90 protein-coding genes are annotated in these 93,243 nt (G+C 64.6%); 52 read left to right on the top strand and 38 right to left on the bottom strand.

Annotation, left to right across the window (positions count from 1 at the left end):
• Window positions 1-33: 33 nt before the first annotated feature.
• Window positions 34-576 carry a PH domain-containing protein gene (locus VF769_RS13140; RefSeq protein WP_331008872.1) on the bottom strand — a complete coding sequence of 181 codons (543 nt, stop codon included), beginning with the start codon at window positions 574-576 and terminating at the stop codon, window positions 34-36.
• Between the two features lie 76 nt (window positions 577-652).
• On the opposite strand from VF769_RS13140, the gene VF769_RS13145 reads away from it, so the two are divergent.
• The 6 genes from VF769_RS13145 (at window position 653) to VF769_RS13170 (ending at window position 8,491) form a co-directional block, all read left to right on the top strand.
• Window positions 653-1,423, top strand: coding sequence for a molybdopterin-synthase adenylyltransferase MoeB (locus VF769_RS13145; protein WP_331008873.1), 771 nt, complete (start codon window positions 653-655; stop codon window positions 1,421-1,423).
• The gene (locus tag VF769_RS13150) at window positions 1,416-2,015 is read left to right on the top strand and encodes a DUF6624 domain-containing protein (RefSeq protein WP_331008874.1); all 600 of its coding nucleotides are present in this window, start codon (window positions 1,416-1,418) and stop codon (window positions 2,013-2,015) included. Before VF769_RS13145 ends, VF769_RS13150 begins: the two co-directional genes overlap by 8 nt.
• Before the next feature lie 45 nt (window positions 2,016-2,060).
• A complete protein-coding gene (locus VF769_RS13155; protein WP_331008875.1) occupies window positions 2,061-3,077 on the top strand; it encodes an alpha/beta hydrolase in 1,017 nt (338 codons plus the stop codon).
• A gap of 59 nt (window positions 3,078-3,136) precedes the next feature.
• A complete protein-coding gene (locus VF769_RS13160; RefSeq protein WP_331008876.1) occupies window positions 3,137-4,795 on the top strand; it encodes an alkaline phosphatase D family protein in 1,659 nt (552 codons plus the stop codon).
• 37 nt (window positions 4,796-4,832) lie between these two features.
• Complete coding sequence (locus VF769_RS13165; RefSeq protein ID WP_331008877.1) at window positions 4,833-6,410, top strand: alpha-glucosidase; 1,578 nt, start codon at window positions 4,833-4,835, stop codon at window positions 6,408-6,410.
• A gap of 68 nt (window positions 6,411-6,478) precedes the next feature.
• Window positions 6,479-8,491: a TonB-dependent receptor gene (locus tag VF769_RS13170; protein WP_331008878.1), complete on the top strand. Its 2,013-nt coding sequence runs from the start codon at window positions 6,479-6,481 to the stop codon at window positions 8,489-8,491.
• 74 nt (window positions 8,492-8,565) lie between these two features.
• Here the strand turns inward: VF769_RS13170 and VF769_RS13175 are convergent, their stop codons facing one another.
• Window positions 8,566-9,597 carry an OmpA family protein gene (locus VF769_RS13175; protein WP_331008879.1) on the bottom strand — a complete coding sequence of 344 codons (1,032 nt, stop codon included), beginning with the start codon at window positions 9,595-9,597 and terminating at the stop codon, window positions 8,566-8,568.
• Between the two features lie 171 nt (window positions 9,598-9,768).
• A complete protein-coding gene (locus tag VF769_RS13180) occupies window positions 9,769-10,755 on the bottom strand; it encodes a D-glycerate dehydrogenase (protein ID WP_349258144.1) in 987 nt (328 codons plus the stop codon).
• 134 nt (window positions 10,756-10,889) lie between these two features.
• Between VF769_RS13180 and VF769_RS13185 the strand changes: the two genes are divergently transcribed.
• The 3 genes from VF769_RS13185 (at window position 10,890) to fabB (ending at window position 13,265) form a co-directional block, all read left to right on the top strand.
• Window positions 10,890-11,396 carry an SH3 domain-containing protein gene (locus VF769_RS13185; RefSeq protein WP_331008881.1) on the top strand — a complete coding sequence of 169 codons (507 nt, stop codon included), beginning with the start codon at window positions 10,890-10,892 and terminating at the stop codon, window positions 11,394-11,396.
• A 103-nt stretch (window positions 11,397-11,499) separates the two neighbouring features.
• The gene (gene fabA / locus VF769_RS13190) at window positions 11,500-12,039 is read left to right on the top strand and encodes a bifunctional 3-hydroxydecanoyl-ACP dehydratase/trans-2-decenoyl-ACP isomerase (RefSeq protein WP_331008882.1); all 540 of its coding nucleotides are present in this window, start codon (window positions 11,500-11,502) and stop codon (window positions 12,037-12,039) included.
• 11 nt (window positions 12,040-12,050) lie between these two features.
• On the top strand, window positions 12,051-13,265 hold the full coding sequence (gene fabB / locus VF769_RS13195; RefSeq protein ID WP_331008883.1) for a beta-ketoacyl-ACP synthase I: 1,215 nt from the start codon (window positions 12,051-12,053) through the stop codon (window positions 13,263-13,265).
• Here the strand turns inward: fabB and VF769_RS13200 are convergent.
• From VF769_RS13200 to VF769_RS13215, 4 genes are all read right to left on the bottom strand, one after another.
• The gene (locus VF769_RS13200; protein ID WP_331008884.1) at window positions 13,262-14,191 is read right to left on the bottom strand and encodes a hypothetical protein; all 930 of its coding nucleotides are present in this window, start codon (window positions 14,189-14,191) and stop codon (window positions 13,262-13,264) included. The two genes, fabB and VF769_RS13200, sit on opposite strands and share 4 nt — an antisense overlap.
• 103 nt (window positions 14,192-14,294) lie before the next feature.
• The gene (locus VF769_RS13205) at window positions 14,295-14,465 is read right to left on the bottom strand and encodes a hypothetical protein (protein WP_331008885.1); all 171 of its coding nucleotides are present in this window, start codon (window positions 14,463-14,465) and stop codon (window positions 14,295-14,297) included.
• Window positions 14,466-14,532: 67 nt separating this feature from the next.
• Window positions 14,533-14,823, bottom strand: a complete 291-nt coding sequence (locus VF769_RS13210; RefSeq protein WP_331008886.1) for a DUF2218 domain-containing protein — start codon at window positions 14,821-14,823, stop codon at window positions 14,533-14,535.
• Between the two features lie 4 nt (window positions 14,824-14,827).
• The gene (locus VF769_RS13215; protein WP_331008887.1) at window positions 14,828-15,409 is read right to left on the bottom strand and encodes a PadR family transcriptional regulator; all 582 of its coding nucleotides are present in this window, start codon (window positions 15,407-15,409) and stop codon (window positions 14,828-14,830) included.
• Between the two features lie 148 nt (window positions 15,410-15,557).
• Here VF769_RS13215 and VF769_RS13220 point away from each other — a divergent pair, with 148 nt between their 5' ends.
• From VF769_RS13220 to VF769_RS13235, 4 genes are read left to right on the top strand one after another with little or no spacing between them, the layout of a single operon-like run.
• A complete protein-coding gene (locus tag VF769_RS13220; protein ID WP_331008888.1) occupies window positions 15,558-16,373 on the top strand; it encodes an enoyl-ACP reductase in 816 nt (271 codons plus the stop codon).
• A gap of 60 nt (window positions 16,374-16,433) precedes the next feature.
• On the top strand, window positions 16,434-16,829 hold the full coding sequence (locus tag VF769_RS13225) for a hypothetical protein (RefSeq protein ID WP_331008889.1): 396 nt from the start codon (window positions 16,434-16,436) through the stop codon (window positions 16,827-16,829).
• Window positions 16,822-17,367, top strand: coding sequence for a hypothetical protein (locus tag VF769_RS13230; protein ID WP_331008890.1), 546 nt, complete (start codon window positions 16,822-16,824; stop codon window positions 17,365-17,367). The genes VF769_RS13225 and VF769_RS13230 overlap by 8 nt, the downstream gene beginning before the upstream one ends.
• Complete coding sequence (locus tag VF769_RS13235) at window positions 17,364-18,242, top strand: sigma-70 family RNA polymerase sigma factor (RefSeq protein ID WP_331008891.1); 879 nt, start codon at window positions 17,364-17,366, stop codon at window positions 18,240-18,242. The genes VF769_RS13230 and VF769_RS13235 overlap by 4 nt, the downstream gene beginning before the upstream one ends.
• On the opposite strand, the gene VF769_RS13240 is transcribed toward VF769_RS13235, so the two are convergent.
• Entirely contained in the window at window positions 18,239-18,415 is a 177-nt protein-coding gene (locus tag VF769_RS13240; protein ID WP_331008892.1) for a rubredoxin, read from the bottom strand. The genes VF769_RS13235 and VF769_RS13240 overlap by 4 nt on opposite strands.
• A gap of 4 nt (window positions 18,416-18,419) precedes the next feature.
• On the bottom strand, window positions 18,420-19,049 hold the full coding sequence (locus VF769_RS13245) for a TetR/AcrR family transcriptional regulator (protein WP_331008893.1): 630 nt from the start codon (window positions 19,047-19,049) through the stop codon (window positions 18,420-18,422).
• A gap of 72 nt (window positions 19,050-19,121) precedes the next feature.
• Between VF769_RS13245 and VF769_RS13250 the strand changes: the two genes are divergently transcribed.
• The gene (locus tag VF769_RS13250) at window positions 19,122-20,396 is read left to right on the top strand and encodes a cytochrome P450 (RefSeq protein WP_331008894.1); all 1,275 of its coding nucleotides are present in this window, start codon (window positions 19,122-19,124) and stop codon (window positions 20,394-20,396) included.
• 4 nt (window positions 20,397-20,400) lie between these two features.
• Here the strand turns inward: VF769_RS13250 and VF769_RS13255 are convergent, their stop codons facing one another.
• Entirely contained in the window at window positions 20,401-21,303 is a 903-nt protein-coding gene (locus VF769_RS13255) for a DMT family transporter (RefSeq protein ID WP_331008895.1), read from the bottom strand.
• 47 nt (window positions 21,304-21,350) lie between these two features.
• A complete protein-coding gene (locus VF769_RS13260) occupies window positions 21,351-22,151 on the bottom strand; it encodes an isocitrate lyase/phosphoenolpyruvate mutase family protein (protein ID WP_331008896.1) in 801 nt (266 codons plus the stop codon).
• A gap of 145 nt (window positions 22,152-22,296) precedes the next feature.
• Here VF769_RS13260 and VF769_RS13265 point away from each other — a divergent pair, with 145 nt between their 5' ends.
• Complete coding sequence (locus VF769_RS13265) at window positions 22,297-24,300, top strand: DUF3857 domain-containing transglutaminase family protein (RefSeq protein ID WP_331008897.1); 2,004 nt, start codon at window positions 22,297-22,299, stop codon at window positions 24,298-24,300.
• Here VF769_RS13265 and VF769_RS13270 read toward each other — a convergent pair.
• Window positions 24,294-24,524, bottom strand: a complete 231-nt coding sequence (locus tag VF769_RS13270; protein ID WP_331008898.1) for a zinc-finger domain-containing protein — start codon at window positions 24,522-24,524, stop codon at window positions 24,294-24,296. The genes VF769_RS13265 and VF769_RS13270 overlap by 7 nt on opposite strands.
• A gap of 93 nt (window positions 24,525-24,617) precedes the next feature.
• Between VF769_RS13270 and VF769_RS13275 the strand changes: the two genes are divergently transcribed.
• The 6 genes from VF769_RS13275 to VF769_RS13300 all read left to right on the top strand — a co-directional run bounded on the left by VF769_RS13275 (window position 24,618) and on the right by VF769_RS13300 (window position 28,511).
• Window positions 24,618-25,562 carry an ABC transporter ATP-binding protein gene (locus VF769_RS13275; protein ID WP_331008899.1) on the top strand — a complete coding sequence of 315 codons (945 nt, stop codon included), beginning with the start codon at window positions 24,618-24,620 and terminating at the stop codon, window positions 25,560-25,562.
• A complete protein-coding gene (locus tag VF769_RS13280; RefSeq protein WP_331008900.1) occupies window positions 25,559-26,542 on the top strand; it encodes an aldo/keto reductase in 984 nt (327 codons plus the stop codon). Before VF769_RS13275 ends, VF769_RS13280 begins: the two co-directional genes overlap by 4 nt.
• Before the next feature lie 7 nt (window positions 26,543-26,549).
• A complete protein-coding gene (locus VF769_RS13285; RefSeq protein WP_331008901.1) occupies window positions 26,550-26,753 on the top strand; it encodes a 4-oxalocrotonate tautomerase family protein in 204 nt (67 codons plus the stop codon).
• Window positions 26,750-27,337, top strand: coding sequence for a 5'-nucleosidase (locus VF769_RS13290; RefSeq protein ID WP_331008902.1), 588 nt, complete (start codon window positions 26,750-26,752; stop codon window positions 27,335-27,337). Before VF769_RS13285 ends, VF769_RS13290 begins: the two co-directional genes overlap by 4 nt.
• Window positions 27,334-27,810, top strand: coding sequence for a DMT family transporter (locus VF769_RS13295; protein ID WP_331008903.1), 477 nt, complete (start codon window positions 27,334-27,336; stop codon window positions 27,808-27,810). Before VF769_RS13290 ends, VF769_RS13295 begins: the two co-directional genes overlap by 4 nt.
• Before the next feature lie 80 nt (window positions 27,811-27,890).
• Window positions 27,891-28,511, top strand: a complete 621-nt coding sequence (locus VF769_RS13300; protein ID WP_331008904.1) for an HAD hydrolase-like protein — start codon at window positions 27,891-27,893, stop codon at window positions 28,509-28,511.
• Here the strand turns inward: VF769_RS13300 and VF769_RS13305 are convergent.
• From VF769_RS13305 to VF769_RS13315, 3 genes are all read right to left on the bottom strand, one after another.
• Window positions 28,508-29,506 (bottom strand): hypothetical protein, encoded by a 999-nt coding sequence (locus tag VF769_RS13305; RefSeq protein WP_331008905.1) that lies wholly within the window; start codon window positions 29,504-29,506, stop codon window positions 28,508-28,510. The two genes, VF769_RS13300 and VF769_RS13305, sit on opposite strands and share 4 nt — an antisense overlap.
• 134 nt (window positions 29,507-29,640) lie before the next feature.
• Window positions 29,641-30,045, bottom strand: coding sequence for an HU family DNA-binding protein (locus VF769_RS13310; RefSeq protein ID WP_331008906.1), 405 nt, complete (start codon window positions 30,043-30,045; stop codon window positions 29,641-29,643).
• 349 nt (window positions 30,046-30,394) lie between these two features.
• The gene (locus VF769_RS13315) at window positions 30,395-31,531 is read right to left on the bottom strand and encodes a hypothetical protein (RefSeq protein ID WP_331008907.1); all 1,137 of its coding nucleotides are present in this window, start codon (window positions 31,529-31,531) and stop codon (window positions 30,395-30,397) included.
• Window positions 31,532-31,603: 72 nt separating this feature from the next.
• Here VF769_RS13315 and VF769_RS13320 point away from each other — a divergent pair, with 72 nt between their 5' ends.
• The gene (locus VF769_RS13320) at window positions 31,604-32,284 is read left to right on the top strand and encodes a lysoplasmalogenase (protein ID WP_331008908.1); all 681 of its coding nucleotides are present in this window, start codon (window positions 31,604-31,606) and stop codon (window positions 32,282-32,284) included.
• Between the two features lie 3 nt (window positions 32,285-32,287).
• On the opposite strand, the gene VF769_RS13325 is transcribed toward VF769_RS13320, so the two are convergent.
• The 3 genes from VF769_RS13325 to VF769_RS13335 form a co-directional block, all read right to left on the bottom strand.
• A complete protein-coding gene (locus VF769_RS13325; RefSeq protein WP_331008909.1) occupies window positions 32,288-33,190 on the bottom strand; it encodes an alpha/beta hydrolase in 903 nt (300 codons plus the stop codon).
• Between the two features lie 81 nt (window positions 33,191-33,271).
• Window positions 33,272-33,859 (bottom strand): isoprenylcysteine carboxylmethyltransferase family protein, encoded by a 588-nt coding sequence (locus VF769_RS13330; protein ID WP_331008910.1) that lies wholly within the window; start codon window positions 33,857-33,859, stop codon window positions 33,272-33,274.
• Entirely contained in the window at window positions 33,856-34,851 is a 996-nt protein-coding gene (locus tag VF769_RS13335) for an NADPH:quinone oxidoreductase family protein (RefSeq protein ID WP_331008911.1), read from the bottom strand. Before VF769_RS13335 ends, VF769_RS13330 begins: the two co-directional genes overlap by 4 nt.
• Before the next feature lie 75 nt (window positions 34,852-34,926).
• Here VF769_RS13335 and VF769_RS13340 point away from each other — a divergent pair, with 75 nt between their 5' ends.
• The 7 genes from VF769_RS13340 to VF769_RS13370 all read left to right on the top strand — a co-directional run bounded on the left by VF769_RS13340 (window position 34,927) and on the right by VF769_RS13370 (window position 39,101).
• On the top strand, window positions 34,927-35,214 hold the full coding sequence (locus tag VF769_RS13340) for a hypothetical protein (RefSeq protein ID WP_331008912.1): 288 nt from the start codon (window positions 34,927-34,929) through the stop codon (window positions 35,212-35,214).
• A 34-nt stretch (window positions 35,215-35,248) separates the two neighbouring features.
• Window positions 35,249-36,118, top strand: coding sequence for an isoaspartyl peptidase/L-asparaginase (locus VF769_RS13345; RefSeq protein WP_331008913.1), 870 nt, complete (start codon window positions 35,249-35,251; stop codon window positions 36,116-36,118).
• 11 nt (window positions 36,119-36,129) lie between these two features.
• Window positions 36,130-36,426: an MliC family protein gene (locus VF769_RS13350; protein WP_331008914.1), complete on the top strand. Its 297-nt coding sequence runs from the start codon at window positions 36,130-36,132 to the stop codon at window positions 36,424-36,426.
• A gap of 16 nt (window positions 36,427-36,442) precedes the next feature.
• Window positions 36,443-36,763, top strand: a complete 321-nt coding sequence (locus tag VF769_RS13355) for a hypothetical protein (protein WP_331008915.1) — start codon at window positions 36,443-36,445, stop codon at window positions 36,761-36,763.
• Complete coding sequence (locus tag VF769_RS13360; RefSeq protein ID WP_331008916.1) at window positions 36,763-37,275, top strand: RNA methyltransferase; 513 nt, start codon at window positions 36,763-36,765, stop codon at window positions 37,273-37,275. Before VF769_RS13355 ends, VF769_RS13360 begins: the two co-directional genes overlap by 1 nt.
• A 40-nt stretch (window positions 37,276-37,315) precedes the next feature.
• Window positions 37,316-38,449 (top strand): 23S rRNA (adenine(2503)-C(2))-methyltransferase RlmN, encoded by a 1,134-nt coding sequence (gene rlmN / locus VF769_RS13365; protein ID WP_331008917.1) that lies wholly within the window; start codon window positions 37,316-37,318, stop codon window positions 38,447-38,449.
• A gap of 142 nt (window positions 38,450-38,591) precedes the next feature.
• Window positions 38,592-39,101: a GNAT family protein gene (locus VF769_RS13370; RefSeq protein WP_331008918.1), complete on the top strand. Its 510-nt coding sequence runs from the start codon at window positions 38,592-38,594 to the stop codon at window positions 39,099-39,101.
• Here the strand turns inward: VF769_RS13370 and VF769_RS13375 are convergent.
• Both VF769_RS13375 and VF769_RS13380 read right to left on the bottom strand, forming a co-directional pair.
• Entirely contained in the window at window positions 39,098-39,511 is a 414-nt protein-coding gene (locus VF769_RS13375) for a hypothetical protein (RefSeq protein ID WP_331008919.1), read from the bottom strand. The two genes, VF769_RS13370 and VF769_RS13375, sit on opposite strands and share 4 nt — an antisense overlap.
• A gap of 81 nt (window positions 39,512-39,592) precedes the next feature.
• Window positions 39,593-40,711 carry a ketoacyl-ACP synthase III gene (locus VF769_RS13380; RefSeq protein WP_331008920.1) on the bottom strand — a complete coding sequence of 373 codons (1,119 nt, stop codon included), beginning with the start codon at window positions 40,709-40,711 and terminating at the stop codon, window positions 39,593-39,595.
• A gap of 195 nt (window positions 40,712-40,906) precedes the next feature.
• Here VF769_RS13380 and VF769_RS13385 point away from each other — a divergent pair, with 195 nt between their 5' ends.
• Complete coding sequence (locus VF769_RS13385) at window positions 40,907-42,496, top strand: leucyl aminopeptidase (RefSeq protein ID WP_331008921.1); 1,590 nt, start codon at window positions 40,907-40,909, stop codon at window positions 42,494-42,496.
• A gap of 73 nt (window positions 42,497-42,569) precedes the next feature.
• Window positions 42,570-42,977 (top strand): hypothetical protein, encoded by a 408-nt coding sequence (locus VF769_RS13390; RefSeq protein WP_331008922.1) that lies wholly within the window; start codon window positions 42,570-42,572, stop codon window positions 42,975-42,977.
• Here the strand turns inward: VF769_RS13390 and VF769_RS13395 are convergent.
• From VF769_RS13395 to murI, 3 genes are all read right to left on the bottom strand, one after another.
• Window positions 42,974-44,647, bottom strand: a complete 1,674-nt coding sequence (locus VF769_RS13395) for a DUF4332 domain-containing protein (protein ID WP_331008923.1) — start codon at window positions 44,645-44,647, stop codon at window positions 42,974-42,976. The two genes, VF769_RS13390 and VF769_RS13395, sit on opposite strands and share 4 nt — an antisense overlap.
• Window positions 44,648-44,735: 88 nt before the next feature.
• Window positions 44,736-46,397: a DUF262 domain-containing HNH endonuclease family protein gene (locus VF769_RS13400; RefSeq protein ID WP_331008924.1), complete on the bottom strand. Its 1,662-nt coding sequence runs from the start codon at window positions 46,395-46,397 to the stop codon at window positions 44,736-44,738.
• Window positions 46,398-46,520: 123 nt separating this feature from the next.
• The gene (murI, locus tag VF769_RS13405) at window positions 46,521-47,351 is read right to left on the bottom strand and encodes a glutamate racemase (protein ID WP_331008925.1); all 831 of its coding nucleotides are present in this window, start codon (window positions 47,349-47,351) and stop codon (window positions 46,521-46,523) included.
• Between the two features lie 221 nt (window positions 47,352-47,572).
• Here murI and VF769_RS13410 point away from each other — a divergent pair, with 221 nt between their 5' ends.
• The 7 genes from VF769_RS13410 (at window position 47,573) to VF769_RS13440 (ending at window position 55,798) form a co-directional block, all read left to right on the top strand.
• Complete coding sequence (locus tag VF769_RS13410; RefSeq protein WP_331008926.1) at window positions 47,573-48,523, top strand: hypothetical protein; 951 nt, start codon at window positions 47,573-47,575, stop codon at window positions 48,521-48,523.
• Window positions 48,524-48,630: 107 nt separating this feature from the next.
• Window positions 48,631-50,109: a DUF1800 domain-containing protein gene (locus tag VF769_RS13415; RefSeq protein ID WP_331008927.1), complete on the top strand. Its 1,479-nt coding sequence runs from the start codon at window positions 48,631-48,633 to the stop codon at window positions 50,107-50,109.
• 2 nt (window positions 50,110-50,111) lie between these two features.
• Complete coding sequence (locus tag VF769_RS13420; protein ID WP_331008928.1) at window positions 50,112-51,293, top strand: DUF1501 domain-containing protein; 1,182 nt, start codon at window positions 50,112-50,114, stop codon at window positions 51,291-51,293.
• A 49-nt stretch (window positions 51,294-51,342) separates the two neighbouring features.
• The gene (locus VF769_RS13425; RefSeq protein WP_331008929.1) at window positions 51,343-52,137 is read left to right on the top strand and encodes a hypothetical protein; all 795 of its coding nucleotides are present in this window, start codon (window positions 51,343-51,345) and stop codon (window positions 52,135-52,137) included.
• Window positions 52,053-53,390, top strand: coding sequence for an RsmB/NOP family class I SAM-dependent RNA methyltransferase (locus VF769_RS13430; RefSeq protein WP_414731779.1), 1,338 nt, complete (start codon window positions 52,053-52,055; stop codon window positions 53,388-53,390). Before VF769_RS13425 ends, VF769_RS13430 begins: the two co-directional genes overlap by 85 nt.
• Before the next feature lie 57 nt (window positions 53,391-53,447).
• Window positions 53,448-54,110: a ribulose-phosphate 3-epimerase gene (rpe, locus tag VF769_RS13435; protein WP_331008931.1), complete on the top strand. Its 663-nt coding sequence runs from the start codon at window positions 53,448-53,450 to the stop codon at window positions 54,108-54,110.
• Window positions 54,111-54,163: 53 nt separating this feature from the next.
• Complete coding sequence (locus VF769_RS13440; RefSeq protein ID WP_331008932.1) at window positions 54,164-55,798, top strand: heparinase II/III family protein; 1,635 nt, start codon at window positions 54,164-54,166, stop codon at window positions 55,796-55,798.
• Here VF769_RS13440 and VF769_RS13445 read toward each other — a convergent pair whose 3' ends face one another.
• Window positions 55,799-56,437 (bottom strand): class I SAM-dependent methyltransferase, encoded by a 639-nt coding sequence (locus VF769_RS13445; protein ID WP_331008933.1) that lies wholly within the window; start codon window positions 56,435-56,437, stop codon window positions 55,799-55,801.
• A gap of 166 nt (window positions 56,438-56,603) precedes the next feature.
• Here VF769_RS13445 and purH point away from each other — a divergent pair, with 166 nt between their 5' ends.
• A complete protein-coding gene (gene purH / locus VF769_RS13450; protein ID WP_331008934.1) occupies window positions 56,604-58,190 on the top strand; it encodes a bifunctional phosphoribosylaminoimidazolecarboxamide formyltransferase/IMP cyclohydrolase in 1,587 nt (528 codons plus the stop codon).
• A 26-nt stretch (window positions 58,191-58,216) separates the two neighbouring features.
• On the top strand, window positions 58,217-59,023 hold the full coding sequence (locus tag VF769_RS13455; protein WP_331008935.1) for a dienelactone hydrolase family protein: 807 nt from the start codon (window positions 58,217-58,219) through the stop codon (window positions 59,021-59,023).
• Window positions 59,024-59,124: 101 nt separating this feature from the next.
• On the opposite strand, the gene VF769_RS13460 is transcribed toward VF769_RS13455, so the two are convergent.
• Window positions 59,125-63,996 carry an NAD-glutamate dehydrogenase gene (locus VF769_RS13460; protein ID WP_331008936.1) on the bottom strand — a complete coding sequence of 1,624 codons (4,872 nt, stop codon included), beginning with the start codon at window positions 63,994-63,996 and terminating at the stop codon, window positions 59,125-59,127.
• A gap of 477 nt (window positions 63,997-64,473) precedes the next feature.
• Window positions 64,474-65,523, bottom strand: coding sequence for an AI-2E family transporter (locus VF769_RS13465; RefSeq protein ID WP_331008937.1), 1,050 nt, complete (start codon window positions 65,521-65,523; stop codon window positions 64,474-64,476).
• Window positions 65,524-65,645: 122 nt separating this feature from the next.
• Here VF769_RS13465 and VF769_RS13470 point away from each other — a divergent pair, with 122 nt between their 5' ends.
• The 4 genes from VF769_RS13470 to VF769_RS13485 all read left to right on the top strand — a co-directional run bounded on the left by VF769_RS13470 (window position 65,646) and on the right by VF769_RS13485 (window position 70,482).
• Complete coding sequence (locus tag VF769_RS13470) at window positions 65,646-67,139, top strand: helicase HerA-like domain-containing protein (RefSeq protein ID WP_331008938.1); 1,494 nt, start codon at window positions 65,646-65,648, stop codon at window positions 67,137-67,139.
• Window positions 67,139-69,115 carry a TonB-dependent receptor gene (locus VF769_RS13475; protein ID WP_331008939.1) on the top strand — a complete coding sequence of 659 codons (1,977 nt, stop codon included), beginning with the start codon at window positions 67,139-67,141 and terminating at the stop codon, window positions 69,113-69,115. Before VF769_RS13470 ends, VF769_RS13475 begins: the two co-directional genes overlap by 1 nt.
• 83 nt (window positions 69,116-69,198) lie before the next feature.
• Window positions 69,199-70,215 (top strand): glycosyltransferase, encoded by a 1,017-nt coding sequence (locus tag VF769_RS13480; protein WP_331008940.1) that lies wholly within the window; start codon window positions 69,199-69,201, stop codon window positions 70,213-70,215.
• Window positions 70,216-70,245: 30 nt separating this feature from the next.
• The gene (locus VF769_RS13485; RefSeq protein WP_331008941.1) at window positions 70,246-70,482 is read left to right on the top strand and encodes a hypothetical protein; all 237 of its coding nucleotides are present in this window, start codon (window positions 70,246-70,248) and stop codon (window positions 70,480-70,482) included.
• Here VF769_RS13485 and zapE read toward each other — a convergent pair.
• On the bottom strand, window positions 70,479-71,585 hold the full coding sequence (gene zapE / locus VF769_RS13490; protein WP_331008942.1) for a cell division protein ZapE: 1,107 nt from the start codon (window positions 71,583-71,585) through the stop codon (window positions 70,479-70,481). The two genes, VF769_RS13485 and zapE, sit on opposite strands and share 4 nt — an antisense overlap.
• A gap of 151 nt (window positions 71,586-71,736) precedes the next feature.
• Here zapE and VF769_RS13495 point away from each other — a divergent pair, with 151 nt between their 5' ends.
• Entirely contained in the window at window positions 71,737-72,684 is a 948-nt protein-coding gene (locus VF769_RS13495) for a GNAT family N-acetyltransferase (RefSeq protein WP_331008943.1), read from the top strand.
• 62 nt (window positions 72,685-72,746) lie between these two features.
• Window positions 72,747-73,973 (top strand): hypothetical protein, encoded by a 1,227-nt coding sequence (locus tag VF769_RS13500; RefSeq protein WP_331008944.1) that lies wholly within the window; start codon window positions 72,747-72,749, stop codon window positions 73,971-73,973.
• Here VF769_RS13500 and VF769_RS13505 read toward each other — a convergent pair.
• From VF769_RS13505 to VF769_RS13525, 5 genes are all read right to left on the bottom strand, one after another.
• Window positions 73,970-74,329 (bottom strand): response regulator, encoded by a 360-nt coding sequence (locus VF769_RS13505; protein ID WP_331008945.1) that lies wholly within the window; start codon window positions 74,327-74,329, stop codon window positions 73,970-73,972. The genes VF769_RS13500 and VF769_RS13505 overlap by 4 nt on opposite strands.
• Before the next feature lie 2 nt (window positions 74,330-74,331).
• Window positions 74,332-75,849 (bottom strand): PAS domain S-box protein, encoded by a 1,518-nt coding sequence (locus VF769_RS13510; RefSeq protein ID WP_331008946.1) that lies wholly within the window; start codon window positions 75,847-75,849, stop codon window positions 74,332-74,334.
• A gap of 76 nt (window positions 75,850-75,925) precedes the next feature.
• Window positions 75,926-76,708: a succinate dehydrogenase iron-sulfur subunit gene (locus VF769_RS13515; RefSeq protein WP_331008947.1), complete on the bottom strand. Its 783-nt coding sequence runs from the start codon at window positions 76,706-76,708 to the stop codon at window positions 75,926-75,928.
• Window positions 76,709-76,761: 53 nt separating this feature from the next.
• Window positions 76,762-78,195, bottom strand: coding sequence for a cell envelope integrity protein CreD (gene creD / locus VF769_RS13520; protein ID WP_331008948.1), 1,434 nt, complete (start codon window positions 78,193-78,195; stop codon window positions 76,762-76,764).
• A 121-nt stretch (window positions 78,196-78,316) separates the two neighbouring features.
• On the bottom strand, window positions 78,317-78,982 hold the full coding sequence (locus VF769_RS13525) for a hypothetical protein (protein ID WP_331008949.1): 666 nt from the start codon (window positions 78,980-78,982) through the stop codon (window positions 78,317-78,319).
• A 26-nt stretch (window positions 78,983-79,008) separates the two neighbouring features.
• On the opposite strand from VF769_RS13525, the gene VF769_RS13530 reads away from it, so the two are divergent.
• The 3 genes from VF769_RS13530 to VF769_RS13540 all read left to right on the top strand — a co-directional run bounded on the left by VF769_RS13530 (window position 79,009) and on the right by VF769_RS13540 (window position 82,816).
• Window positions 79,009-81,120 (top strand): AsmA family protein, encoded by a 2,112-nt coding sequence (locus VF769_RS13530; RefSeq protein WP_331008950.1) that lies wholly within the window; start codon window positions 79,009-79,011, stop codon window positions 81,118-81,120.
• Between the two features lie 66 nt (window positions 81,121-81,186).
• Window positions 81,187-81,438 carry a hypothetical protein gene (locus VF769_RS13535; RefSeq protein ID WP_331008951.1) on the top strand — a complete coding sequence of 84 codons (252 nt, stop codon included), beginning with the start codon at window positions 81,187-81,189 and terminating at the stop codon, window positions 81,436-81,438.
• Window positions 81,439-81,490: 52 nt separating this feature from the next.
• Window positions 81,491-82,816, top strand: a complete 1,326-nt coding sequence (locus VF769_RS13540; RefSeq protein WP_331008952.1) for an aspartate aminotransferase family protein — start codon at window positions 81,491-81,493, stop codon at window positions 82,814-82,816.
• Between the two features lie 250 nt (window positions 82,817-83,066).
• Here VF769_RS13540 and VF769_RS13545 read toward each other — a convergent pair whose 3' ends face one another.
• Together VF769_RS13545 and VF769_RS13550 are read right to left on the bottom strand one after the other, a co-directional pair.
• On the bottom strand, window positions 83,067-85,094 hold the full coding sequence (locus tag VF769_RS13545; RefSeq protein WP_331008953.1) for an ATP-dependent helicase: 2,028 nt from the start codon (window positions 85,092-85,094) through the stop codon (window positions 83,067-83,069).
• 41 nt (window positions 85,095-85,135) lie between these two features.
• Complete coding sequence (locus VF769_RS13550; RefSeq protein WP_331008954.1) at window positions 85,136-85,573, bottom strand: DUF2834 domain-containing protein; 438 nt, start codon at window positions 85,571-85,573, stop codon at window positions 85,136-85,138.
• Window positions 85,574-85,827: 254 nt separating this feature from the next.
• Between VF769_RS13550 and VF769_RS13555 the strand changes: the two genes are divergently transcribed.
• Entirely contained in the window at window positions 85,828-87,129 is a 1,302-nt protein-coding gene (locus tag VF769_RS13555) for an MFS transporter (RefSeq protein ID WP_414731780.1), read from the top strand.
• A 20-nt stretch (window positions 87,130-87,149) separates the two neighbouring features.
• Here the strand turns inward: VF769_RS13555 and VF769_RS13560 are convergent, their stop codons facing one another.
• The gene (locus VF769_RS13560; protein WP_331008956.1) at window positions 87,150-87,665 is read right to left on the bottom strand and encodes a hypothetical protein; all 516 of its coding nucleotides are present in this window, start codon (window positions 87,663-87,665) and stop codon (window positions 87,150-87,152) included.
• A 51-nt stretch (window positions 87,666-87,716) separates the two neighbouring features.
• Window positions 87,717-88,829, bottom strand: coding sequence for an alanine dehydrogenase (gene ald / locus VF769_RS13565; RefSeq protein WP_331008957.1), 1,113 nt, complete (start codon window positions 88,827-88,829; stop codon window positions 87,717-87,719).
• Window positions 88,830-88,947: 118 nt separating this feature from the next.
• Between ald and VF769_RS13570 the strand changes: the two genes are divergently transcribed.
• Window positions 88,948-89,427, top strand: a complete 480-nt coding sequence (locus tag VF769_RS13570; protein ID WP_331008958.1) for an Lrp/AsnC family transcriptional regulator — start codon at window positions 88,948-88,950, stop codon at window positions 89,425-89,427.
• A 702-nt stretch (window positions 89,428-90,129) separates the two neighbouring features.
• On the opposite strand, the gene VF769_RS13575 is transcribed toward VF769_RS13570, so the two are convergent.
• Window positions 90,130-90,921: an SDR family oxidoreductase gene (locus VF769_RS13575; protein ID WP_331008959.1), complete on the bottom strand. Its 792-nt coding sequence runs from the start codon at window positions 90,919-90,921 to the stop codon at window positions 90,130-90,132.
• Window positions 90,922-91,056: 135 nt separating this feature from the next.
• Between VF769_RS13575 and VF769_RS13580 the strand changes: the two genes are divergently transcribed.
• Window positions 91,057-92,799: a tetratricopeptide repeat-containing sulfotransferase family protein gene (locus VF769_RS13580; protein WP_331008960.1), complete on the top strand. Its 1,743-nt coding sequence runs from the start codon at window positions 91,057-91,059 to the stop codon at window positions 92,797-92,799.
• Window positions 92,800-92,829: 30 nt separating this feature from the next.
• Here VF769_RS13580 and VF769_RS13585 read toward each other — a convergent pair.
• Window positions 92,830-93,243: hypothetical protein (locus VF769_RS13585; protein WP_331008961.1), on the bottom strand; the 414-nt coding region annotated here is incomplete at its 5' end.

Consider the following 93,243-nt stretch of genomic DNA (forward strand, 5'->3'; position numbering starts at 1 on the left):
GAGCTTAAAGCGCGCCGCCGCCGCCAGCAAAATCTAGCGCGCGCGTAGCCCTATAAAACTACGGCGACGCCGTTTGCGCGGCATTTCTTCCTCTGTTTGCTCTTCATCGGCCTTCCGATCATTTGCGACGCGTTCGATGGCTTCGCGATCGTCGGTCGTCAGCCGCACCTCGCTCGCCTGGGCGCGTGCGGCTTCAATCGCGCGCCGGAACGCAACCGGGTCGCGCATCGCCGGGAACACGATCACTGCGTCGCCCGTGCCGGTGACCACGACGCGGCCATAGCCAAAAGCACGTTGCATAATGCTTTGGTCCAGCGACACGCTTTCAACGCTCTCCACCGCCAATTCCTGGGTGCGCCGATTGAGCCATCCCCGCTTCAGGATCACACGGCGATCGGTGACCGCGAAATCCGTCGTCTTCATGATCACCGCGGCGCGCACGAAGATAAAGATGCCGACCAGAATGATCCCAAGCAGGATCAAAGCCGCCCACGCGCCAAACCAAAATATTCCGGGCCATTGGCCGCGTTGGAGTATGGTTTCACCAGGGGCGAGGCTCTCGTCTATGTAGCGCATGAAAACGCAACGCACGCCCGTCTGGCGTGTTCCCGCCGCTCGACGGCCCACACTTCGCGCGTGTAAGTTCCACGCAATGTTGAGTTCTGAAGAACGCGAGCGCTATGCGCGCCACATCCTCTTGAAAGAGATCGGCGGGCCGGGACAGCAGCGCTTGAAGGCCGCGCGTGTCGCCATTGTCGGAGCCGGCGGACTGGGCGCGCCGGCTGCGTTGTACCTCGCGGCGGCTGGCGTTGGCCATCTGCGCTTGATCGATGACGACGTGGTCTCGCTCTCGAATCTGCAGCGGCAGATCGTGTTCGAAAGCGATGATGCCGGCGCCGCGAAGGTCGAGCGCGCGGCCGCGGCTCTGCAAAAACTCAATCCGCATGTCGAGACCGAAGCGCGCCGCGAGCGGCTGACCGAGGCCAATGCGCAAGAGCTGCTCGCCGGCGTCGATCTCGTCCTCGACGGCACCGACGATTTCGCGACCCGCTTTGCCGTGAATGCGGCATGCCACGCGCTTGGCGTCACGCTGATTTCTGGCGCCGTTGGCCGCTGGGATGGGCAAGTGGCGACATTCAAATCCGGCCCGACCAAGCATTTGCCGGAACATCAGCGCCTGCCCTGCTATCGCTGCTTCGTCCCAGAGACGCCGCCTAATGCCGAAACCTGCGCGCAAGTCGGCGTGGTCGGCGCGCTCACCGGCGTAATCGGCTCGATCATGGCGCTCGAAGCGATCAAGGAGATCGCCGAAGCCGGCGAAGGCCTTCCCGGCCGCATCCTTCTGTTCGACGGCCTTGAGGCCAATGCGCGCCGTGTCGCGTTGCCGCGCGACCCCGCCTGTGTTGTCTGCGGGCATGGATGACATTGTCTGGAAAGAGCGATTGATCAAAGCCGCGCAGCGCGACATGCAAACGCGCGCGCGGTTGGCGGCGAACGGTGAACTCTTCAATGGCTATCATCCCGAGATGGAAGCCGTGCACAACGCCAATGCCGATCTGCTGGCGCAAGTGTTCGACGTCATGGGCTGGCCGGGTCGCCATCGACTTGGCGACGATGGCGCGGCCGCGGCCTTCATCATCCTGCAACACGCGATTGCGCGCCCCGAATTGCAGCGCCGCGGCCTAGCGCTGATGCTCGACGCGATCCCCCAAGGCCAGGCCAACGCCATGGACGCAGCCTATCTTTCCGACCGCATCGCCACCTTCGAAGGCCGCGAACAAACCTTCGGCACGCAATTCGATTGGGACGCCAACGGTCAACTCGCGCCTGCGCCGACCCGAGACCTCGCGACCCTGGATGAACGGCGCGCCAGCGTCGGCCTGCCGCCGATGGCCGACACGATCGCCGAAATGCGCGCGCGCGCCGCCGCCGAGGGCGAGCCTGCGCCGGCCGATCTGGCGCAACGGCGGGTCGAATTCGAGGCCTGGGCGCGGCGCGTCGGCTGGCGCGCTTGACCTTCGCGCGCCAAACCGCACTTTAGCGGCTCGGGAGGGCAGCGCATGAAATGGCTGTTTGGCGGACTGCTGGCGATTATCGGTCTGGTCGCTTTGATCGCGGTTGGCGGCTATTTCGCGCTGAAGCGGGATGACATCCCTTACGAGACACTGGCCGCACGCTATGAGAGCGCGGCCTCGCGCTACGTCGATCTGCCCAGCGGCGTGCGCATGCATTATCGCGACGAAGGCCAGGCCAACGGTCCGCCGCTACTGCTCATCCACGGCTTCTCCGCCTCACTGCACACTTGGGAACCGTGGGTGCAGCGCCTCGGCGACGAATATCGCATCATCACGATTGATTTGCCCGGCCACGGCCTGACGCGCGCACCCGCTGGTTACCAAGCCAGCATCGAGGCGTTCCGCGATGAAGTGTATCAGTTCACACGGGCGCAAGATCTCACCCGCTTCGCGCTCGCCGGCTCCTCCATGGGCGGCAATGTCGCGTGGGAATATGCGCTCGCGCATCCCGATCAGGTCGACGCGCTGATCCTGGTTGGCGCCTCCGGCTGGCCTGAAAACCGCGCCGGCCTGGACCAGGATCCGCCCATCTTCAAATTGCTGCGCAATCCGGTGCTTGGTCCGCTGCTGCGTGATCTCGACAACACCCAGCTTGCACGCGGCGGACTGCAGGCCTCGTTCTACGATCCCGCCTTCGTCGATGATGCGATGGTCAATCGTTACGTGCATATGGCGCGCGCGCCGGGTCACCGCGATATCCTGCTGCAGATCACGCTTGGCTTCCGCGCGCGCCAATACGCGACCGCCGAGCGCCTCGCCGCGCTGCATATGCCGGTGCTGGTCCTGCACGGCGACACCGATCGCCTCGTGCCGACCGAACACGGCCAGCAGTTTCACGACGCCATCGCCGGCTCGCAGCTGATCGTGTTCGAGCAAACCGGACACATCCCCCAAGAGGAACGCGCCGACGAGTCCGCCTCGGCGGTGCGCGATTTCCTGCATTCGGCGCTGGAGGGCGCCGCATTGCCAGCGCTGCCGGAATTGACGGCGCAGCCGCGCTGATGAAATCGCCGCAACTGGATTGTCGTGCGCCTGTCGCACTCACGCTTTAGGAGGCGGCCATGCTGCTCGACCGTCGTTCATTGCTTGCCGCCGCTTCGCTCACAGCCATCGCCGCACCACGCGCCGCTTGGGCGCAATCATTGGCGCATGGCGTATTCACCCACGGTGTCGCTTCCGGCGATCCGCTGCCGGACGGCTTCATTCTTTGGACGCGCTTCGTCGGCGGCGACGGCCGCATCGCTTGGGAAGTCGCCGAAGACGAAGCCTTTACGCGCGTCGCGCAGCGCGGCGTCGCGCGCGCGAGCTTCGCATCGGATTATTGCGTGAAAGCGGATGTGCGCGGACTGCAGCCGGGCCGCGCCTATTTCTACCGCTTCCTTTCAGGCGCCGGCCCCTCGTTCACCGGAAAAACCAGGACGGCGCCCGCGAGCGGCGGCGACAGTCTGACCGTGGCGTTGTTCTCATGCGCCAATTTCCCGTTCGGCTATTTCCACGCCTACGGCCACGCCGCGGCGCGCGAGGACATCGACCTCGTGCTGCACACCGGCGATTACATTTATGAGATTCAGCGCGGCTCTTATCCGAGCGCGGCCGAAGCCGTGCCGGGCCGCATCATCGATCCCGTCACCGAGACGGTGTCGCTCTCGGATTATTATCAGCGTTACGCGACCTATCACACCGACGGCGATCTGCTCGAACTGCGGCGCGTCAAGCCGATGAGCGTGGTGTGGGACGACCACGAGATCGCCAACGACGCCTGGATGGGGGGCGCGCAAGCGCATCAAGAGCCGACGGAAGGACGCTACATCGACCGGGTCGCCGCCGCGTCGAAGGCGTATTTCGATTGGATGCCGATCCGCCGACCGGACAACAGCGTGCGCCTCTATCGCAGCTTCGACTGGGGCGATCTGGCGCGCATTGTCATGCTCGACACGCGCTATATCGGCCGCGACCGCCAACTCGATTATCGCACCACGCTCGGCCCCCAGCTGGCGCAAGGCGGCGCCGACGCGGCAGCGCTTGCGGCCGAGTTTCGGCGCACCATCCTGGACGACCCAAACCGCAGCGTGATGGGCGCAACGCAGGAGCAATGGTTCGCGCGTACGTTGGCGGAGTCCAAACAGCGCGGCCAAGCTTGGCAGATCATCTCGCAACAGGTCGTCGTCGGCGACCAATTCGCGCCGGCGGGCATGACAAACTTGCTGCCGGCGGACGTCTCGCCCGGCTCACGCGCCTGGTTCGCCGCCGGCGAGCAAATGAGCGCGCTCGGCCTGCCTTGGAATCTCGACGCCTGGCAAGGCTATCCCGCCGCGCGTGCACGCTTCCTCGAGGCATGCGCCGCCAACGCCGCCAACGCCGTCATCCTCGGCGGCGACAGCCACAATTGCTGGGTCAACAACCTCATGGCCGCCAGCGGCTCACGCCTTGCAGCACTCGAATTCGCCGGCGGCAGTGTCGCTTCGCCGGGTTTCGAGCGCTCGCTCACCAACGCAGCGCCAGGCCAGCGTGAAAGCATGATGCGCTCAAGCAATCCGCACATGGCGTTCTGCGACCTCACCCATCGCGGTTACGGCGTTCTGAAATTCACGCGCACAACGTGCGAGTCGGAATGGTTGGCGTTCCCGGATGTGCGCTCGGCGCGCGCGCCGACACCCCTCGTGACCCGTTTCACCTCAAGCGCCAGCGCCACCGCCGGTCCGGGCGCGTGGACGCTTTAAGCTTGCACGCCCGCACGCGCGCGGTCAGCATCGGCGCATGACAACCGATTGGCTGCGCGGCGCCGTTATCTATCAAATCTATCCGCGCTCGTTCCGCGATTCCGATGGCGACGGCGTCGGCGATCTGCGCGGCGCGATCGAAAAACTCGATCATGTCGCAGCACTCGGGTGCGACGCGATTTGGCTTTCGCCCTTCTTCACTTCGCCAATGAAGGATTATGGCTATGACGTCAGCGACTATTGCGGCGTCGATCCGCTGTTCGGTTCGCTTGCGGACGCGGACGCGCTGATCAAGCGCGCGCATGAACTCGGCCTCAAAGTCATCATCGATCAGGTCTGGTCGCATTCCTCCGATCAGCACGCTTGGTTCGCAGAGAGCCGGCAAAGCCGCGACAATCCGAAAGCCGATTGGTACGTCTGGGCCGATGCGAAGCCCGACGGTTCGCCGCCCAACAATTGGCAAGCCATGTTCGGCGGCGGCGCCTGGACTTGGGATTCACGCCGGCGGCAATATTACCTGCACAATTTCCTGGTCGAGCAGCCGGATCTCAACGTGCGTAACCCGGCCGTGCAGGATGCATTGCTCGATGTGGCGCGCTTCTGGCTCGAGCGCGGTGTCGATGGCTTCCGGCTCGATGTGGTGAACTTCTTCACGCATGACGCGCAGCTGCGCGACAATCCGCCGATCACAAGCCTGAGGCGCGCCCCGCCGCGCCCGCACCAATTCCAGCGCCATCTCTACGACCGCACCCAACCCGAGACGCTTGAATTTATCGCACGCCTGCGCGGCGTGCTCGATGAATATGGCGCCATGGCCGTCGGTGAAATCGAGGACGAAGAGCCCCTCAAAGTGCAGCGCGAGTACACCGATGGCGACGATCGGCTGCACACCGCCTATTCCTTCTTCCTGCTGCGCACGCGCGCGATGGCGCCCGCTGTCATCAAGGACGCGATGGCGCAATGGGAAGGCGCGCGCGGCTGGCCCTCCTGGTCGCTCTCCAATCATGACGTCACGCGCTTCCCAACGCGCCTCGCCGACGACGATCCGCAACGCACCAAATTGATGATGGCGTTGCTGTTGGCGCTGCGCGGCACGGCGTTCCTCTATCAAGGCGACGAGCTCGGCTTGCCGCATGCCGATGTCCCGTTCGAACGTTTGCGCGATCCCGAAGCGATCGCGTTCTGGCCCTCCGGCATTGGCCGCGACGGCGCACGCACGCCGATGCCGTGGGCGCGCGATGCGAACATGGCCGGCTTCACCCAAGCCCCGGACGCCTGGTTGCCGCTCGATCCGCGCCACCGCGCGCTCGCCGTCGACGTACAGGACGGCATCGGGGGCTCAATGCTTGAATTCACCCGCGACGCGATCGCTTTCCGAAAATCCTGCGCGGCGCTGCGTGAAGGCGAGTTCATTGCGCTCGATGCGCCGGAGCCGGTGTTGGCGTTCGAGCGCCGCCTGGGCGACGAGCGAATGCTCTGCCTCTTCAATCTTGGCCCCGAACCCGTCCGCCGGCCTGCGGCAGAGGGCGTCGCCCGGTTTTCGGTCGGCGACGCCGAATTGAGGACAAGCGGGGCGGCGCTGGGCGGCTTTTCAGCCCTTTTCGTCGCAATCTGAGCGCAGGCGCTTGACCTGCGCAGATGTTATACCATAACTCATGTTACATTGTAACGGGGAAGTACGGTATGACGATGAGGGAGAAGCCCTTTGCTGCCGCGGCTCTGGCGCTTGGAGCGCTGCTGCCGGGCGTGGCGTTGGCGCAGGACGACGCCAGCGGCGAGCCGGAAATCGTGGTGACGGCGCCGCTCGAAGGCTCGCGCATCGAGAGCCTGCAGGGTGCTGAAGTTCTCACCCGCGACGCGATCGTTGAAAATCTTCATGGCGGCCTGGGGGACACATTGGATTCCACGCCCGGCATCGCCAGCACCTTCTTCGGGGCCGGCGCCAGCCGCCCAATCATTCGTGGCCTCGGCGACGACCGCGTGCGCGTGCTGCAAAACGGCATTGGCGCAATCGACGCCTCCACCGCCTCGCCCGACCACGCTGTCACCTCCGACGGCCTCGACGCCGAGCGCATCGAAGTGCTGCGCGGCTCAGCGGCGCTGGCCTATGGCGGCAACGCCATTGGCGGCGTCGTCAATGTGCTCGATCAAAGCATCCCCACGCGCTCCATCGAGGGCGTGAATTTCGACGGCCTCGCCGCATATTCAAGTGTCGATGAAGGCACGCAAGGCGCGGCGCGCTTGGGCTTTGGCGCGGGCGATGTGGCCTTCAATCTCAGCGCCTCCGCGCGCGAGACCGAGCCTTACGATACGCCCGTCGGCACGGCGCTGAATCAATGGACCAGCGTTCGCGCCTATGGCGCGGGCGCCGCGCTCGTGCGCGATTGGGGCTTCGCCGGGCTCGCGGTGAAGCGCACCGAAGACCAATACGGTCTGCTGCCGCACGACGAAGACGAACCAGGCGGTCGCATCGAAATGGAGCAAACCCGGATCGAGTCGCGCGGCGATTTCCGTATCAATGTTGGGCCGTTCGACCGTCTCGATTACGGCGTGCAGCATTCCGATTACGAGCATACCGAGTTTGAAGGCGACGGCGCAGCTGGCACGGTTTTCACCAGCGAAGGCTGGGAAGGCCGCTTCGAAGCACACCATAGCGGCGACCGTCTGGACGGCGCCATCGGTCTGCAATTCAGCGACGTCGATTTCGGCGCCACGGGCGAGGAAGCTTTCATCAGCGCCACCAACACGCGCGATATCGGCCTGTTCGCGGTCGAGCGCTACGACCTAGGCGGCTGGGGCGTTGAAGGCGGCGTGCGCTACGAGCAACGCGAGATCGATAATGTCAGCGCCGGCGCGCGCAGCTTCGACAATATCAGCGCCTCCGCCGGCGTGTTCGTGCGCCCGGCGCCAAATTGGTTCGTCGGCGCGACGCTCGCACGGACTGAACGCGCGCCCACCGCGATCGAGCTCTTCGCCGACGGCCCGCACCTCGCCACCAAAAGCTACGAAATCGGCGACGGCGATCTCGGTCAGGAGACCGCGACCTCGATCGAAGCGTCCGCCCGTTTTAACAGCGGCCCATTGCGCTTTGAGGTGAACCTCTATCGCATTGCATTCGAAGACTACATCGCGCTGGTCGAACGCGGCGATGTCTGGTGGCTGGACGAGGACACCGAAACCAGCGGCTTCGCCCCGGACGAGTCTGATCCGGGCATTCCCGTCGATGCGGAAATCTTCCCGGTGTTCAATTTCACCCAACAGGATGCGACGTTCACCGGCGGCGAAATCTCCGCGGCGGCGCAGCTGTTCGAACTTGGCGGTTTCGCCATCACCGCGGACGCGGCGTACGACCTGGTGCGCGCGAAGTTTGACGGCGGCGGCCACCCGCCCCGCATTCCCCCGTCCACGCTGACACTTGGCCTGGAAGCGGAAAATCCGCATTGGACGGGGCGTATCGAGGTTGTCGACACCGACAAGCAAAGCCGCCTCGCCGCGTTTGAAACGCCAACTGACGGCTACACCTTCCTCAATGCCGGCCTCACCTTCCGGCCGGGCGGCGAGGCAAGTCCGTGGTCTCTGCGCATCGACGGTCGCAACCTCACGGATGAAGAAGGCCGTGTGCATTCCTCTTTCCTGAAGGACGAATTGGCCCTCCCCGGCCGCAATGTGCGCTTCACTTTGTTGGCGAGCTTCTAAGCCCGCCACATCGCGCGCAATAAAACGGGCCCGGCTTTCACAAGCCGGGCCCGCATTGCTTGGCGCTCTGACGATTAGCGGAAGCTGATCGTCACCGCCGTGCGGCGGTTGAGCGGTTCACGCACGCCATCACGCGTTGCGCGCGCGAGATCGGTTTCGCCGCGCGCTTGGCTAGTAATGGCGCCCGCGCCGATGCCGCGTGCGACAAGCGCATCACGCACGACCGAAGCGCGACGTTCCGACAGACCTTGGTTGTAAGCGTTCGAACCAGACGTATCGGTGTGCCCGACAACGACAACGCCCGCGACGTTGCACTGACGCGCGCGCGCGACGGCCGCATCGATCGTCTCAAGCGCCGCTTGGTTCAGGTTCGAGCGATCCCATTCGAAATAGACCACGAATTCCGAGGCCGGGCACGCCACGGGCGGCGGCGGCGGCGGCGGGGGTGGCGGCGGCGGAGGCGGGGGCGGCGGCGGCGCGGCGGCGGCGCCGAATTGCCAACGCAGACCAACGGTCACCGCTTGGTGCACGTAATCGCCGTCAACGCTGAACGGAACTGGATCGTCGCCGATATCCGCCTCACCGCTCACGCCCACATCCGGCGCCACGAAATAACGATAACCGACATCGAGCTGCAGTCGATCCGAGACCGGAAATGCGATGCCCGCCAAACCTTGGTAGGCGAACACAGTGTCGTCGTCGTCAAACGACAACGGACCAGCGACGCCATCGACCGACACTTGCGCGCCGCCGACACCGACGCCGAGGTAGGGTTGCCAGCTGCCGTCGCGATTGAAGTCGTAGAAGAGATTGGCCATCAGCGACAACGCCGTCGCGTCGCCGTCGAAATCCTCGAAATCATTGGAGCGATAGCCAAGCTCGGCTTCGGTGCGGAAGCCATTTTGGAAGCCGTAGCCAAAGCCAAGATGGCCCGACCAATTGTCCTCAAAGTCGAGATCGCCATCATCGAGTTCAACGGCGCCGTCGACCGAATAGCCCACGTCCCCGCGTCCATACCACCCTTCGGTGGCGTGCGCCTTGCCCGCGATGGCCGCGGACACAAGCAGAGCGGCGAGCGCCGCCGTACGCTTCAATTTTGACAACATGTGAAGTCCCCTGGTTTTCTAACCGGGCAGCCCCGCCTCTACCGGTGGAGTTTCTTACCGCCCGCATCGGGACGCGTTAATCAGAATCGCGCGGGACGCGCGAAATTCAGCGTATTATTGCTTACACCTGAGCACAGGGATCGCGCACGACGCCTCAGCGTGGCGACAGGCTCAGAGCATCGCTGGAATGACGCGATCCGGCGGTTTGTGGCCGTCGGCGAAGGTCTTGATATTGATAATCACCTTCTCGCCCATGTCGATGCGGCCTTCGATCGTGCCCGAGCCCATGTGCGGCAGGAGCACGACGTTTTGCAGCTTCTTGAGCTTAGGATTGATCGCCGGTTCGTGCTCGAACACATCGAGGCCGGCGCCGGCGAGTTCGCCCTTCTCCAACATGCGCGCGAGCGCGCCTTCGTCGATCACTTCGCCGCGCGCGGTGTTGACGATGTAGGCGTGCGGCTTCAGCAGCGCGAGACGGCGCGACGAAAGCAAGTGGTACGTCGCCGGCGTGTGCGGGCAATTCACCGACACGATGTCCATACGCGACAGCATTTGGTCGAGGCTATCCCAATAGGTCGCCTCAAGCTCCTGCTCGATGTGCGCCGCGACTTTGCGCCGGTTGTGATAATGAATTTGCAGGCCGAACGCCTTGGCGCGGCGGGCGACAGCCTGGCCGATGCGACCCATGCCGATAATGCCCAGACGCTTGCCCCAAATGCGGCGGCCCATCATCCAGGTTGGCGACCAGCCATGAAACTCGTCGCGTTCGATGACCTTCACGCCTTCGACCATGCGGCGCGGCACGGCCAGGATCAGCGCCATCGTCATATCGGCGGTGTCTTCGGTCAGAACCCCTGGCGTGTTCGTCACGGTGATGCCGCGCTGCACGGCGGTGGCGACGTCAATATTGTCCACGCCGGCGCCGAACTGGGCGATCAGGCGCAGCTGATCGCCAGCGCGCGAGAGAACGCGACCGTCCACGCGGTCGGTCACGGTCGGCACCAGCACGTCGGCGCGCTGCACCGCGGCCGCGAGATCCTCAGCGGTGAAAGGCTTGTCCTCTACGTTCAGCTCGGCATCGAATAATTCGCGCAGGCGCGTCTCCACGGGATCGGGGAGGCGACGGGTGACGACGACTTTGAGCTTCTTGCCGGGCATTGAGCCTCCATAAACCACGCCGCGCGCCACTCCAAGATTACCCAGCGCGTTAAAGCGGCTTTCACGCCGCTTCTGCATCATCTGACGCCTTCCCTCCGGGCAACGGCGGGCAAGAGCCTCAAATGGTGGGTGTCATGCGTCATGGGATCATGGCCGCGCTTGTGGCGGTCGCCGCTCTATTTTCCTTGAACGCCGCGTCGGCGAGCGACACACCTTCGGTCGGACCGGACTCGAACCTGCCCGTGCCGCGCTTCGTTAGCTTGAAGACCGAAGGCGCCAACGGTCGCCGCGGCCCAGGCCTCGAGCACCAAGTGGACTGGGTCTATGAGCGTGTCGGTCTGCCGCTGCAGGTGACCGGCGAAAGCGGCCCTTGGCGCCGTGTCGTCGACCCGGACGGCGACCAGGTCTGGATCCACGCCCAAAATCTGGATCAACGCCGGACAGCGTACGTCCAAGAGGCGGTGGCCCTGCGGCGAAACGCGCGCGAAAGCGCGCCGGTCTTGGCCTATCTGGCGCCCGGCGTTGTCGTCGGCTTTACCGGCTGCGACGGCGAATGGCGGCGCGTGACCGTTGGCGGCCGCATTGGCTGGGTCCCAGCCAACGTCGTCTGGGGCACGGATTGCGCAGCCCCGCTGGGCTAGCCTTCGCACTTGCAGCAAAACTGAAGAGCGCGTCGCCTTGCCCCTGCGGGCCTCGGCTTGTAAGCCGTGCGGGATTTTTCCCTTTCACCGCAGAGATACACAAATGGCGACCGAGGCCAGCCGGCCCTCCTCATTCAGCTATGACGACCTGATCGCCTCCGGCGAAGGACGCCTGCACGGCCCCGGCAACGCGCAATTGCCACTGCCACCGATGCTAATGTTCGACCGCATCACCAAGGCCGCGGCTGAGGGCGGCGATCACGGCAAGGGTGTGATGATCGCCGAGTTCGACATCACTCCGGATCGCTGGTTCTTCGAATGCCATTTCCGCGGCGACCCGGTGATGCCGGGCTGCCTCGGCCTCGACGCCATGTGGCAGCTCACCGGATTCTTCATGGCTTGGGCCGGCTCGCCCGGTCGCGGCCGCGCCCTCGGCGTCGGTGAACTCGAATTCCGCGGCCAGATCACGCCGAAGACCAAGCTCGTCACCTACGAAATCCATCCCAAGCGCGTCATCCAGCGTAAGCTGCATATGATCGTGGCCGATGGGATCACGAAGGCCGACGGCGTCACCATCTATACGGCCAAGGATCTCAAAGTTGGGTTGTTCTCGCCGGAACAGCTCGAAGCGCAGATGAAGTAACGGAGCAGCTCATGCGTCGCGTCGTCGTCACCGGAATGGGGATCGTTTCCTCGATCGGCAACAATACGCAAGAAGTGCTGGCGAGCCTTCGCGAAGCGAAGAGCGGCATACGTGCAGCGCCTGAGTACGCCGACAAAGGCATGCGTTGCCAAGTACACGGCGAACCGCAACTAAAGCCGGAAGACGTCGTCGATAAGCGCAACATGCGTTTTATGGGCGAAGGTTCGGGTTGGAATTTCGTGGCGATGGAACAGGCGATCGCTGACGCCGGCCTGCAGCACAATGAAGTCTCGCATGAGCGCACGGGCATCATCATGGGCTCTGGCGGCCCCTCCGCGCACGCGATCGTGCAAGCGGCGGACACCGCGCGCGAAAAAGGCGCGCGGCGGGTCGGCCCCTTCGCTGTCCCGAAGGCGATGAGCTCGACGGCGAGCGCGACGCTGGCGACGCCGTTCGAAATCCGCGGCGTGAACTATTCGATCAGCTCGGCCTGTGCGACCAGCGCCCATTGCATCGGCAATTCCTACGAGATGATCCGCGACGGGCGCCAGGACATTATGTTCGCGGGCGGCTCTGAAGAGCTGGATTGGACGCTCTCGGTCCTGTTCGACGCCATGGGCGCGATGAGCACCAAGTATAACGATACGCCGGAGAAGGCCTCGCGCGCCTACGATAAGAATCGCGACGGCTTCGTCATCGCTGGCGGCGCCGGCGTGCTGGTGTTGGAGGAGTATCAGCGCGCCAAGAAGCGCGGCGCGAAAATCTACGCCGAACTTGCCGGCTACGGCGCCAATAGCGACGGCTTCGACATGGTCGCGCCTTCCGGCGAAGGCGCTGCCCGCTGCATGAAGATGGCGCTCAAATATGTCGATCGCCCCGTCGACTACCTCAACCCGCACGGCACCTCGACGCCGGTGGGCGATTTGAAGGAGATGGAAGCAGTGCGCGCCGTGTTCGGCGCCAAGGCGCCGCTGATCTCCAGCACCAAGTCGCTGACCGGCCACTCGCTGGGCGCGGCTGGCGTGCAGGAAGCGATCTATTCGATCCTGATGCTCAACAACAATTTCGCCTGCGAGAGCGCGCACATTGAAGAACTCGATCCGGCGTTCGAGGATATGCCGATCCTGCGCAAGCGCGAGGACCGCGAGCTCAATTGCGTGCTCAGCAATTCATTCGGCTTCGGCGGCACCAACGCCTCGCTCGCGTTCACGCGCGTGGCGGCCTAAGCCGACGTCGCCTCGGCTTCGATCTCGCGCAGCTTGGCGAGCAGCGCGGATTCGTTGGCGGTGCGCTTCCCGTCTTCGCGCGTCATGCCCACGGCCCAGGCGATTTCGGCGAGCGTGAGGCGCTCATCTTCGCGCATCTCGGCGACGATGGCCTCGTAACGCGCTTCCATGCGCGTGACATCGTCCGGCGTGGTCACGCGGCTCCAGAAGCCTTTCAGGCCGCCCTCAAACATCGTGAGCACGGAATCGCCGTGAGGGCCTTCGGCTTGCGCCGCAAACCACTTTTCACGGCGGAGCATGTCACCCTGCTCAAGCGCGGCCGGCGTCCGACGGCCCATCAGATGATTGAGCACGCCTTTGACGAAAAGATCGGTCCAAGCGGAGTCATTGGCGCGCCCGTCGCTCTCGGCGTCGATCGCGAAGAGCCAGCGCGCCTCGTCCTCGGTCACTGAAACCGCGCCCGCGCCGGCGGCGACATAAAGCGCACGGCGGATGAATTCCGTTTCTTGCGCGCAAATCGGCCTGCCGGCGAGCCAGCTGGCGACACGCTTGCGCGCAAAGGCGGCCAATGACGCCGGCGCGCTTTCAGCGCGCTCAAGCGTCTTCAGCAGAACCTCGATTTCGGTGTCTCGCGCCCCATCATCGCCGAAGCGCGCCATCAGCCAGGATGCCGTGTTCTCATCGACATGCCCTGGATATTCACCCGCCTGCAGAACGTAGTCGACCACGGCTTCGACAAACGCCTGCGACCAAGCCTCATCGCTATTGGCGACGCGGCCCTCAAGCGAGATGAGCACCTCGGCCTCCTCGCGCGAAACGACTCCGTCAGGGAAGATCGCTTGGCGCAGCTGAAACGCCTCCTCCGCGCTGATGAAGCGGTCGGCGGCGATATGCTCGCAAAGCGTAAGCAGCGCGTGATTGGTCATGGGCAGAACTCCAACCCATGAATTTTAGCTGACCCGGCTTAAGGTCCGGCAAAGGCGGACGCTTAATAGTTCCCAAACATCGGCGCGCCTATCGCCAACCGCCCTACCCCACCGCCCCTCGCGCGTAGGCATAAGCGGCAAGCGCCGCGGCGACGATCACGATGGCCAACCAAGCGCCGGCGCCCAAACCTTGGCGTTTCGGTAACTCGATCTGAATCTCATGAGCGCGATCGAAACGTTCGCCGCTTACATCGGTCTCACGTATCCGCGCCATTCACGCTCTCCAGGAACAGGATCCGGCAAACGCGGACGTCGCGCTCAGGTTCCCTTCTTCCCGAAAATCAGGCCGCGCGCCAGTCCGGCACGACGAGTGGCGCACGGAAGGCGAAGCGCTGCAGATGATTAATCACCACCTCGGCCATACGCGCCGCGTCCGCATCGTTCGCCGCCTCGACGCGCAGCTTCAGCGCGTCTGCTGTCGCAGACATCGTGCACACCGCATTCTCGGAAAACGGCACCCGCCCCTCCGTGAGCGTGAAGGTCACCGCGAACTTGTGGCTCCAGTGCTTGCAGAGCTGCTGCAGATACCGGCTGGCTTCATCGGTCGGGATATCGGTTTGGATGGCGCTCATGCGCTTAACTCCGCTCGATCGCTTGCGCGGCGGCGTCGATGGCGGCGGCGACGTCCTGCAATTGCGCTTCCGTGAGGGGTCCGCGCTCCATGCGCAAGCGCAGCGCGAGCTTCAGATTCTCCATCGCCCGCACGATTTGCGGCGAACGACCGCTCGAGAACGTCTCGCGTGCCGAAGCGATGCGCGCGAACAGCGCGTCCACATTGGCTTTGTTGGCCGCGAGTTCGGCCTGGCCTTGCTCGGTAATCGCGTAGAGCTTCTTCGCGCCTTCACTGGCGCTGAGTTGGGCTAGCCCCATCTCTTCCAGCATGGTCAGCAGCGGGTAGATGACGCCGGGGCTCGGCGCATAAGCGCCGCCGACGCGGTGCTCGATCTCCTTGATGATCTCGTAGCCGTGGCGCGGCTGCTCGGCGATAAGCGCCAGGACCACGAATTTGAGGTCGCCGTGGTCGAACATGCGGCGCAAGCCGCCGCCATGGCGGTGACCCCGCCTGCCCCAATGGCCGCGCTCGTGCTCATGGCCAAAACCTTCCCCATGACGGGGGCCGCGCATGCAGCGCTGGCGCTTCAGATGTCGATGATACATGTCTGCTCCGTAAGTATTTCGATATATCTGACGAAAAGATATATCGAAACCGCCTCGCGTCAAGAGGCGGCTCGCAGACTGCTCTGGGGTTGACCCAGGCGCCCCGGCGCCGGCAGGTGCGCGCCATCGATTTCAGGAGTGCGGACCGATGGCCGACGAGTGGGTGTTTCCGAAGGGCGAATTGATGGCCGGCAAGCGCGGCCTGGTCATGGGCGTCGCCAACGACAAATCCATCGCCTGGGGCATCGCCCAGCAGCTCGCCGCCCAAGGCGCGGAGCTCGCGTTCACGTATCAGGGCGAAGCGCTGGAAAAGCGCGTGCGTCCGTTGGCGGAAAGCATCGGCTCGCAAATCCTGCTCGAGTGCGACGCGACCAATGATGCGCACCTCGACAATGTGTTCGATCGCTTGAAAACGAGCTGGGGCAAGCTCGACTTCCTGGTTCACTCGATCGCCTTCTCGGACAAGAACGAACTCAAAGGCTCCTTCATCGAGAACACCACGCGCGAGAATTTCCTGCGCTCCATGGACATCTCAGCGTTCTCGTTCGTCGCCGCCGGCAAGCGCGCGGCGAAACTGATGGAGCGCGGCGGCTCGATGATCACGCTCACCTATCTCGGCGCCGAGCGCGTGTTGCCGAGCTATAACGTGATGGGCGTGGCCAAGGCCGCGCTTGAAGCCTGCACGCGTTACATGGCGCGCGACCTCGGCCCCGAAGGCAAGCGCGTCAACGCAATCAGCGCCGGCGCCATGCGCACGCTCGCCATCGCCGGCATCCAAGGCGGCCGCGGCCTCATCAGCACCGGCCGCGAATGGTCGGTGATGAAGGAAGACACCAGCATGGAAGGCATCGCCGGCTGTGCGCTCTGGCTGCTCTCCGATCTCGGCCGCTCAACCACCGGCGAAGTCGTCCACGTCGACGCCGGCTTCCACATCGTCGGCGTGCCGGATACGGGCGGGGAATAAACCCGCACTCCATGTCACACTCCACCCCGCTGCCTCGTCTTGGCTGCGGAGGACATAGAGATGTGGAAGCGTGCTGCGGCGGGCGTGTTGGGCGCGATCAGCGTGATCAATGCGCTGTTGATGTGGGCGGATGGGCGGCGCTGGTATGACAGCGTGCCGGGCGTAGCCTTCACTGGGCCGTACAATCCGCACTTCGTCCAAGACATCGGCGCGGCGTTCTTCGCCGCCGGCCTCGGCCTTGTCGCGCGCGCTTGGCGCCCGCGCTATTGGCCTGCGGCTGTGGCCGGCGCGGGCTTTCTCGCGCTCCATGCGGCCATTCATGTCGGCATGCTGATCGGCGCGATGCTTGGCATCTGCACGGCCCGCACCTGGGGCTTCGACATCGCCGCCGTGATCCTACCGGCAGCGCTTTCGCTCTACGTCGCCTTCCCCAGCAAAGGAGAAAGCCATGCTTAGAGCCATCGCGCGCCATCGCTTGCGGAAGATGAGCGCGCATTACAATTATGACGTCAGCTACATGGAATGGCTGCTGGACGTGTCGCCGAGCGCCTTCTTCAAATTCGCCAAATTGATAGACCCGGCACGCCATCGCGAGGCCGCACCTGTGAACGCCTATTTCGCCGCGAAGCTGGTCGGCGCGCTGGTCGAGGACTGCGGCCCGTGCGCGCAATTGGTGGTCAACATGGCGACCGAGGCCGGCATGCCCGGCGATCAGATCGCGGCGGTGCTGCGGCGCGACACCGAAGCGATGCACGAAGACACGGTGCTCGGCTTCCGCTTCGCCGACGCAATCACAGCCCGCGGCGCCAACGAAGACGATGTGCGCGACGCGGTCCGCGGGGCCTGGGGCGATAAGGCCATCATTGATCTCACGCTTGGCCTGCAGATCGGGCGAATGTTTCCGATGATCAAGGCAGGGCTCGGCTTCGGCAAGGAATGCCGGCGCGTAGAGGTTGGCGGCGCGCCCGTGGATGTGGTGAAACGGGCGGCGTGAGCGATCTCGAGGCCTTCGAAAAGCTGCGCGGGCGCCTGACCGGCCTTGCCTATCGCATGCTTGGCAGCCGCGCCGACGCGGAAGACGCAGTGCAAGACGCGTTCCTGCGTTGGTCCGCCGCCGATCGTGCGCGCGTGTCGAACGCGGAGGCCTATCTCGTGCGCGTCGTAACCAGGCTTTGCCTGGACAAGCTCAAGAGCGCGCAGGCGCGGCGCGAAGTCTACGTCGGGCCGTGGCTGCCGGAGCCAGTGCTCGACGCGGACGCGCTCTCCCCGGAACGACACACCGAACTGGCCGACGATCTGTCGTTCGCGCTGCTGCTCGCGCTGGATCGCCTGTCGCCCTTGGAGCGTGCGGCGTTTCTGCTGCACGACGTGTTCGACGCTCCCTTCAGCGACGTTGCCATGACATTGGATCGTAGCGAAGCGGCGTGCCGGCAATTGGCGGCGCGGGCGCGCAAGGCGGTACGCGAACAACGGCCCACTCCGGCCCCGCTGCAAGAGCATGAGCGACTGCTTGCCGCCTTCACGCAAGCAGCCGTGAGCGGTGACCTTGCTGCGTTGAAGGCGGTGCTCGCCGAGGATGTCGTGCTGCTGAGCGACGGCGGCGGGCGCAAACTCGCGGCGCTCAATCCCGTGCGTGGCGCGGACAATATCGCGCGCTTCATTACCAGCATCGTGCGGAAGCTGAACGCCGCCAACGCAGAAACCGGCGCGCAAGTCTTAACGGTCAACGGCGCGCCAGCGCTGATGCTCTATCTCGACGGCGCGTTGGACCAAGTGCAGATGATCGCCGTGGAAAATGGCCGCATCGCCGCACTCTATCTCGTGCGCAATCCCGACAAGCTCGCAAGTCTGGCCGCGGCGGCGCGCTAGAGCTCGATCATGTCGAAGTCAGCTTTGGGCGTGCCGCACATGGGGCAAACCCAGTCGTTCGGGATGTCCGCCCATCGCGTGCCTGGGGCGAGCCCTTCGTCAGGGGCGCCGTGCTCTTCTTCGTAGATGAAGCCGCAGGTGCGGCACTGCCAGGTTTTGTAAGCATCGGCCATCGGACTATCTCGTTTCCAAAGCAAAGCTGCGCGCGATGTGCGTGTGGATCGCATCTTCCACCGGTGCGATCGTCAGCGCGGGATCGATCAGCGATTGCATGGTGAGACCCAGCAACAAGCTGCCCACCATCAGCGCGCCGCTCTCGGCGTCCACGTCCGCGCGGATCACGCCTTCGCGCTGACCGCGACGGATCAAGTCAGCCAAGAGCGTCTTCACACGCTCATGCGATTGCGCAAACAGCGCACGCGTGTCGCGCGCATCCGCCACCGCGTCCGAGAGCAGCATGAAATAGGATTTCTTTTGTTCGGAATCCTTCAAGAAGGCGCAGAAACCCGTGACGTAAGTCTGCAATGCGCTGAGACCGTCCATCTCCGCCACGTGCGCGGCTTCGAGATCTTCGCGCTGCCGCTCATGCAGATAATTGACGACGGCGTCGATCAACCCCTGCTTGGAGCCGAAATGCTGCGTGGCGAGGCCGCGCGAATAGCCCGCGCGCTGGCCAATCGCTTCGAACGTGGCGGCCGATACGCCCTCCTCCGCGATGAGCGCCATCGTTGCTTCAACGAGGCGGCGTTCGGCCTCGTCACGGCGTTCCGCCTGGGATTTGCGGGTGGCGGCTTCGACTCTGACCATGAACCCATTTACAAACTTGTTGAACAACAAGCAAGTGCATGATACGGGTCAAGCAAACATCGGGAGGAAGGCATGCAGATTCCGGCGGACATCGCATTCGCGGTCGTGGATCCGAAGGCGTATGCGGACGGCAAACGCATCGACGAGGCCTTCAAATGGCTGCGCCTCGAGGCGCCGTTGGCCGTGGCTCAGCCTGAAGGTTTCGATCCGTTTTGGGTGGTGACGCGGCACGCCGACATCCTGAACATCGAGCGGCAAAACGATCTCTTCCACAATGGCGATCGCTCCGCCGTCGTCACCACGATCGAGGCCGACAAGAAAGTGCGCGCCATGATGGGCGGGTCGCCGCACCTGGTACGCTCATTGGTGCAGATGGATAATCCCGACCACTTCAATTATCGGCGTCTGACGCAGGCATGGTTCCTGCCGCAGAATTTGCGCAACCTCGAAGCGCGCATCCGCGAGATCGCCAGAGGCTTCATCGATCGCATGGCCGCGAAAGGCGACGCATGCGATTTCGCGCGCGATGTCGCCTTCCTCTATCCGTTGCACGTCATCATGGAAGTTCTGGGCGTGCCGGAATGTGATGAACCGCGGATGCTGAAGTTGACTCAGGAGCTGTTCGGCAGCGCCGATCCCGACGTGAACCGCAGCGGCCAGCGCATCGATGACGTTGACGTCGCCCTCGCCAACCTGCAGGCGACGGTGGTCGACTTCATGACCTATTTCAACGAAATGACCGAAGACCGACGCCGCAACCCGCGCAACGACTTGGCCAGCGTCATCGCCAACGGGGCCATTGAAGGCCAACCTTTGGGGCATTTGGAAGCGATGTCGTATTACATCATCGCGGCCACGGCGGGCCACGACACCACCTCGAACACCACGGCAGGCGCGATGTGGGCGCTGGCTGAAAACCCAGCACAATTCAAGAAGGTCAAGGAGAACCCCTCGCTCATTCCTTCCATGGTCGAGGAATCGATCCGCTGGGAAACGCCGGTGAAGCACTTCATGCGCACCGCGACCGCCGACGCCGAAGTGGCTGGCCAAAAGATCGCCAAGGGCGATTGGCTCATGCTCTGCTATCCGTCTGGCAATCGCGACGAGGCGGTGTTCGACGATCCCTACACGTTCAACCCTGAGCGCACGCCTAACAAACATGTGTCGTTCGGGTATGGCGCGCATATCTGCATCGGCCAGCACCTTGCCCGCATGGAAATGCGGGTCTTGTGGGAGGAATTGCTGGCGCGCCTGGACCACGTTGAATTGAACGGCGAACCGAAGCGCACGGAGGCGAATTTCGTCTGCGGACCGAAGGCGGTGCCGATCCGGTTCAAGATGCACTAGCCGTCTAATCCGGCAGCGGCGGCGCTCGCTTCTTGGCGAGCATGGCCTCGCGAATGGTGATGAACAGCGTCGAGCCAATGACGATCGCAGCGCCGATCAGCGTCCACTGGTCGAGCACTTCGTGGAAGATCAAGAGCCCGGCGAGCGCCGCCATCGGCAGGCGCGCATAGTCCATCATCGCCATCAGCGAGGCGTCGCCGACGGTGAGCCCGCGTGTGAAGCTCGTTTGTGCGAGCACGCCCGATATCGCCAGCACCGCGAAGACCGCCGCATCCGTCCAGCCTGGATTGGTCCAGCCAAACAGGGCCAGCGGCAGGCCAATAATTGTCGTCGCGGCGTTCATCCACAGCACAAGCGACAGCGTGGAATGATCGCGCGCCAAATCCTTCACCGTGACGATGGAGTACGCCATCAGCAATGCGGAGGTGAGCGCCGCCGCGGCAGGCCAGTTGAATTGCATCTCCGTTGGCCGCGTCATGACCAAGACGCCGACGAAGCCGATCACCAACGCGCTCTGGCGCAGCAGGCCCACTTTCTCGCGCAGCAGCACGATCGCCAGCAACACCACGAACAAAGCGCGCGCAAAGGAGAGCGATTGCGCCGTCGCCAGCGGCATGTTGGCGAAGGAATAGAAGGCAAGCAGGATGCCAATTGCCGAGCCGACGCAACGGCGCGCCATGACCCAAGGGCGTGGCGTCGCCCAGGCTTTCGGCCCTGCCCGCCACATCATCGGCAGCAGCAAAACGAGCCCCGCCGCGCAGCGGAAGAACACCATCTGCGACTCGGCATAGCCCTGCTGCGCCAAATATTTGATGCAGGCGGTCATCACCGTGAAGCAGGCCGCGGACGCCAGCATCCACAACACGCCGCGCATGTTTCCAGAGAGTGTGACGGGCGCGGCAGCCATGAGCGCGGCTTTGGTGCGCGCCCGCCTGCCCGCCGTCAAGGCGATCCTCAGACCGCGAACAGCTTGTTGTAATTGAGTTGTTCGCCGCGACGCGGCCAGAGCGTTTCAGACGAACCTGACGCTAGGAAATCCACCGTCGCCGCGCGCGCGCCCTCCATGGCTGCCGCGAAAATCGAAGTCGCCGCACTGAGCCGCCTGACGCCAAGCGCTTTCAGTTTCGCGGCGTCCGGCAGCCCCGGACGCGCCATCACGTTGAGCGGCAGCCCACAACGTTCAGCGATGACGGCGATCTCGCCTTCCGCAACGATTCCGGGGACGAAGAGGCCGCTCGCGCCCGCGGTCTTGATCGCAGCGGCGCGCCGCAGCGTTTCTTCGACCGCCTGCTCGGGCGGCGCGAGCTGTTGCAGATACACGTCGGTGCGCGCGTTGATGTAGAGGTCAATGCCCGCGCGCGTCGCCGCTTCACGGACCGCTTCGATCTTGCGCAGGTGGAGTTCATGCGGTTGCTTGCCATCTTCGAGATTGATGCCGACGGCGCCGGCATTGATCAGCGCCACGACATTCTCCGCGACCTGCCGCGGATCGTCCGCATAACCCGCTTCGGCGTCGGTCGTGATCGGCACGCTCACGCTGCGCGCGATCTCCTCGATCAGCACGACCAGTTTGGCGACCGGGAAATGATTGCCATCTGGATATCCATGCGCCCACGCCACGGCCGCGCTCGAAGTGGCGATGGCCCTGGCGCCAAGCTCTTGGGTCAAGCGCGCGGATGAGGCGTCCCAGGCATTCGGCAGGATCAGAAAATCCTGGTGCAGGGCATGGAAGGCGGCGGCTTTGGCTTGCGTCATCGAGCTAATCTCCTGGCCTTTCAAATAGGCGCCGCCCGGAGGCCGCGCCCGTCATTTTCGGACACCTACATTTTCTTCATGTTCCGGCGCCCGCGCACGTTGTCCCCGTTCGGAGGTCGGGCTAAGCCGGTTGGCGAGGTGGGGAATGGATCAGCAAACGTTGGGCTATCGGGAGATTACCCCAGGTGCGCGCGTTGCGCCGCCTGCGGACTGGGTGGATCTCGCACCGTACACAATCCCGCAAACGGCCAATCCCCATTTCATCGCGCAGGGCGTCTGCGTCCTGCTCGACGATTCCCAGATTGATCTCGTCGGCGAAGACCGTGGCTGGTTTTATCGCCGCGCCGAATTGGTGACGGCGCCAGCGGGAGCCGAACGCGTGGCGCAGTTCGGCGTCAATTTCGATCCGGCGTTTGAGCGCGTGGACGTGCATTCCATCGCCGTCATCCGCAACGGCCAGCGCATCGAGCACGCGCCGACCGCCTTCTTCGAAGTGCTGCGCCGGGAGCGCAATATGGAGCGCCTGCAATTCGACGGGCGCCTCACTGTGCACTTCACCATCCCGGACGTGCGCCAAGGCGACGTCGTGGAGACGTCCTATACGCTCATCGGCCAGCGCAAATCGTTGCTTGGCAAGCATGGCGCCTTCATCGGTCTCGAATGGGGCGTAGGCATTGTCGAGGTCCGCTTGCGCCAACGCGCGCCCCAACACCGCGCGATCGCCGAGCGCAGCTTCAACAACGCCCCCGTCGGCGAGCAGACTGAGACGGACGGCATCGTCGATCGCCGTTGGCGCATGGTTGAGCGCGCGGGCGTGCGCGGCGAGCCGCTGACGCCGCCGTGGGTCATCCAAACCGCCGCGCTGCAACTGTCCGAATGGCGCGATTGGGCGGAAGTCGCGGCGGCCTTTACGCCCCTCTACGACCACGAAGGCCCGCTCCCCGACGAGGTTGAGCAAGAAATCGCGCGGATTGAAGCAGCGGAGACGACCCCGGAGGGACGCGCGGCGGCGGTGTTGCGCTTTGCGCAAGGCGCGGTGCGCTATTTGGCGATTTCGATTGGCGAGGGCGGCTACACGCCGCGCCCGCTCGCTGAAGTCTGCGCGGCGCGCTACGGCGATTGCAAAGACAAGTCCAAATTGTTCACGCAAATGGCCGTGCGCCTCGGCTTGGACGCCTGCCCCGCGCTGGTGAACACCTATGACGGCTATGCGCTCGATGAACGCCTGCCGAGCGCGCAAATGTTCGACCATTGCATTGTGCGCCTCGCCATTGGCAAGAAAGTGTATTGGCTCGATCCAACGCGCCAAGTGCAGGCGAGCCCGCTCGACAAGCTGACACAATGCTATTTCGGCTGGGCGCTGCCGATGCGACCGGGTGTGACCGCGCTCGAGCGCATGCCCGATCCAAATCTGCCGCACCTGGTGGAATCGCACGAGAGCGTACAATTGCGCGCGTTCGACGAGCCGGTGCGCTACGAATGGAAGAACACCTATCGCGACGCGCGCGCCGAAGCGATCCGCGAACAATTCGCCCGCGAAGGCGCGGTCAGCGTGTTCAAATCCTACGCCGAGGACGTGCAACGCACCTGGCCCAAGGCGCAGGTGGTGAGCCAAGAAATTCTCGAAGACGATGTCGCCAACAACGTCTTTACCGTGCGCGAGGTCTATGACATCCACGACGCTTGGACCCCCGCCGGTCCCGCCGCGCACAGCTTCGCCACGCGCGACCTCGCCATCGCCGGCTCTCTGCTGCCCCTGGACCCGGGCGAGCGCAAGCATCCGATCTACCTCGGCCAACCGGGCAAACGCTCGCGCCGTGTCGAAGTGCGCACCACGAAGCCCCACGAAGGCGGCTGGATGCGTGATCAGCGCGGCTCGACGCTGGCGCATTCGGACGAAATGAAAGTGAAGGACGGCGGCAAGCTTCTGGTGGTGGAGCAAACGCTCGACATCAAAGCGCTGACGCTACCCGCGAAGGAAGCCGAAGCCTATCGCAAGGTCGTCGCCAATCTGAGCAATAATGAATTGGTGGTGACGGAAAACGACCTCAAAGCCGGCAAGAAATTCGGCGTCTGGGACGCGATCAGATGGACCGTTATCGGCGCGCTGGTGATCTATTGGGTCGCGCGCTTCGCCGGCACTCAGTGACCGTCGGCGCCGTCCGCCAACACGAAGCGACGGTCGCAATAGAGGCATTCGACGAAATGCTCTTCGCCCATGTCGTAGAACACGACCGGGTGGCCGAGCGCGCCGCCGCCGCCATCACACTTCACACGCTTGGACGTGACCGTAATGATCTCCGGCGCAGGCAGCGCGTCCGGGTCCCCCGGCGTCATCTGGTCAGTGCGCGGATTGTCGTGGAGTTTGCTCATTTCTCGGCCGGCGGGTTGAAGCGGAATACCGGGGCACGTACCTAGAGCGCATCGCGCGTCCGCGCAATGCGACCCCCAGACCCTAAGGCGCCCATGCTCGCCCCCACTTCGCCGCCCGATTACGCCATCGAAGCGCGCGGCCTCGACAAGACCTACCCCGCCCAGGGCAAGGGCAAACCCACGCACGCACTGAAGGCCGTCGATCTGGCCATCCCGCGCGGCTCGTTCTTTGGCCTGCTCGGCCCCAACGGGGCCGGCAAATCCACCTTCATCAACATCCTTGGCGGACTGGTGAAGAAGTCGGGCGGCACGGCCTCGATCTGGGGCCACGATATCGAAGCCGATCCGATGAACGCGCGCGGCGCCATCGGCATCGTGCCGCAAGAACTGAACATGGACCCGTTCTTCTCCCCCGCCGAGGCGCTGGAGATTCAGGCCGGCTATTATGGCGTGCCGAAGAGCGAGCGGCGGACGGAAGAGATTCTGAAAGCCGTCGGCCTCTGGGACAAACGCGACGCCTACGCACGGACGCTCTCGGGCGGCATGAAGCGGCGCCTGCTCGTCGCCAAAGCCATGGTGCACTCCCCGCCCGTGCTCGTACTCGATGAGCCGACCGCTGGCGTCGATGTCGATCTGCGCCGCCAGCTTTGGGATTATGTGCGCTCACTGCACGCGGCGGGCGTGACGATTGTGCTGACCACGCACTATCTCGAAGAGGCGCAAGAGCTCTGCGATACGATCGCCATCATCAACCACGGCAATGTCATCGCCTGCGAGCCGACGCACAAGCTGATCTCGCGGTTGGATCAGAAGACCTTGGTGGTCACGCCGCAGGCGCCGCTGACGCCGCCGCTCAAAGGTTTCGAGGATCTCACTTTCGCGCTGAAGCCGACGGGCGCTTTCACGCTCACCTACAAGACAAGCGAACATACCGTCGAAGAATTGCTCGATCGCATCCGCGCCGCGGGCGTGACGATCAAGGACCTCTCGATTGAAGAGCCGGATTTGGAAGATGTGTTCGTGGAGCTGACGGCATGAAATACGTCAATCTCGGCCGCTCTGGCCTTAAGGTCTCGCGCATCTGCCTCGGCACGATGGCCTACGCTAATGGCGCGGGCGGCGCGCATCCTTGGGCGCTCAACGAGGAGGCCTCGCAGCCCTTCTTCAAGCGCGCCATCGAAGCCGGAATCAATTTCTTCGACACCGCCAACGTCTATTCGTTCGGCACCAGCGAGGAATTCCTCGGCCGCGCGATCGCCAAATACGCCAAGCGCGAAGAGATCGTGATCGCGACGAAAGTGCACGGCGAAATGCGCCCCGGCGATCCGAACGGCAAAGGCCTGTCGCGCAAAGCCATCCTCACTGAGATCGATCACAGCCTACGCCGCCTTGGCACGGATTACATAGACCTCTACCAAATCCATCGGCTCGATCCCGAAACGCCGATCGAGGAAACACTGGAAGCGCTGCATGACGTCGTGAAGGCGGGCAAGGCGCGCTATATCGGCGCCTCGTCCATGTTCGCTTGGCAATTTATGCAGGCGCTCGCGCTGCAAAGCGCCAACGGCTGGACGCGCTTCGTCTCGATGCAGAACCACATGAATCTGCTCTATCGCGAAGAAGAGCGCGAAATGCTGCCGCTCTGCCGCGATCAAGGCATCGGCGTCATTCCGTGGTCACCGCTGGCGCGCGGCCGCTTGGCGCGGCCTTATGGCGAAAAGACGGAACGCAGCGAAACCGATCGCTTTGGCTCGTTCCTCTATCGCAAGACCGAAGAGAGCGACCGCCAAGTGATTGAGCGGGTCGGCGAAATCGCGGCTGAGCGCGGCGTGCCTCGCGGGCAAATCGCACTGGCATGGCTGCTGGCCAAGCCGGGAATCACCGCGCCGATCGTCGGCGCCACCAAGCTCGAACAATTGAATGATTCCATCGCCGCGCTCGACATCGCGCTGGGCGCAGAGGAAATCGCCCGACTCGAAGAATTCTACGTTCCGCACCCGATCGCTGGCCATTCCTGAGGACGACATGCCCTACGTCAACATCAAGATCACCAAGACTGGCGCGACGGCTGAGCAAAAGGCCGAGCTGATCAAGGGCGCCACGGAGCTTTTGCAGCGCGTGCTCAACAAGAACCCCGCCACCACATTCGTGATCATCGAAGAGGTCGAGACGGACAATTGGGGCGTCGGCGGCGAGAGCGTCACCGCGCGCAACGCCAAAGCGCCGTGACCCGGCCACGGCCGCTCATCGTCATGGCGCTGCCGGGCGAGAGCGAGGGTTTGATTGAAGCTGCGGGCTTTGCAGTCCTCTATACAGGGCTCGGCAAAGTCAACGCCGCCCATGGGCTGACCAAGGCGATCACCGAGGCAAAGGCACGCGGCGAGACTTATCCTTACGTGCTCAATCTCGGCTCCGCGGGCAGTCATGACTTCGCGCGTGGCGCGCTGGTGGAAGCAGATCGCTTCGTGCAGCGCGATATGGATGTAACAGGGCTGGGCTTTGCGCTTGGCGCCACACCGTTTGAAGCCATGCCGGCGACGCTCGAAACACCACGCCGTTTTCCGCATCTGCCGCGCGCCACATGCGGCACCGGCGATTCATTCCTGCAAGCGCCGTCGCCCATTCCGTGCGGGCTTGTCGACATGGAAGCCTACGCCTACGCCAAGGTCTGCGCGCTTGATGGCGTGGCGTTCGCGTGCGTGAAATACGTCACGGACGGCGCGGACGATGCATCATGCCAAGATTGGCAAAAACACGTGATCGACGCGCCGCACGCGTTCGCGACGCTGCTCAAGGACTATTGCTCCGCATGAATACGCAAACGCTCGCCTTCTACGCCGCACTTTCGATCGTCGCGGGCGTGCTGATCCCGATCATGGCGGCGCTCAGCGGCGCAATGGGGCGGACGTTCGACAACCCGCAGATCGCGGCGCTGATTGTTGTCGGCGGCGCGTTTGCGATGGTGGCGGCGTTTACCTTCGCCACCGGCGGCGCCGCGTTCGATTGGCGTATGCTGAAGCAAGCAAGCGCTCTGCAACTCGTCGCCGGTTTCGGCATGGCGTTCTATTTGCTCTCGATCACGTTCTTGGCGCCGCGCTTCGGCGTCGGCAACGCCGTGATGCTGGTCGTCGCCGGCCAGATCGCCTCCTCCGCCCTGATCGACCATTTCGGCCTGTTCGGCGCACCGCATAAGCCAATCGATGTGATGCGCGCCAGCGGCCTTGCGATCATGGTCATCGGCGTCATCATCGCGCAAATGGCGGCCAACAAACCGGCCGTGGATTAGAACCGCAGCGCGCACGCTAAAACCAGTGGCGCAAATTTGCGCTGCACGCGGACCTTCCGTCTGCTAGGCACCAACGTCCTATGCGATTTCGGCTCTTCATTTTCGATTTCGACGGCACACTGGCCGATAGCGGTCCGTGGATGATCGAGGCGTTCAACAAGGCGGCTCAACGCTTCGGCTTGCGCCAGTTCGACCGCGACGAGATCGAAGCGCTACGCGAGAGGGACAACCGCACCATTATGCGCGAGGTCGGCGTTCGCTGGTGGCAATTGCCGCAACTCGCCGCTTATGTCCGCCGCCTTGCGGACGAAGCGGAGCCGCCGCCGTTATTTGAAGGCGTGGCGCCGATGCTGCGCGCCCTGCACGCCTCCGGCGCCACACTCGCGATCGTCAGCTCCAACACGGAGAGCACGATCCGCCGCGCGCTCGGCCCCGAGTACGCCACTCTCATTCACGCCTTTGCCTGCAACGCGGCTATGTTCGGCAAGGCCGCGAAATTCCGGCAAGTCCTCAGACAAACTGGCGTCTCCGCGGCGGAAGCCATCGCCATCGGCGACGAGACGCGCGACATAGAAGCCGCACGCAAAGCCCGCATCGCTTGCGGCGCCGTGCGCTGGGGCTACGCCTCGGCGGGGATCCTGGCCGCAAACAGCCCGGATTTTATGTTCGAAACGCCCGCGGACATTATCGCCCTGCGCTAGTCCGCGAGCGCGCGATCCAGCATGGCCGGCAAATTCTCAGCGCCCGCGCCAAACGCCTGCGCCCGCCAGGCCGACCCTTCGATGCGGTCGAGAGCCAACGCCAAAGCCAGCCCTTCATTCTGCGACCACCAACGGCTCCGACGCGCGAAGTGGGGCATCGCCACCTCGCGCGCGACACCAGCGCCCTGCGCACTCATGAGCCAATGATAGCCAATCCATTGGCCAGAGCCTTCGAATGTCAGCCAAATGTCCTCGGCCTCCGCCAACGCCGCGTCACCACCAACAAACCAGCGCGCTTGACGCGCGCGCATCAATTCCCGCGCCTGCCTCGCCAACATGCGCGCCGTCGAATCGTCCGGTGCGGTCGCGGCTTGAAACAAGAGCTCCGTTTCGTGCGCCACTGACGCGGCGAATTCGGCGTTCTCGCCAAAGCGAAGCTGAATGCTGTCATCGTTGAAATCATCGCCGAGATTATTGGCCGTCGCCAATTCGCCCATCCGCGCGCCGTAAGTGTTCATTTGCGCAACATGCGCACCTTCGTGCAGCAGGACGGCAACCATCATTGTCTCTAAGCCAAGACCATCGTTGCGCACGCCGCCCGCCCGCCACACGCTCGGCGTCGACATGACGAAAAAGGCATGTGTTTCATCGGCGCTCGCGAACGAGGTGACGCCTGCCGGCATCGCATCATCGTTGGGCAGCCTCACTTCACCCAGGTGCGGCGTTGCGGTCCAATTCACCTCGGCGACACTGGCCGCGCTGAACGCATCCGGGCTCGTCAGCACGCAATCGTCGTCAAAGAACACCGCCTCGAACGGACGCACGTCACGCAAGCCGTCAATGCCATTGGCGCTGTGCCGCCAAGCCGTCAGCGCCCGATCAATCCAAGCGCGGTCCGCTGCTGACACCGCGCATGCGGGCGCTGAGGTCAGGCCGCCGCCGGAACTCGCGCAGGCTGAAGCCAGCAGTGCGCCCAAGATCAAAAGCACCCGCATGAGGTCTCTCCTGCCCTAGAGATGCAAAGCGCACCGAGACCGGATGCACACGAAAACGGCCGGCGCTTCGTAGCGCGCCGGCCGTCTCGACAACCCAGAAAGGGTTATTTCACTCTGCGTCGTGCGCGCCGCCCTTAGCGGGCGACAGCGGCCTTCATCACGGCCGACTGGCGGAACGCCAGCTTCTTCGACGCCTTAATCTTCACCGGCTCACCCGTTTGCGGGTTGCGGCCCATGCGGGCCTTGCGGGCGCGGATCATGATCATGCCGATGTCGCCGATTTTCACCTTGGCGCCCTTCATGACGTAGGCCTTCACCACGTCGAGATAGCCTTCGGTCATCGCCTTGGCTTCCGACTTCTTGATGCCGAGATGGTCAGCGACCGTTTGCAGCAGGGCCGACGCGGTGACCGTCTTGCCCGCCGTCGCCGTCACCTTCACGGCCTTCGGCGCCGGCGCCGCCGCCTTCTTCGCCTTCTTGGCCGGGGCCTTCTTCGCAGGCGCCTTCTTCGCGGCCTTCTTCACAACTTTCTTCGCCATGTCCATTCCTCTCTGAAAAGGTTGTCGTGCGTTAAACTCAACGAAATCGCCGATAATGCGCGGTTCTGGGGACCACTTCTCACCGACGACGCCCCGAGTGATGACACTCAAATCTTGATGGAGCGTGACTACGCTTCTCCACTGATGTGTCAAAAACCCCTATTTTTCGGGCTTTTTGCACGCTTACGCGGATTCCCTGGCATGGCCCCGTCTGAGTCGCAATGCAAAAAAGCTGATTTACCGGGCTTTTGGCCGCTCGCGACGCAGAGCCGCAGCGCGGGTGTTGCGCGAAAACCCAATCGGCGAACGCAGCGGCTTGCGCGCGCCCGCGTTCGCCGCGATTCGTTCTCTAGTCGTCGCGCTGCTGCTCCGAATGACGCCCACGACGGCGGTCTTCGTTGCGATCGGCCGGCGTCTCGCCTGGCGCCGGCGGTTGCGATACGGGGGGCGGTGGCGGCACAGGCGGTGATGGCGGCGCAGGTGGAACCACCGGCGGCGAACGCGGTGGGGACGACGGATCGCCGTGGTGCGGCGGCGGCGGCGGCGGCGGTGGTGGCGGTGGTGGCGGCGGCGGTGATTGCGGAGGCGGATTATTCTGCGCTTCCTGCAATTGGCGGATGCGCCGGCGCGCATCGTCGCGATAACGACCGTCCCGCTGCGTGCTTAGATAGAATTCGTACGCGTCGATCGAATCCCGGCGGGTGGCGCGATCCCATGCATTGCGATCCTCGGCTCGCAGATGAAAAATGCGCTGCTCTGCATCGTAGCGATGGTACCCGTCCGGATAGTCTCGCAGGTAACCTTCGTATTCGCGGATGGTGTCACGGCGGCGCGCGCTATCCCACGCGGAATCGTCCAGGAAACGGAAATGATCGAGCGCCCGGCGCGCCTCGATCGCAAAGCTTGAGCGCGGGTAAGCGCGCAGGAAATCAGCATAGCCGCCAGGTGAATTGAGCCGCCGCGCGCGGATCCAGGCGCCCTCATCCGTAGCCCAGAGGTACTCAAGCCGAGCTTGCGCCTCCGCGGCGTTAGCGCCGTGGGGCCAGGCGTTGAGGAAGCCTTCATACGCCTCGATGCGGTCAATCCGTGCGGCCTCGGCCCACGCCGCGCGTTCCTCCGCCGCCAAACGCGGCGCGGCGAGCGCCGCCCGGCGGGCCTCGGCCCGGCCCGCGTCCGGGCCCCACGCGTAGAGCGACAGGTAATTCTCATACGCCGCTTCGGTGTCGATCTGCGCGGCGCGCGCCCAAGCCTCACGCTCCTGCGTCATCAGCATCGCGACTCGCACCCGCGCACCTTCGGCGTTCGGCGAAGCGCCATAGGTGCGCAAATATTGCTCGTAAGCGAATGGCGTGTCCTGACGTTGCGCCAGCGCCCAGGCCTGCGCCTCCAGCTCTTCGGGCGTCGGCGGCGGCGTTGCGCACGCTGCCAATAGCGCGGCGATAGAGGCCGCGGTCAGCATTTTCAAACGCCAAAGTGGAGACGCCATCATTTCCCCCCTACCCTCAATCCCATGTAACATCGCCCTAGCTGAACGGCGATGGAATCGAAGGGCCATTTGATGGCTGTGGAATTCGGGCTTCTCTCTTGGACCTTCGCCGCCCTCGGCGCGGCCGCGGCCATCGCCTATGGCGCTCATTATCTCAGCCGGCCGCGCAACTGGGTCCGCGCTCTCGTCAAAACGCTGTTCATGACTGCTTTCGCTGGCGCGCTGATTGCGGCCGGAGCGCCCGCCCCCCTGATCCTCGCCGCCGTCGCCTCGGCGTTCGGCGATTTCTTCCTCGCGTTCGACAAGAAGTGGCTGCTGCCCTTCGGCATCCTCTCCTTCCTTGTGGCGCAATTGCTCTATGTGTTGATCTTCGGCGCGGTCTGGTTCTTCTCAGGCGATAACGCCCCGCTGTTGCCGCGCTACATCGCCATGGGCGCCGTCATCGTCGCCGCATTCGGATTTCTGATTTGGATGGCGCCGAAGCTCGGCTGGATGGCGCTAGGCGTTGTGCCCTACGCCATCGCCATCACGCTGATGGGCGTCGCCGCCATGTGGCTGCCATGGACCGGCTGGCCGGCGATGGTCGGCGCGTTGAGCTTCCTGGTCAGCGACTTCGTATTGGCGGCAGAACTCTTCCGTCTGCCGCCGGACTCACCGGCGCGGCGCATAACCGCGCCGGTGGTCTGGTGGACTTACGCCGCAGCGCAAATCCTCATCATCATCGGCGTGTTGCTGCTCGCGCGTCACATCTAGACTTCACTCCGCCAGAAATGTGCGCACTTCATCCATGAAGCGATCGAATTCGTCGATCATGATGAAGTGATAGGCCTCGTCGACCTTCACGATCCGCGCTTGCGGCACGCCCGCATAGGAGGCGCGCATGAAGCCCTCATATTGTTCAGGCGTGATCGGCATTTGTGGCGGGATCACGAACAGCACCGTCATCGGCTGCGTGATGGCGCCGAGCTCAGGCCGCAAATCGGTGACGATCAATTCATGGTAGGCGTTCGCGACCGTCGCCACATTGCTCAGCCGCGCATGTTCGATAATGCGTGGGCGCTCGGCCTCAGTGCGCACCATCGAGTTGATGGTCTGTATCGTCTGTTCGGACACCGCGCCTTGCGGCGACGCGGCCATCACCGTGCGAATTTGGTTCGCCACCGGCGCTAGGCTCTCCGCCGTCGCATTCGGCCCGCCGAACATCGCGCCCATGAAGGGAAACATGTCCACGACCATCAACTTGCCCACGAGGTCGGGATGGCGCGCCGTAAGCATCATGCCCATCGTGCCGCCCATCGAATGGCCAATCACCGCCGGGCGCTCCAGGTCCGTTTCGCGGATATAACGCGCAATCTCCTCTGCGACCGGCGCCGCAACCGGACCCTCGCCGTTTGCTCCGACTGGCGCGCCAGCAAAGCCATTGAGTTGCACCAGATGCACACGATAGCCGTCGCCCAGTGCGGCGACCGTCGTATCCCAAACCTCGCGTGAAGAGCTGAGCCCTGGGATGAAGATCACATCACGACCGCGACCCTGGGTCGTCACGCTGATGCGCTCTGATGCGAAAACGGGCGTCTGGGGCGCCACCGATGTGCTCGCGCACGCCGCCAGCATCGACACCGCCATCACCAGCCCAGCAAGAACACCGCGTCGCTGCATCACATTCTCCGAAAATTTCGCGTTCGACCTAGGCGGCGAGCGCCCTCATGGCAACCCGCTCACTCGCTATCCGCCGCTGCTTCAGCGTTCGGATGCGGACCATGCAATTTTTGTGAGCGGCAACAGCATCGGCACGCGGCGGCGGTACGCTGTGTACGCCTCGTCACCCAGATCGCGACGCAGGAAGCGCTCCTCAAGCTTGGCGCGTAGCGACACGCCCGCGATCAGCACCAGCACGCCTGCGACCGCCTCCAGCCGCCCGCGCTCCAGCGCCGTCGCCGCCGCCGCGAGCAACAAACCCGCATACACCGGGTGACGCACGATCCCGTACGGTCCGGTGTCAACGATACGATGCGCTTCTGTCGGCGCCGATGTGCTCGACCAGAGCGGTCCCAGATGCAGTCGCGCCATCCATGTGAACAGCAGGCCCGCCACGACAAGCGCGAATGTGATCCACGCCAGCGGCGGCGGCGTTACCCAAAGCACCGCAAAGCCGACGGGATAATAGGAGGCGATCATCATCACGAGCGCCGCCAAGGTCAGAACGCGACTCGGGCTTTCAGCGCCGAGATCGTGATGCGACGCGGTGCGCGCGCTCCATCCCGCGGCCATGACCCATGTGACGAGCCACACCAGCCAAGCCGCCACGATGGCCGCGCCGGCACTCATTCCATCATCACCACGAGCTTGCCGGTCGCGGTGCGGTCCATCAGCGCGCGGATCGCCTTGCCGCCTTCGGCCAAGGGATAACGCGCCGAGATACGCGGCTTGATCTTGCCTTCGGCGTGCAGCTTGAAAAGATCGCGCACATTGCTTTCGTGCAGCTTCGGCTCGCGCGCCACGCTCGCGCCCCAGAACACGCCGACGATGGACGAACTCTTCAGCAGCGTGAGATTGAGCGGCGGCGTCGGGATTCCGGCCGGGAAGCCGATCACGAGATAGCGGCTATTCCAATTCATCGCGCGCAGCGCCGGCTCGCAATAATCGCCGCCGACCGCGTCATACACCACATCCGCGCCGCCGCCGCAGGCCTTCTTGAAAGCCTCGGCAAGATCCTTGCTTTGCTGCTTCGACATGCCCGATGCCGGATAGATCACCGCATCATCAGCACCGGCCGCCTTAGCGAAAGCGGCCTTCTCTTCCGTCGACACGGCCGCGATCACACGCGCGCCCATTGCCTTTCCGAGTTCAATGGCCGCGATGCCGACACCGCCTGCGGCGCCGAGCACGAGCATGGTCTCGCCGGCCTTCAACGCGCCGCGATCCTTCAGCGCGTAATAGGACGTGCCGTAGGTGAGGATGAAGGCGCTGGCTTCGTCGAACGGCATCGTGTCCGGGATCGGCATGATGCGTGCCGCGGGCAGCTTGATCTTCTCGGCATAACCGCCCCAACCGGTCGAGCCGATGACGCGCTGGCCGACCTTCAGATGCGTGACGCCAGGGCCGATGCTCTCGATCACGCCGGCGACTTCTCCGCCGGGCGAAAACGGGCGCTCAGGCTTGAACTGGTATTTATCTTCGATGATGAGCGCGTCAGGGAAGTTCACGCCCGCCGCCTTGACCGCGAGCACCACTTCACCCTCGCCCGCCACCGGGTCGGGCAGCTCGGCGAGCTCAAGGCTTTCGGGCGGGCCCACCTTGGTGCTGATCAACGCTTTCATCTTCTCTCCCTCGGACCGCGTTCGCGAATGCCGTTTCTTGTAGCCGGCTCGACGCCGCCGGTCCAAACTAGCGAAATGACGCGGCGTGGCTACTTCCTCCGTTTGGCGTTCTCCGTCCTGATCGACATTTTCGATCTGACGTTGGGGCGAATTCCGATCTTTGGGTCCGTCACCGAAGGGGTCGGAACGGTCGTGCTGTTCGCGATGTGGGGGCCGGCGGGGCTGGTGAATTTGTGGGAGCTGGTCGATTTCACCGACCAAGCCGATTCCTTCATTCCGACCGCCACCCTGGTCGCGCTGTATGTCGGCTGGCGCGAGGGGCATCTGAGGGGAAAAACCCAGCTGCCCGCAGAACGGCCATAGCGCAACGTCAGCCAAAGCAGGCTATAGAGCGGCCATGACAGGAACCTGGGCTATCGCGTTGCATGGCGGCGCAGGCGCGATCGCCGCGCGCGCCTACCAACAAGAAGAAGAACACATGGCCGCCCTGCTCGACCGGGGTGCTGCCATGCTCGCCAAAGGCATGAGCGCGCTTGATGTGGTCGTGGCGATGGCCGGCGCTTTGGAAGCGAGCGGCTTGCATGTCGCCGGCAAGGGGGCGGCGCCGAATGCGGCCGGCGTGGTGGAACTGGACGCCTCCGTGATGGACGGCGCGACGCGCATGGCCGGCGCTGTCGCGGCCTTACGGGGCTTCATATCGCCGGTGCGTGTGGCGCGGGGCGTCATGGAAAACACCCCGCACGTCCTACTGGTTGGTGAGGGCGCCTCGCGCTTCGCCGCCGAGCAAGGCTTCGAGCGCGTGGATGATCCGAAGACCTATTACGTGCCCGCCGCAAGCGGCCTCCCCGGCCCGGAATCTGGGTCAGGCACCATTGGCGCGGTGGCGCTCGACACCAGCGGCAAGCTCGCCGCCGCGACCTCGACGGGCGGCTTGCACGGCAAGATGCCCGGCCGCGTCGGCGATACGCCCATCATCGGCGCCGGCTGCTGGGCTGACCAACGCGCCGCCGTCTCCTGCACCGGGCTCGGCGAATATTTCATGCGTGTGAACGCGGCCGCCGATGTGTCCGCACGCATCGCCTATGCTGGCCAAACGCTGGAAAGCGCCGCCGCTGCCGTGATCGAAGACGTACGCGGCCTGGGCGGTTATGGCGGATTGATCGCTGTGGACGCGGCGGGCAATGTGACCTCGCCATTCGCCAGCCAAGGCATGAAACGCGGCCTCGCCAATTCGCGCGGGCTGCGTGAAGTGAAAACCTTTCAATGAGGGGCGCTGCCATGAAGAAGCTTGTTCTAGGCGTTGCTTTGCTTGCACTCGCGGCGTGCGCCAGCAGCGGCGGCGCGGGCGGCCCGCGCACCGATTGGCGCTGCACTGGCGGCGCGGCCTTCTCGGTGCGTTTCGATGGCAATTCGGCGGAAGTGTTCGCGGGCGGCCAGCTCTACAATCTGCCCACCGCGCAATCCGGCTCCGGGGCGCGCTATTCGAATGGCAGTGTCGAATATTGGGAACATCAGGGCGGGGCCACGCTGAACGGCGCCGCCGGCGGCCCCTACACGAATTGCCGTCGCGGCTAACGGAGAGAAGCTCCACATGCGTAAAATGATCCTGCTCGGCGCCGCGCTGCTGACGCTCGCCGCCTGCCAAAGCGCGCAGAATTTGAGCGAAGGCGAGCGCCTCAATTGGCGCTGCGCCAATGACAAGGAATTCAGCTTACGCTTCGCCGCAGGCGCGGCCGAAGTCTACGCCGCCGGCGAAACACATCGGCTGCCGCGGATCGGCGAGGGCGTGTATTCCAACGGTGCGGTCACCTACACCGAGGCTGGCGGCGACACCTCGCTCATCGGCATTCATGACGGCCCGTACGAAAGCTGCGCGCGCCGCGCCGGCGATTGGTGGTTCAGGCCCTGGTGATGCGCGGCTATTTTGGCATCGGCGCCGAGAACATTTCAAAGCCCATGAATGTCGGCGCACTCATGCGTACGGCGCATGCGTTTGGCGCGAGCTTCTTCTTTACGATCGACGCGCATCCGAAGGTGCGTGAGGCGTACAATAGCGACACCTCACGCAGCTTCGATCACATGCCCTATTATCCGTGGGACAATCTCGAGGCGATGCGGCTGCCGAAGGGCTGTGCGTTGGTTGGCGTTGAGTTGACGGATGACGCAGTGGAACTGCCGCGTTTTCAGCATCCGCAAGCGGCGGCTTATGTGTTGGGCCAAGAACGCGGCTCGCTGTCGCCGGAATTGCTCAAGCGCTGCGCGCATGTGGTGCAGATCCCAACCAAATTCTGCCTCAACGTCGGCCTTGCCGGCGCGCTCGTCATGTACGACCGCCTGCTCGCGCACGGCGGCTACCCGGCGCGCCCGATCATGCCCGGCGGCCCACCGCCGGAGATGACGGAAGTGCTGAAACTCAAGCGTTGACGCCTTGCGGTAGGCAAAGTCCGCCCCCATAACCCGCCTCATGAGCGCCGCTCTCCCCTCTCTCGCCGGGCTTTCCAAGCCGGCTTTGGCTGAAAAGCTCGTCGCCATTGGCGTCGAACCGAAGAAGGCGCGCATGCGCGCCGAGCAGCTTTGGCGCTGGATTTACCATTACGGCGTCACCGATTTCGCGGCGATGACAAACGTGGCTAAGGAGCTACGCGCGACGCTCGCGGAGCGTTACACGCTCGCACGCCCCGAAATCGTCACGCAGCAGATCAGCACCGACGGCACACGCAAATGGCTAATCCGCTTGGGCCCGGGCACGGAAGCGGAAGCCGTATTCATTCCGGGCGTCGGCAAGGCGGGCGCGCTGTGCGTCAGCTCCCAAGTCGGCTGCACACTGAATTGCACCTTCTGCCACACCGGCACGCAAAAGCTGGTGCGCAATCTGACCGCCGCCGAAATCGTCACGCAAGTGATGATCGCGCGCGATGCGCTCGGCGAATGGCCGACGCAGGAACGCCCACTGAATGACGGCGACCGCCAGCTCACGAACATCGTGTTCATGGGCATGGGCGAGCCGCTCTACAATTTGGACAATGTTGCTGAAGCGATCGACACGATCTCGGACGGCGACGGCATTTCGATCGGCCGCCGCCGCATTACGGTGTCGACGGCGGGTGTCACGCCGAAGATCAAGGAACTCGGTGAGCGCACCGGCGCGATGCTGGCGATCTCGCTGCACGCGACGAATGATGAGCTGCGCAATCAGCTCGTGCCGCTGAACAAGAAATACAATCTCGAAGAACTCTTCGCCGCGATCCGCTCGTATCCGAGCCTCGGCAACGCCAAGCGCGTGACGTTCGAATACGTGATGCTGAAGGGCGTGAACGACTCTCTGCCGGAAGCGAAGGCGCTGGTGAAGCTGCTCGCCGGCGTGCCGGCGAAGATCAATCTGATCCCGTTCAATCCGTGGCCCGGCACGAATTACGAATGCTCGGATTGGGATACGATCGAGAAATTCGCTGAAGTACTGAACCGCGCCGGCTATTCGTCCCCGATCCGCACGCCACGCGGCCGCGATATTCTCGCCGCCTGCGGCCAGCTGCGCTCCGAGAGCGTGAAGCAGCGCGCCAGCGAACGCCTGAAGGCCGAAGCAGAAGCCGCGCAATGAGCGCGCCGCACGCTTACTCCTCCCCCGTTCACGGGGGAGGTGCTGAGCGCAGCGAAGCGGAGGGGGAAACCCTCGCAATGACGCGCGCCAGCTCGCCCCCTCAGTCGCTGCGCGACAGCTCCCCCGTAAACGGGGGAGCATCATGAGCCCGCGTCTTGAGGGCCACGGCGTCGTTTTGCGCGCGCTTGAAGTCGCCGATGCGCAAGCGCTTTTCGCGGCGCACGGCGACGCCGCCACGCACAAATATTGGTCGGGGCCCGCGCACAAGAGCGTTGAGGAAACCGCCGCCTATATCAAAGAGACGCTCGACATTCCCGGCGCGCAGGTTTGGGCGATCACGGAAAATGGCGGCGAAGCGTGCGGCCGTATCGCGCTCTTCGTGCTGCGCGAAGGCGTGGGCGAGATTGGCGTCATCATGCGCCCGGATGCGGCGGGACGCGGCCTCGCCTCCGCAGCGCTCAATCTGGTGGTCGCTTATGGCTTCGAGAAACTCGGTCTCCACCGCGTCGCTGCGGACGTGGATCCCGACAACGACGCTTCGCTCAACCTTTTCCTACGCAATGGCTTCGAGCGCGAAGGCCTGCTGCGCGGCAATTGGAAGACGCACATCGGCGTCCGCGACACGGTGATGCTCGCCAAGTTGCGCGACTAGGCGCAGCGCCCCGAGCCCGGATAGGCGCGCCCAACGAAACTCGCCTTCTGCAACGCCCCGGTCGAAGCATCCAGATTGACGCGGAGCCACGCACCTTCGGCCGCCGCGCGCTCGACGAAACGCACCAATTCCGGCTCCGCGCCCGCGACGTAGCCCGTGCCAGGCCCGGCCACGGTCGGCGTAATCGAACTCGACGTGCCGACGATGCCGTACATGTCGGTCGCGGCGATGGAATACGCGAACAAGCGCCCATCACGCAGCCGCCCAAATCCCGATACGCTGTGGCGCGCATTACTGGTCTGGATGCGATAATCGGTAATGCAGACTTCAACGTTCGCCGCCGGCGCCGCGTGTGCCGCATTGCTCAAGCAAATCAGAGCGATCGATGCAACGAATGCCTTCAGCTTCATGTGCGCTCCTCCCGTCGAGAGGCCACACGCTAACGCGACGCCGCAAACGCGCAAGTGTTCGCGTCAAGGGCCGGAATGGCTCTACATTTGCTCGATGAAGGTCAAGCCGTTCAGACCGGCATGCGACGCGCCCTTGGCTTTGCGCGCGCGGATATCCTGCACCATGTCGAGCGCCGACTTCTTCACCGGCGGCAGATCAGCGTCACTGAGTGAGAGCGGCGTCACCCGATCGCCCCAACGCACCAGGTGCGCGCAAACGGTGAGCCCCGCGCCGAACGCCGGCATCAGCACCAAGGCGCCCGGCTTCATGCGCCCCTCTTCCAGCGACTCCGCCAACGCCACCGGCACCGTCGCCGCGCTCATATTGCCGTAGCGCTGCACCGTGAGCATCACTTTATCCATCGGAATGCCGCTACGGCTCACGACCGCGTCAATGATGCGCAGATTGGCCTGGTGCGGCACCACGAGATCGATGTCGTCCGGCGTCACGCCGCACTTTTTCATGACGGCCTGACTGGCCTGCACCATGCCCTGCACGGCCCGCTTGAAAATTTCCGGGCCATCGAAATCCCATTCCGTGTCGCCGGAGGTGACGCCGCGATTGGTGTAGGCTGTGCCCATGCCGCGCACGCGCAGGGTCTGACGTGCGTCGGCCAAGCAGCCGAGTTCTTCGCCGAGGATGCCCTCTTGCTTGTCTGTCGCCTGGAGCACCACCGCGGCACAGCCGTCGCCGAACAGCACCGCGACGTTGCGATTGTCCCAATCCATGAAAGGCGAGATCAATTCGACGCCGATGACCACCGCCGTCTTCGCAACCCCGGTGCGGATCATCGCGGTCGCCGCGGTCAAGCTATAGAGGAAGCTCGTACAGGCCGTGTTCAAATCCATCGCCGCGGCTTTGGTGGCGCCGATCGCCACCTGAACGCCGGACGCGCAATTCGGCACCAGCTCATCATTTGAACAGCTGCCGTAGAGGATGAGATCAACCTCGCCGCCCTCGATGCCCGCGCACGCGAGCGCGCGTTTGGCCGCCACCACCGCCATCTCGGTGGCGGAGACATGGCTCACGCGACGCTCCTTCATGCCGGTGCGGCTGGTGATCCACTCGTCATTGGTGTCGAGAAATTTCGAGAGATCTTCGTTGGTCAACGTGGCCGGCGGCATGCATTTGCCCCAGCCCGTTATCGCGGCGTAAGTCATCCGGTCGCCTTTGTTCTGCTGGCGCATCGCTAGCAAGCCCAGGCCCCGCCGTCACGCGTCCTTCGGCAGACGCGCCACGCTGCGGTGCAGCGAAACCCATTGCTCGCTCCGGACTGCCCTTTGGCGAGGTTGCGCCTTGCTTTGTGCCGAGCCGGTCTCCTACGTGTTAGGTGAGGATTTCTTGGGGGATTTTCCATGACTACGCTTCGTGCGGCGGCGGCTGCCGCCCTGCTCGCCGCCGCCACCCTGACTGCGCCAGCGGCCTACGCGCAAACCAGCCCTGCGGCCGAGCAGGTGCAACGCCCGGCCCGCTTTGTAGGCGCCTCCACCGCCACGACCGGCGTGCTCGTGCTCCCGCTCGCAAGCGCGGACCAATTGGACACGCGCGGCGCCGCCTTGAACGACAGCGAACGCACCGCCGTCAGCAACGCGATCGCCGCCGCCGCCTACGAATTCAGCGCAGGCTCCAGGCTCGCGCTGCGCGGCATTGGCGGCTGGACGCAAATTCTACTCGTCGGCCTCGGCACAGACGCCGAAGCGCGCACCTACGAGCGCGCGGGCGCCGTCGCCGGCCGCGCCCTGCTCAACGAAGACGCCGCCATCACCATCGTCACAACGGGCTTGGACACGGACGCTGTCGCCAACTTCGCCACCGGTTTCGGGCTCGGCCAGTATCGCTCCGATCTCTATCACCGGCGTGAGCGCGAGCCGAGCGCGCTTGGCCAAGTGACGTTTGTCGCCGATGCGTCGGGCGAGGCTGAGCGCGCGTACGCATCGCGCGGCCGCGCCTTGATCGAAGCCATGGCGTGGACACGCGATGTCTCCAACGAGCCCGCCAACGTGCTCTATCCGGAGACTTTCGTATCGCGCGCGCGCGCCGCCTTCGGCCGCACGCCCGGCGTGAATATCCAAGTGCTCGACGTACCGGCGATGCGCCGCCTCGGCATGGGCGCCATTCTTGGCGTGGGCCAAGGCTCGGCGCGCCCGCCGCGCATGATGATCGTGAGCTATCGCGGCCAAGGCGCGCCGACGCAACCGGTCGTGCTTGTCGGCAAGGGCATTACGTTCGATTCCGGCGGCATCTCGATCAAACCGAATGCCGGCATGGCGAACATGCGCATGGACATGTCGGGCGCAGCCAGCGTGACCGGCGCCGTGCTGGCGCTGGCGCGGTCGCGCGCGCCAGTGCATGTGGTCGCGATCGCGGCGCTTGCGGAGAACATGCCGGACGGCGCAGCAATCCGTCCAGGCGATGTGCTCACGGCGATGAACGGAATGACGATCGAGATCATGTCGACCGACGCGGAAGGCCGCCTCGTCCTGGCCGATGCGCTCTCCTGGACCGAGGCCAATCTTGACGCCGCCGCCATCGTCGACGTCGCCACCCTGACCGGCGCCGTCGGCACGGCGCTGGGCGACGATTACGCGGGCCTGTTCACACGTCACGACGCGCTGGGCGAACAATTGGAGGCCGCTGGCGCCGCAACGGGCGAACGCCTCTGGCGCCTGCCGCTCGACCCGAGCTACGCCAGCGACACCGCCTCCACCATCGCCGACATCAAGAATTCCGGCGAAGGCGGCGCGGGCGCCGGCACTGGCGCCCACTTCATCGGCGAGTTCGTGAGCCGCGACACGCCGTGGGCGCACATCGATATCGCCGGGGTCGCCTGGAGCGGCGCCAATGATTGGAAACCCGCCGGCTCCGCTGGTTACGGCGTGCGCCTGTTGGAACGTTTCGTCCGCGACTTCCAACCGATCGAAGCTGAAGCCGCACCGGCGCAGTAGCACGATCGCCACGCGCCGCGTTCATTCCGCTGGCAAAACCGCGGCGCGGGGCGACTCATGCTAAGCGCGGCTCATGCAAGCCATCGCTCAAGCCACCGCCATCACCCTCGCCGGCGCCTCGCTCGGCTGGATTGTGCTGTTTTCGTTCGTGCTCTCGCCGGTGGCGTTCAAGACCTTCGACGCCGGCCGGGCCGAGCGCATGGTCAAGCACGTCATGAATTCCGGTCATGGCATCTTGGGACTGATCGCCCTGGCCGCCGGCGGCGCCGCCTATTTGGCGGGTGCGTTCGCGGGCGGCTCCGTGGCCATCGTGGGCGGCTTGTTTGCCTTCATGTGCAAATTCGCACTGGCGCCGCGCGAAGACAAACCGATCAAAGGCCACCGCGTGGTGAAGACCGCGCGGATCGTCGCCTCCGGCCTCACCGCTTTCATCATGCCGGTGATGTTCGCCGCGATCGTGCTTACGCTGCTCGGGATCTAGGCCGCGACCGTCGCGCCGCCATTTTGCAGCGCGCGCTTTGCCCGTTCGATCCAGGTCGCAACGTCATCTTCAGTGGGCGCGGGCGCCGATCCCCAGGCGCGCTGACCTTCCTCGGACAAGCCCCAGCGCGCGACGCCGTCGCACAGCTCGACCGCGTCCATCTCGGCAAGCTCGGCCGCATCGCTGACGCCGCAGGCCACCAGCGCCTGGGCTTCACGCGACTTCAAGCCCGGCACGGTGCAGGCCAGCAGCGCTTGGCACTGCCAATCGCGGATGGTCTGCGCGGAAATGTGGCGGGCATCAATTTGCTTTGACGCCTCTTCCGCTTGCAGCGCCAGCAGATCGGCGATCGTCTTGACACCGACGGCTTCCAAGCGCTTCGCCGTCTTCGGGCCAATCGACGGCGCTTGGACAACGGGAGCATTGCCGCTCAACGAGAAGCGCGGCAGCGATTTCTCCTGCTTCGGCCGCGGGGCGCCAATAGGAAGCTCGCGCGGGATCACGACCTCCTTCGCCGGCTTGGCCGCGACGACTTTCTCCTCCACAGGCGCCGTCACACGCTCGATCTCAACGGGCGTCGCCACGGCGGCGACCTTCGCTGGCTTCGGCCTGGTCGGTCCTTTCGCCACCTCTGCCGCGGGTTTGGCTTCGGCCGGTCTCGGCTTCGGCGCAGGCTTCGCTTTGCCCCGCGCGGGCGCGCCTTGGCCCGCCTTAGCGCCGATCTCGCGCGGCCATTTCGCGTCAAGCGAGGATAGCGGCGTCTTCAGCACTTCTGTCGCATAGAGGGCGCGCACGACTTTGTCGTCTTCGCCCAGCGTGTTGCGCACTTTGCCGGTGCGGCGAAATTCCTCGTACTGCGCCTCCACCTCCCGACGCGCCGCCGCATCGTCCATCAGCTTCAGCACCGCTTGGATCGGCGTTTCCAACGCCAGGAAGAACGCCTGCAGCGCCCCGCCAATCTTCGGCGGCTTCACCGCAGCTTCCTCGAAGGCGCGATCCAGAATGCGGGCGAAGCCCACGGCCGCGTGGCCCACCAGCTTCGCGATAGTATCCTTCAGCTCTTGGTCGAGGCCCGCCGGCGGATCTTTTACACCCTTCTCAAGGTCGTAATGATCGATCACCAATTCATAATGCGGGTTCGACGCCTTGGCGCCTGCGCGCACCATGTCCGCGAGCCATGCATCGCCCTTCGGCGTTGCTATGTCGGGATAGCCGCCCAGATCGCGCTCAAGGATTTGCTGGAACGTCTTGTACGATTTGGAGAAGCTCCACTCGACCGCGCGGTGGATGACGCCTTCTTCTTCTGTCTGATGCGTGTGGAACGGCTGGATCGGGTCCACATAATAATGGCTCATCACGCCGGCGGACCATGCCGCCTGCTTCCAATCCTTCGCGACCAACGCACGCACGGTGCGGCGATACCATTCCTCACACGCCTCGATCGCGCCGCCCCAATCGCCATCGCGCACATGCAGCACGTGGTTCTTGAAATCCTTGAACACATCGTCCGGCGCCTTCGCGCCTTTCAGATATTCGTCGTGATAATGCAGCAGCAGATTGCGCCAATCTTCAGCGTCCGCCGCACGCAAATGGCGCAGCGCATCGACCGCCAAGCGGTGGTGGTTCGATCGGCAACGGCTCGCGAACACGACCGCGTACAGCAACGACATGAAACCCGCCCCTCGCCCCAGGAATGAATGCGAGGTTAAAAACTGGGGTGGGTTTGGTTAGCGAGGCGTTAAGACACGCCCGCGAGGCTCAGTCGTCGCCGCGCACCAAGCCCCAATCCTCGCAGAGGATGCGCACCAGATCCTCGTGACGATGCTCGATCGCCTCGAGCGTCCATTCGTCCACGTTGGCCAGCGACTTGGTCAGCGCGTGGATCGGCGCGCCCGGCCAATTGAAAAAGATACGCTTTTTCTCGGGATAGGGCTTGTTGTCGGCGACCTTGTTTTGCTCGTAGGTGAGCAACGTCAAATTGCCGAGCAAATGGCAAAGCTCGCCGCGCAGCGCCGAATCCGGGAAGCGCTCGCTCCACCAATTGGTGTTCCCCCGCGGCATGATGTGCTCGACGGTGGCGTCGTCGGTCATGGTCAGCACGCTGCCGCCTGGCATGGCGGCCTCGACCCGCAACAATAGCAGGCGCCGCTGACGGTCACGCTTACGCGAGCGATTCAGCGTGGCGATGAACTTCAGATGCTCCGCGTGTGAGAGCTCCAATGCGCCCTTCTCTCCATACAATTGCTTGTCGTCGCCGACGCCCTTCACCGCGCGCTCGTAGCGCTTCTCCTGCACGCGGTTATCGATCACCGACAATTCGCAGGCGAAGGCGTAACGATCGAGCGCCTGGAAGAAGCGCCGCGCGCGCTCGTGTTCGCTTGCATGCTCGGCCAAGAAGGCGATCGCGGCCGGCGCCCAATCCCATTCCTCGACCTGCTTCATCATCTTTACCCGCCGGTTCACCTCGGCGCTGTACGGGCCGACATCGATGGAGCCGGTGAAAATCGCGCGCAGCGCCTCGGCATACCGCGGCAGCTGATCGAACAGGAATGCACGCACGCCCCCGGCGCGGTCCACGGCCGAGCGGAACGCAGCCAAATCACCGGGCGAAAGCAAAGGCTCTCCGGTCAGCAGGAACGGCATCATATAGAGCAATCTCGCGAAATTCTCGCGCTCGAACATGTCCTCGATCTGCTCCCATTTGCGCGCCGCCGCTTCTGCTTCGGCGTTAGAGAGCTTGGAATTCTCGAGCAGATCGCTCTTGATGATGTCGGCGCCCGACAATGGCGAGCCGCGCTTGTTCAGCGTATTGAACACGGTTTGCGCGCAGCCCCGCTCGTCCGCATCGACCACGTTCAGCGTGCAGCAACGCGCGACATATGAAATGAACGCATCCAGCTCGCGATCATCCAAGCGCGCCAGCTCGCTTTCGATGGTGCGCGCCGCACCCACCAGCAAATCCTTGGAATCGATGCCGATCTCGGCGTGCTGGGCCAACGCCGACATTTGTCCCGGCTCTTGCACATAGCCGCGATAGAAATTGGTGTCTTCTTCACGCAGGAAGAGCCGCGGCTGATCGCCATCCATGATCAGGGCTTGGTAGTGCCGCGCCCGCCCCGGTAGTCGATCGCGCACATAGGCGATGATCATCGTCAGCGTCGAAAGCCGCTGCTGGCCGTCGGAAATCTCAAGCTTGCCCGCGTTCTTCACCAGCACGATCTGGCCGATGAAATAGAACGACGCGCGGCGCTGGTAGGCGCGCCACAAATCCTGGATCAGCTGGCGCACCTCGCGCTCGCCCCACGTGTAGGGGCGCTGGTAGCGCGGCACTTTGAGGGCGGCCTTGCGCGTCAGCACCGAAGCGAGATTCAGAATCTGCGACGTGAGTCCCAGCGGTGTGTCGCCGAACGCGTGCGTCATGATTTTCCAGCCCCGCTGATCATTGTTGTGGGCGCATCGTTACTATCTCGACACGATCACGCAATGCGTCGTGCGGCTGTCCACAGCGCGCGTCGCGCAACAGTCGCTGAAACGACACGCATTTCAGACCGATGCAAAATCGGAAAGCAGCCGCACGTCGAAATCCGGCGCACTGGACAGCGCCGCTACAGCGGTAAATCCGCGCGCGCTGAACGCGGGAAACACGGTGCGCGCGGCCGCCGCATCCGTGAACGCCGCGCGATGCGCGCGCGCTTGTCCAGGGCCAGCGATCAGGACATTCGCCACGCGCCGCGCAATCGCTTCGCCACTGTCCAACCAGACGCACGGACGCGGCGCCGCAGCGGCGAGCTCTTGCGCCAGCAACGGAAAGTGCGTGCACGCCAGCGCGACGACATCAATCTCGGCCCCACCCGGCGCGCCAAACAATCCGTCCATCGCTTCTGTGATCGCAGCTTCACCCACCGGCTCGCCGCGTAATTTGCGCTCCGCCGCTTCCACGAGCGCGGAGGAGCCGAACCGCACGACCCTTTTGTCGGGCGCGAATTGGGCGATGAGGTCGTTCGTATAGGCGCGCCGCACTGTCGCGGGGGTGGCCAACAAGCCGATTACGCCGGTCCGCGTCAGCGCAGCCGCCGGCTTGATCGGGGGCACCACGCCCACCACCGGAATGGAAAGCGCCGCCCGCACAGCGTCCAGTGCGATCGTGGACGCCGTGTTGCACGCCACCACCACAAGCTCAGGCGCCCATTGCGCCGCCATGCGCATGAGCAAAGCCGGCACGCGCGCCCGTAATTCCGCGTCCGATTTGAGCCCATAGGGCAGCCACGCATTGTCGGCGACATAATCGAGTTCGAGCGTATGGCCCGACGCCGCGATGGCATCGAACACCGAGAGGCCGCCAACCCCTGAATCGAACACCAGAACGCGCTTCATCGCGTTAACCATTTAGGCCAAACGCCATAATCCGACGGCGTTAACCAGTATGATGATTTTCTCATGTTTTTTGCAGCCGTTTCGGCGCTTCCGGGCCCTCAGCACATAGCTGTGGAAACCACTCCTTAACCGAGTTTGCGCGACTCATACTTTGGGTTAGTGACGCTGGATGGGGTTAACGTCAACGCGCCGCGGCGCGCGTTTGAACGGGGTCGGAAATCATGAACGCTATCGGCAAATCATCTGCGATCTTCGTGACGCTTTCAGGTTTGTTCTGGGGCGGCTGGATCGTCGGCTCGCAAACGCCCGAAGGCCAGGAAGCCATCGCACGCGCCTATGCTGCCTATGAGGAGCAGCAGGCCACCGCGAACGAAAATCTCTTCGATTCGACCGCCCTGCGCGCCATCGTCTGCGGCGATCCCACCTCTGTTGAGCAAAAGCCCTGTTTGGCGATCGTCGCCGCGGGCCGGCTCTTCATCGTCGACGCCGGCACGGGCGCAGCCTCGTCGCTTGCCCGCCGCAATATCCCGATGGATCGCCTGGGCGCTGTCCTGCTGACGGACGCGGACATGCCGCAAGTCGCGGACTTGGCCGCGGTCTACAACGCCGCCTCGCGCAATGGCGGCGCAGTGCTGCCGGTTTATGGCCCAGCCGAAACGCAGCGCCTCGTCGACGGCCTGAACCAAGCGGGCGGCTTCGACGGCGCGAGCAACGGCCTGCAAGCCTGGGGCCCGTCGCCGGAGCCAGGCCGCTCGGTGATCGTGTTCGAGGCTGACGGTCTCGTCGTCTCGGCCTTCACGACGCAAGAGGACGCGTTCAGCGGACGCGTCGCCTATCGCTTCGATTATCGCGGCCGCTCGATCGTGGTCGGCGGCGACGGCCAAGTCGCCGGCGCGTCGGCCGCGCGCGACGCCGACGTTGTGCTGCAAAACGCCCAAAGCGAACGCAACGCCACGTTTGACGGCCCAGCGACTGCCGCGCAAATCGCGACGCAAGCCGCCGCGTCAAATACTGGCATGGTCGTGCTCACCGGCGCCGACACGCCGATCGCGGCGCAAATGCAAGTCGCCGAAGCCCGCGCCACCGGCTTCAACGACGTGCAAGCCGCGCGCGTGGGCATGATGGTCGAGCTACCGCTCGACAATATGGACATCAACGTTCGCCCGCTCTGATCATCGGCGACCGAAAGCAAGGTCCAAGGGGAGCCCGAGCGGCTCCCCTTTTCTTTTGCGACGGACTAGCGCGCGTTCCACGTTAGACTGGGGTCGGAGAGGCGCTCATGCCCGATCTCAGTCTCGCGGCCCTTGCCGCCCACCGCTTCGGCTTCGGTCCACGCCCCGGCGAATTGCGCACGATCGCCGGCGACCCGCGCGGCTGGGTGAAAGCGCAACTCCGCCAACCAGATACGCTGCCGCCGCAGATCGCGGCGTTGCCCGCAGCGGAAGATGATCTGCTCGCCTTCGGTCGGTGGCTCGCGCGGCGCAGGTTGAACGGCGGCAATGCGGCGCGCCTGGAAGAACGCGCGGAGCGCCAAGGCGTAACGCAAGAAGAATTGCGGCGCCTCTCCGTCGAGGAAGATTTCGTCGAGAACTTCCGCGAACGCGCTACGCGCGCGGTCGCGGCCCGCCTCGAAGCCGCCATCACCAGCGAACGCCCCGTGCATGAGCGGCTGGTCCATTTCTGGTCCAACCATTTCACCGTCTCGACCGCCAAGCCCGCCGCCATCGCCTTGCCGCCCTCATTCGAGAAAGACGCGATCCGTCCGCACGTCGGCGGCAAATTCGCCGACATGCTGCGCGCGTCGAGCAAGCATCCGGGCATGATCGTTTATCTCGACAATTGGCTTTCGGTCGGCCCCAACAGCGCCAGCGCGCAAAACCCGCGCCGCGCGCGGCGTCTGCCGGGCGGCGGCCGCCCCACCGGCATCAACGAAAACCTCGCCCGTGAAATCCTCGAACTGCATACGCTCGGCGTAACCGGCGGCTACACGCAGGCCGATGTGCAATCGCTCGCAGCAATCATCACTGGCTGGACCTACCAGCGCGCGCGCCTGCGTGATTTTATCAGCGACGCGCGCGGTGAACGAAACGGTGGCGCGCTCTTCGAATTCGACGCCGATGCACACGAGCCCGGCCCCAAAACATTGCTCGGCCGCACTTACAGGCAGGAGGGTGTCGCCCAAGGCGAGGCCGCGCTCAACGATCTCGCGCGCCATCCCGCCACCGCGCGCTTCATCGCCACGAAACTCTGCCGCCACTACATCGCCGACGCACCGCCCGAAGCCGCGATCGTCCGCGTCGCCAACGCATTCGAGCGCAGCGACGGAGACTTGCGCGAGACCATGGAAGCCCTCGTCGATAGTCCCGAAGCCTGGGAAACGCCGCGCGCGAAGTTCAAGCGCCCGGAGGAATACGCCATCACGCTGCTGCGTGCTGTCGATGCGCGCCAACTGCCGCCGGGCGCTGGAATCGCGGCGCTCACCGCCATGGGCCAACGCCCCTATGCCGCGCCTGGCCCCGATGGCTGGGCCGACATCGCCGACGCTTGGCTCACCGCCGATCTTGTGTGGAAGCGGCTCGAGTTCGCGCAGGCGTTCTCAAATCGAATTGCCCGCGCGGACCTAAGCCCCATCGCACTCGGCGACGCGTGCCTTGGCCCTGCCATGGGCGACGAAACCCGTACCGCAATCATGCGCGCCGAGAGTCCCGCGCAAGGCCTCGCATTGCTCTTCGGCGCGCCAGAGATGCAACGGAGATGAGCATGTTGAACCGACGTACGCTGCTCGCGGGCGTGGCCGGCGCCGGCGCACTCTCCTTCCCCCTGTTCGCCTTCGGCCAAGCGCTAACCACCGACAAACGTCTGCTCGTCATCGTCCTGCGCGGCGGCCTCGACGGGCTTTCGGCCGTGGCGCCAGTCGGCGATCCTAGCTACGCCAGCTTACGCGGACGCCTCGCGGTCGAGCGCGCGACGGCGCTACAGCTCGACAGCACATTCGCGCTGCATCCAAATCTGCGCAAAATGCACGCGCTTTACCGCGCCCAGGAATTGCTGCCGATTCATGCCTGCGCGACGGCCTATCGCGAGCGTTCGCACTTCGACGCACAGAACGTATTGGAGACGGGCGGCGTGCGCCCGTTCGCGCGCACAGAAGGGTGGCTCAACAAGGCGCTTGGCGCGCTGCCGCAGTCGCGACCGGAGATGGGCCTTGCCCTCTCCGCCCAAGCGCCGCTGATCCTGCGCGGCCGAACGCCCGTGTCGACGTGGTCGCCATCCACATTGCCCGATGTGAACACGGACACGATGGCGCGTATGCTCGCCCTCTACGAAGCGCGCGATCCCGCACTCGCCCACGCGCTTGAATCCGCCATGAGCGCCAATGCAATAGCCATGGAGTCCGGCGCCAGCGACATGAACCGCGCAGGTCCGCGGACGATCACCCCACTGGCGCAGATCGCGGCGCGGTTCCTAAAGGACGATGGCGGCCCGATCGCTGCGGTCATGGAGGTCGGCGGCTGGGACACCCACGCCAACCAGGGCTTGGAACAAGGTCCGCTCGCGCGCGGCCTCACCGCGCTCGATGACGGCCTCGACGCCTTCAAGACCGAAATGGGCGCCGCCTGGGCGAATACGATCGTGATTATCGCGACTGAATTCGGCCGCACCGCCGCACCCAATGGTGCGAACGGCACCGATCACGGCACGGGTGCGGCTGCGTTTCTCGCGGGCGGCGCTGTGAATGGGGGGCGTGTGCTCGCCGACTGGCCCGGCCTCGCCCGCGGCGCGCTCTACGAGGATCGCGATCTGCGTCCCACCACCGATCTCCGCGCCGTGTTCAAAGGCGTGCTCGCCGACCATCTGCGCATCGCCAGCGCCGCGCTTGAGCGTGAAGCCTTCCCCGCCAGCGACGCCGCGCGCCCACTCCAGGGGCTGGTCCGCACCTGAGCTGCCGCGACGCGATGGACTCGCCCAGCGCCGCCACTAAAGTCGCGGCATGCGTCGCCTCATCACGGTTCTTGCCGCGCTGTTCACCTTCGCCGCGCCAGCGGCGGCGGAGCGGTTTGTGCTGCGCTACGACGCCACCGGCATGGGCGTGATCCCGCTCGGCGGTATCGTCGTCGATGCCGATGTCCGCGACGATGGCTATGACGTCGCCACGTCGCTGCAATCGAGCGGCTTCATCAACGTGTTCGAGCGCACCGCGATCGAGGCTTCCGCCTCGGGCGACATCCACAATGGCGCTGTTTTCTGGCGACGCTACGATCTCGATCACAGGTACAGCCGCAAGCGCCGCCAGATCGCCCTGCAAGTGGGAGAAGGCGGCGCCGTGAGCGCGGAAATCACACCGAACTACCGCCTCTGGGGACAGCCTGCGACCAATGACGCGCAACGCCGTCTCTCGCGCGATCCGCTCTCATCAATGATCGCGATGTCAATCGATGTCGGTCAAACCCGTCGTTGCGCCGGCGCCTACCCAACCTTTGACGGACGTTTCCACTACCTGCTCGAAATCGCCGACGGCCAGATCGAGAGCGTCGACGACGCCGGCTATCAAGGCGATGTGCTAAAATGCTCGCTCGCTTATGTCGCCGTGGCCGGCTATGAGCCGCGCGATGCTGGCCGCACGCGTATTCCCCATGGCGAAGTCTGGTTCGCTTTGATGCCCGACTCGAATTTCGCGCCGGTCGTGCGGATCACCACGCCCTGGCCACGCCGCGCCGTCATCCGCCTCACCGAGTTCCGTCGTGCGCGCGTCGACGTGCAATACACGAACGCGCCTACGCCTTGAGTGCTCGCCGCGCCGCCACCGATTTGCTCGTCGCCGTGATGGAACGCGGCCGCGCGCTGGAAGATGCGATGGCCGAGACGCCAAGCTTCAGCGCGCTTGAAGGCCGCGACCGCGCCTTCGCGCGTGCGCTTGTGACGGCCGGCCTGCGCCGCCTCGGCGGCGTAAACGCCGTGCTCTCCCAATTCCTGCAGCGGCCGCTACCCGACAGCGCCCAGCATGCGCGCGCACTATTGCATCTCGGGGCGACGCAATTGCTGGTGCTCGGCACGCCCGCGCACGCCGCCGTAGGCGAGACGGTCGAAACCGCCAATCACATGCGCGAGGCGCGCGGCTTCGCCAAGCTGATGAACGCCGTGCTACGCAAGGTGGCCGGCAATGGTGCGGAAATTCTGAAGTCACTGCCCCCAGGCGCCGATCTGCCGGCTTGGCTCTACACGCGCTGGCGCGCGACCTATGGCGAGGCGGCGCCACGCATGGCCGAAGCCCTGTTGCACGAAGCCCCGCTCGACATCAGCGTGAAGGACGACGCCGCCGGCTGGGCTGAGAAGCTTGGCGGCGTGGTGACGCCGACTGGGAGCGTGCGCCTCAGCGATCCAGCGCCAATAGACACCCTGCCCGGTTTCGAGGATGGCGCTTGGTGGGTGCAGGACGCTGCGGCGGCGTTGCCAGCGAAATTGCTCGGCGACGTGCGGGGCAAGCGGGTGCTTGATCTCTGCGCCGCGCCTGGCGGCAAGACGCTGCAACTTGCCGCCGCTGGCGCTCACGTCACCGCGGTGGACAAGTCGGAGACGCGCTTGAAACGCCTGCGCGAAAACTTGGCGCGCACCAATCTCAAGGCCGACGTGATCTGCGCCGACGCGCTGGAATTCCGCGCCGAGCCGTTCGACGCCGTGCTGCTCGACGCGCCATGCACTTCAACTGGCACACTCCGGCGCCACCCCGACGTCGCTTGGCTGCGCCGGCCCACCGACGTGCGCGCGCTCGCCGAGCTGCAGGGCCCACTTCTCGCCGCCAGCGCCAAATTGCTGAAGCCCGGCGCGCCGCTTGTGTACGCCGTCTGCTCGCTCGAGCCCGAGGAAGGCCCTGGAATCGTTGCGGAAGCGCTGCGTAAGGGCTGGCGCCGCGAGGCGCTGACGAACGAAATCCCTGCCGAGTTCATCACCGCCGACGGTGACATGCGCACCCAACCCGGCTTCTGGCCCGAGCTTGGCGGCCTCGACGGCTTCTATGCCGCGCGATTGCTGCGCACTTAATCCACAAGGGAACCGGCTCGCCTTGCGCGCCCTCCCCGGCGCGGGGTACGAGAAGGTATGGCGCGGACGCTCATAGCACCTTCGATCCTTGCGGCGGATTTTTCCAAATTGGGCGAGGAAGTTCGCGCGGCGGAAGCCGCCGGCGCCGACATGATCCATGTCGATGTGATGGACGGCCATTTCGTGCCCAATATCTCCATCGGCCCAGGCGTGGTGAAATCGATCCGGCCGCACGCGAAGCTCCCGTTCGACGTGCATTTGATGATCGCGCCGGTCGATCCCTACATCCAAGCCTTCCGTGACGCCGGCGCCGACATCATCACTGTTCATCCCGAAGCCGGCCCACACGTGCATCGCACCTTGCAGGCGATCAAAGCGACCGGCGCAAAGGCCGGCATCTCACTCAATCCGGGCACGCCGGCAGAGGCGGTGGATCCAGTCATTGATCTGGTCGACCTCATTCTGGTGATGAGCGTGAACCCTGGGTTTGGCGGCCAGAGCTTCATCGAGACCGCGTTGCCAAAGATCGAAAAGCTGCGTCGCAAAATCGATGCGAGCGGACGCGACATCATCCTCGAAGTCGATGGCGGCGTGAACGCTAAGACGGCGCCGCGCGTCATCGCCGCCGGCGCCACGGCGCTCGTCGCCGGCACCGCTGTCTATGGCGGCGACCCAAGCGCCTACGCCGACAATATCGCGCGTTTAAGGGCGCCGGCCTGAGCGGCATGAATGCGCCGGTCTCCCCTCCCCGACGGCCGGTGAGGCCGATCCCGGTGAGCGACATCTGGCGCGCGAACCCGTTTCACCGGATACGCCTGCGCGACATCAATGCACCTGACCGCATCAATCAATGGGGCGACGATCCGCGCGTGGGCGATTCCGAGCGCGGGCGTGAACTCGGCCGCGGCCAATGGCGCATCGCCGCCGAGCGCATGGCTGGCGAACACGCTTTGCCCTGGCGCGCGCCGCATCCGTCACGCCATTTCACCGCACGGCTGCATTCGTTTTCCTGGCTGATCGACCTCGCCGCGATCGGGCCCTCCGCCAGCGGCCGAATCGCCGACCTGATCGAATCCTGGGTTGTTGATTACGGCGAATGGGACGAACTGGCGTGGGATCCGGAGCTCACCGCCGAGCGCTTGTTTGCGTGGCTCTGTTGGGGCCGGCCCGCGTTCGAGATGGGCGCGCCCGAGCATCGCGTCGCGCTGCTGCGCTCCGCGGCGCGGCAAGCGCGCATGCTGATGTTGGCGCAAAGCGAATTGAGCGAACGCCAACTGGGCTCGATCAAAGCCGGCGCCGCCCTGATCCTCGCCGGCGCCGCGGGATTTCCCGACGCCATCCGCCTCGCCGAGCAAGGCGAGGAGATGTTGATCGAGGCCTGCGCCAAGCAATTCTTCTCCGATGGCGGTCACCTCTCGCGCTCGCCCGAAGCCCTGGCCGATGCGCTCTGCGACATGGTCACCGCCTGCGAGATGCTGGAAGACCCGCCGCAGCTCGTGCGCGATGCCATGCCCAAGCTTGCCAACATGTTGCGCATGCTGCGCCTCGGCGATGGCGGGCTCGCCTGCTTCCACGGCGGCTCTGAGGATTCCGCGGCTTCAATCGACGCCGTGCTCGCGCGCGTCGGCGGCGAGCCGCGCAATTTCCAATTCGCCACGCACACGGGCTATCAACGCCTTGAGGCCGGCCCCCTGCGTGTTGTGTTCGACGTCGGCACAGCCCCGCCGCTCGCCTATTCCGAACGCGCACACGCCAGCGCGCTTTCTTTCGAGCTTTCAAGCGAGCGCGAGCGCATCATCGTCAATGTCGGCGCCACGCGAGAATTGGAGCCCGCCGCGCGCATGGCCGCACGCGTCACGAATGCGCACTCCACCCTGGTGCTCGCCGACTCGCTATCCGCCGCGCTCGAAGAACCGCGCCGTGGCAAAGGTCCGGCGCGCATCTCGGGCCCCACGCTGGACGACGTCCGTCGCTCGTCCGATGAAAGCGGCATCACCGTGCAGGGCCGTCATGACGGCTATCGCGACAAATTCGGCCTCCTGCACCGGCGCTATCTCTTCATCGACCACGAAGGCAAGAATCTGCGCGGCATCGATGAGTTGATCCGCCCCGTGAAGCTCAAAGGCGTGACCTGGAAGAAGGACATTCCCTACGTCGCCCGCTTCCACCTGCACCCGGACGTGCGCGCCAAACTGGTTGAGCACCAAATGGCGCTGCTGGAGACGCCGAGCGGCCAACGCTGGCGATTGCGCACCGACGCGCCCGAGATCAGCATTGAGCCTTCAATCTATTGGGGCGGCCCCGCCCCGCGCGAAAGCACGCAAATCGTGCTCACTGGCGCCGCCGACCCGATGGGCCACGGCCTCGCGCCACCCAATCGCATCCGCTGGGCGCTGGCGCGGGCTTGATCACATCTTCCGTGCGACGATGAAAGGCCGCACGTCTTTGCCTTTCGTGGCGTGTCGTGCGCGCTCGATGATCACAAAGCCCGCCCCGACGATCGCGCGCTCCAATTGCTCGGCAGATAAGAATGCGACATAGGGCGCTTTGCCTATCGCCTGCATAAGCGGCACCACCAACCGGATCGCCGGATTCATCTCCGACAGGCAGGGTGTTTTGGAAACAAACAAGCCCCCAGGCTTGAGTATACGATGCACGCCGCGCAAGGCGGCGTCCCGCGCGGCCACGAGATGCAGCACGTTGAAGCCAAGCGCGACATCAAACGCCGCGTCGGGAAAGGTCGACGCATCCGGCGTAACGACTTCGAACGAGACGTTCGTGACGCCCGCCGCCGCCGCCTTCTCGCGCGCAATGGCGATCATCTCGCTGGAGATGTCGGTGGCCGTCAGGTGACCGACCGACGGCGCGAGCTTGAGTGCGGTGGTGCCGGTGCCACAGCCGAACTCGAACGCCGCGTCGCCTGCCTTCAGATAGCGGCGCGTCTCCGCAAGGGTCCGCTCATAGCCAGCGACATCCGCGATCGGGTCCTTGGCGTATTTGCGTGCAGTGCGGTCCCAAAAGCGCGTGTCATTATTGGCCTGCGGCATGTCGCGTCTCCCTGGGCCGCGCCTCTAGCACACCCGAAGGCGCCGCCCGCATCGCTTTTATGAATGCGCCGCGCCAGACCGTCAGCCCGCCGCATTGACCACGCGGCGAGTCGAGGCCATGCACAGCCCAACAAATTCGTCACATTACCGGCCGAAAGGTCCCGCCATGACAGACATCCTCCCCATCAAGCGCGCCCTTATTTCGGTGTCGGACAAGACCGGCCTGATCGATCACGCCAAGGCGCTCTCCGGCCTGGGCGCAGCACTCATTTCCACCGGCGGCACCAAGAAGGCGATCGCGGACGCTGGGCTGAAGGTGGATGACGTCAGCGCAATCACCGGCTTTCCGGAAATGATGGATGGCCGCGTGAAGACGTTGCACCCGAAAGTGCATGGCGGCCTGCTCGCGCTGCGCGACAACGCCGAGCACACCGGCGCCATGAAAGAGCACGGCATCGAAGCGTTCGACGTGCTCTATGTGAACCTCTACCCGTTCGAGGAAACGGTCGCGCGCGGCGCCGACTTCGACACCTGCATCGAGAACATCGACATTGGCGGCCCGGCGATGATCCGCGCGGCGGCGAAGAATTACGGCTTCATCGCTGTCGCCACCGATGCGGACGACATGGCCGCGATTCTCGAAGAGGCCAAGGCACATGGCGGCACGACATTGGCGCTACGCAAAAAGCTCGCGGCGAAGGCCTTCTCGCGCACCGGCGCATATGATGCGGCCATCTCGTCTTGGTATGCGGATCAGCTCGGCGAGACGACGCCGACCTGGCGCGCGCTCGGCGGCAAGCTGAAGCAAAGCCTGCGCTATGGCGAAAACCCGCACCAGCACGCGGCATTCTATACAACAGCCGAGCAACGCTTCGGCGTCGCCACGGCCAAGCAGCTGCAAGGCAAAGAGCTCAGCTACAACAATCTGAACGACACCGACGCCGCGTTCGAACTGGTCGCCGAGTTTGATCCGAAGGAAACCGCCGCCGTCGCCATCATCAAGCACGCCAATCCGTGCGGCGTGGCGCAAGGCGCGAACTTGCTGGAAGCCTATCAGCGCGCGCTGGAATGCGATTCCGTCTCGGCGTTCGGCGGCATCGTCGCCTTGAACCGCCGCTTGGATAAAGCCGCCGCCGAAGCCATCGCCGACATCTTCACCGAAGTGGTGATCGCGCCAGAGGCGGATGAAGACGCGGTCGCGGTGTTCGCGAAGAAAAAGAACCTCCGCCTGCTCGTCACCGGCGGCTTGCCTGATCCAGCTGCGCCCGGCCTTTCAATCAAGACCATCGCCGGCGGCTTCCTCGCGCAGAACCGCGATAATGGTCGAGTCACCGCCGCCGACCTCAAATTCGTCACCAAGAAGCAGCCGACCGACGCGCAAGTGCGCGACATGATCTTCGCGTTCAAAGTCGCCAAGCACGTCAAATCCAACGCCATCATCTATGTGAAAGACGCCGCTACCGTTGGCATTGGCGCAGGCCAAATGAGCCGCGTGGATTCCGCGCGCGTCGCCCGCTTGAAGGCCGAAGACGTCGCGCACGCCAAGGGCTGGGCCGACCCCAAAACGATCGGATCAGTCTGCGCCTCGGATGCGTTCTTCCCCTTCCCCGACGGCTTGCTGCAGGCGGTGCAAGCCGGCTCAACGGCGGTGATCCAGCCGGGCGGCTCGATCCGCGACGACGAGGTGATCAAAGCCGCCGACGACGCCGAAATCGCCATGGCCTTCACCGGCATGCGCCATTTCCGGCACTAACGTCGATGCGGCCTTGTTTGCGCCGCATGATTTTTGCCATCATCGCCCTCGTCCTTGCGCTCATGGGTGCGGCGATGCCGGTTGCGGCGGAAACTTTGCAGGATCGCGTCGCATTGCTCGCGCCGCATTTCGACGTCGCGCGCCCTGAAGGCGACGGGCCATTCCCCGTCATCGTCATGATGCATGGCTGCGGCGGCCCGCGCCCGTTCCTCGATGAGATGAGCCAAGTCGCCGTGCGCGCCGGCGCGGCTGTGATCAACGTCGATTCCTATCGCCCGCGTGGCATCAGCCGCGTCGCGGCGCTTGCCACCGTGTGCACCGGCGCGCGCCTACAAGGCCGCGAGCGCGCCGGCGATCTCTACGCCGCCCTCGCCTGGGCGCGACAACAGAGCTGGGCCGACCAGTCGCGCCTCGGCGCCATCGGCTGGAGTCATGGCGCCTGGACCATCATGGACGCGCTCGCACTGCGGGCCGGCGCCGAGATGCGCCGCGCCACACGCCTGGAAGATTTGCCGGACGAACCGCTCGCGGGCTTGAGCGCGACATTGATCGTCTATCCCTACACGGGCGTGGGCTCGCTCGCGGGCCGCCGCGATTGGCGCCTCGCGCCACGCAGCACCGCTATCGTCGCGCAGCACGATTACATCGTCGGCCAAACCCGCGGCACACTCGAACGCCAGCGCCTGCGCAGCCCCTCGCTTGACATCGTATTCTTCGAGGGCGCCACCCACGCCTTCGAAGACCCGCACGCCACCGACCCCCGCGTCCGCTTCGACCCAGCAGCCACCGCGCGTGAGCACGACATGATCAGGGATATGATCGCGGGGCTGTAAGCCACATCGGACCGCCGGCTTCCAGCCGGCATCTTCATTTAACCGAGCACCGCCGGCGCAAGTTGAAACAGAGTGCCGGCTGGAAGCTGGCGGTCCGAGGATCAACGCACCGAGCTCACCAGCGCGTTGAACTCGGCTGAAATCAGCATCAGCTTGGCGAAGGTCCAGGGTCCCTGCGCGTTCAGCTCGGCGAACGCCGCTTGCGCGCGCGAGGCCGGCTGCCCGAGCGAGCCAAGCCAAGTTTTTGCCGCTTGCGTCACCGACGCCGCATCCGTGTGCGCCGGCGCGCCCAGCGCCTTCGCCGCCGCCTCCGCCAGCCTCAGCTGCATCTCGCCAAAATCATCCGCCGCGCGGCGTACGACCAAGCGGTCCCAATGCTGATCGAGCCGCAAATTCATCGCCGCATCGCGCAACGCATCGAGTCCAAGCTCCGCGCCGATCACGCAGTGCAAAGTCGACGCTGGCTGGATCGGCCACGCCGCGCGACGCGCCAAATCCGCCACGTCGAGCGAAAGCGTGAGCGGCGACAATAGCGCCGCCTCCTCGGCCAAATCCGCCGGGGCGCCGAGATCAAGCAAAGTCTTGCGGCGCACGTCCACCCGCTGCTGCTCGATCGTGGACAAATCGTCCAACAAGGTCTTGCGCTGCGCCTCAACCGGCTCTCGGTAGAGGCGCACAACGTCGAGGATCGAGGGCGGCGTCTCGCGGTCAAAGCCGCCATTGCGCGCGAGATATACGGTGCCACGCCGCAAAGCGCCCGCCACACGCTGGTGCAGCGCAATCTGCGCCGCCGCCGGCGCCTTATTGTCGAGCGCATTGATGCGATCGACCAAGGCCTCCAAATCGAAGATGCGCCGCGTCGCCTCGAACGCACGCGCCACGGTCACGGCGTCGGCGCGCGAAATATCGCGGACGCGATCCACGAAAGACGGCCCGCAGCGATTGACGACATCGTCGGCCCACTTAGTGGCGATGATCTCGCGATGCAGACGGTGCGTCTGCATCTGCGGCTCGAATTTCCAGAGCTCTTGCGGGAAATAGGTCTTCAGCGGCTCTTTGAACGCCGGGTCGTTCGGCGCATCCGACGCCACGATCGCGTCGAACAGGTCGATCTTTGCGTAAGCGACGAGCTTGGCCAGTTCCGGCCGCGTCAGTCCTTGTTTCGCTGCGCGTAACGACGAAATCTCTCCCGTCAGCGGCAGCCCTTCGACCCGACGCGACAGCTTTCCCGCCGCTTCCAGACGCTGAATGAAGCGCTCGTGGCTATCGAGATCGGCCGTTGCGCTCGCTTGAGCAATGCTTATCGCGCCGGTCTGATTGTAATTGTCCTCCAATACCAGCGCACCAACTTCATCGGTCATCGACTCGAGCAGCTTGTCGCGGGCGTCCGCCTTCAACGCACCGCTGCGGATCGCATCGCCCAGCAAGATCTTGATATTGACCTCGTGGTCCGACGTATCGACGCCGGCGCTATTGTCGATCGCGTCCGTATTGATGCGCCCGCCATTGCGCGCGAAGGCGATGCGGCCCTTCTGGGTGACGCCAAGGTTCGCGCCCTCGCCGATCACTTGCGCACGCACATCCTCGCCATCGACGCGGATCGCATCATTGGCCTTGTCGCCGACGTCGGCGTGGCCTTCGCTGCGCGCCTTGATGTAATTGCCAATGCCGCCAAACCAGAGCAGCTCGCACTGGCTAAGTAAGAGCGCGTGCATCAGCTCGGTGGGCGTCACCGACGCCTTCTCGATGCCGGTCAGCGCCGCGATCTCCGGTGAAATGTCGATCGACTTCAGGCTGCGCGAGAACACGCCGCCGCCCTTGGAGATCAGCGCCTTGTTGTAGTCCTGCCAGGACGTGCGCGGCGTATCAAACAGACGCTTGCGCTCCACCCAACTCGCTTCAACGTCGGTCGGGTTTGGATCGATGAAGATGTCGCGGTGATCGAACGCGGCGAGCAGCTTGATCTTGCGCGACAACAACATGCCGTTGCCGAACACATCGCCCGACATGTCGCCCACGCCGATGACACTGAATTCTTCGTTCTGGATGTCCTTGCCGATCTCGCGGAAGTGGCGCTTCACCGCCTCCCACGCGCCCCTGGCCGTGATGCCCATGGCTTTGTGGTCGTAGCCGACCGAACCGCCCGACGCGAAGGCGTCGCCCAACCAATGGCCATATTCGGCGCTGATGCCGTTGGCGATATCGGAGAAGGTCGCTGTGCCTTTGTCGGCGGCGACAACGAGGTAGGCGTCATCGCCGTCCCAGCGCACCACCTTTTCCGGCGCCTTCACGCCATCGGCGGCGATGTTGTCGGTGATGTCGAGCAGGCCGCGCAGGAAAGTCTTGTACGCCTCCACGCCCGCTTCCTGGAAACCAGGCGCGCCGCGCGCCGGCAAACGCTTCGGGAAGAAGCCGCCCTTGGCGCCAACCGGCACGATAATGGCGTTCTTCACCTGCTGCGCTTTAACGAGATCGAGCACTTCTGTGCGGAAATCGTCGCGCCGGTCGGACCAGCGCAAGCCGCCGCGCGCCACCGGACCGAAGCGCAGATGCACACCTTCGACCTGCGGGCTTGCGACCCAGATTTCGCGGTATGGCTTCGGCGCCGGCAATTCGGCGACGGCGTGGCTGTCGATCTTGAACGACATATACGCCTTCGGCTGCCCATCGGGGCCCAGCTGATAATAATTCGTCCGCCGGATCGCCTTCACCAAATGCGCAATGCGGCGCAGTGCGCGGTCTTCGTCGAGGCTGACAACATCGTTCAGCGCCGCTTCAATCAAGAATTCCAGCTTTGACGAGCGGCTTTCCCGCGTCTCCATGGTCTCCGGCAAATTCGGATCGAAGCGCGCTTTGAAGAACGCGAGGATCAGCGCGGCGATCTTTGGATTGTTCGCCAGCGCCTGTTCCTGCACCGCTTGGGTCGGATCGAGTCCGGTCTGCTGACGATACCGCGCCAGAGCGCGCACCAGGGCCGCTTCGCGCCACGAGCATGGCAGCGCCAGGATCAGGCGATTGAAACCGTCATTCTCGGCCTTGCCCGTCCATATCGCGGCGAAGGCGTGTTCGAATTGCTTGCCGGCGCGCTCGAGATCGATTGGTTTGCCATCAGCGGAGCGCGTCTCGATGTCGTGCACGTGGATGCGCTGCGCCGGATAGAGCGCGCCCGCTTTCAGCTGCAGCTCGAAATTCACTTCCGAGTCGACGAAGAGCCCCATGTTCTCAAGAATTGGCACGGTGGCCGAGAGCGCCAACACATCGCCACGCGCATAGAATTTGCAGCGCATCGTGTTTTCGGCGTCGTCTGGCAGACGATAGGCGCGTGCGCGGATGATCTCCTCGTCGTGCGCGGTCAGAATCTGCGCTGTGTCGATCAGCGCCTCATGCACCGGGTAACGTTCGCGATAAGCCGCCGTGAACGCGCCCTCGAAACGCGCCTCCACTTGCTCCCGCGCCGCCGCACTGAACAGATCGCTGCGCAGCAGATCTTCGCCAAACGCATCTTCCCAAGTGTGCGTGAGCGCCGCGACTTCCGCGTCGAGCACCCGTGGGTCGGGATCGGCGCGCGTCTTGTCGATGTCGCCGATCACGAACAGCACGCGTGCAAGCTGGCCTTCGCCCAGTTGCGGCTGGAAGCTTTCGACCACCCCGCCATAGCGTCGGGCGATCGCTTCGCCGACACGTTCGCGCAGCTCCGAATTGAAGCGTTCCTTTGGAATATAAGCGAGCGCGGAGGCAAAACGGTTGAACCGGTCGCGACGCGTGAACACACGCGCGCGCGGGCGATCCAGCAGATGCAGAATGCCGCGCGCGATGCCGAGCAAATCCTCGCGCGACATCTGCCACAGCTCTTCGCGCGGGTAATATTCGATGATCTTGCGCAACGACTTGGCGTTGTGGCCGCCGGCGGCGAACCCCGCTTGCTCCATCACCCACTCGGCCTTGCGGCGCAGGATCGGGATATTGCGCGTCGGCTCGGTGAAGCTCTCGCTTGTGAAGAGACCGACGAAGCGCACTTCGCCGATCGCCTCGCCCTTGTCATTATAGCGCTTCACGCTGACGAAATCGGCGGCGGTGCGGCGATGCACCCGCGCGCGGATCGTCGACTTGGAGACGACCAGCGGCGTCGGCTCATCCATCAGCCGGCGCAATTCCGGCGTCAGCATCATCGGCTCGGCCGAGCTGCGCAGAACGTAAAGATCGAGATCGCGCAGCACGCCGAGGCAGGTCGCCGAAAGGATCTCTGGTTCGTCCGGCTTGTAGCTGCCGTCGGGCAGACGCTGATACTTGTAATCGCGCGAGCCGAGGAAGGTGAACTTGTCGGCCGCGAGCCAGCGCAGCAGCGCGACCGCCTCCGCCACCTCGTCCGCCGGCGCATTGCTCTTGGCCCCTTCCAGCTCTTCGGCGCACGCCAGCATGCGTTGGCGCATGGCCTGGAAGTCCTTCACCGAGACGCGCACCGCCGCCAGCGTATCGCGCACCCCCTCATGCAGCGCCTTCGCCCGCTGCGCCGACAGACGCGGCAAGTGCACCTGAATGAGCGATTCTCGCCCGCGCCCATCCGGCGCCGGCGCAACCGGGTGGAACATGGCAAGCGCGGCCACGCCTTGGTCGGCCAACTCGCCCATGACCGAATCCACCAGGAACGGCATGTCGGGGCCGACGATCTCCAGGATGTCGCGCTCCAGCGCCCGCCCGCCCGCACCAATGCCCGGGCGAATCCGCGAAGATTGCTGCTCCGGCGTCCGCTCGCCGCGCCACAGCCAGAACTCGTGCGCCAGCGCCGCCAGATCAGCCAGGCTCAGATCGCCCAATTCGTCGGCGGAGGCGTCTTCATAGAGCCCCCGCAGGAATGCCTCGGCGGCTGCGTCGATGGCCCCGTTGGCGCGAAAGGCCGGCCAGGGACCTTGAGCTGCGGTTGTGATGAATTGATCGGCGGTTTGCGGGAGTTCCGCACGCGCAGCGGCGTCCATGAAGCGTTTCCTGAGAGCGTCCGGCGCCGCAATTCGGCAGGCGCTGGAACGCGTTAGATTTTGGCGCGAACCTAGCCTCCCCAGCGGAAGGCGCAACACCGATACGGCCGTTCTCCGACCGCAAAGTCGGCCAAGCGGCCTGCGTTAGCGCATGGCCGGATCACACAAGCACGATTTCAGAAAATTGGCGGCGCCGTCGGACGGGGACAAGCTGTCCGACGGCGCCTGCAGGCCTCGCAGCAGGCTGGGTGGGGGACGCACGCGGAGGCCTGGTCCTGGGACGGTCACGGTCCGCGTGAATGAAGCCCCCCGCTCGAGCCCACACAAAACGGATCGATACGTCGAATGACGTTTCGAGCGCGCGCCGGTGCAAGTGTCGTTAGTAGCTAGAAACGTCCCAAGCCCCGGCGACGTTCGTAACAAAATCGATACATGTTCGGCGCCGATTCGCAAGATCAATTTGATCCGGACTCGGAGCTAGTCTGCAGTCTTTACATCCGGCGTTGGTTTGCCGTCGGCGGAGAGCAGAATTGCGATCCAGCGCGTCGACGGAAATTGCGCCAATACAATCATGATCATCACCGTGAGCGGCGCGGCGAGAAACGCGCCGACGATGCCCCACACCAAGCCCCAGATCGCCAAGGCAAGCAGCACGACGACCGCTGAAAGGTTCAATGAATCTCCTGTCATGCGCGGCTGCACGAAATTTCCAATGACGAATTGCCAAACGCTCACGCCCGCGAAAACCGCGGCTACAGGTCCGAGCGTCGGGAATTGTACAAGGGCGACAGCTGTTGTCAGGACAACCGCGGCGATCGAACCAATGGTTGGAATATAATTGAGAAAGAAGATCAGGAACGACCAAAACAACGCATTCTCAAGGCCAATAATCGTCAGTGTTGTAAACGTGAGCCCCGTAATAATCAGGCTCATCACTGTTTGAACCCAGAGATAGCGCTCCATCGAAACACGAATGCGCGCGATGACATCGCGTGACGCTTCTCGCTTACCTTTGCCGCGAAAGATCAGATCGAGCTTGTCGCTCATCACGCTGGCGGCGGGAAACAGGAACGCCAGAAAGATCAGCGTGAAGATGGTGCTGGAAACGAGGTTCTGCAGACTTTCGCCGATCTCGCCCGCGAGCCGCGTCGGATCGAGATTGGCGATCAGATCGCGCACCGTCGGCGAGCGCCCCGGCACGCCGAGCGCTTCATGCGCTTGGCTCAGCACTTGGTTGAGGCGGAATTCGTAACGGGTCTGATCGGCCAGGATCGCGGCGACGTTCTCCACAACGATCACACCGACGACCGCGATGATCCCGAGCACGATGACGATCGCCGCCGGCAGCGCCACCCAGCGCGGCGTAAACGGAATCCGCTTGTCGAGTGTTTCAGCCAAGCCGTCGATCGCCAGCCACAAGATCAGCGCCATGGCGAATTGCGACAACGGCTCACGCAGGTAATAAAGTCCGGCGGCGATGACGCCGGCGGCGATAATCCACAGGGCGCCGCGTTGCGACAAATCCATCTGCCTCTCCTGCCTGGCTTGCGCCATAAACACCCGATGCGCCAAGCTGTTGCGCGAAGCAAGGAGGCCGAAGAATGGCGGCAAGCATAGAGATTGGCGCGTCCCCGGAAGGGATCCAGAGCATGGCTCTGAAGCGCGCCAACCGCCACGGCCTGATCGCCGGCGCCACGGGAACCGGCAAGACCGTCACACTGCAGGTGCTGGCCGAAGCCTTCGCGCGCGAGGGCGTCAATGTCTTCGCCGCCGACATCAAAGGCGATCTATCCGGCGTCGCCGCCAACGGCGATCCGCCCCCGGCTTGGGCCACAGCGCGCGCCGCGGAAATCAATCTGCCGCTGACGCCCGAGGCCATGCCGGCCGTGTTCTGGGACGTCTATGGCGAACTTGGCCACCCGGTCCGCACCACGGTCACCGAAATGGGCCCGGTGCTGATGGGGCGGGTGCTGGAAGCCACGGATGCCCAAGCCGGCGCGCTCACCATCGCCTTCCGCATCGCCGACGATTGGATCAAAGCCGGCAAGAACGAAGGCCTGCTGCTCGATCTCAACGATCTGCGCGCGCTGCTGACGTACATCTCCGAAAACGCCGACGATATCGGCAAGCAATACGGCCTGGTCACGCCGCAATCGATCGCCGCGCTGCAGCGCAAATTGCTGCAACTCGAAATGGACGGCGCCGACCATTTCTTCGGCGAGCCGGCTTTCAAGCTCGAAGAGCTGCTGCGCACGCGCGAGGATGGCAAGGGCACGATCCACGTGCTCGCGTCCGAGCGCCTTGTGCAGAGCCCCCGCCTCTACTCCGCCTTCCTGCTCTGGCTGATGAGCGAACTCTGGGAAGAGCTGCCCGAAGTCGGCGACCAGGATAAGCCCAAACTCGTCTTCTTCTTCGACGAAGCCCACCTCCTCTTCCGCGACGCGCCGAAGGAGCTGGTCAATCGCGTCGAGCAAGTCGTGCGCCTGATCCGTTCCAAGGGCGTCGGCATCTATTTCGTCACTCAATCGCCAGCCGACGTGCCGGAGATCGTGCTCTCCCAACTCGGCAACCGCTTCCAGCACGCGCTGCGCGCCTACACGCCGAGCGACCAGAAGGCCGTGCGCGCCGCCGCGCAAAGCTTCCGCGCCAACGCCAATGTCGATGTCGCCAAGGAAATTCAGGAGCTGAATGTCGGCGAAGCGCTCGTCTCCACGCTCGATGAGAAAGGCGCGCCCACACCCGTAGCGCGCACCAAAATCCGTCCGCCAAACAGCCACGTCGGCCCGATCCTGCTGGCCGAGCGCCAAGCCATGATGCGCGCCAACACCGCTGGCCGCGCTTACGAAAAGGCCATCGACCGCGAAAGCGCCCACGAAATCCTTGGCCGCCGCGCGCAGCAAGCGGCGGAAGCGACCGCGCGTGAGGAAGAGCGCGCAGCCCGCGAGAAGGAAGCCGCGCGTTCGTCACGTGGCGCCTCTTCTCGCTCCAGCGGCGGCACGTCGCGCGCGAAATCCACCCGCAGCAGCGGTTCACGCACCACGGCAGTCGAACGTCAAACCGGCCGCGTCGCCAGCGGCGTCATGAACACCATCGTGCGCGAACTCATGCGCGGCATCCTCGGCACGCCGCGTCGGCGCCGTTGATGGACGCCGCGAGCGAAGAGATCATCGTCGTCACCGCGCCGCGCTTGCCGGAAGCGGCGGGCGAGCAGGTGTATTCCGTGCTGCCGATCGATCCGCGCGCGGTGGAAGACGCGGTGCGCTTGGATCGCGCGCTGGCGGTGGCGCCGGCGGCCAGTCTCTTCCGTCGCAACGATAGCGGCGCGGCGAACCCGACCGTGCAAGGTTTGTCGCTGCGCGCCATCAGTCCGTCCGGCGCAGGTCGCGCGCTCGTCACACTCGATGGCGTACCGCAGCATGATCCGTTCGGGGGGTGGGTGATCTGGGGCGGCTTGCCGCCGGAAATAATCGAGCGCGCCAATGTCATTCGCGGCGCGGGCGCCGGGCCTTATGGCGCGGGGGCGCTGACGGGCGTCGTCGCTCTGGATGAGCGCAGCGCGCAGGGTTTCTCACTTCGCGCCGAACATGGCGATCGCGACTACACGCGCGTCGGCGGCGTGGGCGTCGCCAATGGCGATGCGTTCAGCGCGCTTCTCGCCGCGAGTGTCGAACATGACGACGGCTGGATACCGACGCGCGAAGGCCGTGGCGCAGCCGATGCGCCGCTCGCCCGCGACGCGATGAGCGGCGCGGTGCGTATGCAGCGCATGCAGGGCAACGTGCTGATCTCGGCGCGGCTCTCGGCTTACGGCGAAGAGCGAAGCTCGGGCCTCGTGGGCGCGAACTCGACAGCGGACGGCGTCGCCGCCAGCCTCACGCTTGTCGCCCAACCACGCGCCGATGCGCCAGGTTGGCGCCTGCAGGCTTGGGCGCGCGAGAGCGACATGAGCAACAGCTTTGTCAGCGTCGCGCCCGGCCGCAACACGACGACGCCCGCCTCCGTGCAAGACGAAACGCCCGCCTTCGGCTGGGGCGCCAACGCCGCGCTCCGCTGGAGCAATGCGGAGATCGGCCTCGACCTGCGCGCCGCCGATGGCGAAACCCGCGAGCGCTTCAATTATAGCGGCGGCAACTTCCTGCGCTCCCGTGTCGCCGGCGGTGAAACCCTGAGCGCGGGCGCCTACGCCGAAGGCTGGCGCAGCTATGGCGACACGCTCGTCTCCGGCGGCGTGCGGCTCGATTGGTGGCAAGCGAGCAAAGGTCAGCGTCTCGAACGCCTCATCGCCACAGGCGCGCCGACGCTCGATGTCGAAGCCGAGGACCAAGAGATATGGGCGCCGAATGCGCGCATCGGCCTGCGCCACGATTTCGGATCGCACTACGCGCGCGCCGCCGCTTATGCCGGCTTCCGCCCGCCCACGCTCAACGAGCTCCACCGCCCCTTCCGGGTCGGCAATGACGTCACCGAGGCCAATTCATCGCTCGAACCCGAACGCCTCTATGGCCTGGACGCCGCGTTCGGCGACGATGAGGGCGACATCGCTTGGAGCATCGGCATGTTCGTCGTGCGCCTCGTCGATCCCATCACCAATGTCACGCTCGGCGCCGGCCCCGGCACATTTCCGCCTGGCGTGTTCGTGCCGGCGGGCGGCGTCTATCGGCAACGCCAAAACGCCGGCCATATCGATGCACTTGGCGTTGAAGCCGATGCGCGCGGCGCTTTCAGTGACGTGCTCTCGTGGCGCGCCGCACTCTCCTACACCGACGCCGAAATTGATGGCGGCGATGACGCGCCGCAACTCACCGGCCTGCGCCCCGCGCAAGCGCCGCAATGGAGCGCCACCGCTGGCCTCGCTTGGCGGCCGTGGGCCAGCGGCGAGTTCAGCGCCGACGCGCGCTACGAAAGCGCCCGCTTCGATGATGATTTGAACACACGCCGTCTGGGCGAAGCGCTGACCCTCGATCTCCGCTACGAACAGACTCTCACGCCCCACACCGCCGCCTTCATCGCCCTCGACAACGCGCTCGACGCCGAAATCGAAACCGGCGCCACAGCTGACGGCGTCACGCTCTACGGTGCGCCCAGCGCATTCCGCCTGGGCTTGCGCGTGCGCGGCTGAAATATGCGCCCGTCGGGCGCATCACGCTGGCGCCGCGCCTGGCGACCGGCTAGCAAGACGGCGAGTCTAGCGGGGTCGCCTTCGTGTTCGTTCTGCAAGTCGCGCTGGTGAAGGGGCGCGGCGGCATCACCACAGCGGTCGAAGAATATGAGCGCATGTGCCGCGCTGTCGGCGTGCGCTCGGCCTGCATTTTCCAGGGTCCCGCCACGGACGCCTTGCGCGCGCAAGGCGTCGATATCATCGCGCCGCCCCCCACGATCACATCCCCCCTCCCGCTTCCCACCGGCCTGCGCGGCGTGATTGCGGCGCGCGCGCAAGACGATCGCGTGCTCGCCATTGTGCACAGCGACCGCACGCTCGCCGCCATCCGCCGCGCCGCGCCGGGCGCGATCATCGCCACGCCGTGCCATTCGGACAAATTCAACCGCAAAGGCCACGCCGATTTGGTGATCACTCTGAACGCCGATCAACAACGCCGCGTCGCCGCCGGGCTGGAGCATTCCAGGGCGCGCGTCTCGCTGCTCGGCAATCCCTATGTCGCGTCGGCGAAACGCATCGAGGCAGACGGCCCCGCGCGCATCAATTTCGCCGCCCGCTTCATCCCGACCAAGGACCCGATGACGCTGCTCCGCGCCGCGCCGTTGCTGAGGGAGAAGGCACAGCTCCGCTTCATCGGCGCCGGCGAACTCGAAGCCGAGATGCACGCTGCTGTCGCGCAAAGCGGCATCGCCGCCGAATTCCCCGGCTGGCTCAGCGATCCGTTCGCTGATTTCCATCGCGGCGACGTACTCGTGCTGCCGTCACACTGGGAAGGCCTGCCCTATCTTCTACAAGAAGCACTCGACCGCGCCGTGCCCATCGTCGCTGCCGATAATCCCGGCAACCGCACCGCCCTTGGCGACGGCGCTTATGGCGAACTCTTTCCGGTCGGCGACGCCGCAGCCCTCGCACAAGCGCTAGACAAAGTGCTCGCCGATCCCGCCGCAGCGCGGGCCAAAGCTGAACGCGGTCGCACCGCGCTCCACGCCAATTACGGCGCACAGGCTTTCTGGCAAAAACTCCAAGCCGAAATCGCCGCCGTCGACGCGGCGCGCTCTTAGTGTAGAATTCCTCCAGCGTGGGAGTCATTTATGACGTCGATGTTGAGCGTGGAGTTTGTACTCGTCGCAACACTGCTAGCCGTGCTCGCGTTTTTCGTTTTCGATGCAGCCTCTCGTGCGCGGGGACGGCTCCGATTCTTCGGCAATGTTCTCGGCGTCTGGCTTCTCATCCTCATAGTCGCCGCGCTGCTCGTATTAGTCGTTGCGCCGATTTTCATGCCTGTGCCGAACGCACCCGCGCATGACATTTGGTTGAACGAATCCTAATCCACGATCCCGCTCTTCCATTCCGCGTCGCGGCGCGGCAGCGCCAAATAGCTTTGGCTGCGCATCTCCATCAAACGCGAGGCAGTGCGTTCAAACTCAAAACTCTGATCGCCCGCCGGATAGAGCGATTGCGGCGGCGCATCAGCCGAGGCGACGAGCTTCACCTTCGCCTCGTAAAGCGCGTCGATCAAAGTGCGGAAGCGCGCCGCCTCTTCGCGCATGGACGGCGAGAGCTTGGGGATGTTTTCAAGCAGAACCGTGTGAAAGCGTTCGGCGATCTCCAGATAATCCGCCGCGCCGAGCGGTCGCGCGCAGAGTTCTTCGAACGTAAAACGCGCCACGCCTGCGGCCTCTCGTTCCACCTTCAACGCGCGTCCGCCGACATCAAGCGTCACCGATTGCGGCGCCGCGCCCAGAGTCAGCCGCGCCCAAGCGCGATCCATCGATTCTTCCGCTGCTGGTCCAAGCGGCGCGTAATAGACCGGCGCCGCCATCAGGCGCTCGAGCCGATAATCGCGCGGTCCGGCCACCGAGACCACATCGAGCTTCTGCTTTAACAATGCGATGAACGGCAGAAAGAGCTGACGATTGAGCCCGTTCTTATAGAGCTCGTCCGGCGGCCGGTTCGAAGTGGCGACGATCGCGACGCCGCTGTCGAACAGGCGTTCGAACAACCGTCCCAAGATCATGGCGTCAGCGATGTCTGTCACTTGCACTTCGTCGAAGCACAAAAGCTGCGCACTATCCGACACACGCTTGGCCGCCTGCGCGATCAATTGATCCTGCCCAGCGCCTGCCGCGCGCGCGTCCCGCATCGCCGCATGCTGCGCCAGCATGAATTCATGAAAATGCACGCGCCGCTTCTTCTTCACCGGGGCCGCTTCGAAGAAGAGATCGAGCAAAAGCGACTTGCCCCGCCCCACCGGACCCCAAAGGTAGAGTCCGCGCGGGGGCGCGCCCTTGCCGAACCACGCGTCCGGATTCCAGCGCTTCAGCGCCTCGGCCAGCGCATCCAGCCGCTCGGCGGCGCGGGCCTGGTCCGGATCGGGCACGAGATCGCCCGCTTCGAGGCGCCGGCGATACGCGGCAAGCGGCGATGACATCGAGACTCAGGACTCCGGGCGGCGGCAGCCGCTTTAGAACCGGCCCCGCCCCCTTAAGGCAAGTGCGGGACGGCTCTTTTCGCCGCCGCCGCCGCATGCTTCCCTGCCGGGAACAGCGCCGACTCGACAAGGGGCGCTGGGGCGGAACCCGATGACGCAGATGGACGCCACCTTAGCGACGCAACAGGCCCAGGCCGTCGCCACGGCCAAACATATCGTCGACGTCCTGATCGAGGAGCGCGCGCCAAAGCTCTCCGGCGGCCCATTATGGCCTGTCGTGCGCCCACCGCTTTTCACCATTCTGAACTATGCCAAAGCCGTGCGCATGGCCGACATGATCGCACCAATGGGCGGCGCCGAAGCGCTTGAATCCATTTCCAAGCTCCTGTCGGTGAAACTCGACATCACAGGCCTGGAGCGCGTGCCGCGCCAAGGTTCGTTCCTTGTGCTGGCCAACCATCCGACCGGCATCACCGACGGCGTGGCGCTTTACGACGCGCTCAAGGGCCCGCGCCCCGACGTGATGTTCTACGCCAATTCCGACGCGCAACGTGTGTGTCCGCGCTTCGATGACGTGTTGATTCCGGTCGAATGGGTGCTGGCCAAGCGCACGCGCGAACGCACGCGCGTGACGTTGAAGATGACGGACGAGGCCTTCGCGCAAAATCGCCCGCTCGCCATCTTCCCCGCCGGCCGCCTCGCCCGCATCCGCGACGACGGCAATCTCACCGACCCGGAATGGATGCCGACGGCCGTCAGTCTCGCGCGCAAATACGAGCTGCCGATTCTGCCGGTGCACATGAGCGGGCCCTATTCGTTTTGGTTTCACACCTTCTCGAAATTCTCGGCCGAACTGCGCGACATCACGCTGTTTCACGAGCTGCTGAACAAGCAGGGCAAGACCTACAGACTCACGTTCGGCCCGCTCATCCCGCCAGACCACGCCGTCGGCGATGCGACATCGATCACGCGGCGCATCAAGCATTATGTCGAACGCGAGCTTCACGCCGCCCCGGACAAACCGTTCGACCCCTCCGGCCCCGAATGCGCCTGGCGCGATCCCCCGCCCGCACAACCGATTGTGAAAAACCAGCCATAGACGCGGGTCACGGCGCAGCGCAGTGTGCTGCGCGAGGGACGGGTATCGGATGGGAGTGAGCCATGCGCGCCCGTATTTTGGCGTTGGGATTGTGGGCAGGGCTTGCGGCCACGAGCATCGCCATCCCTTATATTCCGCCGCCGCAACCAGTGTACGAGGCGCCGATTGATCGCGCGCTGGCGAATGTCAGTGCGATGGAAGGCGTCCATCCCGCGCAGCGCGAGCGCATCCTCGGCCGGCTCAACCTTCTCGCTTACGCGCGCGACAACGCACCGTTCACCTACATGCGTGAGAACGACAATTTCGTCGAAGCCGGCAGCATGCTCTGCCGTGACGTGCAGCCGATGGGGCCGCGCTACGAGGAAGAGCCGCGGGCGTTTGGACCGGACGATCGCTGCGCCGCCTACAATTTCCATTTAGGCCCGCAAACCGAAACGCCGACCAACGCGCCGCAGAATCCAAGCGCCGGCGCGCGTGCGCGGCTGGAAGCGGCGCGCGGCCATTATGCCCGCGCGTTGGAGCTTGACCGCACCGATCTGCGCGCCCGCCTCGGCTACGCCTATGTGCTCGATCGTCTCGGCCGCACCCATGATGCACGCCGCGAACTCCGCACCATTCTAAAGCGCGGCCTGCCACGCCTCGCCGGCCCGCAATCGGAATGGGAAGATCACGCGGTGCTCACCGAAACCGCTGCGCATCTTGCGCACCTCGCCACCTCGCATAGCGACCGCGCGCGCATGACCCGCTTGCGCCAGCGTTTGGAAGCGAGCCAGCCCATCATCTATGTGACTCCCGTTGTCGTCCCGCTCGCCGATCGCCCGTTCGAGCGGCTGATCGACAATGGCTCGCCTGTCGCGTTCGATTTCGCCGGCACCGGCGACGCGCGTGCGCAAGGCTGGCTCACGCCCGACGCCGCCTGGCTGGTTTGGGACCCTGAATGGCGCGGCCAAGTGCGCTCGGGCTTCGACCTGATTGGCCAGCGCACCTGGAGCGTGTTCTGGAGCGACGGCTTCGAGGCGTTGCGTGCGCTCGACGACAATCGCGACGGCGAGCTCAGCGGCGCCGAACTCGGCGGCTTAGCCCTCTGGCGCGACGAAAATCGCAACGGAATCAGCGACCCCGGCGAAGTCCTGCCCGCCAACGTGCACGGCGTCGCCGCCCTCTCCGTTCGCGGCCAAACCACGCGCCCCGGCCTGATGACCGCGCCAGACGGCGTCCGCTTCGAAAACGGGCGCACGCGTCCGCTTTATGATTGGACGCCGGGGCTGGGGAACGCGCCGGTCAGCTAGGCGCGGCGCGCCTCCTCGATCGCCGCAGCCAATTGATGCGGCTCGAATGGCTTCGCCAACACGCGCACTGATGTCCAGGCCTCGTCGACGCCGCCCGAACCATAGCCGGTCGCGAAAATGAACGGCACGCCGCGCGCCCGCAGCGCTTCCGCGATCGAATAGGTGTGCGCGCCATTGAGGTTGAGATCGAGGATGGCGAAATCGATCGCCGCGTCTTGCGCCAACTGCAGCGCCTGCGCGACACGCCCGCCGACCGCCACCACCTCGTGCCCCAAATCGTTCAGCACGTCCTCGATGAGCATCGCCACCAGCGCCTCATCTTCCACGATCAGAATTCTGAGCTTCGCCCCCGCCACCGCTAGGTTTCCCATTGATACACGAACCGCCGCTCAACCGGCGTCGAGATGTAAGCCTCCACGCCTTCGGGTCGATATTCAATCCGCGCCGCGCCGTTCAACTCGAACGCCAGATTGCGCTCGATCAGCCGTGAGCCAAACCCCGCGCGCGCCGGCGGCGAGACTTTTGGTCCGCCCGCCTCGCACCAAGCAAGGTGGAGCATCTCGCCCGCACCTTCCGGACGCACGTCCCAAGTCAGTTTCACATGACCGGCGTCGGTGGAGAGTGCGCCATACTTCGCCGCGTTGGTCGCCAATTCGTGCAATGCAATCGAGAGCGCCAGCGCCTGCTTCGGCGTCAGCCGCACCACTGGCCCGCCGACCTCCACGCGCGCGCCAGCCGTGAACGCTTTCAGCGCGCGCTCAACCACTTCGCGCAGATAGGCGCCCTCCCAATTCTCGGCCGTTAGCAAATCATGCGCCCGCGCCAGCGCCGTCAGCCGCGCATCAATGAGCGGCCGCGCATCGACGCTCTTTTCCGTCGTGCGCAGGGTCTGCATCACCAAGGATTGCACCGTCGCCAGCGTATTCTTGACCCGATGATTGAGTTCATTGATCAGCAATACACGCTGCTCGTCGGCGCGTTTGCGCTCGGTGATGTCGCGCGCGATCTTCGAAGCGCCGACAATCCGTCCGCTCGCGTCCTTTACCGGCGACACTGTCAGCGAAATGTGAATGCGCTGGCCGTTCTTGCGCACACGCTCGGTCTCGAAATGCGCGATGCGCTCGCCCCGGCGAATACGCTCAATGATGCCAGGCTCTTCGTGCTGCAGCTCAGGCGGGATAAGCGTGAGAATCGAGCGGCCGATGATCTCTTCGGGCGCATAGCCAAACAGTCGCTCCGCGCCGCTATTCCAGCTGTTGATGACGCCGTCCAAATCCTTGGAGATGATCGCGTCGTTGGAATTCTCCACGATCGACTTCAGCAATTGCCCCGTCTGATCGACGCGCGTGCGCAGGGCCCGTGCGATGTCGCGCTCCAGATAGAAGCCGACCTGATGCGCGATCGTCCGCGCCACGGCCAATTCCTCGGCGCGGAAATCATGCGGCGCGTCGTGATAGACCATGAATTTCCCGGCCACGCCGCCATGCGCCATCAGCGGCACGAACGCCAGCGCGCGTATGCCCTCTTCGCGCACCGCCGCCTTCAGTTCGGCCGTTTCGCTCGAAGCGTCGATATCGCGGATCGTGATGGGCTCGGGCTGCGGCTCGCCCAGGCGCCAGGGCGTGTGTCCCGCCACCGCGTCGCGATAACGCGTCGACAGGCCGCGCGCGGCCACGAACTGCAACTGACCGCGTTCATTGAACAGGAGAATGGACGCGCGGTCACAGTGCAGCGCCTCGAAAATGGCGTCGAGCGCCGCGTCATAGGCCTCACGCGACTGAGAGGCCCGGAACAGCCGATCCGTCAGCCGGAAAAATACCGGAGCGGCAATCGTCAGAGGCTCAGCGCCTGCGCCCTTCACATCCGCGTCCGCCAACCGAAGACTCCCGCGCGCGCGCCCCGCGCCGAAGCCGGTCAACGCGCGCGCTGGAACTTTGTTCCGTCAGGCGCGTCTAGACCTTGCGCTCCACCATCGCCTTCTTGATTTCGGCGATCGCCTTGGCCGGGTTCAGGCCCTTTGGGCAAACCTGGGCGCAATTCATGATCGTGTGGCAGCGATAGAGTTTGAACGGGTCTTCGAGCGCGTCGAGGCGCTCGCCCTGATGCTCGTCGCGGCTGTCGGCGATCCAGCGATAGGCCTGCAGCAGCGCCGCGGGGCCCATAAAGCGGTCGCTATTCCACCAATAGGACGGACACGACGTCGAACAGCAGGCGCAGAGGATGCACTCATACAAGCCGTCAAGCTTGGCGCGCTCCTCCGGGCTCTGGCGCCATTCGGCGTCCGGCTCGGGCGTCTCGGTTTGCAGATAGGGCTGGATCGCCGCGTATTGCGCGGTGAAGTTCGTGAGGTCCGGCACCAGATCCTTCAGCACCGGTTGGTGCGGCAGCGGCGAGATCGTAATCGCGCCCGCCGGGTATTCATCCATACCCTTGGTGCAGGCGAGCGTGTTGCGGCCGCCGATATTCATCGCACACGAGCCGCAAACGCCCTCGCGGCAGGAGCGGCGGAAGGTCAGCGTCGGGTCGATCTGATTTTTAATCGCGATCAGCGCGTCGAGCACCATCGGCCCGCAGCTATCGAGGTCCACCGTGTAGATGTCCCAGCGCGGATTTTCGCCGGTCTCGGGGTCGTAGCGGTAAATCTTGAACTCGCGCGTGCGCTTGGCCCCTTGGGGAGCCGCGTGGCGCTTGCCGGCTTTGACCTTGGAATTCTTGGGGAGCGTAAGTTCGACCATATCGGGCGCGAACCTGACGAGCGCCGCAGCGCCCGTCAAGCACGCGAAATGCCCTAGTCTTGGCCCGAAACCACCGGCGCGGCCCGGCCGTACCAATCGATCCGCCTAGTGGCGATCATGGTGGCGGCGATGACCGCGAAGGCGACCACGGAGCCGGCCAGCAAGGCGAAGTCCTCCAGCGTCATCAGCACGTACATCGCCCCATAAAGCCCGGCCAAACCCGCCAGCGCCCTGAAGCCCACCGCACTCGAGCCAAACGAGGCCCCGGCATAGAAGCCCAACAGCGCCACGGTCGCCGCAGCGGCAATCCCGAACGCCGCCGTGAAGCCGATGATCTCGGTCATGGAGAGCAGCAGCAGGTAGAACACGCACTGCGCCAGCCCGACCAGAATGTATTGCGCCGGGTGTGCCTTGCGGCCCGAAACCGCCTCGAAGATCAGCGTCGCCAGGAAGACGATGCCGATGAACATGATGCCGTAGCGGACAGCCCGCATCACCCCCGTATAGATGTCGTCCGAGGCCACGAAGCTCACCGCCATGTCGCGCCCGGCGGCGGCGCCCAGATTGAAGCTATTGAGGTCGGCGGCCTTCTCCATGCCGCGCGCCACGAACGGCACACGCCAGGACACGACGAAGCCCTCCGCGCTGGCCTCGAGCGCTTCGCTGGATTGGAAATAGCCTTCCGCGCGCACATCGCGACGATCGCCGCGGATGGTGGCGGTGGTGTCCTGTGCGAACGCGGCGATCGCGAAACGCTGCGCGCCCGAGAGCTCCAACCGTGTCTCCACGGCAAAGTCGCGTGGGGCATCCGCGAACCGCGCGGGCGCGGCGAAAGCTTGCAGGTTCGTCGGCAGAACATAATTCGGCGTCGAAGCCACGTCCGGCCGCGAATATTCGATGTTGGGCTGCGGGGGCACGAGCGAGAGATCGGAGATGGGTTCGAATGTCTCCGTCGTCCCGTCCGGAAAGCGCAGCTCGGCCGCATTGCGGATCGAGCGGCTGTCGCTGACGAACATCACGACACGCGCTTGGCTCCAATCGAAACGATAGGAGGGATCAACGCCCTCCACCGCCGAAGCCGGCGCGAAACGCGCGTCAAATTCCGTCACGGCATTGTAGATCGCGGCGCGATAGATGCCGAGCGAACGCTCCGTCACCGTTAGCGTCGTATCCGCCGTCCCCGTGTCAGCAAACACAACATACGAACCGCGATCCGTGCGCCGCTGCACCCGGCCCTGGTCGTCGGTGAATTCCACCGTCCGCTGATACGGCACGAGCAGCATCGGCCCGCCGACCGCCTGCGATCCGCCCGCGCTTGACCCGATCTCGCTTGTCACCTGCCGCGCGCGCGTTTCGCGCTCGCTGACCAGACCGCCGACAATCAAAAGCGGAATGCCCATCGCCAGCACCAGCAAGCAGACGAGCAGTAATTTAAGCCCAAGCGATCCGCGCGGGATCAGGCCGGAGAGTGCGTTGTTGGACGCCAAGGTCAGTCCTCCCGGTGGACACATTCCACCCCGGCTGCACTCATCAGCGCCAAAGCGGGCGGCAAATCGGCGCGCCTTGGAAGATTTCGTGCAGCGTCTTGCAGAAGACGTGCAGCGTCGCTTACGGCTCCATGTCGATGGTCACAGCGTCGCGCGGCGGAATCCATTCCTCTTCCGGCCCCGGCGGCGGCTCAGTCGTGAACGCAATCACAAACGCCGCGGCGCCCGCGAGCGCGCAGCCGAACGACCACAGCAACGCGAACCAATCATAACCGGCTGCGGCGACCTGCGCATCGGCATTTTCCAGACGCGCTTGCCATCTTGCACTTGTGTTTTGCTCGAACTTCGTTCTCGCCTCGGCTAGATCTTCGTCGTCAAAGCCCTCTTCACGTTGCAGCTTCTTGAGCAAGACCTCGAGCTCAACGCGATCCTCGGCAATCTTCGCTTCCGGCCCACGCGCCTTATAGGCGCGCACCGCAATCTGCCGCCGCGCTTCGATCAAAAAGAAGCCGACAACAAACACCACGGGTATCGCGAATCCCCACGGCGCCACACACGGCATCCAGGGCCGCAAGAACAGCCCCAGCGATCCAAGCACCAAGCCGCCAAGCACGAGAAACTCAAGAATCGCCTGGCCGCGATCGCCCAAGCTCGCGCGCAGCCGACGTCGGCGCGCGCCCATCTCGGCGAACATTGCAGAAAGGAATCCACCCATGCAGGCCAGATAGCCCAAGCCGCGCGCACCGCCTAGGCCGCCTTGCGTCTCGATTTTGTCGCCTGGGAACACTAGGTTGTGATCCGACGAGGAATGACATGGCCTTCAGCATCAAAGCCCCCAGTCTGAAAACCATCGGCATCGCGATCGGCGCCATCCTGGGCGCGCTCGTGCTCGCCATCGTGCTGTTTTTCGTCTTCTTCCCGAAAGACCTGGCCGCCGCCGAAGCCGAGCGGCGCATCGAGGAAGCCACCGGCCGCCAACTCACATTGGGCGACGATATTCAGGTCACGTTCTGGCCCGCGCTCGGCTTCTCTGTAAACGACGCCGCGCTCTCCAACCCTGAGGGCTTCCCCACCGACGAAGCCTTCCTCGCCGCCAACCGCATCGTCTTCGCCGTCAAGGTGATGCCGTTGCTGCGCGGCGCCATCGAAGTGAAGGAATTGATCCTCGACGGCGCCGAAGTGCGTTTGCGCGCCGAGGAGGACGAAGGCGCCAACAATTGGACCTTCCCGACTGAAAACAATTCCGAGCAGGAAAACACGCTTGAGGATCTGCGCCTCGATGATGTGCGCCTGATCGACAGCATGATCTCGTTCCAAGGCGCTGAAGGCGAGCCGCTCGTGCTGCAGGACGTCGACGCGAGCCTCGCGCTCGAATCGCTCGATCTGCCCGCGCAATTGCAGGCCGCGTTCGATTATCGCAACCAGCGCGTCAATCTGGAGAGCGCTATTGGCCTGCCGCGCGCCGTGCTCGAGCAAGGCGAAACGCCCTTCTCCGCCAGCGTCCGCTCCGATCCGCTGCAAGCCACTTTCGAAGGCGTGTTCAATGCCGACACTGGCGCGCTCGGCGGCAGTGTCGACGCACGCGGCAATTCGTTGCGCGCGCTGATGGCCTGGATCGGCACGCCGATGGCGGCGGGCGGCGGTTTCGGCCCCTTCAGCGTCGAAGCCCAAATGGCGCATGTGGGCCAACAAACCGCGCTCCGCGACGCCACACTTCGCCTTGACGACATCAACGCCAACGGCGCCCTGACGCTCATTACCCAAGAGAGCGGTCGGCTGCGCGTTGACGGCGCGATCAATTCCGCGGCGATCGATCTCAACAATTACCTCGCGGCGCCGGCGCAAGCGGGCCAGGAGGGCGTCGAAGTCGATACCGCGTGGAGCACGTCGCCGCTCGATCTGTCCGGCCTGCGTGCGCTCGACGCCAATCTGCAACTCACCCTCGGCTCCCTGCGCTTCCAGCGCATGAACTTCTCCGACGTCGCACTCGCGCTGCGCGTCGCCAATGGCGCCGCCGACGCGCGCCTCACCCGAATTTCGCTTTACGAAGGCGGCGGCACGGCGCGGCTGATCGCCGACGGCTCGGGCGCGACCCCGCGCATCGCCTTCGAGATCGACGCGCAGAACATCCAAGCCGAGACTCTGCTGCGCGACGCCATTGGCTTCGACAAGATCGTCGGTCGCGGCCGCCTGCGCGCTTCGCTTGTCGGCACAGGCGCTTCGCAAGCCGCTGTCATGCGCAGCCTCAACGGCGCCGCCTCGTTCAATTTCAACGACGGCCAATGGAAAGGCGTGAACTTGGCGCAGATCGCGCGCACGGTGCAGTCGGCGCTCAGCGGCCAGGCCGCAGGCCAAGGCGGCGCCACGGACTTTGCCGAGCTTTCCTCAAGCTTCACCGTGGCCAATGGCGTGATGGCCACGGACAATCTGCGGCTGCTCAATCCCTATGTGCGACTCGAAGGCAGCGGCCTCATCGACATTGGCGCCCAGACCATCGACATGCGTATCGCCCCGCGCGCGGTGAACAATGCGCAAGGCCAAGGCGGCGACGCCAGTATCGCCGGGCTCGGCGTGCCGTTCCGCGTCAGCGGGCCGTGGTCGCGCGTCAGCTTCCGCCCCGCGCTCGAAGAGATCGTGCAAAGCCAATTGCGCGATATCCTCTCACGCCAGGACCAAGGCAGCCCATTGGCCACGCTCGGCGAAGCCCTGTTTGGCCGCACGCCAGCGCCGACGCCCACCACCCCGGCGACGGAGACGGAGACGGAGACGCCGGCCGCAAGCGAAGGCGAAACCCCCACGTCGGAAACACCCGCGCAGCCGGCGCAACCGCAAGAACAAGAGCGCCCGCGCAATCCGCTGGAGGAAATCCTGCGCCGCGCCGCCGAAAGCCGGCGTGACGAGGAGGAAAAGACCACCACGCCCTGAAGCTTTGCTCCAACGCAAAACACAACGCGCCGCGTTCGCCTAAGTCTCGGCCTCAACGGAGGACACATGCAGACCGAACACCTCGACCAGGCGCTGGCGGAAGAATTCGCCGGCCACGGCGAAACGATCCACAAACTCAAGGTCTCGGACCCGCATTTCAAAGCGTTGATGGCCAAGAACCACGAGCTCTGGAAGCAGATTCAGAACATCCAGAACGGCCTCACGCCCACCGCCGACGCCACCCTCGACACGCTCGAAAAGCAGCGGCTGCTCATCCTGGACGACATCGCCGCACGCATCGCCAAGGCCGAAGCCTAGAACTGCGATCACACCCCTTGCGAATGGGTGCGGCGCGGTCGCACAATGGCCCATGCCCGCCGACACGCATCGCCCCAATTCGCTCGATTCCTTCTGGATGCCGTTTACGCCGAACCGGGCGTTCAAGGCCGACCCGCGCATGGTCGTCCGCGCCGAAGGCATGTTCTATTACACGCCCGACGGCCGCGCCGTGCTCGACGGCACCGCCGGTCTCTGGTGCTCCGCCGCCGGCCATAGCCGCACGCCCATCGTCACCGCGATCCAGCGCGCCGCCGCCGAACTGGATTACGCTCCCAATTTCAATCTCGGCCATCCGATCGCGTTCGAATTCGCCAATCGCCTCGCCGGCATCCTGCCCGAGGGGCTCGATCGCATCTTCTATACAAACTCCGGCTCCGAGAGCGCCGACACGGCGTTGAAGATCGCGCTCGCCTACCAGAAAGCGCGCGGCAAACCGGGCAAGTACCGCCTCATCGGCCGCGAGCGCGGTTATCACGGCACCAATTTCGGCGGCATCAGCGTCGGCGGCATCGTCCGCAATCGCATGACCTACGGGCCGATGGTGGCCGGCGTCGATCATCTGCCGCACACGCTCGACATCGCCCGCAACGCCTTCTCGCGCGGCGAGCCGCCCCACGGCATTGAATACGCCGACGCGCTCGAACGCATCGTGCAATTGCATGATTCCAGCACCATCGCCGCCGTGATCGTCGAGCCCGTCGCGGGCTCCACCGGCGTCATCATGCCCCCGCAAGGCTACCTGAAGCGTCTGCGCGAGCTCTGCACCAAGCACGACATTCTGCTGATTTTCGACGAAGTCATCACCGGCTTCGGCCGTCTCGGCGCGCCCTTCGCCTCGCAATATTTCGATGTAAAGCCCGACATTCTGACGATGGCCAAGGCCATCACCAACGCCGCCGTGCCGATGGGCGCCGTCGCGGCGTCACGTGAGATTTACGACACCATCCTCGCCAGCGCCGATACGCCGATCGAACTCTTCCACGGCTACACCACCAGCGGCCACCCGCTCGCCTGCGCCGCCGGCCTCGCCACGCTTGACATCTACCGCGACGAAGCTCTGTTCGAACGTGCGCGCGATCTCTCACCCTATTGGGAAGACGCGATGCACTCCCTGCGCGACGCGCCGCACGTCATCGACATCCGAAACTTGGGTCTCATCGGCGGCGTCGAACTCGAACCCCGCCCAGGCGCACCCACGCAGCGCGCGCTCGAAGCCTTCAAGCTTTGCTTCGACGCGGGCGTGCTCATCCGCGTCACCGGCGACATCATTGCCTTCTCGCCGCCGCTGATCATCGAGAAAAACCAAATCGACCTGATCGTCGACACCCTCCGCGCCGCGTTGGGCGAGATTAAATAGCGTCTGAGCATCGCTCCTTTCGAAGACCACGCCGCGCGCCCGTCTCGCACCTGACGATATCAGCCTATATCAATGCTGGCCTCGCTGTTCTTGAAGGCAATGGCAAGGCCATTGAGGACGCCTACAAGGCCGCCAAGGCGGCCAACGATTCCGTCACGAAGGGACGCGAGGACGCGAAGGAACTCGCTGAGCGCATCAAGCGCGTAGCAGCGATCTCGGCCGTGAATGGCCTAATCAAGGCCATCAAAGGCTAGCTAAACCGCCCCCGCGCCTTCGCGGCGAGATCGATCTTCGGCAGCGGCCCGCGCGGGTACGGCGCTGTGCTATGCGCTTCGCTCTGTTGCGCCCAGGCCTTCTGTTCGAACTTGTCCAGCACCTTGCTCGGAATGAAGCGCGAGCGATTGGCGTAGACGTGCTTGTCGCCGTTCTTGTTTTGCTGCGTGTGATAGAAACGCTGCGGCGTGATCAGGTGCAGATCATCCTTCGCACGCGTCATCGCCACATAGAGCAGGCGCCGCTCCTCCTCCAATTCCGCCGTCGAGCCGGCGCCAAGATCAGACGGCATGCAGCCATCGACCACGTTCAGCACGAACACGTTCCTCCATTCCTGCCCCTTGGCCGAATGGATCGTGGAGAGGATCAGATAATCGTCGTCCTTCGACGCCTTGCCGCTTTCATCGCTCGTCGAGTTTGGCGGATCGAGCGTGAGATCCGTAAGGAAGCTTTGCCGCCCCGCGAACGTCGCGCCGATACGCTGCAATTGCTCAATATCGCCCTTACGCACGCGCGCATCGTCATAGCGCTCCTGCATCAACGGCTCGTACCAACGCGCGACGAGATCAAGATCGCCAGGCCACGCGTTCGCGCGCGTCAGTTCGCCCAGCATATCTTTCAGCGCACTCCACGCTTCGCTCGCGCCCGCCGGCGGCGCCGTGTTGCGTACCGCGCCATAAGCGCCGCTCTCATCCATCGCATCAAGCACGCGCGCGGCTTTGGCTGGGCCTACACCCGGCACCAATTGCAATGTGCGGAAACCCGCCAAGCGATCACCGCCATTCTGCGCCCAGCGCAAAATCGCCAGAAAATCCTTCACATGCGCGGCTTCGAGAAATTTGAGCCCGCCGAATTTCAAGAACGGAATATCGCGCTTGGTCAGCTCCAGCTCCACCGGCGCGGAAAAATCCGCCGCCCGGAACAGCACAGCCTGGCTCTTTAAATCCAAACCGCGCTCGCGCGCTTCCAACACGTGCTCGGCCACGTAAGCCGCCTGCGCCGCCTCATCGCGCACGCTCACCAGATAGGGCGCGACGCCGCCGCTGCGCGTCGTGCGCAGATTTTTCGTGAAGCGCTCGCTCGCCAGATCAATCACCGCGTTCGACGCCTCAAGGATTGGCTCCGTCGAGCGATAATTCTGCTCCAACGTCACCAGCCGCGCCGGCGGATTGTACGCGTTCGGAAAATCCAGAATGTTGCGCACGTCGGCGGCGCGGAACGAATAGATCGATTGCGCATCGTCGCCGACGACGGTGACGCCGCGTCCATCCGGCTTCATCGCCATCAGGATGCGCGCCTGCAATTTGTTCGTGTCCTGATATTCGTCGACCAGCACATGATCGAAGCGCGCGCCGACTTCCGCCGCCAGCGCCGGCTCGCGCATCGCCTCGGCCCAGAGCCAAAGCAGATCGTCGTAATCGAGCACGTTCTGCTTTTGCTTGGCCTCCACGTACGCCGCGAACAGCGTCTTCAGCTCCGCTTCCCATTCGCGGCACCACGGAAACGCCGCCGCCAACGCTTCGCTGATCGTCTCGTCCGCATTCACGACGCGCGAATAGATGGCGAGGCACGTGCCTTTCATGGGAAAGCGCTTCGCGCCCGTCGCCACACCCAGCTCTTGGCGCACCATGCCCATCAGATCGGCGCTGTCGCTGCGATCATGAATGGTGAAATCCGCATCGAGACCAATCACCGGCGCCAAGTCGCGCAACAGCCGCGCGCCGATCGCATGGAACGTCCCCGCCCACGGAATCCGCACATCATTGGCCATCACCTTGCCGACGCGCGCGATCATTTCGCTGGCCGCGCGGCGCGAAAACGTCAGCAGCAAAATCCGCGACGCATCGGCGCCGTTCGCCACCAAATGCGCCACACGATGCGAGAGCGTCTTGGTTTTTCCGGAGCCGGCGCCCGCGATCACCAGCAATGGCGCCAAGCCATGCTCCACCGCCGCGCGCTGCGCCTCGTTCAACTCATCCAAAGCCTGCGCACTGATTCGCGACATGCATGGAGGCTGCCGTGTTTCGCCTTTGTTCGCAACGCGGGCTAGCTCAACACAAACCAGCTAAATCCAGCGATCGCGGCGGTAACGACGAGTATCCCCGCCACATCCACCGCCTTCACCGCCCAAGCCCCGCCAACATCCGGCGCCTTAGCAATCCGCAGCTCGCGTGCGATCATGAAGAGTGGAAACGTCACGCTGATTGCCACCATGAAGCCGAACACAATGTAGAGCCATACGAAGCGCACGCCCAAGCGCCGCGCTTCGATGATCATGAACGCCACCGCCGCCAACAAGAGCAGCCCAAGGTCGACCGTGATCGAACGGCTCGCCGGATTGACGCGCGTCGCGTCCAGAAACGCAAACCCCGGATCGCTTTCGTCCGGCGTGAAGTAGAAAAGGTTCTGGCTCCACGTCGCCACCAGCGCCACGACCGCGATCAACGCATAAAAGCCAATCAGCCAGCGCTGTTGTAACGTCATGTTTTCCTCCCGCGCGCAAAGGCTGGCGCCGCGGACGTGTGACTGCAAGCACGGCGACTCCCTCTCCCTCCCTTGGGAGGGAGAGGGCTGGGGTGAGGGTGGAGCGCAACCGCCTTAAACACACGCGCGAACGAACGACCGGGCGCCCAAACCCAAACACCCGCGCCGCCCTCACCCTGCCCTCTCCCCTCGCGGGGAGAGGGTTCACAGCGGCGCTGCACCCGCGCTAGATCAGAACCAAACAGGGGGCCGCCATCACCACCAGCGCCATCAACACGCCGCACACGCGCCGCGTGCTCACCGCCAGCCTCGTCGGCACCGCGGTTGAGTTCTACGATTTCTACATTTACGCCACGGCGGCCGCCCTCGTGTTCGGGCCGCTCTTCTTTCCATCCGACTCGCCCTCCGCGCAGCTCATGTCGAGCTACGCGACCTTCGCCATCGCCTTCATCGCGCGGCCGGTCGGGGCTGTGTTCTTCGGCCATTTCGGCGACCGCATCGGCCGCAAATCCACGCTCGTCGCCTCGCTCATGCTGATGGGCGGCGCGACCTTCGCGATCGCGTTTTTGCCGACCTACGCGCAAGTCGGTTGGATCGCGCCCTTCCTGCTCTGCGTACTGCGCTTCGGCCAAGGCTTCGGCCTGGGCGGCGAATGGGGCGGCGCGGCTTTGCTCGCTGTCGAGAACGCACCGCCCGGCTGGAAAGCGCGCTTCGGCATGTTTCCGCAATTGGGCGCGCCGGTCGGCTTCCTCGCCGCCAACGGCTTCTTCCTCTTGCTCGGGCTTTTTCTCACGCAAGAGCAATTCATCACCTGGGGCTGGCGCATTCCATTTCTGGCCAGCGCCGCACTCGTCATCATCGGCCTTTGGGTGCGCTTGAAGCTCACGGAAACGCCGGAATTCAAGGAAGCGCTTGAGAAAGCGCCGCCGCCACATGCGCCGCTCGGCGAAGTGCTGGTAAAGCACTGGCCGCAAGTGTTGGGCGGCACGCTCGGCGCCGTCGCCTGCTTCGCCACCTATTACGTCGCGACCGCCTTTGCACTCGGCTACGGCGTCAGCACGCTCGGCTATTCGCGCGAGACGTTCCTCATCGTGCAGCTCATCGCCATTCTCTTCCTCGCCATCGGCATCATCTGGGCCGGCGTGTGGGCCGACAAATCCAACCCGCGCACCGTGCTGATGACAGGCTGCATGCTCACCGTCATCGCCAGCTTCACACTCGCGCCGCTCATGGGCTCCGGCTCGCTCTGGCTGATCGGGCTCTTCCTCGCACTCGCGCAATTGCTGATGGGCTTCGTCTATGGCCCGCTTGGCGCTTGGCTGCCCGGCCTCTTCCCGGCGCGCGTGCGCTACACCGGCGCCAGCATCGCCTTCAATGTCGGCGGCATTCTCGGCGGCGGCCTCACCCCGCTCATCTCCACCCAACTCGTGGAATTGGGTGGGCTCACCTATGTGGGCTTCTATCTCGGCGCCGCGACCGGCCTGAGCTTCATCGCGCTCTTGCTTCTGCGCCAGCCCAAACAAGAAGAAGCGCCCACGCTCACACCGGCCGTGTAGCGGCCCGCCACATCCGGCCGTCAAAAGGTGAAGTCGAGCCCCGCGGCGACCTCCGCTGACACGGCGATAATCTGCTGGTGCGAGAGCGTCTCGGACTCGAGATAGAGATTGAACACCTGCGTCCGCGTCACCGACCCCGAATAACTGAACTGTCGACCGCCCGAATAGGCGCCGGTGTAGGACATCGATGTGCCCCAGGCCTCGCTTATGACCACTGGCCCAGCAATGCTGACGCGTTGTCCGCGCTCAGCAGCGAATTGGCGCTCAAGTTCAATGCGTCGGTCGACAACGAACCGCGCGATCTCCTCAAATCGGTCGGCCGGAATGGCCGCCGGCATCGACGAAACCACCAGCCGCACATCGCGCGATCGTGAAACGAAGGTGCGCTGCTCATCATCATTGGACGGCGCCTCCGCCCAATCGTCGCTCAGTCTCAAGCTGTATGTCGCGGTCTGCACCGGTGCACGTTCCGCCACCGCCGTCCCAGGCGCCATGCAGGCGACCAAGAATGCTGCGGCGACCATCCCTCTGAACATCGCCGCAATGTGCCTGATAACCGCGCGATGTGCAACCTTCGATTGCGACGCTTACACCAACCAATCCGGCCGCTTGAACGCCTTACCCAAATCGCGCGCCACCGCCTCGTGCGTGATCGCGCCTTCATAGACGTTGAGGCCGTTCGCCAGATGCGGATCGTCTTGCAGCGCTTTCTTGTAGCCCTTGTTGGCGAGCGCCAGGGTGAACGGCAGCGTCGCATTGTTGAGCGCGAACGCCGACGTGCGCGACACCGCGCCCGGCATGTTGGCCACGCAATAATGCACAATGCCGTCGACGACGAAGGTCGGCTCGCTATGCGTCGTCGGCTTCGAGGTTTCAAAGCAGCCGCCTTGGTCGATCGAAATATCGACCAGCACCGAACCCGGACGCATTGTCTTCAACATGTCGCGCGTGATCAGCTTCGGCGCGGCCGCACCCGCCACCAGCACGGCGCCGACGACAACGTCCGCTTCCTTGATCGCTTCGGCGATCGCGGCGCTGGTTGAATAGACCGTCTCCAAACGGCCATTGAATTCGCGATCGAGCTCTTCCAGACGCGCCGGGTTCTTGTCGAACACCTGCACGCGCGCACGCATGCCGACCGCGATCTGCGCGGCGTTGTAGCCGGAGACGCCGGCGCCAAGGATCAAAACGCTCGCCGGCTGCACGCCGGGCACGCCGCCCATCAGCACGCCGCGGCCGCCATGCGCCTTCTCCAAAAAGTACGCGCCGACTTGGATAGACATGCGGCCCGCGACTTCCGACATCGGCTTCAGCAACGGCAATCGTCCGTCGCGATCCGTCACCGTCTCGTACGCAATGCAGGTCGCGCCCGACTTCATCAGGCCCGCCGCCTGCTCCGGATCCGGCGCCAGGTGGAGATACGTGAACAGCACGTGATGCGGCTTCAGCCGCGCGATCTCGACGGCTTGCGGCTCCTTCACCTTCACGATCATCTCGGCGTGCTCAAACACGGCGTCGGCGGTCGGCAGGATCTTCACGCCGACTTTCTCGTACACGCTATCCGGCGCGCCGATGCCCTCGCCGGCCTTGGTCTCCAGAAACACCTCGTGGCCGGCGCGGACCAGTTCGGCCGCGCTCTCTGGCGTCAGGCCGACGCGATATTCGTGGACCTTGATTTCCTTCGGGCAGCCGACGCGCATGGGATTTCTCCGCGAGAATAGGATTTGAACGCGGAAATATCCCATTTCTCGTGCATTATCTTCCAAATCCCCCTATCCTGACCGCCCCATACGCCAATTTATAAGCGTCAAACGCCAAATGTCGGAAAAATCTCCCAGCCGGCTCGACGCCTTCGACCAGAAAATCCTGTTCGAGCTGGAGCGCGACGGCATGATGACCGCCGCGGCGCTCGCCGAACGCGTCGGCCTCTCCCCCTCCGCCTGCCATCGGCGGGTCAAAGCGCTCGAAGCGATGGGCGTGATCGAGGGCTACGCCGCGATCCTCTCGGAGACCGCGCTCGGCCGCAGCGCCACCATCTTCGTCGCGGTGACGCTCGAAAACCAAAAGCAGGAAACCATGGCCGCCTTCGAACGCGCCGTCGCCAAATGCCGCGAAGTGCAGGACTGCCACCTGATGACCGGCGAGAGCGATTATCTCTTGCGCATCGTCATTGCCGACGACGACCGCTACGAGCGCGTCCACCAGGACACGCTCTCACGCCTCCCCGGCGTGCGCCGCCTCGTCAGCAATTTCACCATCCGCACCGTGTTCCGCCGCGCCGCGAGCGTGGCGCATTGATCGCCGCTGCGTCCCTTCTCCTGGTTAAGGAGAAGGTGTCGGCGAAGCCGACGGATGAGGTTTACCGTCGAATTCGAGAGTGACGCGGTTGGTCGGCTTTTCGCCGAAGGCGGACATTCGCGCCGAAGGGAAGATTCGCTACGCTGCTTCCGATGAGAACCCTATGGACCCTGCTTTTGGCGGTTTGCCTCTCGGTGGCTCTTGGCTCGTGCCAAGCGCACACAGCGCAGGATCGCGTCGATGCGGCGGCGAGGAGTCCGCCGCCCCCATTCGACCCATGTCTAAACGCCCTAGGCGTGATCCCGTTTGAACCGGGGTCGGATGCGCTGACTCCGCCAGCGCTGGAGTATATTGGAGCCTTGCACGCTCGTTCGCGAATTTGCCAACCAGTTCAAGTCACTCTGGCGATTGCTGGACAGGCTTCGACGCTGTCGTTGGCGAGACGGCGGGTGGAAGCGGTTGAGGCCGAATTGGTTCGCCTGGGTGTTAGGCGAGCATCAATTCGCACGCAGGCATGCACCCCAGCGGCCACCGTGGACGCTTACACAAGCAGAACGTATCCGAACCTAGAGGGAGGCGCGGTGCTGCATGTCTTCTGGCACTATGGCCCGCAAGATCGCATCCCATCATTGCTCTGCTACAACGACAGCGCGCGATGAGACCGAATGTCTGAATCGCGCCAAGAGCGGAAATCTGATCGCCCTAACTCGGCCCCTCATTCAGGCTCGCATACGCAATCCCGCCATCCACGGCGATTGAATCGCCGACGACGTAATCGCCAGCTTTCGACGCCAGGAAGATCGCCGCGCCCGCCATATCTTCGTCGCGTCCGATCCGGCCGGCCGGCGTGCGCGCCGCGACCGCGTCGCCATGATCGCGCGCGGCCTTGTTCATCTCAGATGCAAACGGCCCCGGCGCGATCGCCGTCATGACAATGCGATCCTTGATCAGCCGCGCCGCCATGCGCTTGGTCAGATAGAGCAACGACGACTTCGACGCGTGATACGAATACGTCTCCCACGGATTGAGGCGAATGCCGTCGATCGAGGCGATATTGATCACCTTCGCCGGCCGCTCCGCGCTCGCTGCGTTCTTCAACGCGCCATGCAAGGCTTGCGTCAGGAAGAACGGCGACTTGACGTTCAGATCCATCACCTTGTCCCAGCCGTTCTCGGGAAATTCCTCGAAGGGCGCGGCCCAGGCGGCGCCGGCATTGTTCACCAGAATGTCGAGCTTGCCGTTCTCCAATTCATTGATTTTGGCCGCCAGCGCCTGACAGCCCGCCACCGTCGACACGTCCTGCGGCAACGGAATGCACGGGCCAAACGCGGACAATTCGCCCGCCGCCGCGTCACACGCATCCGCCTTGCGCGAGGAGATATAAACCTTGGCGCCGGACTCCAGAAAGCCGCGCGCAATCATCTTGCCAATGCCGCGCGAGCCGCCGGTCACCAAGGCCACCCGGCCCTTAAGCGAAAACAAATTCTCGATCATGATCCCCCCTCATTTCGCGCGATGATAAGAATTCCCCAGCCGCGCCGCCACAGAAATGACGACCTACGGTAAACGCGTTCGCCCAACAGAGGCCGCGCCTTGTGACCCCGCGCCCCAATGTGCTTCATGGCGGCCATGAACACCAATGTAACGCCCGATGCGTGGGCCTTGCTCCGACAAGCCGAAGCCAGCGCATCCGACGCCAGCGCTTGGCTCAAAGCCGCGCAAGCGCTCTCGCGCATCGGCGAGCAAGCCGCGTCGGAGCAAGCCTTCGCCCGCTATGTCGATCTGGCGCCCGGCCGCAAAGCGCTGGCCGAAGGGTCGCAGCGCCACCAAGCCGGCGATCTCGAAGGCGCCGCGCGGCTCTACCGCGAAGCCATCGCCGCCGACCCGCGCAATGTCGACGCCTTGCGCCTGTTCGCACTCGCCTCCGCCGCCCTTGGCCATCGCAATGAAGCGCTCGCCGCCGGTCGCGAAGCCATCACCATCGCCCCCAATTATCCCGCGGCCTGGGATGCGTTCGGCGTCGCACTCGCCGAAGCCGAGCGCGTCGAGGACGCGGTGCAAGCTTTCGCGCGCGTCGTTTCACTGACGCCGCAGAACCCGACCGCGCACGCCAAACTCGCGCACGCCTTCGTCATCGCCGACGAAATGGAAGGCGCCGAGCGCGCCTATCGCGCCGCACTGCAATTGCGCCCCGACGACGGCATGAGCCTGCTCGGCCTTGGCACGGTGATGAAGACACTCGGCCGCGCGGACGAAGCCATCGCCTGCTTCCGCCGCTGCGTCGAACTCTACCCCCAAGCCGGCGAGGCCTGGTGGAACCTCGCGAATATGAAAACCTATCGCTTCACCGAAGCCGATGTCGCGGCGATGCGCGCCTTGTTGGACGATTCCACCGCCAGCCCATCGGCGCGCGCCAACACGCTCTATGCGCTGGGCAAGGCCTACGAGGATTCCAAACAATACGACGCCGCCTTCGCATCTTATGCGCAAGGCGCGGCCCAACATCGCGCCAGCCTGCGCTATGAATTCGCCAGCGTCGAATCCATGTCGCAACGCGTCGCCAGCGTGTTCACGCGCGATTTCATCGCCGCGCGCAAAGGCCAAGGCTGCGCCGATCCCGCGCCGATTTTCATCGTCGGCATGCCGCGCTCCGGCTCCACCTTGGTCGAGCAAATTCTCGCCAGCCATTCGCTCGTCGGCGGCGGCGGCGAACTCTCCATCCTCGGCCGCATGCTGAGCGAAATGACCAATGCCGGCATCTCCTATCCGGAAATTCTGCGCGACTTCACCGCCGACGATTTCCGCGAAATGGGCGAGACCTACATCAAGCGCGCCGAGCGCCATCGCGGCGACCGCCCCTATTTCATCGACAAGACGCCGCAAAATTTCGGCTCGATCGGCCTCATCGCGCTCATCCTACCAAAAGCAAAAATCATCGACGCGCGCCGCCACCCGCTCGATTCCTGCTTCGGCAGCTTCAAGCAGATGTTCGCGCAAGGCCAAACTTATTCCTACGACCTCGACGAACTCGGCCGCTTCTATCTGCAATACGAACGCCTGATGCAGCACTGGAACAGCGTGCTGCCCGGCCACGTGCTGCGCGTCGATTACGAGGACATGGTGCTCGACCAAGAGCGGCAAACGCGGCGCCTGCTCGACTATTGCGGTCTGCAATTCGAGCCCGCTTGCCTCAATTTCCACGAAACCCAGCGCGCCGTGAACACCGCCAGCTCCGAACAAGTGCGCCAACCGCTCTATAAGAGCTCGCTCGGCGCCTGGCGGCGCTTCGCCCCGCACCTCAAAGGCCTCGAAGCCCAACTCGCCCCCGCCCTCGCCGCGCTCCCCCCCCACATCCGCAACGCCGGCGCCTGAGCCGAGCCACTAGCTCCGCGAATGCGTCGGCTATTCGACATCGGCGTCATCAAAGATGCCTTCGGGCCAACGGCGCGGCAAAGCGCCAATCAACGCAAACGCCACGCCGAGCGCAAGCCAAACCGCGACGGCAAGCCAAGGCATATTGAATGCGCCCGCCACAACTCCCGCCAGCAGGAATACAGGCAAACCCACGACAACAAGCGCCAGGGTCGCCGCCACTCTTGGCGAGGGGATCATGTGGGCCTCCAACCCGCACTTTCGCGTGACGAGAACGATATCCCATACGTAGTCAGGATTGCACCCTTCATCCCCGCCGAAATCGGTAAACGCTGTGCGCCAGGGCCGGGTATGCGCTTGAAACGCACCGCCGCATCGCGACAATCGCCGCCGCACCAGAACACCCCCGAGGAAACGCGCCATGTCCGATCCCGTCATCATCCC

Origin of the sequence: Vitreimonas sp., assembly GCF_036392335.1 — a bacterium.
Classification (GTDB): domain Bacteria; phylum Pseudomonadota; class Alphaproteobacteria; order Caulobacterales; family Aquidulcibacteraceae; genus Vitreimonas.

Excerpts from the sequence above, each read along its gene's own strand:
- VF769_RS13140 (WP_331008872.1), bottom strand. The coding sequence starts at position 576 with ATGCGCTACATAGACGAGAGCCTCGCCCCTGGTGAAACCATACTCCAA.
- VF769_RS13145 (WP_331008873.1), top strand. The coding sequence starts at position 653 with ATGTTGAGTTCTGAAGAACGCGAGCGCTATGCGCGCCACATCCTCTTG.
- VF769_RS13150 (WP_331008874.1), top strand. The coding sequence starts at position 1,416 with ATGGATGACATTGTCTGGAAAGAGCGATTGATCAAAGCCGCGCAGCGC.
- VF769_RS13155 (WP_331008875.1), top strand. The coding sequence starts at position 2,061 with ATGAAATGGCTGTTTGGCGGACTGCTGGCGATTATCGGTCTGGTCGCT.
- VF769_RS13160 (WP_331008876.1), top strand. The coding sequence starts at position 3,137 with ATGCTGCTCGACCGTCGTTCATTGCTTGCCGCCGCTTCGCTCACAGCC.
- VF769_RS13165 (WP_331008877.1), top strand. The coding sequence starts at position 4,833 with ATGACAACCGATTGGCTGCGCGGCGCCGTTATCTATCAAATCTATCCG.
- VF769_RS13170 (WP_331008878.1), top strand. The coding sequence starts at position 6,479 with ATGACGATGAGGGAGAAGCCCTTTGCTGCCGCGGCTCTGGCGCTTGGA.
- VF769_RS13175 (WP_331008879.1), bottom strand. The coding sequence starts at position 9,597 with ATGTTGTCAAAATTGAAGCGTACGGCGGCGCTCGCCGCTCTGCTTGTG.
- VF769_RS13180 (WP_349258144.1), bottom strand. The coding sequence starts at position 10,755 with ATGCCCGGCAAGAAGCTCAAAGTCGTCGTCACCCGTCGCCTCCCCGAT.
- VF769_RS13185 (WP_331008881.1), top strand. The coding sequence starts at position 10,890 with ATGCGTCATGGGATCATGGCCGCGCTTGTGGCGGTCGCCGCTCTATTT.
- fabA (WP_331008882.1), top strand. The coding sequence starts at position 11,500 with ATGGCGACCGAGGCCAGCCGGCCCTCCTCATTCAGCTATGACGACCTG.
- fabB (WP_331008883.1), top strand. The coding sequence starts at position 12,051 with ATGCGTCGCGTCGTCGTCACCGGAATGGGGATCGTTTCCTCGATCGGC.
- VF769_RS13200 (WP_331008884.1), bottom strand. The coding sequence starts at position 14,191 with ATGACCAATCACGCGCTGCTTACGCTTTGCGAGCATATCGCCGCCGAC.
- VF769_RS13205 (WP_331008885.1), bottom strand. The coding sequence starts at position 14,465 with ATGGCGCGGATACGTGAGACCGATGTAAGCGGCGAACGTTTCGATCGC.
- VF769_RS13210 (WP_331008886.1), bottom strand. The coding sequence starts at position 14,823 with ATGAGCGCCATCCAAACCGATATCCCGACCGATGAAGCCAGCCGGTAT.
- VF769_RS13215 (WP_331008887.1), bottom strand. The coding sequence starts at position 15,409 with ATGTATCATCGACATCTGAAGCGCCAGCGCTGCATGCGCGGCCCCCGT.
- VF769_RS13220 (WP_331008888.1), top strand. The coding sequence starts at position 15,558 with ATGGCCGACGAGTGGGTGTTTCCGAAGGGCGAATTGATGGCCGGCAAG.
- VF769_RS13225 (WP_331008889.1), top strand. The coding sequence starts at position 16,434 with ATGTGGAAGCGTGCTGCGGCGGGCGTGTTGGGCGCGATCAGCGTGATC.
- VF769_RS13230 (WP_331008890.1), top strand. The coding sequence starts at position 16,822 with ATGCTTAGAGCCATCGCGCGCCATCGCTTGCGGAAGATGAGCGCGCAT.
- VF769_RS13240 (WP_331008892.1), bottom strand. The coding sequence starts at position 18,415 with ATGGCCGATGCTTACAAAACCTGGCAGTGCCGCACCTGCGGCTTCATC.
- VF769_RS13245 (WP_331008893.1), bottom strand. The coding sequence starts at position 19,049 with ATGGTCAGAGTCGAAGCCGCCACCCGCAAATCCCAGGCGGAACGCCGT.
- VF769_RS13250 (WP_331008894.1), top strand. The coding sequence starts at position 19,122 with ATGCAGATTCCGGCGGACATCGCATTCGCGGTCGTGGATCCGAAGGCG.
- VF769_RS13255 (WP_331008895.1), bottom strand. The coding sequence starts at position 21,303 with ATGGCTGCCGCGCCCGTCACACTCTCTGGAAACATGCGCGGCGTGTTG.
- VF769_RS13260 (WP_331008896.1), bottom strand. The coding sequence starts at position 22,151 with ATGACGCAAGCCAAAGCCGCCGCCTTCCATGCCCTGCACCAGGATTTT.
- VF769_RS13265 (WP_331008897.1), top strand. The coding sequence starts at position 22,297 with ATGGATCAGCAAACGTTGGGCTATCGGGAGATTACCCCAGGTGCGCGC.
- VF769_RS13270 (WP_331008898.1), bottom strand. The coding sequence starts at position 24,524 with ATGAGCAAACTCCACGACAATCCGCGCACTGACCAGATGACGCCGGGG.
- VF769_RS13275 (WP_331008899.1), top strand. The coding sequence starts at position 24,618 with ATGCTCGCCCCCACTTCGCCGCCCGATTACGCCATCGAAGCGCGCGGC.
- VF769_RS13280 (WP_331008900.1), top strand. The coding sequence starts at position 25,559 with ATGAAATACGTCAATCTCGGCCGCTCTGGCCTTAAGGTCTCGCGCATC.
- VF769_RS13285 (WP_331008901.1), top strand. The coding sequence starts at position 26,550 with ATGCCCTACGTCAACATCAAGATCACCAAGACTGGCGCGACGGCTGAG.
- VF769_RS13295 (WP_331008903.1), top strand. The coding sequence starts at position 27,334 with ATGAATACGCAAACGCTCGCCTTCTACGCCGCACTTTCGATCGTCGCG.
- VF769_RS13300 (WP_331008904.1), top strand. The coding sequence starts at position 27,891 with ATGCGATTTCGGCTCTTCATTTTCGATTTCGACGGCACACTGGCCGAT.
- VF769_RS13305 (WP_331008905.1), bottom strand. The coding sequence starts at position 29,506 with ATGCGGGTGCTTTTGATCTTGGGCGCACTGCTGGCTTCAGCCTGCGCG.
- VF769_RS13310 (WP_331008906.1), bottom strand. The coding sequence starts at position 30,045 with ATGGCGAAGAAAGTTGTGAAGAAGGCCGCGAAGAAGGCGCCTGCGAAG.
- VF769_RS13315 (WP_331008907.1), bottom strand. The coding sequence starts at position 31,531 with ATGGCGTCTCCACTTTGGCGTTTGAAAATGCTGACCGCGGCCTCTATC.
- VF769_RS13320 (WP_331008908.1), top strand. The coding sequence starts at position 31,604 with ATGGCTGTGGAATTCGGGCTTCTCTCTTGGACCTTCGCCGCCCTCGGC.
- VF769_RS13325 (WP_331008909.1), bottom strand. The coding sequence starts at position 33,190 with ATGCAGCGACGCGGTGTTCTTGCTGGGCTGGTGATGGCGGTGTCGATG.
- VF769_RS13330 (WP_331008910.1), bottom strand. The coding sequence starts at position 33,859 with ATGAGTGCCGGCGCGGCCATCGTGGCGGCTTGGCTGGTGTGGCTCGTC.
- VF769_RS13335 (WP_331008911.1), bottom strand. The coding sequence starts at position 34,851 with ATGAAAGCGTTGATCAGCACCAAGGTGGGCCCGCCCGAAAGCCTTGAG.
- VF769_RS13340 (WP_331008912.1), top strand. The coding sequence starts at position 34,927 with ATGACGCGGCGTGGCTACTTCCTCCGTTTGGCGTTCTCCGTCCTGATC.
- VF769_RS13345 (WP_331008913.1), top strand. The coding sequence starts at position 35,249 with ATGACAGGAACCTGGGCTATCGCGTTGCATGGCGGCGCAGGCGCGATC.
- VF769_RS13350 (WP_331008914.1), top strand. The coding sequence starts at position 36,130 with ATGAAGAAGCTTGTTCTAGGCGTTGCTTTGCTTGCACTCGCGGCGTGC.
- VF769_RS13355 (WP_331008915.1), top strand. The coding sequence starts at position 36,443 with ATGCGTAAAATGATCCTGCTCGGCGCCGCGCTGCTGACGCTCGCCGCC.
- VF769_RS13360 (WP_331008916.1), top strand. The coding sequence starts at position 36,763 with ATGCGCGGCTATTTTGGCATCGGCGCCGAGAACATTTCAAAGCCCATG.
- rlmN (WP_331008917.1), top strand. The coding sequence starts at position 37,316 with ATGAGCGCCGCTCTCCCCTCTCTCGCCGGGCTTTCCAAGCCGGCTTTG.
- VF769_RS13370 (WP_331008918.1), top strand. The coding sequence starts at position 38,592 with ATGAGCCCGCGTCTTGAGGGCCACGGCGTCGTTTTGCGCGCGCTTGAA.
- VF769_RS13375 (WP_331008919.1), bottom strand. The coding sequence starts at position 39,511 with ATGAAGCTGAAGGCATTCGTTGCATCGATCGCTCTGATTTGCTTGAGC.
- VF769_RS13380 (WP_331008920.1), bottom strand. The coding sequence starts at position 40,711 with ATGACTTACGCCGCGATAACGGGCTGGGGCAAATGCATGCCGCCGGCC.
- VF769_RS13385 (WP_331008921.1), top strand. The coding sequence starts at position 40,907 with ATGACTACGCTTCGTGCGGCGGCGGCTGCCGCCCTGCTCGCCGCCGCC.
- VF769_RS13390 (WP_331008922.1), top strand. The coding sequence starts at position 42,570 with ATGCAAGCCATCGCTCAAGCCACCGCCATCACCCTCGCCGGCGCCTCG.
- VF769_RS13395 (WP_331008923.1), bottom strand. The coding sequence starts at position 44,647 with ATGTCGTTGCTGTACGCGGTCGTGTTCGCGAGCCGTTGCCGATCGAAC.
- VF769_RS13400 (WP_331008924.1), bottom strand. The coding sequence starts at position 46,397 with ATGACGCACGCGTTCGGCGACACACCGCTGGGACTCACGTCGCAGATT.
- murI (WP_331008925.1), bottom strand. The coding sequence starts at position 47,351 with ATGAAGCGCGTTCTGGTGTTCGATTCAGGGGTTGGCGGCCTCTCGGTG.
- VF769_RS13410 (WP_331008926.1), top strand. The coding sequence starts at position 47,573 with ATGAACGCTATCGGCAAATCATCTGCGATCTTCGTGACGCTTTCAGGT.
- VF769_RS13415 (WP_331008927.1), top strand. The coding sequence starts at position 48,631 with ATGCCCGATCTCAGTCTCGCGGCCCTTGCCGCCCACCGCTTCGGCTTC.
- VF769_RS13420 (WP_331008928.1), top strand. The coding sequence starts at position 50,112 with ATGTTGAACCGACGTACGCTGCTCGCGGGCGTGGCCGGCGCCGGCGCA.
- VF769_RS13425 (WP_331008929.1), top strand. The coding sequence starts at position 51,343 with ATGCGTCGCCTCATCACGGTTCTTGCCGCGCTGTTCACCTTCGCCGCG.
- rpe (WP_331008931.1), top strand. The coding sequence starts at position 53,448 with ATGGCGCGGACGCTCATAGCACCTTCGATCCTTGCGGCGGATTTTTCC.
- VF769_RS13445 (WP_331008933.1), bottom strand. The coding sequence starts at position 56,437 with ATGCCGCAGGCCAATAATGACACGCGCTTTTGGGACCGCACTGCACGC.
- purH (WP_331008934.1), top strand. The coding sequence starts at position 56,604 with ATGACAGACATCCTCCCCATCAAGCGCGCCCTTATTTCGGTGTCGGAC.
- VF769_RS13455 (WP_331008935.1), top strand. The coding sequence starts at position 58,217 with ATGATTTTTGCCATCATCGCCCTCGTCCTTGCGCTCATGGGTGCGGCG.
- VF769_RS13460 (WP_331008936.1), bottom strand. The coding sequence starts at position 63,996 with ATGGACGCCGCTGCGCGTGCGGAACTCCCGCAAACCGCCGATCAATTC.
- VF769_RS13465 (WP_331008937.1), bottom strand. The coding sequence starts at position 65,523 with ATGGATTTGTCGCAACGCGGCGCCCTGTGGATTATCGCCGCCGGCGTC.
- VF769_RS13470 (WP_331008938.1), top strand. The coding sequence starts at position 65,646 with ATGGCTCTGAAGCGCGCCAACCGCCACGGCCTGATCGCCGGCGCCACG.
- VF769_RS13475 (WP_331008939.1), top strand. The coding sequence starts at position 67,139 with ATGGACGCCGCGAGCGAAGAGATCATCGTCGTCACCGCGCCGCGCTTG.
- VF769_RS13485 (WP_331008941.1), top strand. The coding sequence starts at position 70,246 with ATGACGTCGATGTTGAGCGTGGAGTTTGTACTCGTCGCAACACTGCTA.
- zapE (WP_331008942.1), bottom strand. The coding sequence starts at position 71,585 with ATGTCATCGCCGCTTGCCGCGTATCGCCGGCGCCTCGAAGCGGGCGAT.
- VF769_RS13495 (WP_331008943.1), top strand. The coding sequence starts at position 71,737 with ATGACGCAGATGGACGCCACCTTAGCGACGCAACAGGCCCAGGCCGTC.
- VF769_RS13500 (WP_331008944.1), top strand. The coding sequence starts at position 72,747 with ATGCGCGCCCGTATTTTGGCGTTGGGATTGTGGGCAGGGCTTGCGGCC.
- VF769_RS13515 (WP_331008947.1), bottom strand. The coding sequence starts at position 76,708 with ATGGTCGAACTTACGCTCCCCAAGAATTCCAAGGTCAAAGCCGGCAAG.
- VF769_RS13530 (WP_331008950.1), top strand. The coding sequence starts at position 79,009 with ATGGCCTTCAGCATCAAAGCCCCCAGTCTGAAAACCATCGGCATCGCG.
- VF769_RS13535 (WP_331008951.1), top strand. The coding sequence starts at position 81,187 with ATGCAGACCGAACACCTCGACCAGGCGCTGGCGGAAGAATTCGCCGGC.
- VF769_RS13540 (WP_331008952.1), top strand. The coding sequence starts at position 81,491 with ATGCCCGCCGACACGCATCGCCCCAATTCGCTCGATTCCTTCTGGATG.
- VF769_RS13545 (WP_331008953.1), bottom strand. The coding sequence starts at position 85,094 with ATGTCGCGAATCAGTGCGCAGGCTTTGGATGAGTTGAACGAGGCGCAG.
- VF769_RS13550 (WP_331008954.1), bottom strand. The coding sequence starts at position 85,573 with ATGACGTTACAACAGCGCTGGCTGATTGGCTTTTATGCGTTGATCGCG.
- VF769_RS13560 (WP_331008956.1), bottom strand. The coding sequence starts at position 87,665 with ATGTTCAGAGGGATGGTCGCCGCAGCATTCTTGGTCGCCTGCATGGCG.
- ald (WP_331008957.1), bottom strand. The coding sequence starts at position 88,829 with ATGCGCGTCGGCTGCCCGAAGGAAATCAAGGTCCACGAATATCGCGTC.
- VF769_RS13570 (WP_331008958.1), top strand. The coding sequence starts at position 88,948 with ATGTCGGAAAAATCTCCCAGCCGGCTCGACGCCTTCGACCAGAAAATC.
- VF769_RS13575 (WP_331008959.1), bottom strand. The coding sequence starts at position 90,921 with ATGATCGAGAATTTGTTTTCGCTTAAGGGCCGGGTGGCCTTGGTGACC.
- VF769_RS13580 (WP_331008960.1), top strand. The coding sequence starts at position 91,057 with ATGAACACCAATGTAACGCCCGATGCGTGGGCCTTGCTCCGACAAGCC.